The organism is Roseburia zhanii (assembly GCF_014287635.1).
GTDB lineage: Bacteria > Bacillota > Clostridia > Lachnospirales > Lachnospiraceae > Roseburia_B > Roseburia_B zhanii.
On the sequence record NZ_JACOPH010000004.1, the window covers coordinates 57,672 to 173,014 of the forward strand.

The 115,343-nt window shown below is 39.5% G+C and carries 113 protein-coding genes, 2 tRNA genes and 12 pseudogenes (2 of these 127 cut by a window edge); 12 read left to right on the forward strand and 115 right to left on the reverse strand.

Translation table 11 applies throughout. From position 1 onward, the window contains the following. The 14 genes from H8S17_RS06640 to nrdD all read right to left on the reverse strand — a co-directional run. Window positions 1-702, reverse strand: the 5' end (the start) of a protein-coding gene (locus H8S17_RS06640) for an HAD-IA family hydrolase (RefSeq protein WP_186866689.1). 3,468 nt of this gene lie to the left of the window's left edge; only the first 702 of its 4,170 coding nucleotides appear in the window; its start codon is at window positions 700-702; its stop codon lies beyond the left edge, outside the window. A 6-nt stretch (window positions 703-708) separates the two neighbouring features. Further along, window positions 709-1,701, reverse strand: a complete 993-nt coding sequence (locus H8S17_RS06645) for an ABC transporter ATP-binding protein (RefSeq protein WP_330595655.1) — start codon at window positions 1,699-1,701, stop codon at window positions 709-711. Window positions 1,702-1,703: 2 nt separating this feature from the next. After that, complete coding sequence (locus tag H8S17_RS06650; protein ID WP_186866690.1) at window positions 1,704-2,480, reverse strand: ABC transporter permease; 777 nt, start codon at window positions 2,478-2,480, stop codon at window positions 1,704-1,706. Further along, complete coding sequence (locus H8S17_RS06655) at window positions 2,455-3,837, reverse strand: hypothetical protein (protein WP_186866691.1); 1,383 nt, start codon at window positions 3,835-3,837, stop codon at window positions 2,455-2,457. The genes H8S17_RS06650 and H8S17_RS06655 overlap by 26 nt, the downstream gene beginning before the upstream one ends. Continuing rightward, window positions 3,776-4,669 carry a glycosyltransferase family 2 protein gene (locus tag H8S17_RS06660; protein ID WP_186866692.1) on the reverse strand — a complete coding sequence of 298 codons (894 nt, stop codon included), beginning with the start codon at window positions 4,667-4,669 and terminating at the stop codon, window positions 3,776-3,778. The genes H8S17_RS06655 and H8S17_RS06660 overlap by 62 nt, the downstream gene beginning before the upstream one ends. 36 nt (window positions 4,670-4,705) lie before the next feature. Next, complete coding sequence (locus tag H8S17_RS06665) at window positions 4,706-5,851, reverse strand: glycosyltransferase family 4 protein (protein ID WP_186866693.1); 1,146 nt, start codon at window positions 5,849-5,851, stop codon at window positions 4,706-4,708. A 122-nt stretch (window positions 5,852-5,973) separates the two neighbouring features. Beyond that, a complete protein-coding gene (locus tag H8S17_RS06670) occupies window positions 5,974-6,654 on the reverse strand; it encodes a hypothetical protein (protein WP_186866694.1) in 681 nt (226 codons plus the stop codon). A 71-nt stretch (window positions 6,655-6,725) separates the two neighbouring features. Continuing rightward, window positions 6,726-7,811: an LCP family protein gene (locus H8S17_RS06675; protein WP_186866695.1), complete on the reverse strand. Its 1,086-nt coding sequence runs from the start codon at window positions 7,809-7,811 to the stop codon at window positions 6,726-6,728. Window positions 7,812-7,832: 21 nt separating this feature from the next. Further along, window positions 7,833-8,657, reverse strand: a complete 825-nt coding sequence (locus H8S17_RS06680; RefSeq protein WP_186866696.1) for a class B sortase — start codon at window positions 8,655-8,657, stop codon at window positions 7,833-7,835. A gap of 288 nt (window positions 8,658-8,945) precedes the next feature. After that, window positions 8,946-9,572, reverse strand: coding sequence for a MerR family transcriptional regulator (locus H8S17_RS06685; protein ID WP_186866697.1), 627 nt, complete (start codon window positions 9,570-9,572; stop codon window positions 8,946-8,948). Window positions 9,573-9,713: 141 nt separating this feature from the next. After that, window positions 9,714-11,045, reverse strand: a complete 1,332-nt coding sequence (gene dnaB, locus H8S17_RS06690; protein WP_178051402.1) for a replicative DNA helicase — start codon at window positions 11,043-11,045, stop codon at window positions 9,714-9,716. A 15-nt stretch (window positions 11,046-11,060) separates the two neighbouring features. Then, a complete protein-coding gene (gene rplI / locus H8S17_RS06695) occupies window positions 11,061-11,507 on the reverse strand; it encodes a 50S ribosomal protein L9 (RefSeq protein WP_178051403.1) in 447 nt (148 codons plus the stop codon). Next, complete coding sequence (locus H8S17_RS06700) at window positions 11,504-13,552, reverse strand: DHH family phosphoesterase (protein WP_186866698.1); 2,049 nt, start codon at window positions 13,550-13,552, stop codon at window positions 11,504-11,506. Before H8S17_RS06700 ends, rplI begins: the two co-directional genes overlap by 4 nt. 87 nt (window positions 13,553-13,639) lie before the next feature. Then, window positions 13,640-15,802 (reverse strand): anaerobic ribonucleoside-triphosphate reductase, encoded by a 2,163-nt coding sequence (gene nrdD / locus H8S17_RS06705; protein WP_186866699.1) that lies wholly within the window; start codon window positions 15,800-15,802, stop codon window positions 13,640-13,642. A 302-nt stretch (window positions 15,803-16,104) separates the two neighbouring features. On the opposite strand from nrdD, the gene H8S17_RS06710 reads away from it, so the two are divergent. Continuing rightward, complete coding sequence (locus tag H8S17_RS06710) at window positions 16,105-17,793, forward strand: methyl-accepting chemotaxis protein (RefSeq protein ID WP_186866700.1); 1,689 nt, start codon at window positions 16,105-16,107, stop codon at window positions 17,791-17,793. Between the two features lie 163 nt (window positions 17,794-17,956). On the opposite strand, the gene H8S17_RS06715 is transcribed toward H8S17_RS06710, so the two are convergent. The 12 genes from H8S17_RS06715 to H8S17_RS06765 all read right to left on the reverse strand — a co-directional run bounded on the left by H8S17_RS06715 (window position 17,957) and on the right by H8S17_RS06765 (window position 23,546). Next, window positions 17,957-18,376 carry an SMI1/KNR4 family protein gene (locus H8S17_RS06715; protein WP_186866701.1) on the reverse strand — a complete coding sequence of 140 codons (420 nt, stop codon included), beginning with the start codon at window positions 18,374-18,376 and terminating at the stop codon, window positions 17,957-17,959. Continuing rightward, window positions 18,376-18,822 carry an HNH/ENDO VII family nuclease gene (locus H8S17_RS06720; protein ID WP_186866702.1) on the reverse strand — a complete coding sequence of 149 codons (447 nt, stop codon included), beginning with the start codon at window positions 18,820-18,822 and terminating at the stop codon, window positions 18,376-18,378. The genes H8S17_RS06715 and H8S17_RS06720 overlap by 1 nt, the downstream gene beginning before the upstream one ends. Before the next feature lies 1 nt (window position 18,823). Continuing rightward, the gene (locus H8S17_RS06725) at window positions 18,824-19,108 is read right to left on the reverse strand and encodes a DUF4417 domain-containing protein (RefSeq protein WP_207723379.1); all 285 of its coding nucleotides are present in this window, start codon (window positions 19,106-19,108) and stop codon (window positions 18,824-18,826) included. Next, window positions 19,047-19,229, reverse strand: a complete 183-nt coding sequence (locus tag H8S17_RS17230; RefSeq protein ID WP_408639429.1) for a DUF4417 domain-containing protein — start codon at window positions 19,227-19,229, stop codon at window positions 19,047-19,049. Before H8S17_RS17230 ends, H8S17_RS06725 begins: the two co-directional genes overlap by 62 nt. Before the next feature lie 460 nt (window positions 19,230-19,689). Then, window positions 19,690-19,950 (reverse strand): 30S ribosomal protein S18, encoded by a 261-nt coding sequence (gene rpsR, locus H8S17_RS06730; RefSeq protein WP_178051201.1) that lies wholly within the window; start codon window positions 19,948-19,950, stop codon window positions 19,690-19,692. 38 nt (window positions 19,951-19,988) lie between these two features. Then, window positions 19,989-20,429, reverse strand: a complete 441-nt coding sequence (locus H8S17_RS06735; protein WP_178051200.1) for a single-stranded DNA-binding protein — start codon at window positions 20,427-20,429, stop codon at window positions 19,989-19,991. 19 nt (window positions 20,430-20,448) lie between these two features. Beyond that, on the reverse strand, window positions 20,449-20,739 hold the full coding sequence (gene rpsF / locus H8S17_RS06740; protein ID WP_178050923.1) for a 30S ribosomal protein S6: 291 nt from the start codon (window positions 20,737-20,739) through the stop codon (window positions 20,449-20,451). A gap of 90 nt (window positions 20,740-20,829) precedes the next feature. Then, window positions 20,830-21,021, reverse strand: a complete 192-nt coding sequence (locus H8S17_RS06745; RefSeq protein WP_207723381.1) for a DUF951 domain-containing protein — start codon at window positions 21,019-21,021, stop codon at window positions 20,830-20,832. Between the two features lie 26 nt (window positions 21,022-21,047). Further along, window positions 21,048-21,758, reverse strand: a complete 711-nt coding sequence (locus H8S17_RS06750; RefSeq protein WP_243237995.1) for a peptidylprolyl isomerase — start codon at window positions 21,756-21,758, stop codon at window positions 21,048-21,050. Between the two features lie 33 nt (window positions 21,759-21,791). Beyond that, on the reverse strand, window positions 21,792-22,517 hold the full coding sequence (locus tag H8S17_RS06755; RefSeq protein WP_186866703.1) for an NAD-dependent protein deacylase: 726 nt from the start codon (window positions 22,515-22,517) through the stop codon (window positions 21,792-21,794). A 134-nt stretch (window positions 22,518-22,651) separates the two neighbouring features. After that, a complete protein-coding gene (locus H8S17_RS06760; protein ID WP_186866704.1) occupies window positions 22,652-23,023 on the reverse strand; it encodes a nucleoside/nucleotide kinase family protein in 372 nt (123 codons plus the stop codon). A 34-nt stretch (window positions 23,024-23,057) separates the two neighbouring features. Further along, window positions 23,058-23,546, reverse strand: a complete 489-nt coding sequence (locus H8S17_RS06765) for an aminotransferase class III-fold pyridoxal phosphate-dependent enzyme (protein ID WP_330595670.1) — start codon at window positions 23,544-23,546, stop codon at window positions 23,058-23,060. Between H8S17_RS06765 and H8S17_RS06770 the strand changes: the two genes are divergently transcribed. After that, window positions 23,499-23,978, forward strand: coding sequence for a hypothetical protein (locus H8S17_RS06770; RefSeq protein ID WP_186866706.1), 480 nt, complete (start codon window positions 23,499-23,501; stop codon window positions 23,976-23,978). The genes H8S17_RS06765 and H8S17_RS06770 overlap by 48 nt on opposite strands. Window positions 23,979-24,020: 42 nt before the next feature. On the opposite strand, the gene H8S17_RS06775 is transcribed toward H8S17_RS06770, so the two are convergent. The 16 genes from H8S17_RS06775 to H8S17_RS06850 all read right to left on the reverse strand — a co-directional run bounded on the left by H8S17_RS06775 (window position 24,021) and on the right by H8S17_RS06850 (window position 40,250). Then, window positions 24,021-24,094, reverse strand: a tRNA-Met gene (locus H8S17_RS06775). 62 nt (window positions 24,095-24,156) lie between these two features. Then, window positions 24,157-24,636 carry an AEC family transporter gene (locus tag H8S17_RS06780; RefSeq protein ID WP_186866707.1) on the reverse strand — a complete coding sequence of 160 codons (480 nt, stop codon included), beginning with the start codon at window positions 24,634-24,636 and terminating at the stop codon, window positions 24,157-24,159. Between the two features lies 1 nt (window position 24,637). Further along, window positions 24,638-25,270: a cytidylate kinase-like family protein gene (locus tag H8S17_RS06785; protein WP_186866708.1), complete on the reverse strand. Its 633-nt coding sequence runs from the start codon at window positions 25,268-25,270 to the stop codon at window positions 24,638-24,640. 1 nt (window position 25,271) lies between these two features. Beyond that, window positions 25,272-26,702: an amidohydrolase gene (locus H8S17_RS06790; RefSeq protein WP_186866709.1), complete on the reverse strand. Its 1,431-nt coding sequence runs from the start codon at window positions 26,700-26,702 to the stop codon at window positions 25,272-25,274. A gap of 47 nt (window positions 26,703-26,749) precedes the next feature. After that, complete coding sequence (locus H8S17_RS06795; RefSeq protein WP_330595658.1) at window positions 26,750-27,871, reverse strand: 4-hydroxybutyrate dehydrogenase; 1,122 nt, start codon at window positions 27,869-27,871, stop codon at window positions 26,750-26,752. Window positions 27,872-27,928: 57 nt separating this feature from the next. Beyond that, window positions 27,929-29,281 carry an aspartate aminotransferase family protein gene (locus H8S17_RS06800; protein WP_186866710.1) on the reverse strand — a complete coding sequence of 451 codons (1,353 nt, stop codon included), beginning with the start codon at window positions 29,279-29,281 and terminating at the stop codon, window positions 27,929-27,931. A 19-nt stretch (window positions 29,282-29,300) separates the two neighbouring features. Then, window positions 29,301-30,698 (reverse strand): amidohydrolase, encoded by a 1,398-nt coding sequence (locus H8S17_RS06805; RefSeq protein WP_186866711.1) that lies wholly within the window; start codon window positions 30,696-30,698, stop codon window positions 29,301-29,303. Window positions 30,699-30,711: 13 nt separating this feature from the next. Next, window positions 30,712-32,142 carry an amidohydrolase gene (locus H8S17_RS06810; RefSeq protein ID WP_186866712.1) on the reverse strand — a complete coding sequence of 477 codons (1,431 nt, stop codon included), beginning with the start codon at window positions 32,140-32,142 and terminating at the stop codon, window positions 30,712-30,714. 3 nt (window positions 32,143-32,145) lie between these two features. Beyond that, window positions 32,146-33,210, reverse strand: a complete 1,065-nt coding sequence (locus H8S17_RS06815) for a branched-chain amino acid ABC transporter permease (protein WP_186866713.1) — start codon at window positions 33,208-33,210, stop codon at window positions 32,146-32,148. Window positions 33,211-33,216: 6 nt separating this feature from the next. Then, entirely contained in the window at window positions 33,217-34,083 is an 867-nt protein-coding gene (locus H8S17_RS06820; RefSeq protein WP_186866714.1) for a branched-chain amino acid ABC transporter permease, read from the reverse strand. A 12-nt stretch (window positions 34,084-34,095) separates the two neighbouring features. Further along, window positions 34,096-34,791 carry an ABC transporter ATP-binding protein gene (locus H8S17_RS06825; RefSeq protein WP_186866715.1) on the reverse strand — a complete coding sequence of 232 codons (696 nt, stop codon included), beginning with the start codon at window positions 34,789-34,791 and terminating at the stop codon, window positions 34,096-34,098. After that, window positions 34,784-35,539: an ABC transporter ATP-binding protein gene (locus H8S17_RS06830; protein ID WP_186866716.1), complete on the reverse strand. Its 756-nt coding sequence runs from the start codon at window positions 35,537-35,539 to the stop codon at window positions 34,784-34,786. Before H8S17_RS06830 ends, H8S17_RS06825 begins: the two co-directional genes overlap by 8 nt. Before the next feature lie 111 nt (window positions 35,540-35,650). Continuing rightward, window positions 35,651-36,952 carry an ABC transporter substrate-binding protein gene (locus H8S17_RS06835; protein WP_186866717.1) on the reverse strand — a complete coding sequence of 434 codons (1,302 nt, stop codon included), beginning with the start codon at window positions 36,950-36,952 and terminating at the stop codon, window positions 35,651-35,653. A 162-nt stretch (window positions 36,953-37,114) separates the two neighbouring features. After that, window positions 37,115-38,386 carry a Zn-dependent hydrolase gene (locus tag H8S17_RS06840; protein WP_186866718.1) on the reverse strand — a complete coding sequence of 424 codons (1,272 nt, stop codon included), beginning with the start codon at window positions 38,384-38,386 and terminating at the stop codon, window positions 37,115-37,117. 26 nt (window positions 38,387-38,412) lie between these two features. Then, complete coding sequence (locus H8S17_RS06845; RefSeq protein ID WP_186866719.1) at window positions 38,413-39,588, reverse strand: PucR family transcriptional regulator; 1,176 nt, start codon at window positions 39,586-39,588, stop codon at window positions 38,413-38,415. A gap of 203 nt (window positions 39,589-39,791) precedes the next feature. Further along, entirely contained in the window at window positions 39,792-40,250 is a 459-nt protein-coding gene (locus H8S17_RS06850) for a pyridoxamine 5'-phosphate oxidase family protein (protein WP_186866720.1), read from the reverse strand. A gap of 359 nt (window positions 40,251-40,609) precedes the next feature. Here H8S17_RS06850 and H8S17_RS06855 point away from each other — a divergent pair, with 359 nt between their 5' ends. Together H8S17_RS06855 and H8S17_RS06860 are read left to right on the forward strand one after the other, a co-directional pair. Beyond that, entirely contained in the window at window positions 40,610-41,950 is a 1,341-nt protein-coding gene (locus tag H8S17_RS06855; protein WP_186866721.1) for an MATE family efflux transporter, read from the forward strand. A 129-nt stretch (window positions 41,951-42,079) separates the two neighbouring features. Continuing rightward, on the forward strand, window positions 42,080-43,015 hold the full coding sequence (locus tag H8S17_RS06860; protein WP_186866722.1) for a S1 RNA-binding domain-containing protein: 936 nt from the start codon (window positions 42,080-42,082) through the stop codon (window positions 43,013-43,015). A gap of 60 nt (window positions 43,016-43,075) precedes the next feature. On the opposite strand, the gene H8S17_RS06865 is transcribed toward H8S17_RS06860, so the two are convergent. Together H8S17_RS06865 and H8S17_RS06870 are read right to left on the reverse strand one after the other, a co-directional pair. Beyond that, window positions 43,076-44,410, reverse strand: coding sequence for an ATP-binding protein (locus H8S17_RS06865; RefSeq protein ID WP_178050935.1), 1,335 nt, complete (start codon window positions 44,408-44,410; stop codon window positions 43,076-43,078). A 138-nt stretch (window positions 44,411-44,548) separates the two neighbouring features. Then, window positions 44,549-45,094, reverse strand: coding sequence for a phosphatase PAP2 family protein (locus H8S17_RS06870; protein ID WP_186866723.1), 546 nt, complete (start codon window positions 45,092-45,094; stop codon window positions 44,549-44,551). A gap of 136 nt (window positions 45,095-45,230) precedes the next feature. Between H8S17_RS06870 and H8S17_RS06875 the strand changes: the two genes are divergently transcribed. Then, window positions 45,231-45,758 (forward strand): spore maturation protein, encoded by a 528-nt coding sequence (locus H8S17_RS06875; RefSeq protein WP_186866724.1) that lies wholly within the window; start codon window positions 45,231-45,233, stop codon window positions 45,756-45,758. 82 nt (window positions 45,759-45,840) lie between these two features. Here the strand turns inward: H8S17_RS06875 and H8S17_RS06880 are convergent, their stop codons facing one another. The 4 genes from H8S17_RS06880 to H8S17_RS06895 form a co-directional block, all read right to left on the reverse strand. Beyond that, window positions 45,841-46,563: an amino acid ABC transporter ATP-binding protein gene (locus H8S17_RS06880; RefSeq protein WP_186866725.1), complete on the reverse strand. Its 723-nt coding sequence runs from the start codon at window positions 46,561-46,563 to the stop codon at window positions 45,841-45,843. Then, on the reverse strand, window positions 46,550-47,251 hold the full coding sequence (locus H8S17_RS06885; protein ID WP_243237996.1) for an amino acid ABC transporter permease: 702 nt from the start codon (window positions 47,249-47,251) through the stop codon (window positions 46,550-46,552). The genes H8S17_RS06880 and H8S17_RS06885 overlap by 14 nt, the downstream gene beginning before the upstream one ends. Before the next feature lie 22 nt (window positions 47,252-47,273). Then, on the reverse strand, window positions 47,274-48,041 hold the full coding sequence (locus H8S17_RS06890) for a basic amino acid ABC transporter substrate-binding protein (protein WP_186866726.1): 768 nt from the start codon (window positions 48,039-48,041) through the stop codon (window positions 47,274-47,276). Window positions 48,042-48,307: 266 nt separating this feature from the next. After that, a complete protein-coding gene (locus H8S17_RS06895; protein WP_186866727.1) occupies window positions 48,308-48,904 on the reverse strand; it encodes a nucleoside recognition protein in 597 nt (198 codons plus the stop codon). Between the two features lie 114 nt (window positions 48,905-49,018). Between H8S17_RS06895 and H8S17_RS06900 the strand changes: the two genes are divergently transcribed. Beyond that, window positions 49,019-50,791: a DUF885 domain-containing protein gene (locus tag H8S17_RS06900; RefSeq protein WP_243237997.1), complete on the forward strand. Its 1,773-nt coding sequence runs from the start codon at window positions 49,019-49,021 to the stop codon at window positions 50,789-50,791. Between the two features lie 109 nt (window positions 50,792-50,900). On the opposite strand, the gene rsmI is transcribed toward H8S17_RS06900, so the two are convergent. From rsmI to H8S17_RS06940, 8 genes are all read right to left on the reverse strand, one after another. Then, window positions 50,901-51,740, reverse strand: a complete 840-nt coding sequence (gene rsmI, locus H8S17_RS06905; RefSeq protein ID WP_186866728.1) for a 16S rRNA (cytidine(1402)-2'-O)-methyltransferase — start codon at window positions 51,738-51,740, stop codon at window positions 50,901-50,903. 78 nt (window positions 51,741-51,818) lie between these two features. Then, a complete protein-coding gene (locus tag H8S17_RS06910) occupies window positions 51,819-52,556 on the reverse strand; it encodes a tRNA1(Val) (adenine(37)-N6)-methyltransferase (RefSeq protein WP_186866820.1) in 738 nt (245 codons plus the stop codon). After that, a complete protein-coding gene (locus tag H8S17_RS06915) occupies window positions 52,546-53,454 on the reverse strand; it encodes a PSP1 domain-containing protein (RefSeq protein ID WP_186866729.1) in 909 nt (302 codons plus the stop codon). The genes H8S17_RS06910 and H8S17_RS06915 overlap by 11 nt, the downstream gene beginning before the upstream one ends. Window position 53,455: 1 nt before the next feature. Next, window positions 53,456-54,445 carry a DNA polymerase III subunit gene (locus H8S17_RS06920; protein ID WP_186866730.1) on the reverse strand — a complete coding sequence of 330 codons (990 nt, stop codon included), beginning with the start codon at window positions 54,443-54,445 and terminating at the stop codon, window positions 53,456-53,458. A gap of 66 nt (window positions 54,446-54,511) precedes the next feature. After that, window positions 54,512-54,952: a YaaR family protein gene (locus tag H8S17_RS06925; protein ID WP_178050945.1), complete on the reverse strand. Its 441-nt coding sequence runs from the start codon at window positions 54,950-54,952 to the stop codon at window positions 54,512-54,514. A gap of 54 nt (window positions 54,953-55,006) precedes the next feature. Next, a complete protein-coding gene (locus H8S17_RS06930; protein ID WP_186866731.1) occupies window positions 55,007-56,446 on the reverse strand; it encodes an aminotransferase class I/II-fold pyridoxal phosphate-dependent enzyme in 1,440 nt (479 codons plus the stop codon). Between the two features lie 20 nt (window positions 56,447-56,466). Continuing rightward, the gene (locus H8S17_RS06935; protein WP_186866732.1) at window positions 56,467-57,366 is read right to left on the reverse strand and encodes a hypothetical protein; all 900 of its coding nucleotides are present in this window, start codon (window positions 57,364-57,366) and stop codon (window positions 56,467-56,469) included. Further along, window positions 57,366-57,992, reverse strand: coding sequence for a type IV toxin-antitoxin system AbiEi family antitoxin domain-containing protein (locus H8S17_RS06940; RefSeq protein ID WP_186866733.1), 627 nt, complete (start codon window positions 57,990-57,992; stop codon window positions 57,366-57,368). The genes H8S17_RS06935 and H8S17_RS06940 overlap by 1 nt, the downstream gene beginning before the upstream one ends. Before the next feature lie 539 nt (window positions 57,993-58,531). On the opposite strand from H8S17_RS06940, the gene H8S17_RS06945 reads away from it, so the two are divergent. Next, entirely contained in the window at window positions 58,532-58,969 is a 438-nt protein-coding gene (locus tag H8S17_RS06945) for a hypothetical protein (RefSeq protein WP_186866734.1), read from the forward strand. A gap of 120 nt (window positions 58,970-59,089) precedes the next feature. Here H8S17_RS06945 and H8S17_RS06950 read toward each other — a convergent pair whose 3' ends face one another. Then, window positions 59,090-60,520 (reverse strand): D-alanyl-D-alanine carboxypeptidase family protein, encoded by a 1,431-nt coding sequence (locus H8S17_RS06950; RefSeq protein WP_243237998.1) that lies wholly within the window; start codon window positions 60,518-60,520, stop codon window positions 59,090-59,092. Between the two features lie 170 nt (window positions 60,521-60,690). Between H8S17_RS06950 and trmB the strand changes: the two genes are divergently transcribed. Next, window positions 60,691-61,329: a tRNA (guanosine(46)-N7)-methyltransferase TrmB gene (gene trmB, locus H8S17_RS06955; RefSeq protein WP_186866735.1), complete on the forward strand. Its 639-nt coding sequence runs from the start codon at window positions 60,691-60,693 to the stop codon at window positions 61,327-61,329. Window positions 61,330-61,539: 210 nt separating this feature from the next. Here trmB and H8S17_RS06960 read toward each other — a convergent pair whose 3' ends face one another. The 9 genes and pseudogenes from H8S17_RS06960 to H8S17_RS07000 all read right to left on the reverse strand — a co-directional run bounded on the left by H8S17_RS06960 (window position 61,540) and on the right by H8S17_RS07000 (window position 70,113). Continuing rightward, window positions 61,540-62,196 carry an HAD family hydrolase gene (locus H8S17_RS06960; RefSeq protein WP_178051914.1) on the reverse strand — a complete coding sequence of 219 codons (657 nt, stop codon included), beginning with the start codon at window positions 62,194-62,196 and terminating at the stop codon, window positions 61,540-61,542. 144 nt (window positions 62,197-62,340) lie between these two features. Beyond that, window positions 62,341-62,413 (reverse strand) — tRNA-Lys (locus H8S17_RS06965). Window positions 62,414-62,557: 144 nt separating this feature from the next. Then, window positions 62,558-62,800 (reverse strand): annotated as a pseudogene (locus H8S17_RS17360) (flagellin); the annotation flags it as partial. Between the two features lie 22 nt (window positions 62,801-62,822). Beyond that, window positions 62,823-63,239, reverse strand: a complete 417-nt coding sequence (locus H8S17_RS17365) for a hypothetical protein (protein ID WP_186866736.1) — start codon at window positions 63,237-63,239, stop codon at window positions 62,823-62,825. A 53-nt stretch (window positions 63,240-63,292) separates the two neighbouring features. After that, window positions 63,293-63,607, reverse strand: a pseudogene (locus tag H8S17_RS17370) (flagellin N-terminal helical domain-containing protein); the annotation flags it as partial. A gap of 151 nt (window positions 63,608-63,758) precedes the next feature. Then, window positions 63,759-65,219: a hypothetical protein gene (locus tag H8S17_RS06985; protein WP_186866737.1), complete on the reverse strand. Its 1,461-nt coding sequence runs from the start codon at window positions 65,217-65,219 to the stop codon at window positions 63,759-63,761. A gap of 84 nt (window positions 65,220-65,303) precedes the next feature. Beyond that, entirely contained in the window at window positions 65,304-67,625 is a 2,322-nt protein-coding gene (locus H8S17_RS06990) for a cyclic nucleotide-binding domain-containing protein (protein WP_186866738.1), read from the reverse strand. Window positions 67,626-67,791: 166 nt separating this feature from the next. Further along, complete coding sequence (gene hcp / locus H8S17_RS06995; RefSeq protein ID WP_186866739.1) at window positions 67,792-69,393, reverse strand: hydroxylamine reductase; 1,602 nt, start codon at window positions 69,391-69,393, stop codon at window positions 67,792-67,794. A gap of 15 nt (window positions 69,394-69,408) precedes the next feature. After that, window positions 69,409-70,113, reverse strand: coding sequence for an ATP-binding protein (locus H8S17_RS07000; RefSeq protein ID WP_186866740.1), 705 nt, complete (start codon window positions 70,111-70,113; stop codon window positions 69,409-69,411). Window positions 70,114-70,210: 97 nt separating this feature from the next. Between H8S17_RS07000 and H8S17_RS07005 the strand changes: the two genes are divergently transcribed. Next, the gene (locus H8S17_RS07005) at window positions 70,211-70,873 is read left to right on the forward strand and encodes a Crp/Fnr family transcriptional regulator (RefSeq protein WP_186866741.1); all 663 of its coding nucleotides are present in this window, start codon (window positions 70,211-70,213) and stop codon (window positions 70,871-70,873) included. Here the strand turns inward: H8S17_RS07005 and H8S17_RS07010 are convergent. Together H8S17_RS07010 and H8S17_RS07015 are read right to left on the reverse strand one after the other, a co-directional pair. Further along, window positions 70,865-71,404 (reverse strand): flavoprotein, encoded by a 540-nt coding sequence (locus H8S17_RS07010; protein WP_186866742.1) that lies wholly within the window; start codon window positions 71,402-71,404, stop codon window positions 70,865-70,867. The genes H8S17_RS07005 and H8S17_RS07010 overlap by 9 nt on opposite strands. After that, entirely contained in the window at window positions 71,401-72,162 is a 762-nt protein-coding gene (locus tag H8S17_RS07015; RefSeq protein ID WP_186866743.1) for a phosphopantothenoylcysteine decarboxylase domain-containing protein, read from the reverse strand. Before H8S17_RS07015 ends, H8S17_RS07010 begins: the two co-directional genes overlap by 4 nt. 275 nt (window positions 72,163-72,437) lie before the next feature. Between H8S17_RS07015 and H8S17_RS07020 the strand changes: the two genes are divergently transcribed. Both H8S17_RS07020 and H8S17_RS07025 read left to right on the forward strand, forming a co-directional pair. Then, window positions 72,438-73,229 carry a TerD family protein gene (locus tag H8S17_RS07020; protein WP_186866744.1) on the forward strand — a complete coding sequence of 264 codons (792 nt, stop codon included), beginning with the start codon at window positions 72,438-72,440 and terminating at the stop codon, window positions 73,227-73,229. Window positions 73,230-73,258: 29 nt separating this feature from the next. Then, complete coding sequence (locus H8S17_RS07025) at window positions 73,259-73,963, forward strand: AIM24 family protein (RefSeq protein WP_178051692.1); 705 nt, start codon at window positions 73,259-73,261, stop codon at window positions 73,961-73,963. 28 nt (window positions 73,964-73,991) lie between these two features. Here the strand turns inward: H8S17_RS07025 and H8S17_RS07030 are convergent, their stop codons facing one another. The 7 genes from H8S17_RS07030 to H8S17_RS07060 all read right to left on the reverse strand — a co-directional run bounded on the left by H8S17_RS07030 (window position 73,992) and on the right by H8S17_RS07060 (window position 82,808). Further along, window positions 73,992-74,753 (reverse strand): HAD hydrolase family protein, encoded by a 762-nt coding sequence (locus H8S17_RS07030; RefSeq protein WP_243237999.1) that lies wholly within the window; start codon window positions 74,751-74,753, stop codon window positions 73,992-73,994. Between the two features lie 25 nt (window positions 74,754-74,778). Further along, entirely contained in the window at window positions 74,779-77,418 is a 2,640-nt protein-coding gene (locus H8S17_RS07035) for a cation-translocating P-type ATPase (protein WP_186866746.1), read from the reverse strand. Between the two features lie 93 nt (window positions 77,419-77,511). Beyond that, on the reverse strand, window positions 77,512-78,117 hold the full coding sequence (locus H8S17_RS07040) for a TerD family protein (RefSeq protein WP_186866747.1): 606 nt from the start codon (window positions 78,115-78,117) through the stop codon (window positions 77,512-77,514). A gap of 11 nt (window positions 78,118-78,128) precedes the next feature. Further along, entirely contained in the window at window positions 78,129-78,710 is a 582-nt protein-coding gene (locus H8S17_RS07045) for a TerD family protein (RefSeq protein WP_178051696.1), read from the reverse strand. Window positions 78,711-78,765: 55 nt separating this feature from the next. Further along, window positions 78,766-79,923, reverse strand: coding sequence for a toxic anion resistance protein (locus H8S17_RS07050; RefSeq protein ID WP_186866748.1), 1,158 nt, complete (start codon window positions 79,921-79,923; stop codon window positions 78,766-78,768). A 2-nt stretch (window positions 79,924-79,925) separates the two neighbouring features. Further along, the gene (locus tag H8S17_RS07055) at window positions 79,926-82,202 is read right to left on the reverse strand and encodes a YceG family protein (protein ID WP_186866749.1); all 2,277 of its coding nucleotides are present in this window, start codon (window positions 82,200-82,202) and stop codon (window positions 79,926-79,928) included. A gap of 15 nt (window positions 82,203-82,217) precedes the next feature. Further along, window positions 82,218-82,808 (reverse strand): rhomboid family intramembrane serine protease, encoded by a 591-nt coding sequence (locus H8S17_RS07060; protein WP_186866750.1) that lies wholly within the window; start codon window positions 82,806-82,808, stop codon window positions 82,218-82,220. A gap of 203 nt (window positions 82,809-83,011) precedes the next feature. Here H8S17_RS07060 and H8S17_RS07065 point away from each other — a divergent pair, with 203 nt between their 5' ends. Then, window positions 83,012-83,974, forward strand: coding sequence for an HpcH/HpaI aldolase/citrate lyase family protein (locus tag H8S17_RS07065; protein WP_186866751.1), 963 nt, complete (start codon window positions 83,012-83,014; stop codon window positions 83,972-83,974). A gap of 9 nt (window positions 83,975-83,983) precedes the next feature. Here H8S17_RS07065 and H8S17_RS07070 read toward each other — a convergent pair whose 3' ends face one another. The 40 genes and pseudogenes from H8S17_RS07070 to H8S17_RS07255 form a co-directional block, all read right to left on the reverse strand. Next, window positions 83,984-85,039 carry a cysteine protease StiP family protein gene (locus tag H8S17_RS07070; RefSeq protein ID WP_186866752.1) on the reverse strand — a complete coding sequence of 352 codons (1,056 nt, stop codon included), beginning with the start codon at window positions 85,037-85,039 and terminating at the stop codon, window positions 83,984-83,986. A gap of 1 nt (window position 85,040) precedes the next feature. Further along, window positions 85,041-86,138, reverse strand: coding sequence for a phosphoribosyltransferase domain-containing protein (locus tag H8S17_RS16905; RefSeq protein WP_186866753.1), 1,098 nt, complete (start codon window positions 86,136-86,138; stop codon window positions 85,041-85,043). A gap of 49 nt (window positions 86,139-86,187) precedes the next feature. Then, window positions 86,188-86,619 (reverse strand): MarR family winged helix-turn-helix transcriptional regulator, encoded by a 432-nt coding sequence (locus H8S17_RS07080; RefSeq protein ID WP_186866754.1) that lies wholly within the window; start codon window positions 86,617-86,619, stop codon window positions 86,188-86,190. Between the two features lie 53 nt (window positions 86,620-86,672). Beyond that, entirely contained in the window at window positions 86,673-86,987 is a 315-nt protein-coding gene (gene trxA, locus H8S17_RS07085; protein ID WP_186866755.1) for a thioredoxin, read from the reverse strand. A gap of 13 nt (window positions 86,988-87,000) precedes the next feature. Beyond that, window positions 87,001-87,870 (reverse strand): NAD(P)/FAD-dependent oxidoreductase, encoded by an 870-nt coding sequence (locus tag H8S17_RS07090; RefSeq protein ID WP_186866756.1) that lies wholly within the window; start codon window positions 87,868-87,870, stop codon window positions 87,001-87,003. Between the two features lie 119 nt (window positions 87,871-87,989). Further along, entirely contained in the window at window positions 87,990-88,136 is a 147-nt protein-coding gene (locus H8S17_RS07095; protein ID WP_186866757.1) for a hypothetical protein, read from the reverse strand. A 205-nt stretch (window positions 88,137-88,341) separates the two neighbouring features. Then, window positions 88,342-88,560 carry a hypothetical protein gene (locus H8S17_RS07100; RefSeq protein ID WP_186866758.1) on the reverse strand — a complete coding sequence of 73 codons (219 nt, stop codon included), beginning with the start codon at window positions 88,558-88,560 and terminating at the stop codon, window positions 88,342-88,344. 83 nt (window positions 88,561-88,643) lie between these two features. After that, entirely contained in the window at window positions 88,644-89,546 is a 903-nt protein-coding gene (locus tag H8S17_RS07105) for an ABC transporter permease (RefSeq protein WP_186866759.1), read from the reverse strand. Continuing rightward, the gene (locus H8S17_RS07110; protein ID WP_186866760.1) at window positions 89,546-90,457 is read right to left on the reverse strand and encodes an ABC transporter ATP-binding protein; all 912 of its coding nucleotides are present in this window, start codon (window positions 90,455-90,457) and stop codon (window positions 89,546-89,548) included. The genes H8S17_RS07105 and H8S17_RS07110 overlap by 1 nt, the downstream gene beginning before the upstream one ends. 72 nt (window positions 90,458-90,529) lie before the next feature. Then, window positions 90,530-91,513: pseudogene (locus H8S17_RS17090) on the reverse strand (DEAD/DEAH box helicase); the annotation flags it as partial. 386 nt (window positions 91,514-91,899) lie between these two features. Next, complete coding sequence (locus H8S17_RS07120) at window positions 91,900-92,298, reverse strand: bacteriohemerythrin (protein ID WP_055288227.1); 399 nt, start codon at window positions 92,296-92,298, stop codon at window positions 91,900-91,902. A gap of 107 nt (window positions 92,299-92,405) precedes the next feature. Beyond that, window positions 92,406-93,638: an HD-GYP domain-containing protein gene (locus H8S17_RS07125; protein ID WP_186866761.1), complete on the reverse strand. Its 1,233-nt coding sequence runs from the start codon at window positions 93,636-93,638 to the stop codon at window positions 92,406-92,408. Between the two features lie 71 nt (window positions 93,639-93,709). Further along, window positions 93,710-94,084 (reverse strand): desulfoferrodoxin family protein, encoded by a 375-nt coding sequence (locus tag H8S17_RS07130; protein WP_186866762.1) that lies wholly within the window; start codon window positions 94,082-94,084, stop codon window positions 93,710-93,712. Window positions 94,085-94,111: 27 nt separating this feature from the next. Continuing rightward, complete coding sequence (locus H8S17_RS07135; protein WP_021739968.1) at window positions 94,112-95,056, reverse strand: L-lactate dehydrogenase; 945 nt, start codon at window positions 95,054-95,056, stop codon at window positions 94,112-94,114. Between the two features lie 27 nt (window positions 95,057-95,083). After that, window positions 95,084-95,626 carry a rubrerythrin gene (rbr, locus tag H8S17_RS07140; RefSeq protein ID WP_117947600.1) on the reverse strand — a complete coding sequence of 181 codons (543 nt, stop codon included), beginning with the start codon at window positions 95,624-95,626 and terminating at the stop codon, window positions 95,084-95,086. A gap of 72 nt (window positions 95,627-95,698) precedes the next feature. Continuing rightward, window positions 95,699-95,881, reverse strand: a pseudogene (locus H8S17_RS17095) (rubrerythrin); the annotation flags it as partial. Window positions 95,882-95,990: 109 nt separating this feature from the next. Further along, window positions 95,991-96,398, reverse strand: coding sequence for a Fur family transcriptional regulator (locus tag H8S17_RS07150; protein WP_118009622.1), 408 nt, complete (start codon window positions 96,396-96,398; stop codon window positions 95,991-95,993). 159 nt (window positions 96,399-96,557) lie between these two features. Then, window positions 96,558-96,737 (reverse strand): annotated as a pseudogene (yaaA, locus tag H8S17_RS17100) (peroxide stress protein YaaA); the annotation flags it as partial. A 14-nt stretch (window positions 96,738-96,751) separates the two neighbouring features. Further along, window positions 96,752-96,853 (reverse strand): annotated as a pseudogene (locus tag H8S17_RS17105) (RNase III inhibitor); the annotation flags it as partial. A 4-nt stretch (window positions 96,854-96,857) separates the two neighbouring features. Then, window positions 96,858-97,076: pseudogene (locus tag H8S17_RS07160) on the reverse strand (DUF6674 family protein); the annotation flags it as partial. A gap of 341 nt (window positions 97,077-97,417) precedes the next feature. After that, entirely contained in the window at window positions 97,418-97,840 is a 423-nt protein-coding gene (locus H8S17_RS07165; RefSeq protein WP_186866763.1) for a GNAT family N-acetyltransferase, read from the reverse strand. Further along, window positions 97,837-98,475 (reverse strand): TetR/AcrR family transcriptional regulator, encoded by a 639-nt coding sequence (locus H8S17_RS07170; RefSeq protein ID WP_186866764.1) that lies wholly within the window; start codon window positions 98,473-98,475, stop codon window positions 97,837-97,839. The genes H8S17_RS07165 and H8S17_RS07170 overlap by 4 nt, the downstream gene beginning before the upstream one ends. 164 nt (window positions 98,476-98,639) lie before the next feature. Then, complete coding sequence (locus H8S17_RS07175; RefSeq protein ID WP_186866765.1) at window positions 98,640-100,688, reverse strand: methyl-accepting chemotaxis protein; 2,049 nt, start codon at window positions 100,686-100,688, stop codon at window positions 98,640-98,642. 14 nt (window positions 100,689-100,702) lie between these two features. Beyond that, window positions 100,703-100,972 carry a DUF4317 family protein gene (locus H8S17_RS07180; protein WP_186866766.1) on the reverse strand — a complete coding sequence of 90 codons (270 nt, stop codon included), beginning with the start codon at window positions 100,970-100,972 and terminating at the stop codon, window positions 100,703-100,705. A gap of 173 nt (window positions 100,973-101,145) precedes the next feature. Then, window positions 101,146-101,445, reverse strand: a pseudogene (locus tag H8S17_RS07185) (transposase); the annotation flags it as partial. 84 nt (window positions 101,446-101,529) lie between these two features. Then, window positions 101,530-103,308 (reverse strand): diguanylate cyclase domain-containing protein, encoded by a 1,779-nt coding sequence (locus H8S17_RS07190; protein ID WP_186866822.1) that lies wholly within the window; start codon window positions 103,306-103,308, stop codon window positions 101,530-101,532. Between the two features lie 97 nt (window positions 103,309-103,405). Further along, window positions 103,406-103,675: a hypothetical protein gene (locus H8S17_RS07195; RefSeq protein ID WP_186866767.1), complete on the reverse strand. Its 270-nt coding sequence runs from the start codon at window positions 103,673-103,675 to the stop codon at window positions 103,406-103,408. Window positions 103,676-103,989: 314 nt separating this feature from the next. Further along, window positions 103,990-106,080: a methyl-accepting chemotaxis protein gene (locus H8S17_RS07200; protein ID WP_186866768.1), complete on the reverse strand. Its 2,091-nt coding sequence runs from the start codon at window positions 106,078-106,080 to the stop codon at window positions 103,990-103,992. Between the two features lie 144 nt (window positions 106,081-106,224). After that, window positions 106,225-106,674 carry a sterol carrier protein domain-containing protein gene (locus H8S17_RS07205; RefSeq protein WP_186866769.1) on the reverse strand — a complete coding sequence of 150 codons (450 nt, stop codon included), beginning with the start codon at window positions 106,672-106,674 and terminating at the stop codon, window positions 106,225-106,227. Next, window positions 106,668-107,138, reverse strand: coding sequence for a transposase (locus H8S17_RS07210; protein WP_186866823.1), 471 nt, complete (start codon window positions 107,136-107,138; stop codon window positions 106,668-106,670). Before H8S17_RS07210 ends, H8S17_RS07205 begins: the two co-directional genes overlap by 7 nt. 412 nt (window positions 107,139-107,550) lie before the next feature. Further along, a pseudogene (locus tag H8S17_RS16495) lies at window positions 107,551-108,018 on the reverse strand (DUF6674 family protein); the annotation flags it as partial. Next, window positions 108,017-108,403: pseudogene (locus H8S17_RS17240) on the reverse strand (hypothetical protein); the annotation flags it as partial. The pseudogenes H8S17_RS17240 and H8S17_RS16495, both read right to left, overlap by 2 nt. 321 nt (window positions 108,404-108,724) lie before the next feature. Continuing rightward, window positions 108,725-108,907: pseudogene (locus tag H8S17_RS17110) on the reverse strand (zinc-ribbon domain-containing protein); the annotation flags it as partial. A gap of 133 nt (window positions 108,908-109,040) precedes the next feature. Then, window positions 109,041-109,925, reverse strand: a complete 885-nt coding sequence (locus tag H8S17_RS07225) for a MerR family transcriptional regulator (protein ID WP_023920554.1) — start codon at window positions 109,923-109,925, stop codon at window positions 109,041-109,043. Between the two features lie 263 nt (window positions 109,926-110,188). Continuing rightward, window positions 110,189-110,668: pseudogene (locus tag H8S17_RS07230) on the reverse strand (lysine--tRNA ligase); the annotation flags it as partial. A 600-nt stretch (window positions 110,669-111,268) separates the two neighbouring features. After that, window positions 111,269-112,645 carry a sensor histidine kinase gene (locus H8S17_RS07235; protein ID WP_186866772.1) on the reverse strand — a complete coding sequence of 459 codons (1,377 nt, stop codon included), beginning with the start codon at window positions 112,643-112,645 and terminating at the stop codon, window positions 111,269-111,271. Then, on the reverse strand, window positions 112,633-113,295 hold the full coding sequence (locus tag H8S17_RS07240) for a response regulator transcription factor (protein ID WP_006858444.1): 663 nt from the start codon (window positions 113,293-113,295) through the stop codon (window positions 112,633-112,635). Before H8S17_RS07240 ends, H8S17_RS07235 begins: the two co-directional genes overlap by 13 nt. Before the next feature lie 14 nt (window positions 113,296-113,309). Continuing rightward, window positions 113,310-114,050 (reverse strand): lantibiotic immunity ABC transporter MutG family permease subunit, encoded by a 741-nt coding sequence (locus H8S17_RS07245; RefSeq protein WP_005330844.1) that lies wholly within the window; start codon window positions 114,048-114,050, stop codon window positions 113,310-113,312. Between the two features lies 1 nt (window position 114,051). Beyond that, window positions 114,052-114,783, reverse strand: a complete 732-nt coding sequence (locus tag H8S17_RS07250) for a lantibiotic immunity ABC transporter MutE/EpiE family permease subunit (protein ID WP_186866773.1) — start codon at window positions 114,781-114,783, stop codon at window positions 114,052-114,054. After that, window positions 114,776-115,343, reverse strand: partial view of a lantibiotic protection ABC transporter ATP-binding protein gene (locus H8S17_RS07255; protein ID WP_005609481.1) — the 3' portion only. 146 nt of this gene lie beyond the right edge of the window; the window shows 568 of its 714 coding nt (coding positions 147-714); its start codon lies off the right edge, out of view; it ends in the stop codon at window positions 114,776-114,778. Before H8S17_RS07255 ends, H8S17_RS07250 begins: the two co-directional genes overlap by 8 nt.

Genomic DNA, 115,343 nt, shown 5'->3' on the forward strand with positions numbered 1-115,343 from the left:
TGTTGTAAAGACGATCGTCTTATGCAGCCTGCTCTGTAATGTGCATAATAACTGATATACTTTTTGCATATATGGATTTGGCATAGACAGTTCAAGTTCTAATCCGATCTCTCTTTGCATCCATTTGCGTTCTATATGATAATCATTCTCTAAAATGTCATATATTTCCGATAAGACGATCTCCCGATGTCCTTCTCTCCGCTCTTTACTATCCCTTGCTTCTTTTTCTGCCTGCTTTCTGATATAGGTAAAATCATTCTGCCCCATTTCCGATGACATCAGATGAAACACGTCATTCGGCTTTTCGACGCTGCGGTAGATCAGCGTATCAAAAATATCAAAAGAAATGACCTGATATGGTAATAACTTTCCTAAAAACTCCTCTACGGAAAGTCTTTTTTCATCATTTTCATAATAATAGATCTTTTCTGCTTTCTTCGTATCTTTTAGTACCGCCTGCTTTCCCGTTTCCGGCTGCTTAAGGTTCTGGCTGATTTCTGCAAATTTATCCCAGTAGAGTAACGGTGTCGTCCTTTTTTTGATCTGGTAATGCCATTTTAAGCGAAAAAGCATTCTTAAGTGCTTCATGTGATGTTCATAATGCTCTTTGATATTTTCCATCACATAGCGCTCATATTCATACTGCACATTTGGATTTTCCCTTACCAATACATCATAGATATGATCTTTAAACTTTCCCATGTTATACTATTCCCCTTCTGCTTTTGAACTCCTGTATGCCTCACAGACCGTTTTCGGTTCTCCGATCATCCGAAGTTCTCCCTGCTCGATCCAGACAACTTTTGAACAGTTATCTAAGATCGTCTGCAGACTGTGAGAAACCATAAGAACCGTTGAACCACCATGGATCATCTCTTTGACTCGTTTTAGGCTTTTCTTTTTGAAAAATTCATCTCCGACGCTTAAAACTTCATCTAAGATCAGAATTTCTGCCGCATCGCCTGCTGTTGCAATTGAAAATCCAAGACGGCTGACCATACCGGAAGAAAAATTCTTCACTTTTTCTTCCATAAAATCCTGTAATTCTGCAAACTCCACAATCTCATCGTAATGCTCATCTAAAAACTTCCTGCTGTAACCGATGATCGAACCATTCAGATAGACATTTTCCCTTGCAGTCAGTTCCACGTCAAATCCTGTTCCAAGCGTTAAAAGCTGGATTTTCTTTTTATCCACATAAACTTTCCCTTTTGTCGGCTTTAATGCTCCTGAAATAATTTTTAAAATCGTACTCTTACCGGAACCATTTGTTCCGATAATGCCGACGACTTCACCTTTGTATACATTAAAACTGACATGATACAGTGCATATAATTTTCGGTAAGTGATCTGTCTTTTTAGCATCTGGATCAGATAATCTTTCAGTCCTGACGGAGTGCTTGAAGATAAATGAAATTCCATCGTCACATCTTCTACTTTGATCACCGGCTTTTCTCCTGCATGATCCCAGTTGTCCTCGATCAGCATCATAGATACGGACGGCTTCTTTTCTGCCCGTTTTTTTTCTTTTCTAATGTCATCAGCTTGTGCCTGCTGCTTTTTTAATTCTCTGTTTTCAACCAGTTTCTTTATGCCGAGCACAATGCCTTCCACCGCTAAAATAAAGAGCAGAACGCCTACGATCCCGACAACATAGATATTGAAAACACTAAATTTCACCATCACCATTGCTATTTTCATCCTTATACCTTTTTCATCACTTGATTTTCATTTTTACGAAATACCAGCCAGCCGGCAAGAAAACTTCCCACACTCCAGCAGACAGCTTTTATCCACAACTCTGTATCCGGCACTTCTCCATACATGACACAGGTTCTTGCAAATGCGATAAATACATAGATCGGATTGCAGCTGATTGCTTTCTGCATCCCCTCTGATAAAGAGGTGATCGGATAAAAGACGGCTGATAAATACATGAGTAAGGTCAGAAATACGGAATACAGATATTTGATGTCTGCAAAAAATACATAGGCAATGGCAAGCATATAGCCGATACCCATGGAAAAAAGCAGCATCAAAAGCACATCTAACGGAAATAAGAACATCGTAACACTTGGCTTGATCCGGAATACGAACAACATTAGGACATATGCAATACACGTAAATCCAAAATTTACAAGTGACGTATAGATCCTTGATAAGATAAATACCTGTTTCGGAAGTTTTGCCTTTATCAGCAGGCTTTTATTATCGGTCAGTGCCGTCATCGAAGCATTTGTCGCTCCACCGTACATCGTCCACAAGATCTGCCCTGTCAGATAATAAATCGGATAATTCTCTATGGAACGCTTAAACATGGTCGAAAAGACTAAGGACAAGACTACCATAAAAAGCAGGGGACTTAACACGCTCCAGATAATGCCTAACGAACTGCGGGCATATTTCCGCTTGATCTCCCTTGCTGTCAATTCACGAATGACAAATACATATTGTCTAATGGTACTTATCGTTTCTCTCATGCTTCTTACCTTTGCCTGCTGCCTTTCTCATATACATTACATATTTATATAGATATTCCCAAAAAAGATGGCAGCTGATCCGCTTTCCATATAATACAACCGAACCTTCCGGCCATGCACTTTCAGGGAATGCTTTTTTTCTGATATTCATCTTAATGAGCATCCGGTTGATAAAACTGCGTTCTGTAATCTCCTCTGCTAAAAATGCCTCTGCTAATGGAATCAGCTTCGATTCTAGCATATCATCGCAAAACTTTAATGCCCCAAATACTTCTGCTTCTCTTGGCTCCGGCCGTCCCATAAACAGATGGAATAACCGGTAGATCATGCCAGCCTGACCGCCTGATCCGTCATCTGTTTGTACTGTCTTTAGATATGCATCTGCATACTGTCCTAAGAGTAGCAAATTCCGCTTCATTTTCTCTGTATTCGGATTGCTGTTGCCACAGCCCACTGGTCGATAAGACTTCCCGTCATCTGGAGATTTTTCCGATTCATATCGTACTACCATCTGTTCCGGTGAAGAAAATATGGCTTCAAACAGACAGTTTGAAAAATATACTTTTCTTTTCAAATGAGAATCCGGCTGAAAATAAAATGCCTTATAATCAGATATATCTGCACCCTTGGGATATTCATACAATCCAAAATAATATCCCATCACCGGACGTCCGGTCAAAAGTTCCATGCTCTGCTTTAAGGTTCCCATCCATCCGCTGTCTACAACCGCATAGGAAACCGCATCAAACAATCCTTCCTGTTTCAGATAGGACACAGCCGTATCATAACATGCTTTGGCATGAGCGCTGACATATACCAAAAACTCCGGTATCCCTCTTAATGTTTCTTTCAACTGTAAGATTGTCCGGTAACTTAGCTTCTGCCGGTATCTCTGTTCATATCCGGCAAGCTGTGCGATCTCATAAGCTTCTGCATCGGTCAATGATGCCTGCTTCATCAGTTTCTCAAAAGTCGCATCCATCATGCCGACACATATCTTATCTAAGCAGTCCTCTCCTATCAGATGATAGCCTGCACTTCTCATCGAATACCTCGATACATGAAGATAACGCAGTTCTATCGGATAGTTATATTTTTCGACAAATTTCTCTGCTAACTGATAAAAAAGCCAGCCATCCCGCGACAGAAAATACAGCCGCCTCATTTTGTCATGTTCTGCCTGTTCTAATATCCATCTGACATATTCCACCGCTGCCGGTGCACATACATGCAGAAAGATTTTATCATAATCATCTAACCCGCTTTGCTGCCTGATACATTCCTTTATGGCTCTTTCATGTTGTGGACTTTGGGAAAGTATACTGCGATACTGTCCGAACCGCTGGTTCATGCTCATATTCTTCACTCTTTTTCTGATCCGCCGCAGCTTCTCTTTTTTTCACAAATGCGATCACAGATGCCGGAAGCAGGCTTCCTATGATCGGACGGATCACATACAGCCAGCCAAACGGAAATAACAATCCCATTTTTTTGAAATTCCGGTAACGGATCTTTGCTTCATTACAACGGAAATGAAAAGTTCTCTTTCGGTAGCTTGCGAATTCTTCCCTGTAACAAAACAAGGTTTCCTGTAAGTTATAGCCTTTTAATCCTTTTTCTGCAAACCGCATAAAGATCTCATAATCTTCACACCGGAGCGTTTCTTCTGATTCTAAATAACCACTTTCCTTATCAAAGATCTCTCTACGGTACATCACCGACGGATGTACATAGGGGGAATATTTCAGATAATCTTCTCTTTGTGGCATTTCCGGCATTATGCGCATCCCCCATATTCCATGACTGTCAAACAGTTTCGTATTACAGCCACACCACGCATAGAATGGGTGTTCCTCTAAGAAATGATACTGTTTTTCCAAACGCATCGGGAGTGAAATATCATCTGCATCCATACGCGCAATGTATATTCCATTCGCATAATGAATGCACTCATTTAAGCTGTGTGCAAGTCCTCTGTTCTCTGTCCCTCCGATGATCCGTATACGGGAATCGAGATCGGCTAGTCCTTTGATATATTTTGCTGCATCAGGATGTGAACCATCATCAAAGATAATAAATTCAAAATCTTCCCATGTCTGGTCTAAGATGGAGCGTACTGCATTTTTCAGTGCAGTGACATTCCATTGGTTGTATACGCCCATAATGACGGATATCTTTGGTTTTTGCATAATGTCCACTTCTCTTTCTCTGTTTTGCAGCGGCACTTACAGATGGGACTCTGCCTCTTTATAAATGCTTTTCATGGTCTTTTCTACTTCTTCGATAGTAAATGGCTGTGCGGATTTTCTGCACACAGAAGAAAACTCTATCCGCAGTATTGTATCTGTATATAACTTTCTGATCGCCTCTGCAAATGCTTCTGTATCACCGGCATGACAGATGAGTGCATTCTTTCCTTCTTTTGCATACTCTCTGGTTCCACGGTTATCTGCCACGATCAATGGCACTTCGCATAACAATGCTTCGATCGCTGCAATACCTAAACCTTCCCGATAGGAAGGAAATGCAAAACAGTCCGCTGTCTGTAATACTTCCGGCATATCCATCCGGTAGCCTAACAGATGTACCTGCTGTTCTAAATGGTGCTCCCGGATCAGTGCTCTTAAGACGGCTTCATTCGTACCTTTTCCACAGATACTATAATGTATCTTCGGATTTTTCAGTTTTGCGACCGCTTCAATGATCACTTTCTGGTTCTTATTATGATTTAATTCTGCTGCTGTTACTATATGAAAGGCATCTTGCGGGATGCCTAGTTCTTTTCGTTTTTCCTGATCGATCTGTTTTTTTGGTGCAAAACGGTTCTTATCCACACCGACACCATGAATCTGCGATACTTTTCCACCTTTTTTCAAATGAAATCTCTCTGCCCGCAGATAATCTTCCCTGTTGATCGTAATGATCTGGTCGGTCAGATGGGCTAATATCCGTTCTGCCAGATAAAATAACATCCAGTTTAAAAGTGGTGCTCCTTTATAAAAATGAAATCCATGTGCCGTATAGATCACATACGGTTTTTTTTTGCTGATGGCTGCTGCCATACGTGCGGTCACGCCGCCCATCGGATTATGGCAATGCACCATATCTATGTTATTTTCATCAATAATCGTTTTGATCTGTTTTATGGTTCTTTGATTTTTTACGAATTTTGTGGGACTTTTTTCAATATCAATCTGATGTGTGATAATTCCCTGTGTTAATAATTCTTCCCTGTCAAATGTATAAATGGGATTTGTAAAATTAGATGCATAATGGATCTCAAATCCCATCTCTTTTAAAATCTTCGTATCATTTTTTTCAAACTGTGGCAGAAAACCACTGATTGTTGTTACAAACAAAACTTTTTTCATATCAGATATCCTGTTTATATAAGTGTTTTTCACTTACAAATTTCCAGATTACCGGCAGGATATTTCACCTGCCGGTTTTTCCGGATCTCCTTACTTACCACATAGTATTTGGAAAATTATCATTATGCAAAATATTTCTTACCGCAGACTGCTGCACCTGCGATACCAATGAGTACAACAAACATTGCTGCCGGTACGGCATTTCCGGTTTTTGGTGCTGCTTTTACATCCGTAACGTCAAGTTTTACGATAGAGATCGGTGACAGGCTTGGTGTAGCAAATGTCACTTTTCCGCTTGCAACGCTGTCTGGTGCGATCGTATCCCATGAAGTTCCGTTGTAATGCAGTACTGCAATCATATCACCTGACTTGATATCTGTATGTTTCAGTGTGACTACATAATTGCCATTTGCATCTTTTTCTGCTGATGCAGGATTGACTTCTACTACAGTAAGCAGCTCTGCCGTAACTTTTTTAGACGGATCTGCTGCTGCCTGTGTCAATGTGCTGTTATTTAACAGTTTTCCTGTTGCTGCAACGTCATTTAACAGATTGTTCTGTGCTGCAACTGTCGCTGCTGATACGATCGTATCGGAAACTGCTGCCACATCATATCCGGCATCTGCTGTGGTTGCAGCTGCATATTCTGCTGCTGTGGCAAGAACTTTCACAGATGTTGTTGCTGCCTGTCCGCTCGCTGCTGCTTCCACCGTGCTTGTTGTAGGACTTGCTGCTGATACCGTGAGTGTTCCCATCGTAAGTACCATCATGGCACTTAATACTGCTAAAACTTTTTTCTTCATATATTCAGTTCCTCCTTTCCTCTTATCCATGTGGTTATATCAAATCAAGGATAGTTCCCCAATGAGATATCTTATTTTTCGACCGGCTCATAAAAGAGCTCTACGATCAATTCCTCTAATGCATCCTCATCTACATAAAATTCTTCAAAACGGTTGCCTTGTATCGTTTCTCCCTTCAGGGAATAGATATCTTCCATATCAAATGTATAGCCGGATGCCTCCGTTGCCAGATAGATACAGCTGCCTGCATCAATATCTGTGACCATATATTTCTGTGCGATCTTATATAATTTTGCCGCTGTCCTTACATCCGATACCGAAGCACTTTTTGCTTTTGCTAAAAATGTTGTCAGATATTGTTTCTGTCTTTGCAGACGCTGTTCACTCGAATCAAATACATTCTCATTCCGAAGTCTTATGTACCAGTATGCCTTTTCTCCGGATAAAGTCACAACATCACCCTGATGTAAGTTCATATCATATTCAGGATAAATGATATCATCTAAAACCTCTACCTCAATTCCACCGACTGCATCATTTAATTCCGGTATCGCATCCATACTGATCGCCGCATAGGCATCGATTGAAATATTATGGAACATACGGGAAACGGCTTTGACCTGATATTCACAGCTTTCGGTTCCACCATATCCATAGCCATGCTGTAAACAGATCTGCTTTTTAAAAATGCCCTCGTAATTTCCTGTCTCATCCCACACATCTATATCCGCCATGGCATTCCGGTTGATCGCTATGATATCTGTTTTCTTCATGTGCGGATTTAACAGGATCAAAAATAATGCATCTGCCTGTCCACCATTGTAATAACTGCCTTCTTCTGCTGACCAGCTATTGCCGCCGACTTCTGTATAGGTTTCGTCATCGATCCCCATCACCAGGATTGTTGTCAGATCTTCATTCAATGCATAGATCTTATCCTTATATGAGATCTGATTCCCTTTTAGATCATCTGCTTTATCTCCGATATTTGTGATCTTATCTGTTACGACAGCGGGTGTTGTCATTTTTTCTTTTCCCATGCTGCGTAATAGTACAACGATCCCTGCAATGACTACAATGATGCAGATGATCGTGAGCACAGCTGTTGCGGTGATACTCATCTTCTTTTTCTTCACTGTATCTGTCTGTTCAAGCATCCGTTTCCTCCTGAAATCCTCTTATTCTGCGGCATCTTTATTTAACAAAACACCGGTCACTAAAAAACGAAGGTCCGAATCATGGTCAGAGGTACAGGTAGATAAGGTTAGTATCTTATCTTCTGTCGTAACCGCAATGTCATTTCTGACATTTGCAACTCTGTCTGTCGTTTCATATATGTGCTTTAAATAATCCGCATACACATATTCATTCGTATAATCAAAATTATCCAACAGGTGGATCGCTCTATACTCATATGCTGCGAACACCTGATAGACAAGTACTTTATCCGGTGTATAAATAAAGATATAGTTGTCTTTTGCAAAGAAATCTTTGTCTTCAAAATTATGCAGGGATGAAAACATCATTCCCTTGCTTGCACCTTTGCTGATATTGTGACCGTTGATCACTGTATGGATATCTGTGAAATCTTTGGAATTATAATCTTCTGTATAGATACAGCCCGGCAATCCTTCGCTGCCATCAAGATTGTGATTTAAGTAATATTCATTATCTGTTTCATGCCGGAGTATGGGATAATCTACATCTGTACCCGGCACATAGATCCATGCATAAATATCTTTGTTCTGATCCTTAAGTTCTGCCCAGTCTAAATTCTTCTCCGGTATCCCGATCCCTTGTAAGGCATCTTCTGTTTCTGCCTGCTGTATCAGAACAGCTTCTGTTGTTTCAACCGGTTCATTGACTGCTTCCACTGTCTGCTCTAATGTGTCTTTCGCCTGTTTTTCACTCTGTCCCTGCCATAACAGCAAAACGATCCCTGCTAATGCGATGACCACGAATATAATCAGTAGATACAGCCAGACTTTTTTCTTCTTTTCCATAGAACTTCCTCTCTCATCTGACTTTTGTTTCTGTCAGACGAAAATTGTATAACTCATCTTAAAATTATATATAATTTTACCATCTACTACGATCCATTGTCAATAAAACCGGGCATAGTGTTAGCTATCGTGTGATTACAGCTCTGCCTCGTAGAGGCATTTTAAATGGGCTGTAACCGTTGCTGGTCACACTGTTAGGTGTGAACAGTAACTCAAGCTTGCGTCTGAACAGTAACGGAGAGCCTCCACATATATTGTAATGTGGAAGCTCTCCTATCTTCATCTCTTTTATGTAGTTGCTTCTTTTTTCGCAAACAGGCGGTGCGTCTCTTTCTTTTTCGTACTGCCTTTTAGCTTTCTTGTATTTAATTCCCGGATTGCCGTATCTAACTTACGGAAACGTTCTTCTTCCTGTTCGTCCTGCTCCCGCATCAGGTAATTCATCTCTTTTAGGACACGGTCACCAACATTCTCACCGACTTCTCTGCCGAGTGCCTGATTATTTTCTGCCAGAGCCTCTTTTACAATACCGCTCATAAGCAGCCGGAACTGTGCCATTTTATCTTCATAAGCCTTCTCGTTAGAAACAGCAGATGCATGTCTTGCTTCTGCCATATTCCGCTGTGGCTGGCTAAGTTCATAATTCTCTGTCATAGCCTGCGATGTCAGTGCGGCGGCTTCTTCCGGATTTTTTCCACTCTGGATCACCATCTTGATTGCTTTTAACTGGTAACCCTGTTCTTTCAACTCTTTTATCTTAAGGAACTGCTGTATGTTTTCTTTCGTATAATAGCGATGCCCCATTTCATTACGCGGAATCTCAAGTTCTAATTCTTCTTCCCAGTAACGCAGTACATGTGCTTCTACTTTCACCATGTTAGCGGCATCTGAAATCATATAGCGTAGCTTGTCCAAATGAACTGCCTCCTTCCTCTCCTACTTATTATAGAGGAGAATCGCCGGATTCGCAATGAATTTTGGTCGGGCAGTTTCGACATAATACTATATGATGTCTGTTCTCTCATATGCCAGCAAACAGCCATTTTTTGCAATTTTCTACTTCTCCATATTGGCGAATTTCGTGTACTGCGGCAGCCATACCAGATTGACTGTTCCGATCGGGCCGTTTCTCTGTTTTGCAATGATGATCTCTGCGATATTTTTCATATCGGTATCTTTATTATAATAATCATCGCGGTATATAAACATAACCACGTCGGCATCCTGCTCGATCGCTCCTGACTCCCTAAGATCTGAAAGCATCGGTCTGTGGTCAGGACGCTGTTCTACCGCACGGCTGAGCTGTGATAAAGCAATAACCGGAACATTTAATTCTCTGGCAAGTCCCTTTAGAGATCTTGATATATCTGAGATTTCCTGCTGTCTGGAATCACTTCTTGTTCCATTACCGGACATCAACTGTAAGTAGTCGATGATGATCAGTTTCAGATCATGTTCTAACTTAAATTTTCTGCATTTACTTCTCAGTTCTGAAATCGAGATACCCGGTGTATCATCGATCAGTAAATGTGACTTACCAATGACTCCGGCACCTTCGATCAGCTTCTCCCAGTCACCGTCACTTAGATTACCGGATCGGAGTATCTGTGCATCTACGCGGGACTCTAACGAAAACAGTCGGTTTACTAACTGTTCCTTTGACATTTCCAGACTAAAGATCGCAGTTGCCATATCTTCATGGAATGCCACATATTGTGCGATATTTAATACAAATGCCGTTTTTCCCATAGATGGTCTTGCCGCAACTAAAATAAAATCCGATGGCTGTAAACCGGACATTTTATAATCAAGGTCAACAAATCCGGTCGGTATACCGGTAACATTGCCCTGTGTCTTAGATGCTTTTTCTATTTTCTCTAAAGCATTTAAAACAACTTCCTTGATTGGTACATAATCTCCGCCCCCTCGATTCTGGAGCAGATTAAATATACTCTTTTCGGTATCTGCAAGAATATCCTCTAATTCTCCCACACCGGCATAACACTGATTTTCAATTTCTTCAGTTACTTTGATCAGACGTCTTAAGACGGATTTGTCTTTTACGATCTGGGCGTATGACTTCACATTCGCAGAAGTCGGTACGGACGTGATCAGATCTCTTACAAATTCCAGACTGCTGACTTCTGCCGGCACATTCATTGCCTTTAACTTATCCTGCAATGTCACAAGATCGACCGGCTGTCCGGCATTATATAATTCCACCATTGCCTGAAATAACAGTCCATACTGCTGATGATAAAAATCCTCCTGTATGAGAATTTCCATCGATACAACGATTGCTTCTTTATCCATGATCATCGAACCGATGACAGACTGTTCTGCCTCAAGGCTGTTTGGCATGATCCTTTTTATCAGAGTTTCTTCCATGATTCTTCCTTACTTTTATTCTCCACTGACATGTACCCGTAAAATACCGGTTACTTTTGCATGAAGACGGATCGGTACTTCGTGGGTACCGAGAGTTTTTATGGATTCTTCTAACTGCATCTTCTTCTTATCAAGATCAAGACCTAACTGTGCTTTAGCAGCGGCAGAGATTTCTTTTGTAGAAACAGAACCAAACGTTTTTCCGCCCTCCCCTGTTTTTATCTTCACTTCGACTTTTAAATCTTCTAATTTCTTTGCTAATTCTTTTGCAGCTTCAAGATTTTCTTCTTCTACTTTCTGATGGTGTTTATTCTGTAATTTCAGATCATTTAAGTTTTTATTATTGGCTTCAACAGCTAATTTTTTACTGAAAAGTACGTTTCTTGCGTATGCATCATTTGCATTTACAACTTCACCTTTTTTTCCTAATGATTTCACATCTTCTAATAAGATTACTTTCATAGTTCGATTTCTCCTTCCTCAAGCATTTCATCTATTGTATCCTGTAATTTTACTTTTGCTTCTGATAACGTACAATCTGCTAACTGTGCTCCGGCTACGTTCAGATGACCACCGCCGCCTAAACGTTCCATGATAAGCTGTACATTGATCTCATCGATCGATCTTGAACTGATAAAGATCCTGCCCTGATATTCTGTCAAGACAAAAGAGGCCTTGATCCCTACGATATTTAACAATTCATCTGCTGCCTGTGCACCTACGATCGTCGGGCTGTCTACCTTGCCCGGACACATGGAAATGGCAAATGCACCTCTGTATACTTCTGCATGACGTACGATCTCTGCCCGCATCTTATAAGATGCCATATCGTTCCGCAGTAACTTACGGACTCTCGTCACTTCTGCACCGCATCTGCGCAGATAAGCTGCTGCCTCAAATGTACGCACGCCTGTTTTCGTCATAAAATTATTTGTATCGATCAGAATACCCGCATAGATACAGTCGGCTTCGCAGGCTTCTAATTTGATATTTTCCGTAAAATACTGCAATACCTCTGCAATCATCTCACAGGTAGAGGATGCATATGGCTCAATATAAGATAAGATCGGATTACGGATCACTTCATTGCCCTGTCTGTGATGGTCAAATACCACGATTGCATTGCCGCGCTCTAATAACTGCGGACACTCCGTATAGTTCGGACGGTTTGTATCTACGACCATGACTAACGTATTCCGATTTAAGATCTCCATCGCACGCTCGCTGTTGACAAAAAGATCTTCCGGATATCCCTTATCCGGTGTAAAACATTCCTTTAACGGACGTAGGGAAGATGTGACTTCATTTAATACGATCTGCGCTTTCTTGCCAAGAACCCTCGCTGCACAGTAAATACCGATCGCTGCACCAAACGAATCAACATCACTGATATGATGTCCCATGATCATGACATTATCACGGCTCTCTAAAGTTTCCCTTAACGCATGAGCCTTGACTCTCGCTTTGACACGGGTATTCTTCTCTACTGTCTTAGATTTACCACCGTAATAAGATACCTGTTCACCTTCTTTGACAACAACCTGGTCGCCACCGCGGCCTAAGGCAAGGTCGATCGCCATACGGCTGTATTCAGAATTATTGATATAATTATCTCCATTGATGCCGACACCGATACTTAAGGTGACAGCCATTTCATTTCCGACCTTGACACTCTTAACGTCTTCGATCAGACTGAACTTATCTTCTTCAAGCTGTGCTAAGTATTTGTATTTGAAAACGACGAAATACTTGTCTTTCTCTGTCTTACGCACTAATGCATCGACTTCTGAAAAATAATTATTGACCTTTCTGTCAACTAATGCGACTAACAGGGAACGCTTTACATCTTCGATACTGTCTAATGCTTCTTCATAGTTATCGATATAGACTAATGCTGCTACAAGTTTCTGGTCTGCGTTCTCTTTGATATAGTGGTTTAACTCCGTTTCGTCGAACAGATACAAGGCAAGAAGATACTGCTCTTTTTCTTCTGCTTCTACAATGTTGCTCTCCTCTGTCATCGACTCAAAATAAATGCGGTTCGTTTCTGCCCGAAAGATCTTATCTTCCCATACAACTTGAAAACTGGCTTCGTTTTCTTCTTTCATAAGCTGTTCTTTTGTGATCGATGGAAAAATACTGAAAATGGACTTATGATACTCTTTTCCTTTTCCGGTAACTTCTGCAAACTTCTTATTCAGCCATAAGATCCTTCCATTTACATCTAAAAGAGCATAGGGCACTTCAAAATTATTCAGAAGCCGCTTCTGTACAGTTGCATACTGCGTGGCAAAATTGATCATTTCTCTTGTCAATACCGGCTTATTCCGCAAAAATACCATCAATACACATACAAAATAGACCAAAAGAAATGCTGTCACCATCCCTCCGGCTCTTTTATCAAAAAAATAAATAGGAATATTTAAAAGCACTAAAAGAATCGTCAAATATAATGGCAGATATAGATAATTCCGCAGTCTGCCTTTTAATTTTAAATTCTGTTTCATGTTTCCTCCGCTTGCTAAGTCCTCTCTATATCTGATATACCATATGGATTATAGCATTTTTCATAACAGAGTTAAAGTATTTTTACATTACAGGTGAAGCACACGCTCCTTGATCTCCTGCGTTCTACCCTGATTCCAGTACTGCGTTCCGATATAACCGCAGGTACGTCTTGCAACACTCATCGTATTCTGATCCCTGTTTCCGCAATTTGGACATTCCCAGACTAATTTTCCATGCTCATCTGTAATGATCCCGATCTCACCGTCATATCCGCAGTTACTGCAATAGTCACTTTTTGTGTTCAATTCAGCATACATGATATTCTCATAAATGTGCTGCATGACCGCAAGTACTGCCGGAATATTATCTTTCATATCCGGTACTTCCACATAGCTGATCGCACCACCCGGGGAAAGTTTCTGGAATTGTGCTTCAAATGTCAGCTTCCGGAATGCATCGATTTCTTCTGTGACATGCACATGATAGGAATTTGTAATGTAATTCTTATCCGTCACTCCTTCGATAATGCCAAACCGCTTCTGCAGATTCTTTGCAAATTTATACGTCGTTGACTCTAACGGTGTTCCATATACCGAAAAATCAATATGTTCTTTTTCTTTCCATTTCGCACATGCATCATTCAAATGCTGCATGACTTCTAATGCAAATGGTGTTGCAGCCGGATCTGTATGATTCCTGCCTGTCATATAATGTACACATTCACACAATCCTGCATATCCTAAGGAGATCGTCGAATATCCATTCATCAGAAGTTTGTCGATAGTTTCTCCTTTTTTCAAACGTGCCAATGCACCATTCTGCCATAAGATCGGGGCTATGTCAGATTTTGTTCCCATCAGACGGTTATGTCTTGCCATCAATGCTTTATAACACAATTCTAACCGTTCATCAAATATCTTCCAGAACGCATCAAAATCCCCTTGGGAAGAACAGGCAACATCTACAAGATTGATCGTGCAGACACCCTGATTAAATCTTCCGTAAAACTTATACCGGTCTGTTTCATCTTTATAAACAGTAAGGAAAGAACGGCAGCCCATGCAGGTATAGACATTTCCTTCTTTTAATTCCTTCATGATCTTAGCAGATATGTAATCCGGCACCATTCTCTTAGCCGTACATTCCGCCGCAAGACGGGTAACATCCCAATATGGGCTTCCTTCTGTGATATTGTCCTCATCTAATACATAGATCAGCTTCGGGAATGCCGGTGTGATATAGACACCCTGCTCATTTTTCACACCGAGTATCCTCTGGTTTAAAATGGCACGGACAACCATTGCAAGGTCGTCCCGTTCCTGTCCTTCCGGTGCTTCATCTAAATACATGAATAATGTGATAAACGGAGCCTGTCCATTTGTGGTCATCAATGTTACGACCTGATACTGGATCGTCTGTACTCCCTTATCAATATCCTTTTCCACACGTTCTTCTGCCACTTTATAGATCTGCTCTTTTGTGGCATTGATCCCGGCATCTTTAAATTCTTCTTCAACTTCCTTACGGAATTTCTTTCTCGATGCCCCTACAAACTTAGAAAGATGGTATGCACTGATCGACTGCCCGCCATACTGGCTCGATGCAACCTGTGCAATGATCTGTGATGCAACTGTACAGGCAACTGAAAAAGAATTCGGTCTGTCGATCTTCGTTTCACTGATCACAGTCCCATTCTGGAGCATATCATCTAAATTGACCAGACAGCAGTTGTGGATATGCTGTGCAAAATAATCAGCATCATGGAAATGGATCAGACCTTTCTCATGCGCCTCCCATACATCCGGCGGGAGTAAAAAACGTCTGGTAATATCTTTGCTGACTTCTCCTGCCATATAGTCACGCTGTGTCGATGCCAAAAGCGGATTCTTGTTAGAGTTTTCCTGCTTTGCTTCTTCATTCTGGCTCTCAATGATCGTCATGATCTGGCCGTCTGTCGTATTTGACTGACGGACTAACTGACGTTTATAACGGTAAGTAATATACGCCCTTGCCACATGAAAAGCATCTGCCGCCATGATCTCATCTTCCACAGCATCCTGTATCTCTTCTACATTCATAGAGCGGATTGATGCTCTGCAGATCTCCTCTACATTCCGTGCGATCTTCTGGATCTGTTCGGTTGTCAGTCGTTCACCCGGCTGCACTTCCCTGTTTGCCTTATGAACAGCAGAAATGATCTTCGTGATATCAAATTCTACCTCTTCCCCACATCTTTTTATAATCTTCACCGTACTGCCTCCCAATAAAAATGCAATTTGAATGTATTGTATCACGTATCATATCAAAATAGCAACCCAAACAAAAGTATCAATGAGCAAATTGATTCAGGTGGTGATTTTTGCTTCGCAAAGCGAACTTTCATGCAAAAATCACCAGTTACTGCTCACGAAGTGAACAGTAACTCTTTTCATTCGTTTCTATATGTGATAAATTATAGGTATGTAACATATTAATCCGCACCATGTACTCCCGTACTTTTCTAAAAAGAACTGCTCTACAGGTACATCATACAAAACAGGAGAACTACATTATGAAAAAGGAAAAAAACAAAAACTTCTTACACTCCATTTCTGCTAAGATCACACTCGTTACAGTAGCTGTCATATTATTATCCCAGCTTGTCAGTCTGATCAATGCCGAAACATCTTCGAAATCTGCCCTTTTATCAACAAACGAAAACTATATCTACAGCCTTGCTGAAACTTCTGCAGAAATCATTGAATCGATGGGCAAAGATGAGAACACTGCTGATTATGCCCAATTTCTTGGTAATATCCATATGAAAGGGATTGAATCTTCTTACGCATATCTGGTTTCTTCAGATGGGATCATGCTTTATCATCCTACTGCAGACAAGATCGGAAAACCTGTAGAAAATTCTATAATCCTGAATGTTGTGTCACAACTTGCATCCGGCACAATCCCTGAGGATGATGTTGCTCTGTATAATTTTAACGGTACCATGAAATATGCCGCATATGCAATTACTAACCAGAAGGAAATCATTGTGATATCGGCTGACCAGTCTGAAATACTTGCACCGGTAAATGCCATGCGGATAAAAATGATCCTCTCTTCCCTGCTGATCACGCTCATCTGCATTATTGCCGTATATCTGTTCAGTCATTTTCTCTGCTTTTCCATCAAACGTCTTACAGATATTATTAATGATACTGCTGATCTAAACTTCAGACATAATCCATGGAGCTCTAAACTCTGTAAACGTAAAGACGAAACCGGTGAAATGGCTCGTTCTGTCCGGAAGATGCGTAAAAACCTCCGCGATATGATACATTATATCGATGAAGCAAGCACACAGATCACCGGAAATATCAATCAATTACAGCAGATCACAAATACCGTTGATAATATGTGTTCCGATAACTCAGCTACCAGCGAAGAATTAGCAGCCGGCATGGAAGAAACTGCTGCCACAACTGCTACGATCAATGAACACATCAATGACATCAAGATCAACGCTGACGAGATTACAACAATGGCAGTAAACGGTGCGAAAACATCTGACGAGATCATGGATCGTGCTGAAGAACTCCGCAAGAAAACGGTTGCTGCAAGCCATGCTACGCTGACAACTTACCAGACGGTAAAAGAAAAAGCAGATGCTGCAATCGCAGGATCAAAAGCAGTGGAAAAGATCAACGAATTATCCGGAACGATCATGGAGATTTCTTCACAGACCGGTTTATTAGCACTCAATGCTTCGATCGAAGCTGCCCATGCCGGTGAAGCAGGTCGTGGATTTGCCGTTGTTGCAACCGAGATCGGCAGCTTAGCAGACCAGACTTCAAAAGCGATTTCCGATATCGGTAATATTGTCAATGAAGTAAATACAGCCGTAGAACATATGTCAGAATGTTTAGAATATACAACGAACTTCCTTGAAAAGACGGTTCTTACCGAATACAAAGAATTTGAACAGGTCAGTGAACAGTATCACGAAGATGCGAATGTATTCAAAACCAGCATGAATACGGTCGAAAGTTCGATATCTTCTCTTTCTACTGCAATCGATACGATTGCGAATGCTTTAAATGGTATCAATGATACGGTTGGAGAATCTTCCTTAGGTGTTACGGATATTGCTGAAAAGACAAGTGACATGGTTGAAAAAACCGGAAATACACATGAAATGGTTTCACAGTGCCACAATTATACAGATCATTTACAGGATATTGTGCATCATTTTACGTTGGAGTAGAATGTGTTTTTAATTTCCTATATAAAATGGATATACCCTATTAAAAAACTTCCTACTGATATAATCAGATAGGAAGTTTTTTATAGGAAAAATTATTTTCTTGACAAATCCATTGTTTTTTACTTTCAAAAATCTCCCTTCATAACGTTTTTCCACTTAATGACTAATCTAAATTTTCTAATGCTTCCTCAAATTGCTCTTTTAAGTAATCATCAAAACAATCATTTTCTTCCTTAATATAACCACTTTGATCCCAAGATACAATTTTTCCAGTATTACAGTCAATACAATTCTGCCATTCATCAACATTCTCAATAATCACAAAATTTTGAGGCAAACCATATTTACGTGCATCAAGTGTTTCATCTACAAAAATAGCTCTTCCTGTCAGTCCAACTCCCATCACCTCTACTCCAGCAATTCCACCATGCCCATACTCTTTTAAAAATGTAATATACTGCTCAGGAAGTTTAACTCCTAGTTTTTTTTCAAATTCGTTAATAGACTTGTCCGATACTGTTACATGAGTAAAACTATGTTCATTTTCATACTGGTTAATTAAATTTCTCAAATCACTGTTCATTATTGTACCCTCCTAATAAATTCATTTGCACGCCATTTCCAATAAAACCTTCTAAAAGAACTATACTGACGACTTAAAGTTTTATCATTTCTAAAACTTTCACCATATCCTCGAAGTCCATGTAATTGTTTCTGATATTCCCGATGTGTCAATTCATGTATTTCTACCATTGGTCCAGCTTCTTTTTGTAAAACATGATGAAGTTCGATCGGTTTTCCATCTTTTCCTATCGGAGCATATCCTTCCATCATCCTCTGAAGATTAGTCATTCCCTTTTCTGAATCATAATAATTAAAATCTATATCATTTCGTTGATATACTCTTCTACTCACATCACGTTCCATTCCATTAACTTTAACACTTCCTTTAAATTGTATCGGTGTAAATATTCTTTTTCTAGCACCATAGGTATTGCCAAAATCATGCGATCCAGCTCCTGTTCCCATACTATCTCACCTCCAGCTGCCGGTGAGTTTGGGAAAATTCACTATCAAATTGAATAATCTTTACACCATTTTCTTTATATTTTCCGAAAATACTTTCAGGTGCAGAACCATATACAATAATAATTTGCGGTGTTAAACGCTTATACATTTCTGCTAAACCATGAATAAAATACTCTCTGTCTTCCTTGCACTTAATACATCCATGAGTACCTACAGAAACAGTACTAATTTTTTTCAATCCCACTAAAGCAAAATTCGTAGCTTCTTTCGTCAGCAAATCGGACATTTGGAATAACCTCCATACCATTTTCGCTCCACCAATGTGCTAAAGCTCTACCTTGATATGTACTCCACTTCTGCATACACAAAGGCATTTTTCGATATAAACTAAAATCCGGAGATATCACGCCCTTAAACCTTTTAAGTATTTTCAAATATTTATATGGTTGATTCCATATGCTTTTGCCTAAGCAAACGAACGAATTTGTATATCAGTCCATTCTTTTATAACCTTTTTTACTTGCACTGGGAATGAAATTATATCCCTAGACGCAACCAGAATTTCGTTTGCTAAAATATTTGCTCTCTTAGCTTCTTTATTCTACTTGCAAATGTTTCATTTCCCATATCGTCAACCATCCTTTCAATTATATTGTATATATACAATTATTTTGTCAAATGTTTTGTTCAGGTTAAATTATTTTGAACAACAACATTTTATATAAGATATAACCAACACCACCATATATTCCACTTTTTATTACTTACTGCCTCCAATTTTTCATAATATCCGTGCTATCAAAAAAGACCAACTACCGAATTGCGGTAGTTGGTCAATATTTTTTACTGATCTAATTTCAATAAAACTTAATCTGTTACATATGGCATTAAAGCGATATGACGTGCTCTCTTAATAGCAACTGTAAGAGCTCTCTGATGTTTTGCACAGTTTCCTGTGATTCTTCTTGGAAGGATTTTTCCTCTCTCAGAGATGTATCTCTTTAATTTGTTTGTATCTTTATAATCGATCACGTTATCTTTTCCGCAGAAAACGCAAACTTTTTTTCTTCTATGCATTGGTCTTCTCTTGAAAGATCCGCCTTCTTTGCCCTCTTTATTAAAAGCCATTTTCATTACCTCCTGTTAAATTGGAATCAACGATTCTGTTAATTGAACGGTAACTCTTCATCTATTCCATCCGGAATATTCATGAAGCCATCTCCTGCTGCTACGCTTGGTGATGGTCTGTCTGCCGGTGTAAATCCACCGTTTCCCTCACTGGCAGCTTTACTTTCTGCAAATTCCTGCTCCTCTACAACAACATCTGTTGTATAGACTTTCTGTCCATCCTTATTTGTATAACTTCCGGTCTGGATTCTGCCGGTGATCGCAATCTTAGTTCCTTTTCGTAAATATTTCTCAGCGAATTCGCCCTGACGTCCAAATGCAACACATCCGATAAAATCAGCGGTCTGCTGGTCACCTTCACGACGGAATCTTCGATCAACTGCGAGTGTATATCTTGCTATTGCGGTCGCCTGCTCACCTTGGGAATAACGAACCTCAGGATCTCTTGTCAGACGTCCCATAAGAATTACCTTATTCATATATTTTCCTCTTTTCTAATTATGCCTCGTCTTTTCTAACGCATAAGAAACGAAGAACATTATCCATAATACGAACGTTCTGCTCAACCTGTGCCGGAACAGTTGCGTCTGCATCAAACTGGATAAAATAATAGAAGCCTTCTCTCATTTTCTGGACTTCGTAAGCTAATCTTTTCTTACCCCAGTCCTCAACTTCTGTTACAGTTCCACCGAAACGAGTGATATACTCTTTCGCTTTCTCAACTGTAGCAGTTCTGGCATCATCTTCGATTTTTGCATTAACAACAAGTGCTAATTCATATTTGTTCATGCAATTGTACCTCCTTTTGGTCTCTGGCCCTTTTCTAAAAAAGAGCAAGGAATTATTAGTTTTTCACAAGTGTAAATATTAACACAAGTTTTATTCTAAATCAAGCGGTTTCCGAATTTCTTTTACATTTTTTTCAACTAATTTTCTTGCGATCATGATCTGATGTCCACATCCTAAACATTTCAAGCGGAAATCAGCTCCGACACGCAGTACTTCCCATTCAAAACTGCCACAGGGATGTTTTTTCTTTAATCTTACAATATCTCCTATCTCAAACTGCATATGCACACTCTCTTTTCTTACTTATTTTATTCCCGTATCGTAATAGAGGTAATGACCGGCTGGTCTGCTGCAGGAATCGTTCCATTGTTATCTGTCGGAACAGCATCCTTGCAGATCGCATCGACGATATCCATGCCTTCTGTCACATAACCGAATACGGCATATTCCCCATCTAAAAATGTACTGTCCTCATGCACGATAAAAAACTGTGAACTTGCACTGTCATATTCACTCGATCTTGCCATGGAAATGGCTCCTCTGGTGTGGGAAAGCGGATTATCAAATCCATTGCTTTTAAATTCTCCTGTGATCGTCTGGTCGGAACCACCGGTTCCATCTCCGTTTGGATCACCACCCTGTATCATAAACCCTGATATGATGCGGTGGAATGTCAGTCCATCGTAAAATCCGCTTTTTGCAAGTGATACAAAATTCTCTACTGTTTTTGGTGCATGTTTGGCATCTAATGCAACGGTGATCGTTCCATAGTCTTTTACATCAATATCTGCGTAATAAGATGCATCTGCTGTCACATTTTCTGCTGTGTCTTTTGTATCTGCCGTACTCTCATCATTTGCCGTCTGGTCTGTGTTATCGGAACCTGTGCTTCCCTCTGATCTTGTAACTGCTATAATAATTCCTACACACAGTAAAAATACTGCTGCAACAACTGCAACTAAAATTGCCGTCTTCTTTTTTGGATCCATCTGTGCTTTCTTTTGTTTTTTCTTACTCATTTTTGTTTCCTTTTCTTCATAATGTTGTCTGATTTATAGCTCAATCTGTGAGAATATTTCTCCGATGTTTCCTTCGATCTTAAGGTCTGCCCTGCGGTCTAATGGTGTTGTTGATTTATTGATCAGCACTAACTTATTGCCGCAGTAATAATCGATCAGTCCTGCTGCCGGATATACCGCAAGTGAAGTTCCACCAATGATCAGTATATCTGCCTGTGAAATATAATAGATCGCCTGACGCATCGTTTCATCATCTAAACCTTCTTCATATAATACAACATCGGGTTTGATCTCTCCATCACAGACATCACATTTTGGTGTTCCTTTGCTATTTAAAATATATTTTGCATCAAAGAATTTCCCACACTTCTGACAGTAGTTTCTATGTACACTTCCATGAAGTTCTAAAACCTTCTTACTTCCTGCCGCCTGATGCAGTCCGTCAATATTCTGCGTAATGACCGCTTTTAATTTTCCTGCTGCTTCTAATTCTGCCAGTTTCTTATGTGCTGCATTCGGCTTTGCATCTAAATACAGCATCTTATTCTTATAGAAGCGATAAAACTCTGCGGTATTTCCCATATAAAATGAATGGCTTAAGATCGTTTCCGGCGGATAATCATACTCCTGATGATACAATCCATCCACGCTTCGAAAATCCGGTATCCCACTCTCTGTTGATACACCGGCACCTCCAAAAAACACAATATTATTGGAATCTTTTACCCACTGTACAAATTGTCTGATTTCATCTGTCATTGCACACACCTCCATTAACTTTGATTTTAGCACAATTATTTTCAGAATCCAACGCAAAAAGGACAGGTTTGAAGAAAAAATACCCAAAACCTGTCCTTTTTATTCATGCCTCATTTTAAGATGTGCCAGATCATCTACACATTAAATTTTTCTCTTACGATTCCCGCAATGACTTTTGCTGTTCCTTCTGCGCCTAAAAGCGAGCTGTCAATCAAAAGATCCTTATGTTCAATATCCGATGGAAGGAATTTTGCATACTTTTTATGATAAGCATCTCTTGCCTTGTCAACTTCCGTGATCATTTTGACTGCATCTGTCTTATACAGGTTGCTGCAAAAAATCCATACGACTTCAGCCACAGATTTACAAAATACGTTAATATAAATCCTGTCACTCCAACGGATGTAGCCGCAAACCCTAATGCCATGCATATCCATTGCCTTATGGATATCATCTTCTGTTATTGTCAGTGGTGGAACAAACCGGATGACATCTGCGCCTGCCATACATACCAATAGTCCCTTGTCAAATGCTTTTCTTTCAAACGCCTCTCTGTCGACGGTAACTACGATTCCCCTGCATCAATCCCATGCCCCGGTGTCCGGCAGCTGTCTTTGGATGCTTTTTACACATGTCTAAGATACCCTCTTTTAGTACCGGTGCCATTTTATTGACATTGCCGACCAGATCTAACTTATCATAAATCTTAAAGACTGCACACACAGCAGCCATACAAAGTGGATTCGCTCCATAGGTATTTCCATGTTCACCCGGTTTCACACCATAGAGATCATGTGCAAATAATGAACCAAGCCGTCCCATACCACATTGAACTTCATCAAAGATCAGGATAATGTCTTTTTCATCGCACAACTTACGAAGTCCTTTTAAAAATTTGGGATCTATGATAACCGGATACAGCTTATCTCCATATAACAGATGTTCTTTAAAAACGGTGTTGCACAGCAGATTTTTGAAAATGTGAACAATGATATACGCTCTCTGATCGTCATTCCCTATGACCGGCAGGCAACTTTATACGAATATTTATTTATGCAGATGTTTCAATTTAAAGCTGCGGTATTAAACGACCGCTATTATGAATTATTTTCTCTTTCTATGTCAGAAGAAGCAACCTCTAAAAGTGTAAAAGAGCTTTACTATGACTGTAATATCCGCTTTTCAAGCCACAGCTCAACAGATTCCGCATACTTTATCATGACTTCCGCTCTTTTGATCGGAATGAAATCGGAACTGATCCGGCTCTCACGCAAGTCTGATATGGATGAGATCACACTCGATAAAACACTGGATTTCTTTGTAAAAGAACTATTAGAATTTATCCACCCTGCAAAGGTAGAAGATTTAGATGAGTACAAACATAAACTTCTGTCTGATTTCGACACTTATTATGTCGATATCGTTAAAGGATTTACACCTGTCCTTGTAAAGATTCCCTAGACAGCAAAAAATATCCATGCATATTGCATGGATATTTTTAAGTTGCGGGGACAGGATTTGAACCTGTGACCTTCGGGTTATGAGCCCGACGAGCTTCCAGACTGCTCCACCCCGCGTCATTATGGAATTACCAATTTCTTAACTGCAAAAGATATTATAGCCCTTTCTTTTGTAAATGTCAAATTTTCAGCAAAACCGATAACACCGGCATCGTGAATACCGATAAGACCGTTGTGACTGCGATCACTTTTGATGCAGTCAGATATTCCTTATCATACTGCTGGGCAAGCATAGATACCATGGAACCTGCCAGCGTTGCCATAACAACAAACAGAACGATCTGCATCATCGTATCCTCTGTGATCCGAAAGACGATCTGCATGATGATATAAGGTATGACCAACAGACGAATGGCAGAAAACATAAGCAGTTTCAGTATCACATACAGCACAACGGCTGCTGTTAAAACAGACAATAACTCTGACTTACTGATGGTATTTCCGATACATCCTGACAGGATCAGTGCCGGATTTGCAATATTTACGATCAGCCATGAGATGGCTTTTGCCGCTTTTTCATCAAGTATATTTTTTCTTGCCATTACATAGCCTGCTGCCATCATAATGCCAAAGATCATCATCTGTTTTAACAAGATCATTTTATGCGTCCTCGCCAAATTTTATCTTACGGTACTGACAGATCAGATCTACCGCCTTATCCCTGCCGACTCTGTCTGAATTGATCGTCATATCATAGGCAACCGGATCACGCCAGTCTTTTCCGTGTGTATAGTATTTATAATAATCATATCGGTATTTATCTGTTTCTGATATTAATTTATGCGCTTCTTTCTCAGATATTCCAAGTTTTCTTGTAATGGATTCGACACATGCCTTCCTTGGTGCTTCTATGTACACACTGATGACATTGTCAAAATCTTTTAAGACCATATTCGCAGCCTTACCTACAATAATGCAGGATTCTGTTCGTGCCAGACTCTTGATCAGTTCTGACTGGATATGAAACAGATTGTCCGATTTTACAAACTTCGGACTGTTCGGATCTACAACATATTTATTCGGCATACTGCCTAAAAGCATCGAAAATTTGTGTCCGACTAATTTTTCATCTGATTCTGCAAATAAGCCTTCTGCAATCCCACTTTCTTCGGATGCCATGGTCAATATCTGTCTTTCGTACCATGGGATTCCCAGCCTGTCTGAGAGTTTCTGTGCAATTTCTTTTCCGCCCGATCCATATCCGCGGGCGATTGTGATCACATAATTTTTCATATCATTCCCCTCCTTTTTGTTTTCTCAAAGGAAAATACCGTTCCATAATTTCTCTGTTTTCTCCGATCGGCGGCTCATGACCATCCGGGATCAGGCTTTCATAGGTTCTTCCATTCATAACCGTCTTCCATTCCTGTTGTGCTTTATTTAAGATGTCTTTATCGTTCATCACATCGACTGCTGAACCAGCCATGATCATAGCTGCCTGATCTAAACATTTCTTTCCGACACTTCCGCCTGCTAATGCTGTCACCATCCAGTTATGCCAGCTTCCCGATGGTGCCATCGCCAGATGGAAACTCGCATATGGTGCATTCCATGAAAATTCCGATGCATCGGTAATGATCGTTTCACTGAATCCAAATGGCTTGATACCACTTGGCAGTCCTACAGATGGAAGTCTTGCATTTTTTTGGATCTGTTTTACAAATTCCTGTTCCTCTTTGGAATACTTTGGTGTTCCGATTTCTACAAGGTTATCATAAACGACTTTCGAAAGTGTTTTATTCGGAAGCTTCGGATGCGTAAAGGTAATAAGCCTTTCGGACACGGTTGTTTCTGTTGCCATGGCGGCTCCTTTTGCACATTTTGAAATCCGTTTATACGCATCCTGTGCCACACCAAGGTCATTAAATCTTCCATACAGCATAATACTTGTCGTATCGGGTACAACATTGGCAAATGATGGGCCTGTGTCTGTAAAGGTATAATTGATGGTGTGGGCTGCTGCCGGACCGTTCGGTATCAGATGCTCTCTCAAGATCTCGATCGCATGTCCAAACAGCATACCGGCATCTAATGCACTTCTTCCTTCCCATGGAGATGCTCCATGACAGGTCTTTCCTTCAAAGGAATACTGCACGATAAAAACAGAATTACAGATATCATAATCTGCCATATTATCACTCCATGGATGCCAGTCAAAAAAGCAGTCAACGTCTTTATAACTTCCTGTTTTTCCAACAACCGGTTTTCCGACGCTCGCTTCTTCGTATGGAGAACCAAATAACTTGATGGTTCCTTTCATGCCAAACTGCTTCATTCCGGCACTTAAGGCAAGTCCGGCCATGAGAGCTGCCGGTCCTAGGATATTATGTCCGCAGCCCTGTCCCGGTGCCCCTTTGATGACCGGATCGATCTGACAGGAATCTTTTTTCTGGGAGAGCCCCGGCAGACAGTCATACTCCACATTGATGCCTATGACCGGTCTGCCTTCTCCGTATTCTGCCACGAAGGCTGTCGGCAGTCCTCCGACACCGGTTTTTACGGAAAAATCATACTTTCGAAGTATTTCTGTCATTCGATTTGATGCTTCATATTCTTCTAATCCTAACTCCGGATGTTCCCACATAAAATCAGATAATTCATGTATTTCCTGTTTATGTTCTTCGATCCATTGCAGGATATATGCCTTGATCCCATGATTACCCATAAGCTCATCTCCCATCTTACAATTATAGAAATATAACTATTTATACCCTACCCATACAGGTTCTGATATATACCATATACCTCCTCTTTTGACAGCGGTGTATAATTATTTGCGGTAAGTCTGCCCTGCTTTGTCATAACATTTTCGGTAAATACGGCAAGTTCTTCTTCTTTTACGCCATATTCCTTTAACGTTTTTTTCGGTAAGATTGCCGATAATAACGTTTCTAAACGTTCGTATACATCAGAACCGTCTCCACCGACGATCGATGTTAAAAGTTCATTTAGTATACGGATCTTTCCATCCGGTGCTAACCGGTTATATACCTTAAATACTTCGGTAAACACAACATAGTTTGCTTCGCCATGCGGTACATGGTATGTTCCTGAAAACGGCATGCTCATTGCATGTACTGCTGCACAGCCTGCATTGCCAAATGCAATCCCAGCATACGTGCTTGCTAATAAAAATTCTTTGATATGCTCATTTCTGGCTGCTTCCCCATGTGCTACGATCTCCTGATATCCATGTAAGATCAATTTGATCGCTTCAACGGAAAACATCTCTGTAAATGGATTTGCCTTTGGTGATAAGTAAGACTCGATCGCATGGATCAGTGCATCGATCGAACTTGTTGCAAAAAACCGGAACGGCAGTTTTTCTAATAATTCCGGTATCAAAACTGCATAATCTGCAAATTCCTCATCGGTCTGCAAACCTAACTTTGTCCCTCTGACGGTTAATTCGATGACCGATACACTTGTAACCTCACTTCCGGTTCCACAGGTCGTCGGTATAATGATCAGCTCTTTTGTCTTTTTCGTCGGAATCTTCTTTTCAAACAGATCGACTACCGGAGAGATCGTTTCCTGTGCGATGATCTTCGCAATATCAATGATACTTCCACCGCCGATTGCAATGACTCTTTTGTATTCTAAATCCTTAATATCCTGATAGAGTGCTTCTACCATAAGATCCGTCGGTTCTCCTTTTCCATATTTCTTAAGAAAAACTACGGTCGCACCATCTGCACAACCATCAAAAAATCCTTCAAAATAGGTCGGGTTGGTAAGGATCAGATCTCCTTTTCCGACTTCAAACTGCTCACAGAACGCTTTACAACTGTCTATTTGGCATAATGTTGGTTTTACCCGAAACTGACTCATCATAGTTGTTATCTCCTTCTATATGATATGATATATCCCGATCACTCCATTATTACGCAATTATGAAAGTTCACGGATACCATCTTCTAAGATCTTCATGCCAGCTTCTAACTGCTCATCAGTAATGACTAATGGAGCTAAGAAACGGACAACGTTTAAATAAGTACCTGCATTTTCAATCAATAATCCATGGTTTGCGCAATACTGAACAAGTTTTGTGACTAATTCTGTATTTGGCTCTTTTGTAACCGGATCTTTTACAAATTCAATACCGATCATGGCTCCAAGTCCTCTGATATCACCGATCACCGGAAGTTCTTCTTTTAGTCCATTGAAACGGTCACGCAGTTTATTTCCGATCGTCATTGCTTTTCCTGCAAAATCTTCTTTTTCCATGATATCAATAACTTTTAATGCGGATGCACATGCTAAAGCATTTCCACCGAATGTACCACCGATGACACCACCCGGTACGGATTCCATGATCTCCTCTCTTGCTACGATCGCAGAAAGCGGAACTCCGGCTGCGATTGATTTTGCAGTTGCAAGGATATCCGGTGCACAGCCTGCTTCTGCCCAGTAACAGGAGGCAAACATTTTTCCGGTACGGCAGAAACCACTCTGCACTTCATCTACAACGAGCATGATGCCTTTTTCATCACAGATCTTACGGACTGCTTTTACCCATTCGATCGGTGCCGGAATGAATCCGCCTTCACCCTGTAACGGCTCAAGTACGATTGCTGCTACATATTCTGCCGGAGATGCTTCTTCAAACACATCATTTAATTTTTTAAGATAAAAGTTGATTGCTTCTTCCTCTGTCATTCCTTCCGGTTTCCGGTACAGATATGGATATGGTGCACGGTATACACCGTCTGGGAATGGTCCCATTCCTACTGCATAGGATTTCTTACTTGTCATCGCCATGGTAAGTGCTGTTCTACCATGGAATGCTCCTGTAAATACAATGATATTCGGGCGTTTTGTAAATGCTTTTGCGATCTTAACAGCATTTTCATCTGCTTCTGCACCTGAATTTGTAAAGAAAGTCTTTTTTACTTCTCCTTTGACTGGTGCGATCTCATTCATTTTTTCTGCTAATGCAACATAACCTTCATGTGTTGTAATGTTAAACATAGAATGAAAAAATCTCTGTGCCTGTTCGGTAACTGCTTCAACAACTTCCGGTTTTGAATAGCCCATATTTAAAACACCGACTCCTCCAACCCAGTCAAGGAAGTAGTTTCCATCTACATCCTCGATCATTGCACCTTCTCCGCGTTTGATCACACATGGATAAACGCAGCGGATCGCTGACGGTGTTGCTTTCTTTCTTCTTTCGATGATCTCACTTGCTTTTGGTCCCGGTAATGTGTCTGTAATGATCTTTGGTAATTCTTCTCTTAACATAATCGTCTCCTCCTGCCTCTTATTTATATTCTTCCATTGTTGCTTTATAAATTCCCTGTGGTGGCAGAGTGCCATCCGGGATCAATGTCACATATTCTTTATCTTTGATCTGTTCTTCAAACTCTTTTGCTGCCTGTTCTAAAATAGCTGGGGTTTTGATGACTTCAATATTTGATACTGCTAATATCTTTGCCGCCTGTACCATACCTTTAAATCCAATGCTTCCACCTGCACAGGCTGCTACTTTCCAGTTATGCCAGCCGCCTTGTGGTGCTGTAACGACACGGAAATTTGCTGTCGGTGCTTTCCAGCTGTACTCTGCCATATCGGTCACGCCACAGCCGCATTTTCTGGTTGGAATGATACCGGTCGGCAGTCCACTTTCTTCTAATCCTTCAAATTTCTGCATTTCTTTTACCATTGCAATTTCTTCTTCGGTATAAGTTATCGGTGGCAGCAGCTTCATGTTATCCTCGATTACTTTTGTCAATGCCGCATTCGGGATCTTTTCCCTTGAAGCAGAAATAAATTCTTTTTCTATCTCTGTACCGGAAGCTAACGCTCCTGCTTTTGCACAAGCATCCACCCGTTTCATAACATCTGACATCTCTGCACTGTCTGTAAACCGTCCGACTACCCATAAAGACGCATGATCCGGAACGACATTCGGGATTTCAGGTCCCGCATCATTAAAGGTATAATTGATCGTATTTGCCCTGCTTGCCTCTGCCGGTTTGATATGCTCCCGCAAAAATTCGATCGCATGGGAAGTCCATATCGCACCATCTAGGGCGCTTCTTCCAAACCATGGTGAATTTCCATGTGCCTGTCTTCCTTTATAGTGATAGCGGACATTGAAAAAGGCATTACATACATCTTCATCTGCTCCATTCTCAAAGCTCGGATGCCAGTCGAGTACATAGTCCAAATCATCAAACAGACCTGCTTTTGCCATAAATGGTTTTCCGACACAGATTTCTTCTGCCGGTGTTCCAAAGACTTTTATGGTTCCTTCGATTTCATTTTTTTCCATGACCTCTTTTAATGAAACTGCTGCAAGTACTGCCGCTGTTCCTAAAAGATTATGTCCACAGCCATGTCCCGGTGCTCCTTCTTTTACCGGATCAGGATATGGTGTATCGGCCTTCTGTGAAAGTCCGGGCAGGCAGTCATATTCAACGCTCATTCCTATGACCGGATGTCCGCTGCCAAAAGTCGCCACGAATGCTGTTTGCATATCAGCAACATTTCTTGTGACACTAAAGTCATATTTTTCCAGGGTATGTGCCAACAGGGAAGATGCATACTGTTCTTCAAGTGCCAGTTCCGGGTTTTCCCAGATTTCCTTTGCCAGTGCTATAAATTCCTCTTTATGTTCTTCTATATGTTCTAAGGCTTCTTTCTTTAACGCATCCATGAAACTCTACCTCCTACTCCTCAATTTCGGGATATAATTTTCGATATTTCTCCATTGTCTTTGTATTGATTCCATGACAAGGACTTACATCATCAGGAATCAGACACTCATAAACCCGTCCGTTCATTCTTTCCTTCCATTCCTTTGCTGCTTCCTCTAAAATAGAAGGTGTCATCATCGCAGTCAGACCATTGAATGCCATCAGTTTTCCTGCCTGAATGAGCGTTTTATCTCCAATCGAACTTCCCACACAGCTTGCTACTTTCCAGTTATGCCAGCCGCCTTCCGGTGCTGCTGTCATCCAGAAGGTCGCATACGGTGCACACCATGAAAATTCAGATGTATCACACAGTACGGTTCCACTTGTTCCAAACTCCATAAGTTCTGTATCTAAGCCCTTGACTTCCACGCCATCATTTTTCTGCATTTCTTTTGCAAGTTCCTGTTCCTCCGGTGTAAAATCAGGTGCTCCTAATTCCGCAAAATTGTCATAGATCATCTTTGATAATACTTTATTTGGTATTTTCTCATGTGTTTCACATAAGATTTCCTTTTCAAATGTTGTTTCGGTTGCCATAGCTCCTGCTTCAACACAGCGGTCAACACGTTCAATGACATCTTTCATCAGTTCTGAAGTGGTAAACCGTCCTACCACCCACATCGTAGTATCTGCCGGAACGACATTTGCGATCTCCGGTCCCACATGGGAAAATGTATAGTTGATCGTATTTCCTCTGTCAGCGGCTGCCGGTTCATAATGCTCTCTTAACATTTCAATTCCCTGTCCGGCTAATAATGCTGCATCTAAGGAACTTCTTCCATTCCATGGAGCATTTCCATGTGCCTGTCTGCCTTTCCAGTGATATTTGATACTAAAATATGCACCGCAGGTATCATAATGTGCTTTATTATAATAAAATGGATGCCAGTCTAAAAAGCAGTCTACGCCATCATAGAACCCATCTTTTGCCATAAATGGTTTGCCGACACAGATTTCTTCTGCCGGAGAACCAAAGATCTTGATTGTTCCGGTGATTCCTTCGTTTCTCATAATCTGGCTTAATGCGATCGCTCCTAACACTTCAGCAGTTCCTAAAATACAGTGACCACATCCCTGTCCCGGTGCTCCCTCGATCACAGGCTCTTTCTTTGGAGAACCCGCTTTTTGGGAAAGTCCCGGCAGACAGTCATATTCAGCATTAAAACCGATCACAGGCTTCCCACTTCCATAGGATGCCACAAAAGCTGTCGGCATACCGGATACACCTTTATCTACCGTAAATCCGTATTTTTCCAATACATCTGTCAACTGTTTCGCACTTTCATATTCCTCTAATCCTAACTCCGGATGTGCAAACAGATGATGTGATATTTTTTCAAACTCTGCTTTGTTTGCATCAATCCATTCAACGACCGCTTCTTTGTATTCACTGATCTCTTTCATAAATTACGCATCTCCTTTCACCATCTGCGTGGGCTGCTTGTCCGCATTTTTATGAAGTAATTTTTTTATTTTTTTGTTCCAGCTTAAAAACTGTGCTTTGCTGTTTAAGATTCCATTCGGCATGATCAGTGTCGTAATGATCAGGATGATCGCATAGATCAGAAGTTTATAATCGTCAATTCCCTGTAAGCTCTCCATGATGATCGTAATGAAGAACGCTCCAAAGATCGGACCTCTGACAGTTGCAAGGCCTCCTAACACGTTCATTGCGATAAATTCTGTCATCATAGACTGACCAAATACATTTGTAGGTGTAAGGATCTTCATATAATGTGCATAGAAGACTCCGCAGAATCCAGCCATATAAGCAGATAATACGAATACTTTGATCTTTGTCTTTGTCAGATCGACTCCTAATGACTCTGCTGCTTCCTGTGAATCCCTGATCGCTTTCATTGCCAATCCTGTAGAACTTTTTGCAAGGATACCGCATACAAGAGCGATCACAGCAAAGATGATAAACATCAGATAATAGTAAGGGATCTTATCTACACCGTTGAAATTGATTGAACCGATATCATGAAAGGAATCCATCATCCAGAATCCTAATTCGCCTCGTGTAAGATCTACTAGGTTTGTAAATACCAGACGGATGATCTCTGCTAAACACATCGTTGCGATAATAATGTATGGTGCTGCTTTTAACCGTAATACCGGAATCGCTATGATGAGTCCGACAACCGCCGCTGCGATCGGTCCTACGATGAATCCAAGCCATGGGCTCATATGGAAGTAGTAATTCAGCATTGCTGATGTATAAGCTGCGATTCCAAAAAATACCTGCTGTGCCAATGACCAGATTCCCATATATCCCATTAAAAGATTCCAGCTAAGTGTCATGGCTGCCCACATCATACATAAGATCAGGACACCTTCAACATAAGATTCATTTCCATATCCGCTTCCCCGTAAGATGATCGGAAAAATAAACAGCACGATAAAGAAAACTGCCGAAATACCTATTTTTCCTATACTATTATCAAAAAATTTCATAAATCGTTCTTTCATTTATCATCACTCCTTCTTTCCGAATAATCCTGTTGGTTTTACCCAGAACATTACGATCACTAATGCATATGCGATAACGTTCTGCCAGCCGCTTCCTAAAAACTGTGTGGAAAAACTTTCGATGATACCAAGTAAGATACCTGCTATAATCGAACCACCGATACTTCCCAGTCCGCCAACGATACAGACAACGAAAGATTTTAACTGGATGGAACCGCCCATCCATGGATTGATACCATAAATCGGTGCTAACAGACATCCTGCTACTGCACAAAGGGCAACTGCGATACCAAAAGTGATCATATAAATACGTTTTGTACAGATTCCCATTAAGTTTGCTGCGAATATATCCTGTGCGGTTGCTGAGATTGCCCAGCCGAATTTTGTCTTTTTGATCACATACATCACAACGATCAGGGTAACGATCGCAACTGCTGCCACGATCAATCTCTGTGCTGCCATGGTGATACCGCCGATCTCATAGATCGCATCACTGAAATATGGAACACCTACATTCGTTTCGCCCCAGACAAGCTGTGCGATATTTTCCAGCATGATACCGATGGCTAATGTCAGGATAAATGGCGTATCTCCAAACTTTCCCCGTCCAAGTGAAGGTGCTAATACTACACGTTCGATCACCATACCACAGAGGAATACTCCTGCTACTGCGATCAAAAGCGAAATCAATACCGGCATACCTAGCATTTTTGACAATGTATAGAAGAAATAGGCTCCTAACATATAGAAATCTCCATGTGCTACGTTGATCATCTTTAGTACGCCCCATGTAACGGTTAATCCTACTCCAAGTACTGCATAATAAGATCCGCTGATCGTTCCATTGATTAAATTCTGCAAAAATATTGTCATACTCTCATCTCCTTATAGTCCCAAATATAACTTCTGAATCTCAGAGCTTGCTAACATTTCCTTTGCATCTCCGCTCATGCGGATTACTCCATTTTCAAGTACATATCCTCTGTCTGCTGCATTTAAGGCAATGTTGGCATTCTGTTCTACAATTACGATCGTGATCCCTCTTTCTTTATTGATCTTTTTGATAATATCAAATACGGTATCTACAATGTTTGGAGCCAGACCAAGTGAAGGTTCATCTAACATTAAAAACTTCGGATTTGACATCAGTGCCCTTGCGATCGCACACTGCTGCTGTTCACCACCGGACATGGTACCAGCATACTGGTTCAGACGTTCTTTCAAACGCGGGAATAATTCTAAGATCCATTCATAATTGCTTTTATCTTTTGTGGAATACGCTCCAAGCATCAGGTTTTCTTTGACCGTAAGTTCCGGGAACAGATGTCTGCCTTCCGGGGTAAGCGTGATTCCTTTTGTGACTAATTTATATGCCGGAACCTTCATCAGGCTCTCATTTTCAAATTCAATTTCACCAGTCCGTCTGGTTTCGATTCCACAAATGGTTTTCATTAAAGTTGTCTTTCCTGCACCATTTGATCCAAGGATCGTTACGATCTCTTTTTCTTTGATTTCTAAATTGATATCATATAATACCTGGACATCTCCATAAAAAGCATTCAGATTCTTAATCTTAAGCATGTACATCCCTCCTCGCTGCAGATCCTAAGTAAGCTTCAATTACTTCAGGATCGTTCATAACTTCTTTGGGATTTCCTTCGATCAGTTTCTGACCATGATTGATAACTACCATGGAATCCGATACTCCTGTGATCGCCTTCATAACATGTTCAATCATCAGGATACTGACTCCCCGTCCGTTAATATCTTTGATCACGTCCATCATTTCTAACACTTCCGTCGGATTCAGTCCCCCGATCACTTCATCTAACAGGAGTAATGACGGTTTTGTTGAAAGTGCTCTTGCTAACTCTAATTTCTTTCGCTGTGCAACGTTCAAACTCATTGCATATTCATCTTTTTTATCTGCTAATCCTACAAATTCAAGCAGTTCTTCTGCTTCTTCTTCACATTCTTTCATTTTCGGCTTTTTTGCCTGACCATAAAATGATCCAACCATTACATTTTCTAACAATGTATTTTTTTCAAATGGTCTTGTTACCTGAAATGTTCTTGCAATCCCTAATTTGCATCTTTCATTTACTTTTTTCTTATTCATAGAAGCACCATTAAATTTTACGGTACCTGTATAGCCTTGATAGAAACCTGTAATGGTATTGAACATCGTTGTTTTTCCTGCACCATTTGGACCGATAACACCTAGGATCTTTCCTCTCTCTAAGTTGAAAGATACTTCATTGACTGCTAAGAGTCCTCCGAATTTCATGCTTACATTTTCAAGTTCTAAAATATAATCTTTATTTTCCATATTTCTCACTTCCTGCCTGATTTAATATGTGCAGCTATTTTTAGCAGTCCGGTCATAACCCATAGAATAAGCGCATACCCTGGGTTATGAAAGAGACTGTCATATTTTTCATTACTTCTGTGTTGGTTTGTATTCTGCAAGTGCTGATTCTATCGGATAGATCTGGTAACTTGCGCCATCCTGGATCTGTGCAGCTTTTACTTCTACATAACCTTCGCCACAGTAGATTGTATGGTTTTCCGGATTGAACTGGATATGTCCTTTGTAAGTATCATAGCCATCTTCGGAAAGTAAGGCTTCGGATAATGCATCTCCATCTACGGATCCTGCTGCTTCCATTGCTTTTAATACAACTAACATATCAGAATAACCATCGATATAATCGAATGTAACGCTCTCACCACAGTACTCTGTCAGCTTATCCTGAAATTCTTTACTTGTTTTGTCATGTTCAACATCTACTAAAAGTGGTGCCCACATCAGACCATCTGCCTGACTTCCGATCTGCTCAACAAATTCCGGCTGTGATGGGAAGTAAATTGCCATATGCGGTACATCACTGAGTCCGTTTTCTGCAAGCTGTTTGATCAGTGCTACACCAGTTGCCGGTGTTGTGGAACAGGAGAAAATGATGTCTGCATTTTTTGTTTTGATATCTGAAATAATGGAGTATAGATCAGTCGCTCCAAACTCCCAGTAGTTTTCAGACACTACGGTATATCCTTCGGCTTCCATCTTTTCTACAACTGCCGCAAGATTAGAACGTCCATAATCGGTTTCATCACCACAGATTGCGATGGTTTTATTTGGTGCTTTGATCGATCCTTTATCGATCAGGTCCAATACGGTATCTGCACATACATCACCGTATACATTTGAATCCCAGCCAAACTTAAAGAAGTGTTTATAACTTTCAGGGTCTTCTACAATCTTATCTGAAATAGCGGAACTTACCGGCTCTAAGGTTGCCATCGGAATATCGTATTTCTTAGCAATTTCCATTGTTGCCACACCAACTGCTGAGTTAAAGGATTCACAGAAAAGGAAATCTACTTTATCGCTTGTGATCAGCTTCTCACAGTTGGATAATCCGGTCTGTGCATCGGAACCTGTATCGTAATATACAACTTCTACCTGTTTCTTTTTACCATCAATGGTAATACCACCATCTGCATTGACTTCATCAACTGCCATCTGGATTCCGGTATTGACGTGTGTACCGGCTTCTGCGGAACTTCCTGTTGTAGGACCAGATACACCGATCTTGATCGTATCTCCCGATGCGGATGAACCTGTGCTTTCACTGCCATCTGTTGTCTGGGTAGATGTATCTGCCTTACTGCTTCCACATCCTGCCATCAGTGACGCCACCATAGCTACCGTTAATACTGCGGATAAGATTTTCTTTTTCATAATGTTGTCCTCCTTCGTGATAATAAATTAGAATTAAAAAGACGCAGATGAAACGTTTTTGTTTCTCTGCGTCTTTGCATCCTTGTTTTCTTGACAAGGATGATTATATGCCCTGAAAATTTTTTCTGCATCATTGAACTTAACAAAATACTTTGTAAAAGTTTACAATTCCTCTGCCATATCTGCCATCAACACTGCATTCAACATCACAGATGCACCTTCTGTACACTGCTCTGGCGAAGAATATTCTTCTTCGCAATGGGACAGCCCTCCCTTAGACTGCACAAATATCATTGTTGTTGGCAGCATATAGCCTAAATACTGTGCATCATGTCCGGCTCCCGAATGGATATACTGATAAGATACACCAAGATCCCTTGCCGCTTTTTCCACATAAGATACCAGCGTCTGATTCCAGTATACTGTTTCTCTCGTCCATGCCTCCTGTATCTCACAGCTACAGCCACTCCATTCTTTCTTTGTACAGTCCTTTAATATCTCTAATACCTTTTTTAGATATTTCGGATCTTTATGGCGTGCATCAAAAGAAAATTCAAAATAATCCGGTACACAGGTATGGATGCATGGATGGCATACCACTTCACCGGTAGTATAGACCAGCCCCGGGATATGCAGGGCATCTATTTGTTCATGCAGGCTGCAAAGCACCTGTGATGCCGCATAAAATGCATCTTTCCTCCGCTCCATCGGAAATGTTCCCGAATGAACGGTCTGCCCTCTTAAGATCACACGGTAATTCATTAACCCGATCACGCAATCCACAACTCCGATATCTTTATGATGTTCTTCTAAGATCGGTCCCTGCTCGATATGGGTTTCAAAAATACACTCATATTTCTCCGGTGTCATCCGGTATTTTTTATCTCCCTGATATCCTGATCGTTTCAAAGCCTCTCCAAATGTGGTCTTATTATCCACGATGCTTTTTGAATCCATCATATCTTCAAAATGATATTTCTCCTGAATCTGTGGTGGCAGATAATCATAACAGACGATTCCTGAACACATCATAGACGGTTCATATAAGGAGCCTTCTTCATTTGTCCAGATAACTGCTGTCAATGGATGCTTGTGCGGGATTTTTTCCCGAACGATGGTTTCAAGTACTTCCATTGCAGATAAGACACCTAAGATCCCATCATAATTACCACCATTTAATACAGAATCCACATGAGATCCCATGGCTATCCGCTTTGCATCCGCATCCTCTCCTGCAATCGTTGCATATATATTACCAACATCATCGATCTCAATAGAAGCACCGATCTTTCTCATTCTCTTTTCAAATTCTTCTCTTGCCATGACCGCTTCTTTCGACAGGGAATATCTGGTGATCCCACCATTTCCGGTTGCTCCAAACGTAGCGAAAGTCTGTATTTTTTCTGTCATATTTTCTAAACTGCACTGGTACATATAAACCCGCCTTCTTTCTTTGTATCCTATATTTCTAATAATTCCTTAATCCTTAGTGCCAGATAATATTTCGTACGGTCTACCGTACTATAGAGATCACATTGTAAGATCTCAGATATTTTTTTCAGATGATAGGAGATCGTATTCCGATGCAGATAACACAATTCTGCCACATCTGACATTTTTCCATTGCATTTTAAATATGCATATAGAATATTGCAGTAATCTGTCGCATTTTCTGCATCATATTGTTCAAGCGTACCAATCTCCCGCTCTTTATACTGCTCTAAAAACTTCTTATCTTTTGTTGTCAGAAAAAGTGTTGCGATCCCTAACTCGTCCATGAAGCCAATATCTATCTGCTCTTTATATTCGATCCGGCACATCCATGTTAAGGCATCGTAATACTGTGACAATTTTTTGATCTCTAAACTTAAATCACTGACTGCAAATGTCAGGCTTCCTTTTCCATCCTGCCACTTTGGAAATGAGAGCATTTCCTGTAACATATTCTGTATAACACTTTTTTCACTTGCAGGAAGGATCATTGTCAAAAAATGATTTTTCCGGAAGATGACATATTTATCAAATATTTTATTGACGTACCGTTCAAAATATGTCCTGATATCATAAAATAACTTCGTGATATCTACACCATCTTCCCCCTCTGTAAGCGTAGGCATACACTTGACCATACAAAACCTGTTATCTGATCCAATCCCCTCGTCTTCTAATACAGGAAGATATTCTTCTGCTTTTTCAGGTGAAAAAACTGCCATTCGGAATGCCGCACAGAGATTTTTCGATTTCTGGTCTGTTTTCATGATCTCATTGCAGAACTCACGGTTAAATTCCACCAGATGAACATCCCATGGCAACGTAAATACCGGAAACTGATGTTCTTCTGCCAGCTTTAAAACCGACGCCGGCACAGATTTGATATACGGTCCGATATTGATGATCAGTCCGCAGGCTTCTTTTGAGATCAACTGCTCTGTGTAATCAAACAGACTTTCGCTGCCGATGTTGGTAATTCCTGTAATTACTACAAGTTCCCCACCTTTTAAAAAGCCAATAACATCCTTATCCTCTACCTGATGAATCCATGTCACCTGCCCCCAAATTCCCCCAGATCCAGCAACTAACTTCATTTTATATTTCCGCATTGCTGTATAGTAGATCCTGTCAAGAGTAACTGACATTATTCTTCACCCTTTCTCGGTCTGTACGTTACTGTTCACACCTGACAGTGTGACCAGCAACGATTACAGCCCATTTAAAATGCCTCTACGAGGCAGGGGCTGTAATCACACAATAATTAACACTATGGCGCATAGCTTGACAGCGCAGTGTCAAGCTTGCGTCTGAACAGTAACGTCTGTACAAATATTTATTACATCTTCATTTACATTTTCTCTTTTCCGGTTTTCTCCACTAACGTAATCTCATAGACAGCCGCTTTATCCTTTGCTTTTTCAATATATTTCATTCCTTCTTCCATAAAATCAGGTGAATATTTTTCTAAGAATAATTTCAAATATGGCTCTTTTCCTTCTTCAAGTACACGGATATCACCAAAACAGATCACACTCTGAAACTTCGTATTGAAACTTTCCGGTATCACTTCTGTATTTCTCACAACAGTAAAGGAAACTTTTTTGCACTGTCTGATATTGATATTTTTGTGTCCTGATGCATTTGTTCCATGCAGATAGATCTTATTATCTTTGTACACATAATTAACAGGGACTGCATATGGATAGCCATTTTCCCCATACGTTCCTAAAATCCCATACTCTGTATTCTTTAATACGTCTTCTACTTCAGCTGCGGCCATTAACTTATCTTTTCTTCTCATTTCCATGATATAATCCTCCTCATTGTTAAAATTTCTTATATCCTGTATAATAAAAAAGAGGCACTGATCTTTCGATCAACGCCTTTGTTTGTTAAAAAACAATACCATATTTATTTCTCTTTGTAAAGTCTACCTGTTTGACCATTTTTGATCTTTATGATAATTAGTTACTGTTCACACAGCAGACAGACATTTACTGTCTGTCTGCGTAAGAAAGTGATTCAGGTGGTGATTTTTGCTTCGCAAAGCGAACTTTCATGCAAAAATCACGAGTTACTGGTCACGGAGTGAACAGTAGCGATAATTATATTTAATTAGTATTTTATTAAGTTCTCACCCATCAGGATAAGTGGAGGTATCTGGAAATGAATGAAAAAACAATGGATATGACAAAAGGGTCTATCATGCCTAAACTGATCCGGTTCGCTCTGCCGGTACTCTTAGGTATGCTCTTTCAGCGGATCTATAATTTTGCTGATGTATATATTGTAGGAAAATTTTTAGGTGATGATGCACTGGCTGCCGTCAGCATCGCCGGATCGGGTATGTATCTCCTGCAGTCGGTCATGATGGGGCTGACTACCGGTGTCAGCGTTGTGATCGCACAATACTATGGTGCAAAAGAAGAACAGAAAGTTACAGAAACATTTGTAACTTCCATTTATGTGGCTGCCGGTTCCGCACTTTTGATCACAATTATCGGTGTGATCGGGGCAAAACCGTTACTCTGTGCCTTGCAGACGTCGGATGACCTGATGCAGGATGCATGGGTTTATCTCGTCACCATATTTGCGGGTTCTATTGGCACGATGCTTTACAACTGGATCTCTGCCGTACTGCGCTCCCTTGGAAATTCCGTTGTTCCACTGATATTTCTGGTCATTTCAAGCGCACTGAATATCGTACTGGACATTTTATTTATTGCAGGTATACCTATGGGTGTTGCAGGTGCCGCACTCGCAACCGTACTTGCACAGGTGATCTCCGGTGTATTGTGTCTGCTCTACGCATTTAAGATCCTGCCCATGCTCCGCCTGTCAAAAGAAAAGATGCATATGGATACCGGCATTGCAAAACTGATCTTAATATACGGTGTTCCTACAGGACTTCAAATGAGTATCATCTCTATTTCAGATATGACTTTACAGGCAATGATCAATACATATGGAACAGCTTTAGTTGTCGCTTATGGGGTCAGCACCAAAGTAGAAGGCTTAGGCTGGCAGATGGCAGATGCGATCGGTACTTCTCTTGGTACTTTTGTCGGGCAAAACGTCGGTGCCGGAAATCCTGACCGTGTAAAAAAAGGAGTCCGCTGTGCCTATCTGATGGATATCATATGCTATGGTATTTTCTGTCCGGTGATCTGGTTTTTTGCCAGCCCGATCATGCAGGCATTCACACAGAACACCGATGCGATCCGTTGTGGGATCGAATACATCAGGATTTTCAGTGGATTTTTCGTTATTGGAGGTTTTTTAGTAATCTATCACAATATTTTACGTGCTGCCGGAGATGTAAAAGTCACTGTTTTAATGGGAGTATCCGAAGTCATTACCAGAATCGGATTTACATTCTTATTCAGTGCCTGCTTTGGCTATTATGGACTATGGTGGGTTTCCCCTCTGACATGGTGTTGTGCCGCACTCGTCGGAGCCGTCCGTTACTACTCCGGAAAATGGATGGGAAAAGTAAAAATTTCATAAAACTGGTTTTGTGAGTTCTCGAACTCACATTTCTATGCTATAATGGGCGCATGTAATGTATGCGGCTTTACGGTTAGTATTTATGCTTACAACAGATTTACAAAATAAGATCAAAGGAGTGTATAAGGTATGGCAGATGAAATCATAACAGAAACAACAGAATCAATGGATGATTACAAGGCAGAATTAGAATCCTCGTTCCGCAAATTATCAGAAGGCGATATCATAACCGGTACAGTGATCGCAGTCAGCGAAGAAGATGTGACACTTGACTTAAAGTATTATGCACCGGGCATCATCAAGGCAGAAGAATTAAGCAGTGATCCTGACTTTAACCTGACGGAATCCGTTCACGTTGGTGATGTGTTAGAAGCTACTATTATCCGCATGGACGATGGTGAAGGCAACCTTCTTTTATCCAGAAAAGAAGCAAATGACATTCTTGCATGGGATAAGTTAAACCAGTATTTAGAAGATGAAACCGTTTTACATGTCCGCATCAAAGGCATCGTTCCAAGCGGTGTGATCGCCTATGTGGAAGGCATCCGCGGATTTATCCCTGCTTCCCATCTCTGCTTAGATTATGTCGAGGACTGCAACCCATGGCTTGGAAAAGATGTAGATGTAAAAGTCATTACTGTAGATCCAGCCCAGAAAAAATTAGTCCTTTCTGCAAAACTGGTAGAACGGGAACGTGCGAAAGAAGAACGGAATCATAAGATCGCCATGTTAGTTCCGGGAAGTGTTGTTGAAGGTACGGTAGAAACTTTAATGCCGTATGGTGCATTTATCAATCTCGGAAATGGTTTAAGCGGTCTTGTACATATCTCCCAGATCTGTACCCGCCGTATCAAAAAACCGGGTGAGGTCTTATCGATCGGTCAGACCGTACAGGCTAAGATCTTAAATACAAATGACAATAAGATCAGCTTAAGTATGCGTGCGATTGAAGAAGAAATGGTGGATACACAGGCCAAGGAGATGAAATCTGTTCAGGAATATGTTTCAAATGAAGCTGCTTCTACGAGCCTTGGTTCTTTGCTTGCGAACTTGAAATTAGATTAGTATGAAGGAAAAACGCTGGCACATAGCTATTTTTGTTATGTGACAGCGTTTTTTATTATCTTAGTTTTTTAATATAAAGGGCATCAGATAAAATGGTTTCAGCATAAGATTTTCTTCCTGTCCAATATCCTTTTGAGATAACAGATATATATTATGCACATTTTTTGAAAACTTTTTATAAAACTCCTTGATTGATCCATGCTTACCGATACCGGAAGATTTAATTTCAAAAGCATTTACTTTACTTCCCTTAGAAATCAAAAAATCCACTTCATAATAATGTGTACTTCCAGCTTTTTCCCATGTATGATAATATAGTTCTCTACCTGATGCAGCAATCATCTGGGCAACAAGATTTTCGTATAGATATCCTAAATTTGCCGGTAATTTATCTGAAAGCAGCTTTGCGTACACATCATTTTCGGTTACCGGACGATCCATAAACATTAACGTAACAAACAGTCCTGTATCTGAAAGATATAATTTATAACTATCAAAATCTTTTGTATCTGTCAAACTGACTCTAGGATCTGTCGAATTAAAACATGGTAAAATTGTCTTAGAATCGATCAGTTCAAACAACAATTCATCTGTTTTTGTCTTACCTCTCTTTCCGATTGCAGTTGTAACCCGGTATTTTCTCGAATCTTTTGCCAACTGAGCTGGAATTGAATGATAGAGTGCAGATATTCTCCCAGATGCATCAATTTTTTTAAAATCTTCTTCATAAAGTGCGATGATCTGTCTTTTTACCATATCTATTTCTGAAAAATTTCTACCTTCTATATAAGCTTCTACTGCCTGCGGCATACCACCAACAGCCATATATATTCTAAGATCTCTCATCAATTTACGGTTTGTAGCCTGTCCAATGGATGCACGCATATCATATATTTGCTGTAAAAGTTTATAGTTATTACCCGTCGCATTACAAAATTCTTCATAATCCATTGGATATACCTGAATTTTCATTTCCTCAGATGGAATTAAAATATCTTTTACATTTTTCTTTATGGAAATCAAAGAACCCGTTTCTATATAACTGTATCTTCCATCAGCTACAAGATGTTTGATTGCCTGTCTAGCCTTAGGAAATAGCTGTACTTCGTCAAATATGATTAACGATTCCTGTTTATACAGCGTTACTCCGGTTTCTGCTTGTAGTCTTAAAAAAAACATATCCAGATTTCCGATATCATCAAAACATTCCCGTATAGTATTCGTTGTTTTTGAAAAATCGATCAAAATATATGACTTATATTCATTTTTCGCAAAATTCTCTGCAATCGTAGATTTGCCAACTCGTCTTGCCCCTTCGAGCAAAACTGCATATTGGCCTGAATAATGCTTTTTCCATTCTAACAAACTATTATATGCTTTTCTTTCAAAATACATAGAATCCTCCTGAATATAAACTGTTATAGCATAAAATGTGCTTTTCTTCAAGATTCTATATTTCCATTTTATGCATTTCTTCAAAGTTTTATTCCAAAAAAGCGTGCATTTCTTCAAGATTTTTAAATATTAAATCAATCATGGCAAAATTTTATCCACATCTGACGTCCTCATAATACGGATTGCCGCAAACGCAGATACTATCCCAACGGCAGCTCCCATCAATACATCTGTCGGATAATGTACCCCGACATAGAGCCTTGATAAACAGATCAATATTCCTAATACAAATAGCGGTATACCTGCTTTCTTTGGAAGTTTCTTTAACAGGACAACCGAAGCAGCCATCGAACAGGTCGAATGACCGGATGGAAATGATGCGTCATGCGGCATTTTTCCAATAAACCGTAATCCTTCTACTACTTCATACGGTCGGATACGGTTGACTATGTTTTTTAATAAAAGATTTGTAATCACAAATCCGATCAGAATTGCCACAAGGCTTGTCAGTCCTGTCTTTCTGTATTTTACAAAAAATAGTAATAACACAGATAACACAAGCCAGAACCAGCCGGCATTTCCGAGATTTGTAATAAAGGTCACTACCTGATCTAATCTGTCTTTCCTGACATACTCCTGGATCCACAACAGGATATTTCCATCTAAAGTTAAAAACCAGTTCATCTTTGTTCCCTCATTTTTTCGTTATCATTATTTGAAGCACGGATTGCTTTCTTGCTACGCAGCTCCCACAATTTTATATTTATATTTTTGATATTCCCATCATATATTTGATTAAGGCTTTCTCCGGAGTATATCCATGCAGTTTTTACAATTTCTATCAGAATCCATCATTCCCATTACGATATTTATGATACTTTCCTACGCCCTGTTAAACCGTCAGAATGTGTACCAGGATTTTTTGAAAGGTGCAAAAGACGGATTTTTGACCGTTATTGATATCCTGCCAACTCTGATCGGTCTGATGACGGCTGTCGGAATCTTACGTGCCTCCGGCTTTCTGGATTTCTTTTCGGATCTTTTAAAAATCCTGCTGGGACCTTTGCATATTCCGACAGAACTGCTCCCTGTTGCTGTCATCAAAATGTTTTCCTCATCTGCTGCAACCGGTCTGCTCTTAGACCTGTTTAAAACGTATGGAACAGATTCTTTTATCGGACTTTCTGCTTCTATTATGATGAGCTGTACAGAAACAATCTTCTATACCATGAGCATCTACTTTATGCATATCCATGTAAAAAAGACTCGTTTTACGCTTGCCGGTTCGCTTTTTGCCGTGATCAGCGGAATTGCGGCAAGTATTTTTCTTGCGGGGCTGTTGTGCTAAATATTCGAAGCGTTGTAGATTATTTGTAAAAAACCACAGGCATTCATCATAACCTGTGGTTTATATATTCTCACTTTATCCTCTATAACACTTTCGAGAGAAAATCCTGCAATCTCGGATTCTTCGGGTGATTGAAAAATTCTTCCGGTGTATTTTCTTCCATGATGATTCCTTCATCCACAAACAGCACTTTGCTTCCAACTTCTTTTGCAAAGCCCATTTCATGTGTGACAACAACCATCGTCATACCGCTGTCTGCTAACTCTTTCATAACGTCAAGCACTTCACCTACCATTTCAGGATCAAGTGCAGAAGTCGGTTCATCAAACAGCATCACCTTCGGATTCATTGCAAGGGAACGGACAATTGCAATCCGCTGTCTTTGTCCACCGGAAAGCTGTGACGGATATGCATCTGCTTTTTCAGTCAGATTGACTCTTTTTAAGAGATTAAGTGCTGTTTCCTGCGCTTCTTCTTTGTTCATCAGCTTTAATTTCGTTGGCGCTAAAATGATATTATCCATGATCGTTAAGTTGTTAAACAGATTAAAGTTCTGGAATACCATTCCCATATGTTCCCTTACTTTGTTGATATCTGTTTTCGGATCTGTGATCAGTTTTCCATCAAACCAGATCTCTCCGCTTGTCGGTGTTTCTAAGAGATTCATGCAGCGTAAAAAAGTACTTTTACCGGAACCTGACGGTCCTACGATAACGATCTTTTCACCTTTTTCCACATGATAATCAATGCCTTTTAATACTTCTGTTTTACCAAACGTTTTATGCAGATTTTTAACGGTGATCACCTTTACGCAGCCTCCTCTCTAATCTCTCTAACAATTTACTCAATATCTTAATAATAATAAAGTAAATAACTGCGGCACCGATCAACGGCATAAATGCTTCATATGTCCTTGATGTTACCTGACTCGCAACTCTTGTCAGATCAGAAAGACTGACATAACCTACGATCGCAGTTTCTTTTAACAATACAATAAATTCATTACCGATCGGCGGGAGTACATTCTTGATCGCCTGCGGCAGAATGATATAACGCATCGTCTGCGCTTTTGACAATCCTAACGAACGTCCTGCCTCCATCTGTCCATGATCGACAGCCTGGATTCCTGCACGCATGATCTCTGATACATAGGCACCGCTGTTGATACCAAAAGTCAGGACTGCTACAAGCACTCCGTTTTTGCTGCTTGACATCACGATAAACCACATGATCAGTAACTGTAATACAGACGGTGTTCCTCTGATAATATCAATGTATGCCTGTGCAAGGTAGGAAAATATCGTACGTTTTCCCGTTCTTGTCGTAGACATCTTCATCAATGCGATCACCGTACCGATCACCACACCTAAGATTGCTGCAAATACAGCAATTTGTATTGTAACCCCTAATCCCTGTAGATATAGTTTCCATCGGTCACCATCGATAAAAGCGATCCGAAACTTATAAGCAACATCTGCCATCCATTCCTGCATAGATTTTCTCCAATTCTATCTCTTAGTTCTGCTCAATATATGTAGCAACTAATTTATCAAATGTTCCGTCTTCTTTGATATCTTTTAATGCCTGATTCACTGCACTTACTAATGCTTCATCACCCTTTGGCATTGCGATCGCATATTCTTCTGCTTCAAAATCAAAGTCTGCACCATCGATCACTTTTACATCATCACCGAATTTTTCTGCAAATACTTCTGCCGGATTCTTGTCGATGATCACAGCATCTACTCTGCCATTGATCAGATCGTTGACAGCATCTACACCCTTATTGTACTGGGATGCAGTTGCATCAGGAATATCTTCTACAATAAAATCTCCGGTTGTTCCAAGCTGTACACCGATTGTCTTTCCTTCTAAATCACTTGCCGATGCGATTGTGGAGTCTGCCGGAACAATTACATACTGGACTGCTTCATAATATGGATCTGAGAAATCTACCATATTCTTACGCTCATCTGTAACTGTCATACCAGCAATGGCAACATCGATCTTACTTCCGATAGAAGCTACTAAGGAATCAAATTCCATATTTTCTACTTCTACTTTCACACCCATTTTCTCACCGATCGCTTTAATGAGTGCCATATCAAAACCATCTGGTTCTCCATCATCACCTACATATTCAAATGGCGGAAATTCTGCATTTGTTCCAACGGTCAGTACTCCGTCTGCGATCGCATCACTTTTATCTGATGCACCTTTTGAACCACATCCTGCCAAAGCAACTGTCATAGCTAAAGCAAGTACTACTAATGTCTTTTTCATAATCTTGTATCTCCTTTCAAAATCCTCATTATTCCTCTGAATCTTTTTTATTTTATCATCTTTATGCATAATTACAAGTATAAAAATGCATTTTATTGTCTTTCCATATTTTACATTGCAAAAATTGCGCTTCAACGGAATAATAGAAAGTATGAAAAAAAGATTACAAACCCAGTTTTCTACCAGACAATATATGCTGTCAAAGGATTTTAAGATCTACTATTATAATGATACTTCTCTGACCAATGTTGGCAGGCATGAGCAGGTTACGATCTGTGTAAACAGGCACTTACTACCTTACAGAATATGATCGCAGCTGCGGTACTGATACAGGTCGCTATGATCGCAGGGGCTATGATCCCCGCAGCATCGACACTTCCGTACTGCTGCCGGTAAGCGATCATATTGACCGGTATTAACTGTAAGGAAGATATGTTTATGATCAGAAAAATGCACATCTCCTTGCTTGCGATATGAAGATCTGTTTTCTTTCTCTCTTTCTGCAGATCAGACAGTGCCTCCATCGCTTTTAACCCTGCCGGCGTGGCTGCCCAGCCTAACCCAAATATATTTGCGATCATATTTGTTGCAATATACTGATTTGCCGGATGTCCTTTTGGGATATCCGGAAATAAAAAATGCAGTACCGGCATCAGTTTTTTGGTCGCACCTTCAATGATCCCTGCATTTTCAGCGATCCGCATGATCCCTACCCAGAAAGACATGATTCCCATCATTGTGATCGACAATGTGACTGCTTCTTTTGCAGAACTTAATGCTGCTTCTGTCACTTCCGGCAGTGTTCCGTTAAAAGCGGCATAGACCACTCCGGTAATGATCATCATTCCCCATAAATAATTCATCGCAGACAATTCCCTTTTTTTACTTATATTATGCCAGCTTTATCACACTTATGAGATACATATTTTTCCTGATTTTTCATATGCTTTAATAAACTTATCTTGCCGAGGTCTTACTTGAATCTAAAACCGTTCCATAAAAAAAGATTTTTCATCTGCTTTTTATTTCTGTTCGTAACTGTCTTTATCCTGACTTCCTGTCAGGCACCCTCCAAACTGATCTCCTCTGTTTCGCTGACGAAAGAGCAGCGTTCCTTTGACCGCTATACGAACGATCTTTTCGTACAGGAATTAAGCAGTAATACGATAAACCTGCATTACACACTCGCTGATCCTGACAGTTTTGACATCAAAGATCCTGCTATTTCCCTTGGCAGTCTTTCCAAAGATGCACATCATGCCTCGATCGCCCAGCTGGAAAATATGTCCGCTGTGTTATCCGAATTTGATCCGACGCTCCTTTCCGCAAAACAGCAGCTTACTTATGATATTTTAACCTCGTACTGTAATAGGGAACTTTCTGCCACTTCCTTTTATTATTATCATGAGCCGCTCCGTCCGACGACCGGAACGCAGTCTGAATTACCGATACTTTTAGCTGAATATACCTTTTACAAGCCTTCAGATGTAACCGATTATCTCGCACTTCTTGCCTGCATGGACGTTTATTTCAAGGAAATTGCTGTTTTTGAAGTGGAAAAATCAAAAGCCGGACTTTTTATGCCGGATTTTGCAGCAGAAACGGTCATCAATGCCTGTCAGACATTTACCGCCAATCCCGATAAAAATTATCTGATCGATACATTTGATACACGTATTGATGCCATGGCTGATTTCTCCGATAAAAAAAAGACGGAATATAAAGACTTAAACCGCTCCCTGATCCAGAATCATGTGATTCCTGCCTATAAAATGCTGACGGATACTCTTTCTAAGTTAAAGGACAGTGGTTCTAAAAACGGCAGCCTGAGTGGATATGAAAATGGGAAAGCATATTATGAATATCTAGTCGCTGTCAATACCGGTTCTGATAAAACGATCCCGGAACTACAGAAAAGAACGGAAAAGCAGCGTACAGATGACCTCTTAACAATCCATAACCTGCTTGTCAAAAATCCGAAACTGCTATCGGCAGATGATCCCAAACTGTCTTTTTCAACACCCGAAGAAATGTTAGATCATTTATTAGAAGCGATACAGACGGATTTTTATCCTGCACCGGAAACACATTATGAAATCAACTATATCCATAAATCCTTAGAAGATACCTTAGCTCCTGCATTTTATCTGACTGCACCGATCGACCGGACAGACCATAACGTCATTTACTTAAATGGCAAAAGCAATTATCAGGGACTTTCTTTATTTACGACACTTGCACATGAAGGTTATCCGGGGCATTTATACCAGACAACCGGTTCTTATCATGCAGGACTTACGCCTTTGCGTGCCATCTTAAATTATCCCGGTTATGTCGAAGGCTGGGCAACTTATGTGGAAATGCTCTCTTACCAATATGCCGGACTAGACCATGATACTGCTGATATGCTCATGCATAACCAGTCTGCTCTCTTAAGCCTTTATGCAACGATCGATATGGGGATCCATTACGATGGCTGGAGCCTTTCTGATACGGCTTCTTTTTTAAATGGTTATGGAATTAAGGATTCTGATACAATTCGAAGGATCTATGAACTGATCATTGAAGAACCTTCACATTATCTGAAATACTATATCGGGTACCTCGAATTTTTAGAATTGCAGGAATTTGCCAGAAATGAATTTAAAGATGATTTTTCCATGCATGCATTTCATCAGGCGGTTATCCGCATGGGACCCGCCCCGTTTCCGTTATTAAAGAAATACCTGCATGACTTTTATACGATATAAATACAAAAAAGTCCCTGCACAAAAACATTTCTGGCACAGGTCAAAACAACTGCTGGATTGACCTGTGCCAGATTGATTTTACACATTTCATATTTCTACATGCTATCTCTTATTTTAAAAGTTCTGCATAAACATCACGCTTACTGATGCCTCTGTCTTTTGCCACCGCTTTCATGGCGGCTTTCCGGTCTAAACCCTGTGACTCATAAAGTGCCATATGTTCTTCGGTCGTCATGCTTTCCCATGATTTTATTTCCGCTTCACGGATTTCAGAGCGGTTTTTCCCTTCTATAACCAGTACAAACTCGCCTCTGATCTCCTCTGTTTCGTAATATGTGACCGCATCTTCTAATGTTGTCTTTCTCTTTTCCTCAAACTTCTTCGTCAGTTCACGACAGATCGTAACGGAACGGTTTCCTAATGCCTGATAGAGTTCCTTTAAGGTCTTTAACAGATGATGCGGTGCTTCGTAAACGATCAGCGTTCTCGTATCCTGTTCCATTTCCTTTAAGACTTCTGCCCGTTCCTTTTTATCTTTTGGCAGAAATGCTTCAAATGAAAACCGCCTTGTTTTCTGTCCCGACATTGTAAGTGCAGTGATACAGGCTGCTGCTCCCGGAAGGGAAGTCACTTCAATCCCGCTTTCATAACAGATACGCACCAGATCTTCTCCCGGATCTGAAATTCCCGGCGTCCCTGCATCGGTGATCAGTGCGATATTTTCTCCTGCCCGCATTTTTTCCACAAGCTGATATGCTTTATCGATCTTGTTATATTCGTGATAGCTGGTCAAAGGTGTTTTGATCTCAAAATGGTTAAGCAGCCGGATTGAATTTCTGGTATCTTCCGCTGCGATCAGATCAACTTCTTGTAAAGTTCTAAGCACCCGCATCGTAATATCTTCAAGATTTCCGATCGGCGTTGCACATAAATACAGCTTTCCTGCCATCTTCGTTCTCCTTCTTATTTCATAATTACTGTAACAATCCTCTCTGATATTACAGCCATTTAACTAACGCCCTGATATTTAATACCCATAAATATCATAGATTTCATCTGTATACACGCCCTGCTCTTTATATACGATCAGAGGTTTTTCCACTGTGAGTCTGGAATTCCCCCCTTTTAACCCCTCGATCAGTACCATATTCGGCTCTTTATCCACAAAAGGATAGACTAACTTCATACGCTTTGGTTCTAACCCATACGATAACATCTTACTCATGATCTCCGCTAAACGGAACGGTCTGTGCACCATATAAAACCTGCCTTTTGGTTTTAAAAGCTTAACACTTTCCCTTAAAATATCATCTAATGTACAAAGCACTTCATGTCTTGCGATTGCTTTTGCCTGATTATCCGAGGACTGCCCATGATTTCCGATCATATATGGCGGATTCGTTGTGATCACATCAAAAGAAGATGCCCCAAATCGCTTTGAAGCATCTTTTATATCACCGGTTATAATATCAATCTTTGCTTCAAGGTGGTTATATGCCACACTTCTTGCTGCCATGTCTGCACTTTCCAGCTGGATCTCGAGTCCGGTAAAATGCTCTCCGTCTGTCTTTGCCTCTAATAAAATAGGAATGATCCCTGTTCCTGTTCCAAGGTCCAGGGCACGCTCCCCTTTTTTTACGGCTGCAAAACCGGAAAGCAGTACGGCATCCATGCCAAAACAGAATTTTTCGGCATTCTGAATGATATAATAACCATTTCGATGTAATTCATCTAAGCGTTCTCCCGGTTTTAGATTATTTTCCATCGTCAATTTTTGATTTTCCTCCCTTATCCTCTAAAGAGGCAAGTTCTTTTAATTCTTTTTCCGATAATTTTACATCTTTACGACGCTTAGGGCGGAATTTTAATTCATTTACCTTATATTCCCTAGCTTCTTTCTCATCATCGATCTCTACAATGACTTTTACATTCTGCCGTAAGACATTGACACTCTGCACTTCTGCTTTTAAGCCCTCTGGTGTTGTCACCGTATCACCGATTCCCGGAAGGCGGGCATTTAAGTATTCGTATGTGTCCTGCTCATTCTTAAGACAGCACATCAACCGTCCGCAGACTCCGGAGATCTTCGTCGGATTTAACGAAAGATTCTGTTCCTTTGCCATCTTGATCGATACCGGAGCAAATTCAGATAAAAAGGTATGACAGCACAATGCCCTTCCGCAGATACCTACACCGCCTAAGATCTTTGTTTCGTCCCTGACACCGATCTGTCTGAGTTCGATCCTTGTACGGAATACTGCTGCAAGGTCTTTTACCAGCTCACGGAAATCAATCCGTCCGTCTGCTGTAAAATAAAATAACAGCTTATTGTTGTCAAATGTGTATTCTGCATCAACTAACTTCATATCTAATTTATGCTTTGCTATTTTCTCAAGGCATATCTTAAATGCTTCTTTTTCTTTTTCCCGATTCTTTTTGACGGTTCTTTCGTCTGCATCTGTTGCAATACGGATCACAGCTTTTAACGGCTGTATCACCTTTTCATCGTCAACCTCTTTCGGGGCTAAGATCACGGTTCCCATTTCTACCCCGCGGGCAGTTTCCACGATCACATGCGTTCCCGTCGTGATATCTAAATCTGCCGGATCAAAATAATATATCTTACCGGCATTGCGAAACCGGACTCCAACTACCTTTATCATTCTAATTCTCCTTTATAGTCAATAGTAAAAGTTCTATCACAAGTTCAAAATTAACATTTGCACGCAGACGGGCTTTCGCTTTTTCCAACGCTTCTAAGATCAGCTCGATGCCCTCATAGGAACTTTTGCTTGCTGCTTTTTTAATATCATAGATCTGATCTTTTAATACCAGCTTGTTTGCGTCTGCCGTTGCTTTATATAAAAGTACATCGCGATACCATACCATCATCAGGTCAAAGTAATCCGTGATCTCTAATTTATATTCGGTAATCTGTTTTACCGCCTGAGTCATTTCATACAGGTCAATATCTTTTAACCTCTTGATAAGCTGTAGGGCGGAATTTTTCATCTCATTGAAGTTTTCTGAACTTGATAACTCGATTGCCTTGCCGACATTCCCCTGTGCAAAAGCAACACAGATATCAGCCTGATAATCCGGTATCTGCTTTTCTTCCATTAAATAACGCCGGATCTTTTCATCGGCAACCGCTTTTAAATCTAAACGCACACATCTTGAAAGGATCGTCGGAAGAAAACTATCTGCATTCGTGGTCAGAAGAAGGATACGTGCATAAGCCGGCGGTTCTTCGATCGTCTTAAGAAGTGCATTCTGTGCCTGTACATTCATCTTCTCTGCTTCATCGATAATATAGATCTTATATCTGCTGCTATATGGCTTTAATACAATATCATCATTTAACTGTTTACGGATATCTTCCACACCTAATGTATTCGGTTTCTCATGCGTCACATAGATGATATCCGGCTGGTTTCTTCCATCTGCCTGCCTGCAGGAATGACATTCCCCACATGGCACCGTTTTTCCTTTTTCACATTCGAGCGTCTTTGCAAACGCCTCCGCTAACATCATCTTACCGGATTTATCCGCTCCATTTAAAATATATGCATGGCTCACTTTATCCATTGCGATCGCATTCTGAAAATATTCGATGATCTTTTCATGCCCAATAATATTTGAAAAATCTTTCATGTCAGTCACTTTCCTCTATATGATCTCGTTCTGCCGGCTTTCGTTTTTATTCACAGGTATCTCATCTTAAGTAAAAATATCTAATATCAATCCCTGTATCTCACCAATCTTCTCTAAGATCGAAAGATGGTCTTTTTCGTCTTTGACCAGTTCACCTGCTAATTCATCTAAATTCTCATCGATCAGACGGATGATACCATAAACTCTGTGTCGTCCTCTCCGGTCAAGAAAATTCTCTCTGGAAAATTTGTGGGAACGGTTTACAACTTCGTTTAAGAAATCTTTCACAAGACCTCTGTACTTTTTCATATCGCGGATATCCATATGCTGTGCGATCCGCTCTCCCTGTGTTGTAATATCATTCAACAGGGTATTTAAACGTTCCTGAAGTTCTGCTTCACCAATGGCACTCGTCAGCACAAACTTGAAATTTCCATCAGAAGTCTGCACTTTTGCGGTCGTATCCACTGATGCAGCGGGTGTCATTTCATTTACTTTTAGATCCATTGGATACTCCTTTCCTGCAAACACCTGAATCTACCTTTTAGTATAATATAGTATCTAAAAATTGACAACGTTTATCCTCTCATTTATTATATCGGCAATTCCCTGCAGGTTCAGCCGGAGTTTTATACTTTTTCTGATATTTTCGATGCAGCTTTTATCAATGATCTCCCCCGGTATAAGTACCGGTATCCCCGGTGGATATAAGTAGACATAGCTGCCCGATATCTTTCCTTCTGCTTCATCAAAAGGAATGGCTGTTACCGGAAGTTCCATGGCTTCATACAGTTCTGATCTTTTCTCCCTTGGTGTATAAAACTGCCGGATAAATTCTGTGATATCATCTTCTTCCTGCGTAGAAATCGATACGTCGATCTCAGCTAATGCCTCATACAGTCTTTCAAACCCTTCCATGCGATCCATGATACTCGTCATTGCTAAGACATAAAAACCGGAAACCATTTCCATCTGTAAATGATATTTATTTAACAAGACTTCATAGAGCCTGCTGCCGCTCATCGTCGTATGTCTGACCGATATCACGATCTTCGACGGATCAAGGTCATATCGTTCTGCGTCTGAGAAATCCTCTTTTTTCATAATATGGATATGCTTTAGATTTTCTGTCTTCTTATAAAACCATTCTAATTTTTTATAAAATTCTTCAAATAAGTTCTCTTTATCCTGATCTAACAGCCGGATACATTTCTCCATTCCAGCCATTAACACATAAGACGGTGAACTTGTTTCATAGATATCTAAAAAACGTTCAATGGATTCGGGCTGTACCAGATCCGAATGCAGATGGAGTAATGCTGTCTGTGTAAGTGATGGAAGTACCTTATGCATACTCTGGATCACCACATCTGCTCCTGCCCTTACAGCCGTCTGCGGAAATGCTTCATACATTCCAAAATGTGCGCCATGTGCTTCATCTACGATCAAAGGAACATGAAATGCATGTGCGGTCTCTGCAATTTTCGCAACATCACTTACAATTCCCTCATACGTCGGAGAGGTGATGATAACTGCTGCAATATCTGAATTCTGCTCTAATTTTCTTCTTACTTCATCTGCACAGACTGCACCAAAAATGCCAAAACCGGTCATACATGGATTAAGGTATTCTGTTTTTAATCCCCGTAAATATACTGCATGATAGACAGATTTATGGACATTTCTTGCCATTAACAATGTCTTTTTCGGTGGAACTGCTGCGGATATGGCGGCTAAAATCCCACAGGTACTGCCATTAATCAGATAATAGCTCCTATCTGCTCCGTATAACGCCGCCGCCCTCTTTTGCGCCTGCAGTAAAATCCCTTCCGGCGCATGTAAGTTATCAAATCCGTCAATCTCTGTAATGTCGATCGTATAGGGATCCGGCATATGAAATGGGACTCTTTTATGTCCCGGCATATGAAAAGGATAATAGTCACTTTTGGCATACTGCTCTAGTTTTATATCTAAAAATTCTGTTTTTTCCCCGTTATGCATAGTATCTCCCTTTTCTCACATCACAAAAAGCGGTTCAGTTCCGGCATCCAGTCGCCAAAAAATACAAAATCTTCGATGACAGCCTGCCAGATTGGTTCAAAAAAGCAGAGAAAACGATCGATGACTGCTTCCCATTGTGGCTCTTTTTCTTTAATGGAACGCAAGAATACTTTCCACTTTTTCTTCATATAAATATAGTCCCGATAAGAAGCGATCATGGCAAGACGTTCGGTTTCTTTTTTGATCTGCTTATTTTCACATTCTTCGTCAATATAATCTTTGACTTTTCTTCCGTCTACACTTTCCCGCTCTAACAGATAGTAAATGTCATAATAGACTTTCATATCCTGTATCAATTCTAATTTTACAACCGCTTCGATGAAATTTTCTGCTAAAAATGCCTCAACCGGATAGCTGTAATAAGTCACTTCTGTTTTCGGAAATACGATTGACATAAAACTTTCTTTCTTCGGGATCTTTTTCTCATCAAACATCAGATGCATCTTTAAGGAAACCGGAATCTGCATTTCTTCGATCCTGGCATTTAACTGTATCCGAAGATCCTGCTTTTGCACCTGCTTTTTCATCCGGTAACTGACACCGGACTCTGTATCTGCAAATATCATTTCTAACTGTCCGGCTAAATCCATCAACAGTGTCTGCACATTTTTTTCTAGATCTGCTTTTTTGAATTTTCCGATCACATAATCATATTCCAAATGCAGTATAAGATTTTTTTGATACTGCTCTTTTCCGATCACATTTGAATTTCTAAGCCAGAAATTCTCTTTATCGGCAGAACCAGCGATCCTTGCAATGATATCTTCTAAGACCACACCGCCTAAAAGATCTGCAAATGGCATCTGCATCTTTTTCGATGTTTCTAACAGCAGTCCGTAACTTAGCTTTTCCTTATGCACTACAGCCACACCCCTATCATATTCTGCACTTTTTGCAGCACTTTCCGTTCTCTTGCGATCTTAAGAAGTGTAGCAATATCCTTAGAGCCATCTGCAATATAAGATAAAAGTGCCCGCTTAAATACATCACGTTCTAATTTTTCTTCATACTTCAGGCAGTCACAGATCATACGCTCTTTTGTGTAGATCGGCATCGTTCCCCCTGCAAATGGGATCTCTGTCACGCCTAATTTTAACACTTCCGGTTCTGTATAATAAGGTATGACCACCGGATATTCCATCTTAAATCTTGATTTTGAAGTATTCTTATCAACAGCAAGATGCCATGCATACGGTTTCTGTTCGATATAATGATAGCAGTACAACGCACTGTCTAAACAGAGTACACCATCTGAAAACAGCCCTAAGATCAGATCTTCCTCTGACCGGTTCTTATAGCCAAAGGAATAATAGCCGTTTTTCACCCGTTCTAAGGTGCCGTCTTCCACCCATGCTAAAATCCTTCTGTAGTCCACACCCAATGCTGTGATCTGATTTGTTTTAATGATTCCCCCATTTTCCTCCATCTTCTTTTTGATCTCTGAAAGAAGATATTCGGTCTTTTCCTCTCTTGTCATCTTCTCCATATTATTTTCCGCTCCATATAGTTATTAGTGGTATAATTTATTATAATTCTCCTGCAATTATCTGTCAAACACAGGGAAGATGTAGTATGATGATACCAGGGTCAATAAGTCAACAATCGTTTCTGCTTGCAGAATAAGATTGTTGACTTATTGACCCGCCACACATGAGGAAGTAGCGATTTTCCTTGGAAAATCCGCGGATTCCGAATGTGTGTAGAATTGCGGGAGTTGCCCAGCAACGGAGCAATTCGTGTATCATCTTACAGTAACTATAAGTCAGAAATCCTTCCTGCTCGCAGGATTAAATTTCTGACTTATTGACCCGCCACACATGAGGAAGTAGCGATTTTCCTTGGAAAATCTGCGGATTCCGAATGTGTGTAGAATTGCGGGAGTTGCGCAGCAACGGAGCAATTCGTGTATCATCTTTACAGTAACCAAAAGAAAGGACAACCCATATGCCACAATCTAACGTCCCCCATTCCCTCCGCAAAAACCCTTCGAGAGAAACCTGCGAAAATATGATCCGGCGTATTCTTATGACCGAAGTATTACAGGAAGGGAAAAACCAGCACTTTAAACAGGCTTCTGACTTTATGAGTTATTTTGAATCCCTTTATCCGGCTTCTGAAAGTCTTACCAAGCAGGTACAGCGTGCCGTAAAAGCCATGGATCTTCCAAAAGATGCACAGGGATATTTTATCATCAACAAAACTACAGAACAGATCCGGCAGGACGATGACATCAAACATGCCCTCTCTTTATCGAATGCCAGTACGACGATCCTTACAGATGCCACTCCGGTATTCTTATCTTTAGAACCAGCTCTCTGTCCTTATGTAAAGCAGCTTCTTTTAACTTCGATTACTTTTCAGGATAAAATCCTAACGATCACCGAGAGTTCAAACGGCTTACTGATCTATAGCAGCCAGCCAGAACAGTTAGAAAAATTGTTGCAATCTTTCCTTGTTGTATAAATTATTTATTTAATTTTGCCCAATTTTAATATAATTTATTTTCTGTCTTAAACAAAACAAAACGACAAAATATCATATCATATTTTGTCGTTTTGTTTGTTTTATTATAAATTTATGTCGTCAACGCCGTTTGCGATGTTTTTTCCGATACATTTTATTTGTACGAATCGTCTTATATGGAGATCTCGGCTTTTTATCAAAATGAAGCTTACGCCTGATCGCATAAAAGTTATCGATGAACTTCCAGCCTAAGAAGATCAACAGTGCCAATACCATGATTCCGATCACAACTGCTGCTATCACACGCAGGTTGATCTGAAAGACTTTGTTTTGTTTTTTGACTTCTGGCTTTTTATCTTCTGTATCTTCAGCTGCAGATGTATTTTTCTGTCCATGAAACCTGAAGCTGTCAACGCTGGCATTTGTGGCTGTAATATCCACACTTCCGACCACACGCCCTGCATAAGTATACTCGATACTTCCTAAAATATCCTCATTGGTATCATCATATACGATCTTCGATTCTGCATCTGAAAATTCAGCAGTTACCGGAAGAATGATCGTTCCGGAAGGATCTAATGCTACAAACGGTTCAAAATCGTCCATTTTACTTCCGCCTGCTGCATTCTGCTGTGTATAAGAAGTTTCATTTTCAGAAACATTCATTGCTTTAAAATTGTCAAAGCAAAAATCAAATAATGCTCTTGTGTCTTCATAATGTGAACCTGCCGGTGCATCCATCACCACACAGATCAAAGTCATTCCATCTTTTTCCGCATAAGTAACTAATGTATTGTTTGCTACCGTTGTATATCCTGTTTTACCACCTGTGCAGTAATCATACAGATACTTTCTGGTTTTTAACGGATAGAGCATCTGGTGATGGTTCTGCAGATATGTTTCTTCATCTGTATGTTTGTTCGTAAATGGTATGGTATAGGTCTTTGTTCCGCATATGATCCGGAAAGCTTCATTTTTATATGCTTCTCTTGCGATCAGTGCCATATCATATGCACTCGTATAGTGCTGCTCGTCCGGCAGACCGTTACAGTTATTAAAATGTGTATTCTGGCAGCCGATCTGTGCCGCCCGGTCATTCATCATCTGTACAAAAGTTCCGATATCCCCACCTACATGCTCTGCAACCGCATATGCACATTCATTAGCAGACGCAAGCATGATCGCATATAAACACTGTTCCATGGTCATCTGCTCATCAACATCTCTTGCAATACCTGAACCTTCTGTTTTATGAACCGCATCATAGGAAAATGTCACAACCTCGTCCATGCTGCTGTTCTCTATCGCAAGAAGTGTTGTCAGGATCTTTGTGATACTTGCTGGATAATGTACATCGTTGATATTTTTTTCATAGAGGATCGTTCCGGTATCTGCCTCCATGACAATTCCCGACGCTGATACGATCTCCGGTCCTGCCGGCCAGTAACCACTGTCTGTTGCCACTTCCTCAGCCCGGATCATATCTGAACCGGTACACATTAACATCATCACTGCACATATCATACAAACTAATCTTTTATATATTTTCAAAGGAGTACCTCTTTCTTATTCTTTTCTTACTACTTTTATACTGCATTTAAATATAGTATAGACTTCCCTTACAAGATTCGCAATAATATTTTGTAATCCCTTTCTTTTCTTTTTATTTTGTTGTATCATGTGGTAGATACAATGCAGTAAAATAGAAATGAGGAAAAAAGATGCGTTTACGAAATATAAAAGGTGCCGATGAAGCAGTTGCAAACAGTCCTTTTTGTATTCATACACCTACAGAACATAAAGGAAACTGGAAATCACTGTTTTCTAACGATCATCCGCTCCATATCGAGATCGGTATGGGAAAAGGACAGTTTATCATGTCCCTAGCCAAAGAACATCCCGATATCAATTACATCGGAATCGAGCGTTACACAAGTGTCCTGCTTCGTGCCCTTCAGAAAATGGAACTTGAACCATTAGATAACTTAAAGTTCTTATGCATAGATGCCGCGACTCTGCCGGATATCTTTGCGGCTGGTGAGGTAGACAAAATTTATCTAAACTTTTCTGATCCATGGCCTAAAGACCGCCATGCCAAAAGACGTTTAACTTCAAGAACTTTCTTAGAACGATATAATGCCATCTTAGCACCGGAAGGTCATATCGAATTTAAGACCGATAACCGCGGACTGTTTGATTTTTCCTTAGAGGAAATCCCACAGGCCGGCTGGAAGATCGATGCTTACACCTTTGACCTGCACCATGACGATTCCATGAATCAGGGAAATATCATGACAGAATATGAAGAAAAATTTTCTTCTCTGGGCAATCCGATCTGCAAATTGATCGCATCAAGATAACATAAAGAAACCTCTTTGCATAAGATATACTAATATCTCATATAAAGAGGTCTTTTTATGAAACACAGATGCTGCTGCCACCGCAAATGCCGCTGCTTTTTTTATAAGCACCGCTGCATATGGAAAAAATGCTGCTGTATCCGCAGCTCTTTCAAAGAAGTGTGTCACATATTAAATCTTCATTAGTATGTTACCTATGACCGTCTATGACTATAATCTGTCGATCAGATCTAATACTTCCGCACAGTTGTTGGCAAAGTGCTTTGCACCATTCTGCTCTAACAATGCTCTGTCACGGAATCCCCATAATACACTGATACAGGTCAGTCCGGCATTTTTTGCTGTCTGTACATCTACATCGGAATCGCCTATATATACCGCTTTATCTTTTGTTACATCTAATTCTTTTAATGCCTGATATACTGTATCCGGTGCCGGTTTCCTTGCGACATTCTCACTCTCTCCGATCGCAACCATATCAAATTCTGCAAAATAATAGTCATTTAATTCTTTTACGGCAAAATCTGCTTTGTTAGATACGATTGCAAGCTTCTTGCCCTGTGCCTTTAATGTCCTGAGTAATTCGATGACACCATCATAAGGTCTTGTCTTATTCTGGCAGTTATCCTTATAATGTTCTTTAAATGCAGTAAAAATAGCTTCAAAATCAGGGTGATCTTCACCACCTTCTAAACACCGCTCGATCAATTTACGGATACCATTTCCTACATAAGTACGCACCTGTTCTATGCTTTTCTCCTGACAATGATATGCTCTTAAAGCCACATTTACACTGTCTGTAAGATCTTCTAATGTATTTAATAATGTACCATCTAAATCAAATACAACTGCTTCAAACCGTTCCATGTCTTTTCCTCCTATGTCTGTCTGATTATCTGTATTGTATCATAAAATCGCAAGATATGTCTTTTAGACTGTCAAAAATCAACTTTGTATAACAAAAAACACCAACCCCACGGCTCTTACGTCCGCAAAATCAGTGTTTCTAAGTGCGCCACCAGGGGTTCGAACCCTGGACACCCTGATTAAGAGTCAGGTGCTCTGCCAACTGAGCTAGTGGCGCATATCTCTTTCGACGACAAAATTTATTATACATGATTATTTTATAAAATGCAAGCATTATTTTAATTTTTTTAAGACTTTTTTTAGGACTTTTTTAGGAGGAAATTAAAAAAGGGATTCCGAAGAATCCCTTTTTTGTGAAATATAACTGCCTACTCTTACTGTAGTTAACCATCTCTTCTGCCATATCTGTATCACGGATACGTGACTCAGCTGCTGTGGTGTTCTCTACGACGTTATCTAAGTTAGAGATCGTATGCTCTAAACGGTTCTGGACCGCACCGAGAGCAGAACGCTGTGAAGATACCTTAGAGATAGCATCTGCGATCGCATCGATTGCGTAAATAGCTGCAACGCCGTTGTTATCAGATACGTTGATTCCCTTCACTTTTACAGATCCCTGTGTGATCTCAAGTGCCATTGTTCTTCACAGTTGCAGCGGTATCTGTACCGATGAAGCTGGCTGTCTTGAGTTCCTCTGCCATCTTGCTGTAGGCTTCATCTAATGTGATAGAGTCATCGTCGGACGCCTTAACAAGCACCGTATAATAATTCTTTGCACCGGCTGCTGCTCCTATTCCAACCTTATCTCCATCTTTGATCCTTGCAATGAAATCATCTTTTGTAATCTGATTTTTATCGAGATCTGTACTGGTTTGAATTGTATACTCCTTAGAGCCAATGGACACCTTTGCACCTACGGTATCTAACAGAGTATCTTTTTCAATTTCATCTAATGTCTTCGGTGTTTCAGCAGTAACGGTTTTGGTTGTTCCACCTACAGATACGGTATCACCGGCTTTGATGCTATTTTGTAAGTTTGTCACATCATCCACCGTACCAACAATAGAAGCCTTATTCTTGTCTTGGTTGTTCCATCTGCATTACCCTTTAACAGATAAGTCTCATTGAACTTAGTTGTCTCAGAGACACGGTCGATCTCTGTTGTCAGCTGGTCGATCTCCGCCTGGATCGCATCACGGTCTGAAGCACTGTTCGTTCCGTTTGAAGCCTGGTTCGCCAGCTCGTTCATACGCTGTAACATAGAGTGAACTTCTGTCAGGGCACCTTCTGCGGTCTGCACTGCAGATACACCGTCCTGTGCGTTTGTGGATGCACGGTCCAGACCACGCATCTGCTTTCTCATCTTCCCGGAAATGGTTAAACCTGCTGCATCATCTGCTGCACGGTTGATTCCGGCGGCTTTCTACAATACATAAAAAAGTAAGCTGAGATAAAACATTACTATATTTCGTGTATGCAGAAAAAAAGTGCTGTGCCCCTTATGTTTAAAGGGCTTGCGGCACTTTTTTAACTAATCAGCTGTCAAAGATGGGATTTTATATTTACATATTTGCTAATAATGCTGCAATTTCTTCCGGTGTCATTACGTGATTCGGATTCGAAAGATCCGGCATTGGTGCTTTTTCTTCCTTTACAGGTTCTTCTTCGATCACTGACTCCGTTTCTCCTAATAATGCTGCAATCTCATCCGGTGTCATAATATGATTCGGATCAGGTGCACTTTCCGGTACGACTTCTTCTTCAACTACTTCTTCCGGAAGATTTGTATCCTCTGAAATGATCACCGCTTCCGGTGTTTCATCTGCTGATGTGCTGACAGATGATTCCTCAATGACAGGTTCTTCCATTACCGGCTCTTGCACCGGCTCACTAATAACCGGTTCCTCGCTGACAATTTCATCTATTACCGGTTCCTGTACCACTGGATCGCTTGCAACTGTTTCCTGCATGATGGATTCATCAACTACCGGCTCTTGTACCGGCTCACTAATGACAGGTTCCTCCATCACTGATTCTCCAATCACAGCTTCGTCAATCATCGGCTCGTGCACCGGCTCACTGGAAACCGGTTCCTCATTGACTGATTCATCAGCCTCTTGTGCTGCCGGCTCGCCTGCAGACGATTCCTCAACGATCGGTTCTTCCACCGGTTTCTCTACCGTTGGTTCACTGACAACAGCCTGATCTGCAACCGGCTCAGCCTGCGGCATCACCGGTTCCTCTGCTTCCGCCATCAGTCTGCTGGATTCTAATAACACTCTTTCAAGTTCTTCTGCTGACATTTCTGCCGGTTTTTCCGCAGCAGATACGCCCGGTGCTGCTACCTGGATACCCGCAATATCTTTTTCGATCCGGCTTGTCATACTAGAGATGTTCTCTAAAAATTCTGCTTTTAAAGATTCTCCTAATTTATCTACAGAAGTCATCATTTCCTTCTGTTTTGCAAGCAGTTCCTCTTTTAATCCTGCAATTACAGCTTCCTGCGAACTTGTATCCGGTTCTTTGACTGCACCTTGTAAGATTTCTTCCATTGCAGTCATGCGTTCTAACAGCTTATCGTTACAATTCATAATGGCAAGTGCATTTTCTTTATTCCTCTGGATCGTAACCTTGGCAACACCCTTTTGTGCACGGAGCAGTTCATCAATCTGCAGATCTGACTCTGTGCTCTTTAAAATCTTTTCCGACAGGTCTAAAAGATCCATGAAGTTCTGTTTCATCAGGATATATGAAACTTTCTGTGCTTTATAAAGACTTTCATATTCTTTTTTATGTAGTTCTTCCTGTTCGTCCTTCATCTTAAAAGCCGTATTGATAACAAGATAAACCAGACAGAGCATGACAAGTGCCACTCCACCGATCAATAGATAATTGCCGGCTAAATTTATCATCAGATATAATTCAGCTGTCACTAACGCTGTTAAGATAATAAGTAATACTGACATTTTTCCTTTACTATGTTTTGGCTGGTCTTTTTGTACGGTTTTCATTTCCTCGTTCATAAACATCATCCTCTTTTTTCTTATATGTTGCGTAACTGTTTCATGCCTTTTCAGTTACCTATATATTACATTTATCGGACAGACTTAGTGATCTGCATAGTATTCATAGGTACGATAAAATTCCTCTGGAACTTCAAGATTATTATTTTCCCTTCTCTTAATACGCATATCCCACTCTTTTGCCTTTTCTCCGAAGTTTCTGATCTGGCGCATCATTGCTTCCGAAAATGCAGTATTTGTCTTTAAAAATTCCCTGATATCTTTATTAAACGGACAATAAGTTGCTAAAATAGCACGCGATACTTTATTTAATTTCATTGCCGCTTTGGATTCATAATAGATCCATAATTCATAATCATTTAAAAAAATCTCTCTGCTGTTATTTCTTGCACGCTGGATCTGGACTTTGATCTTTTCCCGTCGTTCCTCTGACAAGTCATGATTCTTGCGGTAATACTGGATATAATCCATATATTCAGATGTCAGTGACTTATACTGGATATTATTCCATGATGTTCCCTGTTCACACCGGCAGTACTCCCAATGGAATCTTCCGAATGCTTTTGTAACCAGCTTATAGACTTCACTTTCTACAATACTTGGGAAGATAAACCTGCCCGGTGTATCTCTTTTCTTTCCGGTGATTTCCTGCCACATCGAAGAAGTTGTACCATAGACCGGAGCTAAGATCACATCAGGATAAACATGTTTGATCACATATTCTTTTTCGATCTTAAGCTGTGGATTTGTATATAGTACTTCTCTGTTAAATATTGTAAAATCTTTTTCTTCTAATTCAAGTATGGTATCTGCAAGCTGCTGTTTACTTAGGAAAAGCCGCTCAATATCTCCATAGATCTCATCTTTGTACAGAACCGGAACATAAGTTGAAAGTTTACCGTTAACGATCTTATTATTGCTGGTAAACATATTTTCAATCTCAAAAATAACTTTTCTTCTGTTATCCTTCAGATACTCACGTTCTTCTCTGTCTGTGATCCTGCCTGTTCTGCGCTGTTCACGAAGTGCATCGCGATAATCGCGTTCAAAAGAATCCCTTGAAGTATCTTTTCTTCCTTCATAAATCGCTTTTAACCATTCCGGCATGGTATAAATGTCACATGGGAGATTCGGATAACTCTGATCTACCTGTTCACATAAAAAAACAATCTGTTCATCATCAAGCAGACGCTCATCCATATAACCATAGTTTAAGAACAATTTGACTGCAAGCGGAACGTTCGCATTTTCAAACCATTCAAATAAACAGACCTTGTATACTTTAAAATAATAGAGTGCGATCTGTTTTTTTAATTTCCGGACATCATCCTGTGTCGACAGCCTGTCTTTTGCATGAACAAAAGCATTCATTGCTGTGATGATCTCCTGTTGTTCTTCTTTTTTGATCTTTGCAAAATCTAAGATCTGTAAGAGTGAATTTTGAAGAAGTTCTAACTGGTCTTCCGCACTTCTTACCGGTTCTTCTTCCACTTCCTGACTGCTTGCCATCGGTGTATTCAAAACAGCCTTTAATGTTTCTTCTAAATACTGCCTGTCTAATGGAAGCTGTTTTCCTGTCATCTGCTCAATGATCTCATTCAGCATAAATGTCTTATCTTTCGTATCATTGATACGGATAAACTGCTCCATTTTAAACTGACCGTTTTTCTTCATTTCTTTTGCAAACTTCACTTCTTTATCAAAAAGATTATTACCGTTTGCATTCCAATACATATAAAATACTTCTTCAATATATTTTACGATCGTCTGACAGGATTTGATGATCTCCTGTATCACATATGCAATCTCAGAAGCCTGATAAAATGCCATCACATCGCTGTCATGGTAAAATTCATTATGTACAGATAATGGCACTTTTGCACATTCCTGATAGTAGGAAACTTTTGGCTCCCGACATGCTAATTCAAAAGCTACTTCCGGTACAACTTCAAAAAATTTCCTCGGTACTTCTTCTTTATCCATGCCGTCCCGGATCGCAAGTTCATAATGTCTTTTCAGAAAATGATAAAACTCCCCTGCACGATTCAGAATCCTTTCTCTTTCTCCTAAGTACTCTACAACCTCTTTTTCCATAGAATGTACGACAATTCCCTTATAATCAGAATTGTCGATCAGAAACTGTTCTAATGAACCGGAATCAAATGCCGGAAACGCATAAAAGATCGTATCTTCTTCCGTTATATAATCTCCTAAGTATTCATCTGCAAAAACATCAGCCGCTGCAATGATCGTTCCTTTTTTTGCAATTCTTTTTACTGCTCCATTCTGTATACGGATACTTCCTTTTACGATCATTCCGATGAAGCTGATCTTCTCACCTTTTTGAAAGAGTACAGTGCCCCTTACTAACTGATTCAATTCATTCTCTTTCAGAACCGTGCCCATTTTCTTCTCCCATCTATTGTTTGTTTTGTATATCTTTTACCTGACAATCTATAATTTTTTTAGGTGTTTTTATTATACTCTTTTTTTCATTTGACGTAAAGAAAAAAGTCAGGACATAGCGATTCATTAACACCTTAGCCATGTCCTGACTTTGATCATTTTTTTATTATCCTAAAATCATTTTTAAATCTTCTTCCGGCGTCGTGATCGGAGCGATCTGGTAGTTTTCTACTAAAAAGTTTAACACATTTTCAGATAAAAATGCCGGAAGTGATGGGCCAAGCCGGATATTCTTGATCCCTAAGTGTAATAAGGTCAGCAGAATGCAAACTGCTTTCTGTTCATACCAGCTTAAGATCATACTTAACGGCAGTTCATTTATCTCGCAGGAAAACGCTTCTGATAACGCTTTTGCAATACAGATCGCAGAATACGCATCATTACACTGACCGATATCCATAAGTCTTGGCAAGCCTCCGATCGTGCCTAGATCAAGATCATTAAAGCGGTATTTTCCACATGCTAATGTCAGTATCACAGTATCTTTCGGTGTCTGTTTTACAAAATCTGTATAATAATTTCTACCGGATTTTGCACCATCACAGCCGCCTACTAAGAAGAAATGGCGGATCGCACCGCTTTTTACCGCATCTACCACTGTATCTGCAACTTCCATGACCGTATTTCTTGCAAAACCTGTCATGACGGTCTTTCCTCCGTTGATACCGGTCAGTACGGTATCTGTATCAAATCCGCCCAATTCAAGTGCTTTTTCAATGACTGGTGTAAAATCTTTCTTATCATCAATATGCACCATGCCCGGATATCCGACAACTTCTGTCGTAAATACTCTGTCACGATAAGATTCTTTTGGCGGCATCAGACAGTTGGTGGTAAAGAGGACCGGCGCCGGAATATTTTCAAATTCTTTCTGCTGGTTATGCCATGCTGTACCAAAGTTTCCTCTTAAATGTGGATACTTCTTTAATTCAGGATATGCATGTGCCGGAAGCATTTCTCCATGGGTATAAATATTGATTCCTTTTCCGTTTGTCTGCTCTAATAAAAGTTTCAGGTCATACAGATCATGTCCGCTGATCACGATAAATGGACCTTTTTCCACTGTCAAAGATACTTCTACCGGTTTTGGGTGTCCGAATGTTTCGGTGTTTGCTTTATCTAACATTTCCATACAGGATAGATTGACCTCACCGACTTCAAGCACGATTGGAAGTAATTCGTCCATGCCCCAGTCACTTGTCCCAATTGCAAACAACGCTTTATATAAAAACTGATGGATCTTTTCATCTTTGTATCCTAATACGGCTGCATGATAAGCATATGCCGCAATTCCCCTGATCCCAAATAAGATCAGTGATTTTAAGGAACGGATATCTTCATTTGCATTCCAGAGTTCCTTCATATCATAATCATTATTCTTGCCACAGGAAGCTGCACATACATAACAGTCCGGTACTAATTTTTTCTTTTCTTCCTCGACACTCTGTAAGATACGAAGCAACGCCTCATTGTCAAAATTTACATTTGTAAGTGTTGCAAATAATCCCTCGACAACAACAGAAGCTGTTGTATCGCTTAATTTATGCGCATTCCCTTCTGTAGAACGTGACAGCCCGATCAATGCTCCTGTCAGCTGATCCTGTATCTGTGCGGTATCTGCACTTTTTCCACAAACTCCCATATTTCCTGTACATCCGCTGCATCCTGCGGTCTGTTCACACTGAAAACAAAACATTGAATGATTCATCTATGATATTCTCCTTTATCTTTCTAAGATTCTTCCATCTGTTGAGATGACTACAACGTTCCATGGAATAAATTTTCCACTTTCCTGTAATGCCCGTTTTGCTGCATTTTCAATTCCGCCGCAGCATGGTACTTCCATACGGACGATCGTAACACTCCTGATATCATTATTTTTAATGATATCCATTAGTTTTTCGGCATAATCACCCTCATCTAATTTCGGACAGCCGATCATTGTAATGTGATTATGGATAAATTCATTATGAAAATTTCCATAAGCATAAGCTGTACAATCTGCTGCGATCAACAGATTCGCCTGATCAAAATATGGTGCGCGGGTTGGCACTAATTTGATCTGTACGGGCCACTGGTTCAACCGGCTATCAATCTGCTGTGTTCCTACTGTGCTGTCAGTTATCTTTTCTTTTCTCTGTAACATTTTTGCCTGTGTACCCGGACAGCCACATGGAACGGCAGATGCTTTTGCCTTCTTTGCCGCTAATACTGCTGCCTCATCATACGCAGGTGCTTCACGCTCTTCAAATGAGATCGCATTGACCGGACATGCCGGAAGGCAGTCCCCTAAACCGTCACAGTAGTTTTCTCTTAGCAGTTTCGCTTTTCCGTCTACCATTCCGATCGCACCTTCATGGCATGCATTTGCACAAAGCCCGCAGCCGTTGCACTTTTCTTCATCTATCCTGATAATCCTTCGAATCATATTCGTATGCTCCTTTGCTTTTTATTTACTTTACAATCGGATTGTAGTATATTTATAGCAACAAGTCGGTTGTATTTCCAACAGAAAGGTGTTTTTTATGAAACAATATCTTCCAATTTTAAAAAATTCAAAATTATTTTCGGGAGTTTTAGAATCTGAGATCGAAGCTATGCTCTCCTGCTTAAATGCAAGACTTCATACTTATAAAAAAGGAGAATATGTCTTTCGGCAGGGTTCCCATATTGAAGATATTATGATCTTAGCAGAGGGGGAACTGTTGATCCAAATCGATGATTACTGGGGAAACCGCAGTATCATTAACCGCGTAGATACCGGAGAAATGTTTGGTGAAGCGTATCTTGCACCGGAAAGTGGCACGATCTTAAATGATGTTGTCGCTTTTAAAGATTCTACGATCATCTTTTTTGATGTAAAAAAAATCCTTACCACCTGTTCTTCTGCCTGCCGTTTTCATACCATGGTCATGCAGAACTTATTTTTTGCAATCTCTGAAAAAAACAGAAAACTGGTACAAAAACTAGGACATATGTCAAAACGTACGACCAGAGAAAAATTGATCTCCTATTTGTCCGGGCAGGCAAAACAGCAGAACAGTGGTCATTTTTCGATTCCATTTAACCGTCAGCAGCTTGCCGACTTCCTATCGGTCGACCGGAGTGCCATGTCAAATGAACTTTCTAAAATGAGAGAGGAAGGTCTGTTAGAATTTCATAAAAATGAGTTTACCTTATTATTGTAACGCTTTACGCACCTGCGATAAGATATCCTCTGTTTCTGCTAACGCACCTTTTCCTAAATCTCCGCAAGCAAGTAATGCTTCTCTAGGCTCTATAAACTGAAACCCAAATTCCGTCAGCATCTTAATGTTCCGCTGGGTGATCGGATTCTCATACATCGCAGTATTCATAGCCGGAGCGACGAAGATCGGGATATTTCGGGCAGCTAACAAAACGGTTGTCAGCATATCATCTGCAATTCCAGCCGCTGCTTTTGCAATAAAATCTGCACTTGCCGGAGCGGCTAAAAAAAGATCCGCTTTCTGTGCAAGTGAGATATGTTCTACTTCGGAAGGAATATAAGGCGCAAACTGGTCTGTATGTACTTTGTTTTTTGTCAGTGTCTGCAATGTAAGCGGCGTGATAAATTCCATCGCTGCCTTCGTCATGATCACATGCACGCTATGTCCTTCTTTTGTTAATGTATTCGCAATGTCTGCCGCCTTGTATGCGGCAATACTTCCTGTGATCCCTAATATGATATTCTTTTTCATTTTCGTTTTACCTCTCTTAATACGATATCTGCAATTCCTTTTGCAATTTCTGTTTTTGTGTCAAACGTCTGACTGTTTTTCTCTCTATCTAACAGATAAGCATGGTGATGATCCGCATCGATCTCTTTTGCATCATTGGCTAATACATAGTCACAATCATTTTTTATTAGCAGCCGATATGCTGTATCAAACAGATTCTCCTTGGAAACATTGCTCAACAGCTTAAATCCTACAATAACCGCCTGTGGCGCCATTTTTCGAAACATGGAAATGATCTTTGGTGTCGGTTCTAATAACAGCAGCGGAGATTTCATCTGTGATGATAATTTTCCACCACCTGACCGGATATCTGTCTGATCCATTCCCTTAAGGATCTTTTCCTTCATATCGTTCGTTGTATCATTTGCTAAAAAATCCACCAGACTTTCAACTGTCGTTACCGACCGGACAGTATAATCACTGACTGCCATACTGTGAATGATCCCATGGATCTCATTTTTTTCCATCAGCTCTGTTACTGCCGCCTGCAGATCAGAAACACTTTCTATTTCTACACAGACTGCTTTTTCTGACACCGGACGAAATGAATCCTTTGCACACACATAAAAAATATGTCCGACCATAGCATCTGCCGCTAATTCCTCTGCGATCAGGCTTCCAAGCCTGCCTGTCCCTGTATTTGCAATTCTTCTGACATTATCGATCGGTTCACTGGTTCCGCCAGCCGTCACTATCACATTTATCATTGATTCTTTCATGTTCTTGTATACTCCTGATATTTGTTTCTATCTATAATGATGTTGGGGTCATAAGGTGGTCTACAACTTAGCAGCCACCTTTTGACCTCATATCATCATATCGTTAATAAGACAGAATGTCGATATTTTTTTTATTTTTGCATCAGTTTCGTTTTGCACTTTTTGACAATTTATGTCAAGTATCGTAAAATTGATATTTATAAGAAACTCTTGAATCATGTTCTTATGAACCTGAACAATCACACTATTCATTCATATTTGAAAGGAATATCAATATGATCAATGTACCTATGAAATCGTCCGGACCACTGAATAGTCAGACTGTTATGACACTCAATACTATCAGGATACAAGGTCCAAAATCATCCCATAACATCACTTCTGTTAATTCTGCTAAAAATGATATTACTCCTTCTGTGGAACCAGATCATGTTCGTACGTCAGCAGAAAATACATCTGCTCCTGCTAGCATAGTAACCAGCAGCACCCCGGTCGCAGAAAAACCCATCCCGCCTTTAAGCCGGCAGATCCAGAAAGGTCAGAAGGCTGCTTTATCAGAAAATCAGATATCCCCGGCAAAAATTTATGCAAAATTAGGCTGGAATGTCACCAATGCAGCGTGTGATGTGGATGTATCTGCTTTCTTACTAAATAATTCTGGAAAAGTCATCGGTGATCCGTGGTTTGTTTTTTATGGACAGGAAAAAAGCCCTGATGGCAGTACCGTATTTTCTCACGGTCAGGGGACAGACCGTGAGATCATCTCTATTGATTTTACAAAATTAAACCCCGATGTAACAAAAATCGTTTTTGTCCTGACCATCGATAAGGCTTTTGAAAAAAATCTGAATTTTAGTATGTTAAAAGATGCATACGTCAGGATCATGGATGAGTCTGATACAGAACTGGTAAGTTTTAAAATGGAAGAATATTATTCTAATGTGACCTCTATGATGATAGGAGAAGTCTATCAGTATAAGGGCGCTTGGAAATTCAATGCCATCGGAAACGGCGTTGCTAAAAATCTTGCAGGACTTTGTGAATTATATGGAGTCGAAGTTGTTTAATATCATGTGTATATAAGGAGGAAATATCTATGTTAGTATTTGAAACGGTAAACGAATTAACTTTAAAGGTAACATGCAGCGGCAATGAAACGCTTTTTGTAAAAGCAGGTGCGTTTATTGCCGGAGATAATGTTGGCCCGAAGAATTATAAATTTGAAAAGGTATTGCTTGGACCACAGAATAATATCGGACAGGCTTTACTCGGACAGCTTGCCCGAAGAATCACCGGTGAAAACCTGCCTCTGATGAAAGTCAACCTGAATGGTGATTCGGTTACTTATTATGCTAACTATGGTCAGCATATTGTGATCTATCAGTTAGCACAGGGAGAAACCATTTCCGTTGAGTCAGAAAATATATTGGCATTTACACCGGATTGCGATTACAGTGTCCGTTTTATTGGTGTCGGTGTGCTTTCCCAGAAGGGTCTTGCAACTTCTACACTTACTGCCAGAGGTAAAAATGCTTATGTCGCAGTATTATCCGATGGCAACCCGATCGTATTGAGTAATGTCGGTACGAATAATACGATCTCTGTAGATCCTGATGCTGTCATCTGCTGGGTTGGTAATGGTCATTGTGATCCAAGCGTAACAGCCGATGTTTCATGGAAAACCTTTATCGGTCAGGCTTCCGGAGAGTCCTATCAGTTTGAATGGCGTGCCGGCGACGATGTGACAGTGATCATCCAGCCTTCCGAACGAACCGGTGGAATCAAAGTAAGCATGGACTGACAAACAATCCAAAAAATGAGCAGCCCATCTATATTTTAATGGGACTGCTCATTTTTAATGCCTTTTCTAATAATGCTTCTGAAAAAAGTCTTTCCGGCTCCATTTCCATGATCTTACTTCTATCATCGGATATCTGATATGCGTCTGTAAATCCATAAGGTACAAACCCATGATCTGCTTCTTCTACCATTGAGATATCAAATCCACTATCGCCTGCTGCCATAATACTTTCAGGCTTTAATTTTTCCCTTAACCGCCTTACAGCCATACCTTTGCTTAATTTTTTCGGAACAACATATACTTTTTCTCCATTATGAAAAATATCAACAATTCCTACATCTAACCGTGATCTTAAATATTGTACAACTTCCTCTGGATCGTTACATTTGGTAAATACAAATAACCGTTCAATAAATCTAAGTTCAAACTTTCTCCGTTTATCATGTTCTAAGATGCCCATTGCTTTTTCTAATTCAGGACTACTTTCCCGAATCAGATCAAGTGAAGTTTCATACCATGCACGATCCCGTTTTCCGTTGACTAACAAGATACCGCCATTACATACCAGTGCATAAGGAAATGCTCCTATCCCTAAGTCGATCCTTTCATACTGCCCGACCGTTCTTGTTGATGTCGGAATGAGCATATATTTTTCCTTAGCCATCAACAGCAATTCCTGTGTTTTTTTAGTGATAAAGGAGATTTCCCTGCCCTGATAAATTTCAACATTGATCTTTTCATTCCCAATATCGTGTTTATAAGAATAGATGATCGTATTGTCTAAATCCATACAAAATATATGCATAACTTCTGATTTATTTTTTTGAAATGATCACTTTTCTGATCAGGTCAACCGGAATGATCAATACAGCTAATACCATAGAAACAAGCAGTGCCTTTACATTAAGCATTGTGGTATCAAATACTTTTCCACCAATTTGAATGATGATCGTCTGCAGGATAAAGATTGCCCCCATGACTCTTATGAAGTTCTTGTTCTCGCTAATATGTTCAAACAGATTATACTTCTCAGATCTGGTATTTAAACTGTTAAATATGATCGAATAGATAAAGAATGCAAACATAAATGTCTTTTCATATAATTCCGGATCAGCACAATCAGCCGGTGTCACAAAACTTGTGATTCCCGCAATATTTTCAAGAATTAAGATTGATCCTAATGTGATGAAGATAGCACTGGTTCCGATCGCTGATTTAATATAAGTTGTCAGGATATTATCAGTTCTCTTAGCTGGCTGGTCTTCCATATATCTGTCAAGGATCGGCTCTCCACCAAATGCCATTGCTGCTAAAGTATCCATGATCAGGTTGATCCATAAGATCTGTACGATGGAGAATGGCTCTGTCCATCCTAAGATCGGTGCAATAATATTCATTAACAATGTACTGATATTCACAGTAAGCTGGAAAATAAGGAATTTTCCTACTGATTTTGCCATGGTCCTACTGTTTAATACACAATCCTTGATTGAAGTCAGACTGTTATTTAAAATAACAACGTCACCGGCTTCCTGTGCAACAGCAGTACCATCACCCATTGCAAATCCGATATCTGCCTGCTTTAGTGCAGGTGCATCATTGACACCGTCACCGGTCATACCACAGACATTTTCTAACTGCTGGGACATAGATACCAGTCGTTTCTTATCAAGAGGCTTTGCCCTGCTTACAACTCTTAAATCCGGCAGGACTTTTTTCAGCTCCTCATCAGACATTTTCTCTAATTCCTCATGTGTTAAAACAACGTCTTTCTTTTCATTCTTCAGAATACCTGCTTCTTTTGCGATCGCTGTTGCTGTTTCTTCAGCATCTCCGGTAACCATTACAACCTGAATACCTGCATGATTTAAGATCTCAACAGTTTCAACCGCATCTGTTCTTACATTATCACGAAGACATAATACTGCCATAAGAACTGTCTTTCCATTGCTGATCTTTGCTACAGAAAGAAGTTTCATGGTTCTTTTTGCTTCTGCAAGCATCTGTTCTTCAACAATCTTCTTATCCTCTGCAGTAAATTCTTTTTCTTCTCCATCCGGAAGCATGTAATGTGTTACCTGTTCAATGATATTTTCTGTAGCACCCTTCCAGTAAACAAGACCGTCTTTTAATGTAACGGTTGCACATTTCTTTTCAGAATCAAAACCACTGATATCTTCTACTTTATCGGTATCATTTTTAGAATCATCATAACCATTGTTAAGTGCATAAGAAAGTAATGCACGGTCCATATTATTACTTCCGATTGCTTTTCCTTCGGAGGAAACTTTTGCAAGGTTATTTAATGTGATAGCTTCAATAAATTCACTGTTTTTGATACTATCTACAATTTTTCCATCTCCGGTGATAAATTCTACTAAAGATAAGTTACCCTGTGTAATAGTTCCTGTTTTATCACTGAATAAAACATTCATATACGCAGAGTCTGAAAATGCTGCTTTATGGCTTACAAGAATATTTTTCTTATACATTGCTTCTGTATTCATGGACTGTACTAAGCTGTTCATCATCGGAAGTCCTTCCGGAACAGCCATGATCACGATAGAAGCCATCAGCATAACTGCCTCTGCTGCTAACAGAAGAACAGAAACAACAGTTGCTGCTTCATTTGCCCTGACTAAATTCAGGACAACATGTAAAACACCTGCAATTGCAGCCGCTGAAACACCTAATTTACCGATTCCTGCTGCTACTACTTCAAGTTTTAAGCTGGAAGTATCTTTTCTTTCTTCTTCCTCATCACTATCAGTAAGTGCCTTATTGATCTTGCCTAACTCAGACTGATCACCGATCACAGTTGCAACCATATAACCTTCACCGGAAGTTACAACAGATCCCATAAATACTTTGCTTGCGGAAGCGTAATCTGTAGATTCTGCATCATCCATAGTATCAGCTGCTGTCTTATTCTCATCTCTGGATTCACCATTTAATGCAGCCTGTGATACTTTGATATGACCTTCAAATAAGATACCGTCGACAGGTACTTTATCACCTGCCTGAACAAGGATCGTATCACCTTTTACAATCTCACTTGTAAGGATATTGACAAGCTTTCCGTTTCTCATTACCTTTGCATAAGTCTTATTATACTCTTCCTGCAAAGCCTCACTTCTCGAAGCATTCCGGTACTCTGATAATGTACTGAATCCGGTTGCAAGTCCGATTGCTATAATAATACTGATGATCTCTACAACATCATTTTCACCGGATAATGCAGGCACGAACATTCCTAAGACTGCTAAAACGATCTTTAAAACCAGTGCTGCACATAATACTTTGATCCAGATATCATCAAATGCACCGATAAACATAGACCAGAGTGATTCGCTTTCCTTTTTTGCCAATTCATTCGTTCCATACTTTGCTTTGCTGTCATTGACCTGGGAATCTGACAATCCCTTCATCAACTCATCCTTTTTAATATCACTCATAAACCTGAATGACCTCCTCATTTTTATATTTTATAAAAAGAGGAACCAAATGGATAGTTCCTCTTATTATTATTCTTATATTGTTGACCGCTGTTATACATATCTCTGACATACTGCTGCTATTCCGGGATCCGTTGTACCGTTTCCGATCGCACTGAATTTCCACTCACCATTATGTCTGTATACTTCACCAAAGATCATGGCTGTCATTCCAGAATAATTTTCCGTCAGATTATATTTACAGATCTCCTTATTATTTTTAGCATCCACTAAACGGATAAACGCATTCTCGATCATTCCAAAATGCTGCCGTCTTCTGACTGCCTGATAGATATTTACAACAATAACAATCTTATCATATTCTGCAGGTACTTTTGACAGGTCGATAACGATCTGCTCATCATCACCTTCTCCTGCACCGGTAAGGTTATCTCCCATATGATTGACTGTCCCCGATTTGTGTTTCAGATTTCCGAAGAAAACCAGATCATCTTTACTCACATACTTTCCGTTTTTCAGTAAGATGGCAGATGCATCACAATCAATTGCCTGTGGCTGTGTTCCAAATAATGCACTTAAAAATCCTCCACCACCGGACTGTCTTACTTCATCCCATCCTAAACCGACAATAATTTTTGATAAGCCTGCATTTTCTTTTGTCAGACTGATCTTCTGACCTTTTTGTAAGTTGATAGCCATAAATAAACCTCCTATGCTACTTCAATTCCGTAATGTCCGCAAAGTGCTGCAAGTCCACCCTGGAATCCACTTCCGATCGCATTGAATTTCCATTCGCCGTTATGTCTGTAAAGTTCACCTACAACAACAGCAGTTTCGATTGAGAAATCTTCTCCAAGGTCATATCTGATCATCTCTGTATTGTTTGATTCATCTACCAGACGGATAAAGGAATTCGATACCTGACCAAAGTTCTGATGTCTGTTTTCTGCATCATAGATCGTTACTGTAAATGCGATCTTTTCGATGTTAGCCGGTACTTTTGACAGATCGATCTCAATCTGTTCATCATCGCCTTCACCCTCACCGGTAAGATTATCTCCCATATGCTTAACAGATTCGCTTGTATGAGCTAAATTACCATAGAAGATAAATTCCTTATCTGTCGGGCATTTTCCATCTGCTCCAAGCATAAATGCTGCTGCATCGAGGTCGAAATCAGATCCTGAATCAAATGCATTGACATCCCATCCAAGTCCGACCATGATATTTTTAAGTCCCGGATTTCCTTTTGTTAAGTCTACTTTCTGTCCCTTTGATAAATTGATTGGCATAATCGTACCCTCCTTGTGGTATATGATTTATATAATTTTTTAGTGGTAACTACGGTTATCTTTTTGCAGGCGGCATATGATACTGTTTATTAAAGTCCTGCTTGATTGCTTCGAGCCTTGCCTGATCTTCGATACGTTTCTTTCTGGCATCTTCCTGTATTCTCTTTGTTTCCTCGATACCGCTTGTGATCGTTCTCCATGTTGTTTCAAGTGTTTCGATCTGGATAGAACTTCCTGAAGCTAAACGTGCTGTTGTCTTAGAAACTTCCACTGTATTCCGGGCATTTTTGATAAGCATTTCATTTGTTTTCTTATCTAATGCACTCATTGCTTCTGCCTGGATCTTCTGGCGTTTTAATAAGATTGCCTGTGCAAGTGCCTGTTTAAATACCGGCAATGTCACAATAAATGCGGAATTGATCTTTCTGACCAGATTGTAGTTACTAAATTCCATGGTCTTGATCATCGGAATAGACTGCATAGCAACATTTTCAGCCGTTCTTAAATCCTGCGTTCTCTGTTCCATCATCATAAGCGCCTGATTTAAACTGGTCAGTTCAAACTGGATCGACTCATCTCCGGTAGTTTCCATATCCTGCTGTCTTTGGGCAATGTAATCTTCAATCTCTTTACAAGCCTGCTCACCGGCTAATATGTATTTTACTAATTCATGGTAATAATTGACATTCGCTTCAAACATTGTATTTAATTTTTTATTTGACTGTCTGATCTCAGATTCATAACCTTTAAGCTGTACATAGATCTTATCAACTTCATCACCCATTGTATGGTATTTTGCAAGGATCTTATCAAGCTGTTTTTTTATATTTCCAAACAACTTTCCGAAAAATCCCGGATTGTCTTTGATCTCCTCAATATCAAACTGATCCATGATCTTTGCTAATGTTTTTAACATTTCGCTTGTATCATCTAACTGTGACATGTTCATGCTGTTAAGGACAACATCAGATGCTTTTGAGATTTCTTCTGCAACCTCTGCTCCAAAAGATACGATCGTATCCATGTTATTTACTTCGATCGTACTTACAATACGGTCAACTTCGTCTGAATTGACCAGTTCTGCATTCATCTGCTGTCTGTCAGCAACAATATCATACTGCTCTACTACTGCAATCTCATCTTTTGCTTCTTTAAGACCATTGGCAGTCTGTGCCGGTGCTGCCATTGTGGATTTACTAAAGTCAAGTCCCATAATCAATTACCTCTCTTAAATATTTTATCACGCCATGTAGGACGTGTGTGCTTTAATGAAAGACTATTCAGATCAGGAACCTGCATATCATATATATATTCCCCTATCTGATGTTCTTCCATTAGATCCCTTGTAAAATGTGTTTCAACGCTCTGATAACCTGTAGGCACGAAAAATACAATATCAAAACCTATCAGATTAAGAAAAGCTGTCAGAATCGAATCCTCTAATGAAATAACGTTTTCACCGGTATTGATATAGATCAGTTTCGGATTCTTTTTTGTAAAATCGAATTTCTGGATCATACGGATGATCTCTTTTGGCAGATTTAAAACCTGTGCGATCACCGTATATTCAGTTCCATTTTCACCAATGCCCCTGATCAGTTTCTGCTCGATCAATAGCTGTAGTTTATCGAGTATAAATTCCTGCATTTCTTCCCTTAAAATCGCATATGGATATTTCGGATGGTTTTTGATCTTATTTCTCTGGAGTTTTCCATTTTTATAAAACTCGGCTGAATAAGACTTCATTGGATTTGGTGCTGTCGATGAAATATAAGGAGCACCTTTTACTACGATCGTATCTTCTGTGATCAGTTCTTTTACGGATACCCAGTACTGTGCGACAAGTCCGTCTTTGACTCCTGATATCTTTGAAAAAATGACCGGAATATTTACCACTCCGTCTACGGTACTGAAATTTGGTCTGTATTTTAATTCCTGATCCCAAAGTATCCTGATTTCTTCATACATTGTCTGCAGATTGATCACATTTGCCTTACCATACTGTTTATTTCTGTAAATTCCGGTATCCTGATACATGAACGTATCAAGATCCCGCTCCGCATGATATGCAGCCGTTCCGATCCGTACCTCGGAACTTTCTTCCGGAAAATGTGTGATAGAAAGACTCTCTGTATAATTCACTTCATATAATAACGGATCTGTAAGATAGCATTTTGTATTTAAGTTCGGACACAAGATCAGGACATCTACCGGAAGTCTGCCTAGAAAACTCATAAATAATGCTTCATTATCACTCTTACAGCCTCCCATATAGATAAAGCACCCGATATCCGACGGTTTCCAGTTTGCAAACAACTGCACCATATATCTTTTGAGCCAGCAAAGCAGGTATACTGCCTTGTTTGTCAGTCTATTCAGATTTTCCCCTTCTTTTTTTGATTCTGTCAGAATGACATCTACAAATGCTTTATGAATGATCTTTTGTAATTCATTATTGGCTAAAGATCTGATATTGCCTGACAGATCTAAGATCATCTGATCCTGTTTTGTATAGTTATTCCTCTTGATCCCCGCAATTTCCTCTGGTGTCGGTTTTGGGATTTCTTTATTTACAATTACTAATTTTCTCCTGGCATTTCTAAGTTCCTGCTGTAACTGAAACAGCTCGTTTGTATAAGTAAGCCTGTCCTCAACTCCATTGATCCGGCAAAAGCAGTTATAAAAAAAACGGTTATCATTGCCTCTTACTGTCACACTCTCACGGATATCATCAAGACCTTTTCCCTTGATCCATGCATTTGTACAGTTTACAAGACCTGGTTTTGCACCATAGAGCCTTTCATTATTCAGATCATTTTGGATTTCTTCTCTAACCTTCTTAATACAATACCCCTCGGGAAACGGTTTTAAACCATTCACCTGCAGATCATCAGAAAGTGATGAAGACGGATCTGCTTTCAGATAACCCTGATCACCTGCATACTGTAACAGAACAATATCACATCCGGCATTTGAGAGGATCGATATCAGCATCAGTTCGTAATTGCTTATTTCACCTTCATATAAAATCTTAGGAATGTCATTTTCTCCTAACTGATTGATGATTCTTTCAAATTTATAATACAGCCAGCACATAAACTTGATATATGCATTTTTTAACATATTCTCATTTTTGCCGGCTTTTCTCATAGAATCTAAGGAATCATAGATAGAAGCCGCAACATTCTGCCTTTGCAGCTCATTCATTCTCGGCAGCCACTTTTGTAAACTCCTCGAAATAAACTGCAGATCCATCTGAAAATCCATTCCCATAATCTCATTATAATATGCAAGGTTATTCTCATCCGGGTTTGGAATCTTTCCTTCTATTACGATACCCGTTCTTCTTGCCACATCATAATATTTTTTTATAAATTCACCAATTTCATCTGAATATCCATTGATCCGATAAAAATATACACCTTTATTCTGCCTGTTGTTTAACGTGACAAAATAATCATTAAGGTTTTGAATCTTTTTATGTTCTAACATAGAGCATTCTCACCTTCAATATCTGTTCATTTTATTTTTATTCATGACAAATCCTAGCGTTGAACCTACAGCACCTCCGATAATGTGAGTCAGATTCGATACATTATCCTGAATAAAAATTCCCTGATATACCTGTTCACCAATATATAAAACTGCAACTAATATAAACGTAAGCGGTATTTTTCCTTCTTTAAAACTCGTAAAAGAAGAAAGTAAGATCAAAGCAAATACAACTCCGCTTGCTCCCAGCAACTGTGTATGTGGGAAGAAAATAAACTGAACGATACCAGTCACTAATGCCGTTGCCATGATCACAAATAAAATATTCGATGAACCATATTTTTCTTCAAGTAACGGTCCAACGATCAGTATAAGCATGATATTTCCTATAAAATGTTCCCAGCCTGCATGTCCTAATACATGTCCAAAAAATCTTACATATGTCAATGGACTAAACAGTGATGACCGGTAAACACTGAACAATGCATTTGTTGATGCCCCTCCAGTGACTTTATCTATGATCAGAATGATGAAACATGCGATCGTAAAGCCTAAAATAACCGGAGAGTTGAATGAAAGCTGCAACCTTTTGTCACTAATTTTCATAATATTTCTCCTAAACATATGGAATATACGTAAAAAATTGTATCATATCCATATTTCTATTTCAAGGAAAACGACGGAATCCATGGCATTGTTTATTCGTATTATTTTTTGTAATGAACTATTCTTTTTTATTTATAAATGATACAATATATATTACTGTTCAGGTGCGTAAGAAAGCGAGTATGGGTTATAGGGAGATTACGATGAAAAATAACGTTTTATACTATAGTGTAGGTGCTCTTTTATATTGTCCTGCAAATAAGGAATCTGTTTCTGATTCGATCATCCATGAAACATTTGGGACAAAATATTCTCTTGCACTATGTTTAGAAGATACGATCAATGACGATTATGTCACAGAAGCTGAGCAGATACTCATTGCTTCATTAAATAAAATCTTTATCCAGTACCAGATCAAACCTTTTTATCTGCCAAAGATCTTTATTCGGGTGAGAAATCCCAAACAGATCCGCAGACTGACAAAATCTATCGGGCAATCGATCGAAATCGTGACCGGATTTATCATTCCAAAATTTAATCTGGATAATGCCACAGATTATATCAATGAGATCATACGTGCGAACGAACTGGTGTCAAAAAATATCTATATGATGCCAATTTATGAAAATTCGTCTATCATTGATCTGAGAAACCGTATTGATATTTTATATGCACTAAAAGATTCTCTTTCCCAGATAGAGGATCGTGTATTAAATATCAGAGTTGGTGGAAATGACCTCTGCCATATGTTTGGATTCCGAAGACATTCCAATGAATCCATTCACCGGATCAGACCGATCTCTGATATTTTTTCGGATATTATCACAGTGTATGGATTAGATTATGTAGTTTCCGGTCCCGTATGGGAATATTACGCAGGAGATAACTGGAAAAATGGTCTGCTGCAGGAAATTGCAGATGACAAACTCTGTGGCTTCACCGGAAAAACAGCCATACATCCGAATCAGATACCGCTCATCAATCAGGCTTACCAGGTATCCAGAACTGATTTCAATGATGCTCAGGCAATCCTAAACTGGAACAAAAACTCAAATGCATTTGTTTCGGGAAATGAAGTCAAAGAGAGAATGAATGAATATAAAACCCATATCAACTGGGCAACACAGATGATTTATATGGCTGAAGCATTTGGAATTGCAGATTAAATGCAATTCCTATGCATCAGCTATTTTTTTGATGATCCCACAGCATTTGTAATGCATAAGCGGATAATATGTAACCGGAACATTTTTTTCTTCTGCAAGCCGTATTAAATGTCCTAACTGCGGATCATTCTGATATCTTTCATCGATCAATATTTTCCATGGAACCCGTCTTAATAATACTCTTGTAGCTTCTCCGATTCCCGGCTTGATCAGATTGATATCATCAATCCCAAACTGTTCTCCAATCGCGATCACTTCATCGATTCCTTTTCCTTCCGGCACTTTTTCACACTCATCTATCTCAGAATTTAGTGAAAATTCTTTTTCGATCGCATGGATAAAAGCATAAGAGAGATCAGAATCTTTTAATTCTCCGTAATAAACCGCTCCATGGAAATCATCTTTTCCGATAATATCACTTCTTAAAAAAGTTCTGCTGACTAATCCCGATACCGTACTGTTTAAGCAGGAACTTGGGATTAAGATATCCTCATGTGTTCCGCACAATTCTGTAACATTTGCCGGATCAGCAACAACCGCAATATCAGCTGATACACCTTCATATGCTGCAATATCCTTCTTTAATTCATATAGGATCGCACCTTTACCGATCCAGCCATCTATAAACAATAGCTGCCCCGGCTCATATCTTTCTAACAGATATTTCATTGCATTATCGTCGATTCCTCTCCCGCGTATGATCGAGATGGAATAATGCGGTACATCCAGTTCATATTTATATTTTATGTATCGTTTCACTAAAATCCCAATCGGTATTCCGGCTCTGGCAAGCGAAACCAGTACAACATTTCTTCCCCTGTTCTTTATGATCTTATCGGAAAGTATTCCAACTGCTCTTGCAACCGGTTTTGAATAATTTTCTAATGCTTCATGGTATACTTTCATATATGTTTCTGTGGGCACATATTCAATCGGAAGCATCTCGCTGTAATGTTTTCCTGCCTGAATCAGTTTTTCTCTTTCTTCGGTCGGCTGTGGTTTGACCAGGCCGGTAATGTCTTTTAATAGTAAAATCACATCTTCTTTTAAATACGAACTTCTCACCCTAGTACCACCTTACAACTGTTATATGTTTATTCTTAATCTTTAAAGCATTGAGCAATGTATTCTGGCTTTCTTTGATCTCCGGTGAATCCGTAATGACAAATACATGGTCATATTCACCTATATCATAAAGAAAAGTTTTTCTATGTACATCATACAGACTTTTTAATTCATACCTGCAATGTAACGGATACTCTTTTTCCATGCCAACAGCGATCGGACTGCGTGTTGTGGAATGACATAAAACTTCATTGCCTTCTTTTTCTAACTCCCTGCCAACATAAAGTGCCGGAAACATAAATTCCTCTGTTCCAATCACAAGTATTTTTCTGCCTGTGATATGACCGGTCTTCTTTTTTAATGAATTCCATAATATTTCACAGGCTTTCTCATATGAAAAAGCATCCACAAGCCGTCTTGCGTCCATTTTATCTGGAATATTCACCGTCATATATGCATCAGTGGATTGGTCTATACAATCATAATATTGCCCGTTTCCGGTATATTCATCTGCTTTCCTGGCATACATACTATGATCTGTTTTTACTAAATAATGCAGATCGATCCCTCTATTTTTATAAATTTCCATATGTTCTGCATCCATACCATTTAATATAGAAGCAACTGCATACAAAAACCTGCCGTCATACTGCTTTTCAAGGATATTGATGATATTTAATATCGTATTTCCGGTCGTAACCTCATCTTCGATAAATACGATCCTGTCAACCTTACCTGCGATCTGATCTATATCATCTTTTATAAGTTTCTGTTCCGTAGCATGGCTGTGTTCTTCCGAAAAAAATAAATATTCCACATCAGAAATGACTTCTCTTGTAGTCTGGATATACTTCGTGCCAGCCGTGATCGCAGCCTGTGCCCCGATTGCTGTCGCAGTTTCTGCAAATCCGACTAACAAAAGTTTTTCATTCTGATATTTTTTTCGGAATGTATCTGCTAAACTTGAAAATAGAGTCAAGGCTTTTGATGGCTGCACCGGAATATGTTTTCCCTGCAACGGATCAACAACTAAATAATTTCTCTTTGTGTTATTTTCACGTTTTGCAATTTTGACAAGATCACTTTCGGTATATTCCACTCTTTTTGCTCCTCACTTTTTCTTTGCTGATGGCTCTGATGGTTTACTCCTATAAATTATCAAGAATTTTATATAACAGTTGATATAACTGTGCTATTTCCTCTTGTTTCAAATGCACACATCCTGCCATCTGTTCCGGCACAGATAATGCCTGTTCCCTTAAAGCTTCACCCTGTTTCGTTATCGTAACATTCAGCACTCTCTCATCTTCCTTTGAACGGTTTCTTTCAATCCAGCCCTTTTTTTCCATTGTTTTTAAAAGCGGTGTGAGCGTTCCGGAATCAAGATACAGATACTCTCCAAGTTCCTTTACGGTCAATTTCTTATGTTCCCACAATACCATCATTGCAATGTATTGTGTGTATGTCATATCCAACTTATCTAAAAACGGCTTATAGTGTCTTACAATTTCCTTAGATGCTGCATAGAGCGGAAAACACAACTGGTTTTCTAATTTCAACTTATCATACTTATTGCTCATTTTCGTCTGCTTTCTGCTGTATTTTTATAGCTCTTTTATGCCTGAGGATCACTTTATCCTAAATGTGACTTTATAAATGAAACCACTCCGTCTTTCGGCTGGAATCCTATCTGCATATCCACTGTTTCACCCTTTTTTAAAAGAATAAGTGCCGGAATACTGACGATTTTATACATCTGTGCGATATCCATATTTTCATCTACATCAATATTATAAAATGATACCGAATCACTAAATTCCTCCGATACTTCCTCCATGACAGGTGCAAGCATCTTACATGGTCCACACCATTCTGCTGAGAAATCAATAACTGCTATCTCATCATTTTTAACCTGTTCAAATTCGTTTTTAGAAATTTTTTTAACCATTATTTTTCTCTCCTTACTGTTGTTTAGTTTTATCTGATAAATAGTTCACAGCAGATAATGCAGCGACATTACCTTCACCTGCTGCTTTTATATATTGATAGGGTGCACCTGTGATATCACCACAGGCAAACAGACCTGCGATATTTGTTCTCTGCTCTCTGTCCACTATAACATGATTTTTTTCTATGGCAAGACCCGGAACTAACTGTGATGGTGCAACACTTTCTCTTAAGATAAAAATTCCATCTGCTTCTATTTTACCACTATCTGTTTGAAGAATACATCTGTTGTCCTGCTTTTCTATACCGGTAGGATTTTGATCCCGTACAACTTCTATCCTTGCATCATGATCAGTTTCTTCCTGATACATCGGAAGATAAATAACTTTATTTACAATTTCTGCAAGATAATCTGCTTCCTTTTCATCTTCCTTAGTATATCCGATCACAACCACATTTTTTCCCTTATATAACATGCCATCACAAGTTGCACAATAACTTACACCTCTGCCAAGATTTTCAAGTTCTCCTGAAAACTCTTTCACAGTGGAAAGTCCGCATGCAAGTATCACAGCAGTTGCTTCATAGATTCCACCATGCCCCTGGATCGCAAAATAATTTCCCATGGAATATACCGCATTTACTTTATCTTCTGTGATTTCTATTTCCATCTGCTCAAGATGCTTTTTAAAAGAATTTTGTAAGTCTTCTCCTGATATTTCCGGCAGACCTAGATAGTTTTTTATAGTATGTGCTTTTTCAATCTTATTACTTAGACTTTTATTTCCTAATAAAAGTATATTTTTATTTCTGATCTTTGCAGTAACAGCAGCTTCTAATCCTGCCGGTCCTGTACCTATGATTGCTATATCATATCGCTCCATATGGCTCTCCTTTTATCAAATGGTATTTATCATCATTTTTTTAATAAGATCTTCATTCATAGTTTCAGCAGTATCATCATAAATATGCATGATCATCTTCTTCTAAAAATTTAATGCAATCAGATACGGGATTCAACACATTTTTCTAATTCAGCCATATCCTGCGTTGGCTCAAATCCCTTCTGTGACTTAAGATAACGAAATAACGGGATCGCATTTTCGCCATTTACATCTGGTTTTTCTACCTTAAAATCATATATATTCATTTTTACGCTCCTTGGGTTTGATAAAATTATATTGTGTACAATGTTTATATTGATTAGATTGTACGCAATATATTATTGATTGTCAATACTTTTTTTAGATTATAATATAGGGGATTGGGTGTTAACAGATGGCACACAACTTAAAGAATGCTGCTTTCTTCTTCACTGATCAAGGCTGTGACCTTCTCAATCAACAGATCAGAGTCTATGGCATATTCGGGCAGGACAATGTTTCTCCAAATCCTGTGGTTATCAACTGTTTTTCACGTAACTTTTCTTCCGTTATATCCGCCCATCCCATCATGTCAAGAATCAGTTTTTCCATATCAACGATTGGTAAAATGAAAAAGGCTTTGTCTGCATGATAATCCAGTCCTACCACATCATATCCTGCAAATAATGTTTTATAATGGTCCGCTTCCATAGCATTTCCACCTTTTCCATGAATATATAGAACTAATTGTCTCATGAATCTTATCTCTCTATCTATAAACCTGCTTGTAACGGTTATCGTCCACCTTCACCCTCTGGCAACAATGTAACCACACAGTAAATAATTCCAAATACAGCTATACTGCCCATCATAATGCCGATCATCTGATTTACACTTACCACATTTCCATGAAATACCGGATTGCAATCAAGAGTGTTTCTTATCGCTTCAACCATTTCATCCGGATAATGTTTTCTCTCCATCTCTCTGAACACTCCATAAAGCATATGATTCTTGATCAATGAAGTGGCATATGTACTCGGAAGATAAGACAGTGCCTTCTGAAGACCTGAACCAAAATTTGAAATTGGCATATAAGCTCCACATATAAAACCATAACCTGCGCTGACAATTGTACCCACAGCCGAAAGCTGTCCCTGTGTTGTCAATGGAAAACTAATGATACTTGAAAGCGTACTTCCAAACAGGACGAGCAATATCATATCAAATAAAACCCATAATACATCTGCTGCATTCAGATACCATCCCATTTTAAGTAGATATCCCAGACATAATACAAACGCAAGTCCATTGACCATCAAAGAATTAGCTACTGTTGACAGAAAATATCCCAAATACATTTTTCTCTTGCTGACAGGCGAAACATTAAAATCCTTCCTTGTTCCATTTGCCTTGTCCTGCACCATAGTCAGATTCACACAAAATGTTACAGTGATACAGCTCACTGCCATAAGTGATGCTGTCAGCTGTGCTGCCACGGTTCCATTAATGAGTTTATCCGAAATCGTAATCATATCCGGAATCGCTGCTGTAAAAGAATCTCTGAAAACCTTTGCAAGAAACGTAGCGTACAGAACAATCAGAATGACAGGTGTGATCATTGATGTAAACAGCATCCCTTTATCTTTAAAAAACAATTTTCTGTTCCTGTTCATTAGTGCCAATACTGTTCTCATCAGCGTTCACCTCCAAGCTTCTTTCCTGTGACTGCAAGAAATACATCATCCATACCGCCTTTTACTACTTCATAATCCGTGAATAGGTCCTGATGCTCTACAATAAGTCTCGTTGCTTCCTTCGTATTTCTTACTTTTAACTGATATCCGTCACGTATTTTTTTATATTCTCTGTTCAATGACTTTATTTCATCTTCAGAAACACCATAAACAGACACGATATCCTGTACATAATCATTTTTAAGTTCAAACGGTGTACCTTCCGCTGCAATACTTCCTTTGTCAAGAATCACAACATACCCGGCATTAGCTGCCTCTTCCATATAATGTGTAGTCAGAAATACTGTCATATTTTCTGTTTTCTGAAGTTTCTCGATAACATTCCAGATTAACTGTCTTGTCTGTGGATCAAGCCCTGTGGTAGGCTCGTCAAGAATCAAAATCTCCGGTCTGTGCAATAATGCACGGGCAATATCAATTCTTCTTCTCTGACCTCCCGACAGCTTACCTACAGGTCTGTTTAAAAACTCGTCAAAATCCAGAATCTCGACCAGCTCCTGTAATCTCTTATCAAAGGCATTTCCTGTAATGCCGTATAAAGCAGCTCTGCTCTTTAGGTTTTCTTTCACCGTAAGCGGTTTATCAAGTACGCTATCCTGAAATACAACACCAAGCATTCTTTTTGTCTGTGCACCGGCTTTGTCAGTTTCTATTCCGTTTACCTGAACCGTTCCACTGTCTTTTTTTTGCAGTCCACAGAGAATAGAAATAGTTGTACTTTTCCCTGCACCGTTTACTCCAAGAAATGCAAACAATTCTCCTTTTTTCACACGAAAGCTCAAATCATTTACCGCTTTTACTTCGCCAAAGCTTTTATTCAGGTGGCTGATTTTAATGATATCTGATTCCATATTTTCTCCTTTTGTTTCATCTTTCCTTAAATGACGCAGTATACGTTGGATTTACCTTTTTTTAATAGAATCCATAACTACCTGATTCACCTCAACAATATCCACACCTTCATTTAATATTTCTACTGAGAAAATATAATCTAAAGGTGTTTTTTCTTCATTGGCATCCTCTTCATTCATCGCCAATCGCTCAAAAGCATCCTGTCTTTCCTGCTCAGATGAACTACCATTAAGAGCAATAGTTCTATACAATTTTCCTGTTGCGGGATTTGTTATCTGATTGAACTTAGCAGATAGCTCTTCCGTTTCCTTTATGCTGCTACAGAAAATTAACCCTTTGACCTTATCCCCGCTATATCCATAATAATCGGCCTGTGTAATGATATGTTTCACACGTTCATCACTCGTCAGCATTGAAAAATCACGATTTGCCTCCTCATCATCTCCAATAATTGCTAAGTCTGTGATACCAAAATAGTGGAATGGACAGAGCAAATTCTCTTCCATTGCCTGCTGTAAGCGAATTTCATATGCTATCTGATAATTAAAGAGTTCATACACATTTCGCCCTTCTACATTATCATCTCGCTTATCTGGAGTAGCTGTCATACCAAGCCATAGCTTAGGTGTAAAATGTTTCATTATCTTCTGATATGTATCAGCTGGAACATGGTGTGCTTCATCCAAAACAATGCAATCAAATGTATCTTTTGCGTACTGCAATAAGTGCTCATCACGATTTAACGTCTGCACGGTAGCAAATACATAATCTGCATCATAGTCATGATATCCAGCACCTACAAGTCCCATTGAAACTGTTTTTGCAAACACCTTCTCATAGGATCTCTTTGTCTGTCTTGCAAGCTGACCTCTATGAACCAAGAATAACACTCTCTTAAATCCAAGCTCACGCATAGCGAATGCAGAAGCATATGTTTTTCCGGTTCCTGTTGCAGAGATAAGTAACGCTCTTTCTTCACCTGCATCAATTATTTTCTTCAAATTAGTAATAAACCTAACCTGCATACTATTTGGCTGTAATTTATATTTTTCAAGTCATAGTAAGCAGTTGGTTTATCACCAAAGATACCTCCTCTTACTGCCAGCACAAAGTTTCGCTTAGCAAGCACTTGATGCGTTTCCTCTACGTATGCATATTGTCAAGTGTATGTGTCATATTTTATATTCAAAAGTAACTATTCAGAACCCCTTAGAATCATAAAAATTGATACGTCATGCTTGCATGTAAGTAGCAGTTTTTATGATTCGTAAGGTGGCTCGAATAGAGCCACCGCCCCATATATGAGCAAAATAGCTGCAAAGCAGCGATAAAGCACGATTTATCGTGCGGTTTTGCGAATATATGAGTGGGGTTCTGAATAGTTACATTCAAAATAAAAAAGGCTGCTACTCTCTAAAAAATAACAGCCTTTCTTACTATATCAGCCTTTTGGAATTTGACCATCGACATACAGAATGTGATTAACTAACCACTCTGTGAGATATTTTAAAATTCCCATAATCTGTTCATCTTGATCTTCTACCTCATCATTGTGATGTTCCATAAATTCATCAAGTTTATGTATAAATTCCTGATGTTGAACTTTCTGTGTAAATATCTTCTTATAATTAATAGATTCCATATACTGCTCTTCATCACTAAAGTGTTTTACTGTATAATTTCGGAGATTTTCTAATATTATATCAATCCTATCATATTTATCCGGTGTAAACTCATCATGAAGCAGTTCATATGCCTCATCTGCATATTTAAATAACTGCTTGTGTTCTTCATCTATCATATCTATACCGATATAATATTCTGGTTTCATTTCATACATAAATTAATCCTACTTTCGTTTTTATTTGTTTTATGAACCTGTTCAATACTATTCATAATAGCCAAATGCATTTCTCATGAATTTCCTATATTTTCTCGTTTTTAATGTTAGATTCCACCAAAACATTCCCTAATTTTCTTGGAAATATCAGAATCAACAAAACCTTTCTGCGCCATGTCATCGAGCATCTCACACGTTTTTTCGTGCGATAAACCTTTCTTATATGGTCTGTCCTCGGTTAATGCCTGATAAATATCAATACATGCCATAATACGTTCCGGCTCATTTAATTCAGCTGCGGTTTTTCCAAAGGGATACCCTTTTCCATTTAATTTTTCATGATGGAAAGCTGCCCAGTCTCGTATTTCTTCAAAATCATTAACCTCTGATAATATAAGGTATGTATAGCCAGCATGATTCTTCATTTTTGAAAATTCATCATCCGTAAGCTTATCCGGTTTTTCCAAAATTTCATTGTTTACTGCCATCTTCCCAATATCATGCAGTGCACCAGCCAGATAAATTTTTTGCACATTAATAGAATCATATCCGATATATTGAGCAAAAAAAGCTGCTTTTTCAGCCACTCCTATAGAATGTCTGCTTGTAAAAGAAGATTTATAATCTACAATCTTTGCAAAAAAATCTGCGACATTTTTACACGTTTTCCAATCAAAAACCTGTTTTTGTCTTGGGATAATCTCCCATAGCTTCATTTCAAAAGAATTATCACTTAAACATATAAATGATTCAGAATGTGTGAATGCATGAAAAAAGGCATTCACACATTCTGAATCGAATAATCCATCCCTATTTTTTAAAAGGTACTGACATATAAAATTCCAACTGTTATTTCCAGATCCCATGTTATTTCCTATAATATCAATGGTATCTGCAAGATGAATAATCCTTGCAAACAATGGAATTTCATTCCACTTTTTTTGAAAAGGACCAGTTCCATCGGCATGTTCATGATGATACAAAATCACATTTGACACATCTGTTTTAAATGGAATTTTAGTAATATTTTTTTCACCATAAATACAATGAAGATTTGTTTTTTTCTCGGATAAATCTTTTTTACAATTAATGACGGAATCCTTTTTCAGTTCTTCTGAAATATATTGTGTCAAAGCATTATCATGCAGTAAAGCACACATGGCTAAATCTTGTAATTCATCACCTTGCATTTTCCAATATTCAGCCATGCGTATACTTATATAAGCCACTCTTTTTCCATGTTTGTTTTTGATATTTACCAACTCTGCTTCTATACAGTCCAAAGCATAAGAACAGGCTCCTGCAAGTCCGATGATATCTATACTTAGTTCTTCTTTCATTGGTATAATCCTATCATCTATATTACTGTTATATTTGTGTTGTTCTGTAACCTTAATATGTATAAATGCTTTTAGCATTTCCATAATCCATGCAGGTTACAATATGCATATACTTCTTCTACCTGTTCACCATCGCAAAGACAAAAATCTACTACCGGCTCCTGCCCTGGATTTAACTGTTTTCTGTATATTCCCTGGTTTGTATTTAATGTAATCCACTCAATGAAATGTTCTTCAAGCATTGGATGTCTTGTCTCTCCGACCACGACATGAACATGACTGCCTTCTATCGTATATACAGGTACATGCTTCTCGACAGCAGCATCTGTCACTCCGGCTTTTAATTCCTGCATAGGTTCTCCGCAACAAATTACAGGTACACCCTTATCCTTTACCTTTTCAACAATGTTTCCACAATGCTTACAAATATAATACCTTACTTCCATGCCTTTTTCTCCTTCCATGTGTAAAATTTATAATTCAATTGTCTCCATAATCTTTTTCAATGAATCTGCAGATTCCTTGAGCTTTAACGCTTCCTCGCCACTTAAATTAATAGGTATATCAGACTCAATACCATCTGCACCTACAATAGCTGGCATACTTAACGATACTCCGTCAATATCATATACTCCATGAATCATGTGTGATACAGGAAGTATTGATTTTTCATCTCTCATAATCACTTCGCAGATTCTTTTTACAGACATTGCAATTCCATAATATGTAGCGTGCTTTTTGTTTATAATCTCATAAGCACTGTTCTTGACTGCTGTAGCTATTTCTGCCGTGTTTTCCTTGTGCTTGTAATGTCCACGCATTTCACACATTTCACTTAATGGAACACCAGATACATTGGCTGATGACCATGCTACAACTTCGCTGTCTCCATGCTCACCTACTATAAATGCATGAACACTCCTGCTGTCCACAGATAAATGCTCACCAAGCTTATATCTTAATCTGGCACTATCTAACACAGTACCCGATCCAATAACCCTGTTTTCTGGAAGTCCTGATAACTTTATGGCTACCTGAGTCAGGATATCTACCGGATTCGCAACTACAAGCATGATACCTGCAAAATTTCTCTTTGCTATTTCAGGAATGATTGACTTAAATATTGCTACATTTTTATTTACGAGATCAAGCCTTGTCTCTCCCGGTTTCTGTCCCGCTCCGGCAGATATGACAACAATTGCAGCATCAGCCACATCATCATAATCTCCGGCATATATTTTCATCGGACTCGCAAATGGAATACCATGACTGATATCCATCGCTTCTCCTTCTGCCTTGTTCTTATCTGCATCGATAAGGACAATCTCTGTAAACAAGCCACTCTGCATCAGAGCAAATACCGATGCAGAACCAACAAAGCCACAGCCTATCATTACTGCTTTTTTTGAATTAATCACTTTCTTCTTCGTAATAATCTCATCTCCTTAATAATTCTCTTCATGTACTTCAAAATAGCTCTGTGGATGATTACATACCGGACATACTTCAGGTGCCTTAGTTCCTACCACAATATGTCCGCAGTTACGGCATTCCCACACTTTAACTTCGCTCTTTTCAAATACCTGTGCAGTTTCAATATTCTTAAGAAGTGCACGATATCTTTCCTCATGGTGCTTCTCAATCTCACCTACTGCCCTGAATTTTGCTGCAAGCTCAGGGAATCCTTCTTCCTCAGCTGTTTTAGCAAAGCCTTCATACATATCTGTCCACTCATAATTTTCGCCTTCTGCCGCTGCCGCCAGGTTTTCCTTTGTATCACCAATTCCTGCTAATTCCTTGAACCACATCTTTGCATGTTCTTTCTCATTATCTGCAGTCTTTAAAAACAATGCTGACATCTGCTCGTAACCTTCCTTTTTCGCTACAGAAGCAAAATAGGTATACTTATTTCTTGCCTGTGATTCCCCTGCAAATGCCTCCTGTAAATTCTTCTCTGTCTGTGTTCCTGCATATTTGTTTGCTGCCATCTCTTTTACCTCCGTTTTCTTTACTACTTTTTCAAAATCTGATGCCGGGTGCTTGCACAAAGGACATATAAAGTCATCCGGCAATTCCTCGCCTACATATTCATATCCGCAAATTCTGCAACGCCATATTGTCTGTCCATCCTCGGTTATTCCGACTGCCTGTGGCTTAGGCTTAATATTATTCTGATAATAATCATATGTTACTGAAGGAACATTGCTTAAAACTTCCATATCGGTTATCTCACCGATAAACATCGTATGTGAACCCAAGTAGTAACTGTCACAGAAATGTATGCATTTGTACCTTCTGTAATATAATAAATACCATTTGTGCCTTCTGACTTAAGACTGATACATTGCTTTCCTATCCATGCTGTTCCTCCTTTACCTTCTCCCTGCATTTCGGGCAAATGCCTTTAAATGAAATATCATAATCCACAAATTCAATTCCATGAGTGTTATGAATTCTTTCCAGCAAATCCGGTATTTGATCCATATCCACATCAAAAACTTCACCGCACTTTATACATCTTACATGGTAATGATTTTTCAATGTAAAATCAAATCGGTTCGGTCCATCCGGAACTTCAACCTTTCTTAATGCACCTTCCTCTACCAATATATCAAGATTTCTATATACAGTTCCTTTTCCAATTGTTGGATATGCTTCTTTTATAAATTCATACACTTCATTTGCCGTAACGTGTCTTCTCATTTCGTATACGGTATTTCTTACAAGATCTTTTTGAATGGTATTTCTCCTACTTGTCATCAGTCCTCCTTATTAGGATTAGTTCTTAATAAGGATTATATACCACTATCATCCTATTGTCAATAAAAATAGTAATAATTCTCATTATTACTAAAAACTGCCAAACTGAGCATCTTTTACCTGAATAACTATTTTATTTTGCGTTCAAATACATATTCTGAATCTGACCATTTCACCACGAGCCATCTTGGCATAGGTACCTTTTGTTACCAATTTATCTCCGGATAACTCACAAAATACAATCGTAATACATCTGTCCTGTGATGTCAGATACTTTTCTATACATTTTGAGTATTCTTTTGATGCATGATTAATGATAATCCTACTGTCATCGAAAACTCACTTTTGTCATTTTATTTGTTGTATATCTTATCAACCTCAGATTCATACACCGATTCAGTATGAGTATCAAATAGCACCCACTCCACCAGATCAAAACAATCCGGATTATCTTCGCTGCTTGTCAGCAAAAGTACGAAATGCATTTGCTGCTGTCTGCCCTGCTTCACGAAATCCTTTTGCAAGAAGTGCTGTCTTTGCTATATCCTTATCTGTGGTCTTGATTGCCCCTCTTACATTCTCTCGGATATCAAGAAGTCTTTTCTTAATTCCTAAGAACCCAGATACCCTGTATAATGCAGCTCTTCCCTTTTCCTTTGCTTCTTCGACTATACTCTTAATATGCTGGTAGAAGATGTATTTCATGTAGCGGATTGAACTGGGGAATCAGAGATTCCCTGTTCAGGACATACCTGGCAATAAATGTTATATATAATCTAATTTACAGAGATTTTCTCATAGTCTCTGCCAGTAAAGCAACGGCAGCCATCCTTACGCAACATGCCGAATCCCTTTTCCAGATTTCCATCCAACTTCTCACCCTTCATCTTTCGATCCATCAGGCTACTAATATGATATCTGTGACTTTCATCTTCCATGTACATGCCCCATAAATTTACTACCTACAGATACTCTGCAGTGCAAACTACTTTGCAAATCTGTAACTGATTATTCAATTGTTATGTCCAATCTCTCTTGTAGCCGCTTTTTCCGTAAAAATCTATATTTCCTTCCATACAGATGGCTCCACAGCCCAGTTCTTTTGCCTGTTCCAGCGAATAATCGAGCAGAATCTTCCCATAGCCTTTTCGCTTTAAGTTCGGTGCAATGCAGATCGGTCCCATTGTCATGATCGGTATCTTTCTGCCGTCATCTGCCTGTATCTCTGCCTTCATGAACATATTCTGTCCTATGATCTGTTCTCCCATTTCCATCACAAAATCAAGCTCCGGTACAAATGCAGCATCCTTTCTGAGCTGATGCAGCACGTAATGCTCCAGACAGCCCGGACGATACACATTCCAAAAGCTCTCTCTTACGAGATTTTCTACTTCTCTGTATTCCTTTTCTTTCTCCGTCCGAATGATAATTGAATCTTTCATTTTCCATTCCTTTCCGTTACTTTTTCTTCTACCGCCTGTTCGTTTTCGTATAACTCTTCCGCAATTTTTCTAAGCGATGTTTCAAATTCCAGCTTTACCTGTTCTTTGTCCTCTGCCCCGTCATACATACTGTAAAAGAAAAACATCGTTGCATAAAACTGCACTGCCTTCTCTAAAGCACTGTCAAACTTCATACTTTCAAACAGATCTTTTACATATGCCACAGGCCCGCTCACCAGATACTGCTGATAGAGCTCCTGCATCTCCGCATTTCTGAACTGCTCCAAGGTAAGCATTTTACGAAATGAGGATGCAAAATCATCCTCTGTCCAGTATGCAAACATAGACTGACTGTATGCCATAAAATCTACAAATGAAAGTTCCTGATAAGTCTCCGGTGCATCTTCTTTCCGTTCCTGCGGCATATCGTGACTCTCTGTCTGCTCCCCATCCCCCTGCTCCATACATGCAAGAATATGATCAAAAATATCCCGTTTGCTCTGGTAATGCCGGTACAGCGCTCCCTTTGTAATGCCAAGCTCCCCGGCGATCTGACTGACGGATACCGCCTCATAGCCATCCTGCGCAAACAGGTGCAGCGAAACAAGTAAAATTTCTTCTTTTGTATTTCCCATGCTGTTTCCTCCCCAATTAAATAAACGACCGTTTACTTTAATATAGTAAACGGTCGTTTATCTGTCAAGTGCTATTACATTTTGTTAGGTCTTTAAAAATCGAAAGACTCATTCTTCTCTATATTTTCTGAGGTCTATTTAAGTAGCTCAATTATTATTGCTTGTTAATTTATTGTAAATTTATTTACAATATCAGAAATTCGTTTTGCAATTGTTTGATTCTGTGTTACCTGATGCTGAACTGTATCAGAAACATCAGAGAGTTTTTCGCTTTTTTCTACAATACTATCGATTGCATTCTGATTTTGTGCTGTAATATCATGAATTTCTTCCATATGATCGTTAATCTGGGATGTAGAAGTAATCATTGTTTCAATGGATTTTGTAATTTCTTCCATTAAGTTTTGGATATTTTCTGCTATTGCACTGTTGTTATCAGATTGTTTTGCATAACTTTCAAACTGTCCTACAACACTGTTTTGCATATAAGCTATAATCTTACGAAAACAATTGTTTACCACCTCAATACTATTGTTTGCTTCATTGCATATCGTTTGAATATTTATTGCGGTCATTTTTGAAGTATCTGCCAATGTACCGATCTCCCCTGCTACAACCGCAAAGCCTTTTCCGGCTTCTCCTGCTCTTGCTGCTTCAATCGAAGCATTCAGGGAAAGAAGATTCGTTTTATTGGCGATGCTTAGGATTTCAGTTGCTAATTGATTAATTTTAGATAATTCATTCAAACTATCAATGGCATGTTCTACGGATAATCTAGTGCTGTCAAGTTCTTGTTTTCCATTTTCATATGCCTGCTGTGCATTATTACACATATCGTCCGCATCCAGTTTTACCTTTTTGCTCATCTGCAATGTTTCTGTAATTTGTAAATCGATGGCTTCTACAATATCATTAATATGTTTTACCTCTTTATATACATTATCTACAGTGTTATTGGTATTTTCTAGTGATGCCGATAATTGTTGTGTAGCAGCAGTTTGGTCTGTTGTGCTATCTACCATTTCAATTGCAGAATCATGAAGATTGTGAGCATTTTCTTCTAAAGTGCCACAACACTCCATCAAAGTCTGTACCATACCTCTTAATGATGTAATTAAATTACCTATAGCTTTTGAAATATTTCCAAGTTCGTCCTTATGTATCTCATGCTGTTTAATATCATCGTTAGATGTTAAATCAAACTGTTGTAACTTTATTATACCATTTTCAATAGGCATCATAGGACACATCATTCTGGTGATAATTACAACGGATACTATACCAAGAATCAGTAATATGATTGCACACATAATCAACAACTGATTTCTTACAGAAACAACATCTGCAAATAATTCATCTTCATCAGCATTAATCATAAACAGCCATCCACGGTCTGCCATATAATAATAAGAGTCAATATTGTCTTTTCCATTCTCTTTGTGCTCTACATAACCACCGGCACTATTCGCAGTATCCTTATATTTCTCACATAACTGCAGCAGATACTCTTCCTCTGTTTCTGTGGCAACCTTTTCCGCCTGATTATGGAAAATATATTTATGATCCTTTACATTAATCATGCAGTAAGTCGCATGCTCCATTCCATTCATTCCAAGGCTGTCCAGATTATTCACAAGCCCCTCAGTATAAATTCCACCCCCAACAAGTCCTGCAGGATTCCCACTTTCATCATAAATCGCCCGATACATGGAGACAATCTGATTGCCGCTTGCCGGTGATATAATGATTCCTGTATTATATACCCCATCCGTAGCAATCAGTATATCCTGTAATGCTTTTAACGAATCTCCTTCTCTTGTAGTAATACCAACCACCCCGGCATTGGTATGGGCAAGTACATGGGTATTCCATTCACTTATATACAATCCCTCCAGATTATTTATATCCTCAGAAAAGGATTCCGTATATTTCTGTGCCGCATCAATTGCTGATTTATTTTCTGGATTTTTGAGGACATTCAAAACTTCTCCTGCCTTACTGTATGCTGACAGAATCACCTCGGATTCCTGTACATAATTATCCACAATCTGGCTTCTCTCCTGTACGATTGTCTGCAGATTGTTGATTGCAGTATTTTTGCTATTTTTAGTAATTTCCATTATTACCATCACTGATAAACAGGTCATGACTATCATCTGCATTATCAAAATAGCTCCGATTATTTTTTTTGCAAAAATATTTTTCTTCTTCATAAAGCGCTCCAAAATTAATTTATTCTTATACCATCTATCTCAATATCTGAAGTAACAGACAACGGAACCAGCAAATAAGTCACACTGTCAATTTTCCTCTTCTCAATATTGGAACTATGCTCTACATCAATTTTAATCTCCACATCAGGAGTTTTGATCTTTGTAGTCTTCTTATCTACGATATTTATAGCTTTCATTGGCTTTTCATCCATGTCGGCATTCCTTTTCCAACTGGAGTTGCTTTTCCTTATCCTTTTGAGAGGAATACAGCCTGTCTGCATCATATTCGTAACCTTTATTTTTATTCGATCCCATATAAGTTTTTTTCTTTAATGATATATTCATAGTGGCTCAATTGTCAAGACAAAACCTGAGATTTTTATAATGAACTGATATGGTTGATCAGTTACAGGAAACACTGGGAAAGTAGAGGAACTCTCCCCCTGTTCCATTTATGCTAAGCTACATATGGCAACAGCATTGCCGGATAGTAGCATTCAGCCGGTGTCTGATAGTCAAGTGCAGAATGACGCCGTTCAAAGTTGTAAGTGTGGATATACTGTCCGATGGCAGTTCTGGCATCTTTGATGTTATTGTATTGTGTCAGGTAGGCTTCTTCATACTTGAAGCTGCGAAACCAGCGCTCAATCATAATGTTGTCTGCCCAGCGGCTGTGCCAATCAATAATGGCTGTCAGATATAAAAAGCCACGCCTGATCGGAATATATGTAATGTCTATAGACCATGCCTGGTTTGGTATCATTTGTCACAGTGCAAATTGATTTTTTACCATCTTTAAAATAGATGGTAATATTATTTTGCTGATATTGGACGTAAACTGCTACTTCTTCACCAGCTCCAGGTGGTCTCCAAAATGCCTCTGCAGTGACTTTAAGTCCATGATCATCACATAAAATACTCTGCCATTGTGCACTGAATTCACTATCCTGCCATGGTCGAGCACTGAAATATATGTGCCGTCTGCTTTTCGCATATGAAAGAAAATATAATCATTTGAGTGTCCTCCGTTAATCTGCGACCATATGCTTTTTTGACAGCTTTCCTGTTCATCCGGGCGTATCAGATTGCAGAAGCTCTTACCTGTATATGCAAGCAGCTCGTCCATATTTTTACAGCCTGTAAGCCGAAGCAGCTCACTGTTTGCAAGCAGAATTTCATCATTTTCTTTATCTGCTCTGTAAACAATGAAAGCTCCCGGCAAATTATCAATAATATCCTTCACTGCAAAACCAAGCTTTGCGCGGCTCTTTACATGCTCACCCTCACGATATGCCATGCAGCCGTTCTTCCCACGCATTTTCACCTTATAAAGTGCCATGTCCGCACACCGCATGAGATGTGAACGGTCATCAGCCAAAACAGGATACTCCGCAAAGCCCAGTGAAATGGTAAATGCACGTTCTTCACCTTTACAATAAAATTTCCTGGTTTCTTCTGTAAACTTCTTAAGGAAAGGCTTAACCTCCACGGCAGTGCAATCCGGCATGAATATGCTAAACTCATCGCCTCCGTTTCTGCCGAGTATGGCATCCTTTGAAAAATATTGCTTCATGCTCTCTGCAAGCTTCTTAAGTACACCATCCCCCGCTGCATGTCCATACATGTCGTTTACCAGCTTGAAATCATCAATATCAAGCATCGCCATAACACAGTGCTTTTGCGGATTCTGTCTCATATATTGCTCAACCTGCTCATCAAAGCCGTGCCTGTTGTAGATACCGGTCAGTGCATCAGTCACAGCAAGTCTCTTGAAATTCATCCTGTTCTCATTGATTGAAATCAACGCTGCTGTAAGCCCTGTCAAAAGCAGGACTATAATTACACCTCCAATAAACATGTATATCAGGTAGTTATTATTGTAAAACCCACTCTTGGGTAAAATCTCAAGCCTCCACTTGTCTCCATACATGTCGAAGTCATATATCACCGGATCGTTCAACTCTTTCTTTGAACCGTAAACCCACTCATACGTATCATCCCACGGCGAAGCACACTTCTGCAGACTGTACTTATATCCAAAATTGGAAAGAGCCTCTACAGAATCAGAAAAAATTTCCGGAACCTTCAGTATAACAATTGTGAAGCCCCAAAAGCTCTTTTTACCATTTTCATCCTCCAAATAAACCGGATTGCGCACTGCTATACCATATCCGCCCTGCTTCAGCTCAAATGGTCCCTGCATAATTACAGTGTCATTATCCCTCGCATAGCGCGAAATCTCTCCCCTGTCACTATCATTTATCAGATCTATCTTGCCGGATTCATTCAGATCCTCTGGATATATTTCATTCACAACTCCATTCGGTGCTATCTGTATACTCTGAATCGAATCGTCCATCATATTTTCTGCAATATCATAAAACTTATTTATATTTCCATCACCACTTATGACAACCTGCTTTAAGGTATCGGTAACTCCTATTCCCTCCATAAGCTCGCCATATATACGCTCCGTATATGTTATCGCATTGAGCTTTGCATTTGTCCTGTTCTGCTGTTCCTGACTCTCGCCGACTACATATATAGCGCCGATTAACGCACACATACCCAATATAAATACCACTGCCGGAACAATGAATCTCTTTTTTAGCTTTTTTATTTGTATCACTTCCTAAAATCAATGTCTATCTGTTCTATATGATTTTAATATTATAGCTTTATGATAAACCCATTTGTCAAGACACTTTTTTTAAAATTTAAGTTGGATTTCGGAAGGGATAATCCCATCCTTTATCTCCCTCGTATTTTACAGCAAAATCCCGGTAAGAAGTCATCCATGCTTCGTCATGCTTTTTCCTCCCGCCGGTATTGCGGTTTTTATATACTTCGAGTTCCGCCCGAAGCTGTTCGTTTTCCCGTTCCAGTTGCGCAATACGTGGAGGTGAAACAGGAAAATGGCATTGGTTAGGTTGCTCTAACAAATGCCATTTTTGAATGGAATATCCCCGTTTTGAAATTTTCCTCATGCCCCCTCTTTCCACATGGACTTTGCAAATTTCTTTTCATCAAATTCTGTTAACAGCATATGGCGCACCTTGCTTCGATTCTTGAGCAAAACATCCTTTAAAATGTCATGCCGGATACAATACGATATGGATTCATTCATTCGACATTGTGTCCACTGTTTACATTAAGTATCCGGGTCTTGCATTCTAATGCTGGACATATACAAAAAAAAGTCACTTGTTATGTCCCTCTTTTCTCTAGCACTGGGACATATAGACAAAAAGTTTCATGTTAGTCTATACTAACCACGTCTTAACTTATCTTCGGACAATTATCAATCCAAATGAAACTGCGCGACAAAATCCCGGATCACATTGACGGACTGTGTGCACTCCTGCAGCTTGTCGTAACCCTCGGTTACAAGGTTCTGCGTACTGCCGGATTTCTCGGCAATGCCGCTGATTCCGTCTGTGGACTGTTCCACCATGGAGTTGATCTCTGATACGGTAGAAGAGATCTCTCCAATGTGCTGCTCTAATGCATCCACTGCTTCTTTTGTCTGCTGCATGATCTGCTGGAATGTGTCCGCATCGGCATGATACTGCTCCCCCACCTGTGCGAAATGCTCATAATCCCCAAGAACGGTCTGTTCCAGAAATTCCATAATCGTTGTGAGGCATTCGGTCATATTGGAAACCGAACTGTTGACCTCTCCTACAATCTCGTCAATTGTGGAAACGGTATCCAGTGTCTGCGTTGCCAGATCTCCGATTTCGGAAGCAACAACCGCAAATCCCCTGCCCGCTTCGCCAGCCCTGGCTGCCTCAATATTGGCATTTAATGCCAGAAGGTTTGTCTGGGAAGAAATCTGTTTGATGTTGTCTGTCAGCGCATTGATCTTCTGTACGGATTTCGCCTGCTCCACAGCGGCATCCGTCTTCTGTTTCATGACCGCATACATCTGGTCTGTCTTGTGGCGGGACTCCGTACTGATCCGCTCCATCTCTCCGGCACGCTCCTGGATCTGTCCGGAATTTTTCTCTCCATCCTCTGCAAGCCGCTGGATATTGTCGGAACTCTCCCTCATAACTCCAACGTTTTCCACAATATGCGCCGCATTTGCACTGGTCTCTTCCATCCCGGCTGCCAGTTCCTGCGTTGCAGCGGAGTTATCTTCTGCATACGCACTGTTCTGCTTCATCAGATGATTCAAATCCTCCGCGTTGCCCTCAAGTACCTGCTGTGTCTGCTGCAGGTCTCCCATCATCTCCCGGAGCTTCTTTCGCATAATGTGGATCTTTGTTGCCATGTTTCCGATCTCATCCTTCTGTTTCCGCAATTTGCTTCCCTCTTTGGTCGGGCGGAAATCCAGTTCCGCTGTCTGTTCGATCACAGCGGTCAACTGGCGGATCGGTCTGGTCATACCGGTACCGATGATCACGCCAATCACAGCAGACAGGACAAATGCAACGATCATGGCGATAATGATCAGTTTTGCCAGCCCGTATGCCTCTGCATAAATTTCAGATACCGGAGCGGTAAGGACAAGCTTCATACCATTGTCCAAATTGTAAAATGCAAAATTCTTGTTTACATTTTTATAGGAATAATCCATCGTCTTTCCCTGATTACCGTCATCTCCGATAAAATCTGCACTCTTAGAAAGCGAGGAATCCAGATCGGAAAGCTTTGTGCCCTCATCCGCATTTTTGTGGTACATGACTGCTGCCGATGCATCCGTCAAAAATGCATATCCACTCTGGTATACTTTTGTCTCGTCAACCAGATCGGTAATCTGTGAAAAATCGATATCCATACCAACAATACCGATTGATGTTCCATCTTCTGCAAATAATGGCACAACGTATGAGATCATGTAAATATTGATATTTTCATTCATGTACGGTGACATCCAGATAGCTTCCTTTGCCTGTACCGGAAGATAATACCAGCCTACATGCTCCACATCGCTTTCATCATACATGGAAAAATCCGTCGGTGTCAGGCACTGCAGTTCACTGTCAACTGACTGGCGCTGTGCAAAGACACCGGATGTCGGATTGGAGTAATTCGGGTTATACCGCAGATATACCGTCACTGCCCCATTTGTATGGTTTGCAAAATCAAGCACCGCCTGCTGTACCGTCTCGGTGTATGTATCCGCATAATCCTTGCTCTGCCGGAACGAATCATAGTCAAAATTACTCATTGCGACTTCACTGAGCGTATCCACCGACTGCTCAATCTTCTGAATCGTGGAATTGATCTCTTCGGTCTTCTTCTGCCCGGTAAGCTGCATCATGGTCATTGCATCTTTTCCGGCTGTCCGCACAGAATTTGAAATTGTAATCACCCCGATCAGAACCGATGTAAAAAGAGAACAGATCAAAATAGATGCTATAAGCTTTGTCCTTACTGATTTCATAATCCTTTGCCTCCTAAAATCATTTTTTCTGTTGTTTTTATATGTGTTCCCCTTATGTATTCCGAAAATCATCCAATACCGGTATCTGCAGAACGGTATCCCGGTAATTTTCACTTTCAATTATAACATATCATGCTGAATTTTTTAAATGTAATCGGAAATATATGGAATTTTATGATACAGTACATCATCCAGACGGTCTACCGCTTCCTGCTTCCCTTCAATGCGTTCAAGGGCATACAGACGCTCAGCCGTCTTGTATCCCAGTAAAAGGGTACGGCTCTGGAATTCCGAACCTAATTTCAGGAAAGATTTTGATGCCTTGAAAAAGCATTCAATTGACCAGCGGTTCCCATAAATACGCACAATTTCTGCGTTGTTAAGTGAGGTATCCGTGCTCAGAAGATAGAGACATTCACTTTTTTTATGACGGTTGCGCACAAATACAATCTTAACCGGAATCCCGGTTTTGGTTGTAACAACAAGAGATCCAAACATGTTTCCTGCACTGGAAAAATCAACGAATTTTTTCAGTCCCGGAAGAGTATATTGTCTGCCATTATAGGTATAACGCTGTTGTAGCTGCTTTACCATGCCGATTGCATGGATTCCTGTATCCAGAATGTAAGCATTGGCTCTGTATCCATAAGCACATAACCAGCCTTTATTCCGGCAGTGAGCGCATTCCGGATAAGCTGGATGGCATCATCTGTTTTGTGCATCATACTTGCCTTCCTGACTTTATAACCGTTTGTCCGGTGGTCAATGCTATCCGAAACTTCATTATAACAGTTGCTTTCAGAGGCTGAAGACAGCAGATTGAAACCTGTCGGGATAAAGCTGTACCCATCTGACCAGCCAAGTGTAAGCAGGGTAAAGCCCTTTTGAAATTTGTGCTCCACATGGTCATAAACGCGTGCCAGCAGTTCTACGTTTTTACTGCGGTTACGCTTGATTACGGAATCATCCAGAATCAGAACATTTACCCTTTCCGGACGGGTGAGCCTGTCAAAACGGAGGTTACTTTTACCGCAAGGAGCATCAGAAAACGTCTCCAGTTATAGGATACTTCATTCAGGAACCGGTAGTATGTGTTTTTTGAGACGGCCTGTTCTTTGTGTTTGGAATTCAGAAACCGGAACAGGTTTTTACCCTGAAAAATCAACAGTAATAAAAATTGAAATACTTCATAAGCAGAAACACCACAGGATTTTGTTATATTGGACTTGTGAAGCAGTTTTGCAATCTGAAGTTCTTTTAATGCATGAAAAAATTGATTTTCGGTATGGTCATTTGCGTTCATTTGGTTTATCATAAAGTCAGCACCTTTCTTGGTTTTTATTGTTGTGGTGACTTTATTATACCAAAGATTAGGTGCTTTTTTATGTCAACGCACCAATTTATTTAATTATTTTGCTTGAAAATCAAGTGTTTATACCAGATTTTCCGGTGGGAAAGTTGAGTGATATCATAAATGACCTCTGCTTCCACTCGCTCGGCTTCTGCCCTCTCCGGCTCTGTCTGTTCCTGTGCTATCGCATTCTCCATATGCTTTTCCTTATCAAGCTGCACATTCATAGCCAGATTATCCAGCTTATCAATCGAAGCGTCCAAATGCAACTCCATTGACACAAGCATCTTTATCACTGCTTTCATCGGAGCAAGTACTGCCTTTGTAATTGGATGTTTCTGCTCTCTCTGTGAGTAATCTATCTCCGGCTTGTCAGCAAAAGTACGGAATGCATTGGCTACTGTCTGCCCGGCTTCACGAAATCCTTTTGCAAGAAGTGCTGTCTTTGCTATATCCTTATCCGTTGTCTTGATTGCACCTCTTACATTTTCCCGGATATCAAGAAGTCCTTTCTTAATTTCCAAGAACTCCGACACCCTATATAATGCAGATCTTCCCTTTGCCTTTGCTTCAGCAACTATGCTCTTTACGTTCCAGTTCTCCGTCCTCTCCAATTATCTCTAATGCGGAAAGCAAAGAGAATGAACTGTCCTGCGAAAAAGCAGAGGTATTTGCACGGCTGTTAATGAGTCCGTACTTACCTGAAAAGGTATCATAAAGTCTGTTTAATCTCTCCTGCTCCGCTTCGATTTCGCTGTCAGGGTAATCTTCTGTCTGCAATTCAATCAGCGTTCTGACGGAATTTCTAATAGCAATCATACCCTTAATTCGGTTCTCTGCGGTTGCCGATACTTCCACCGGAGTCATACGGGAATTTTCACGATAGTAGATTTTATTGTCCACCACCGTATAGGAAAAGTTTCTCACTGTCGGGTCTGCCGGAATAGAATTATCTTCCTCCTGACATTTTTTAAGAAGCTGTATCGCCATAATATTTCTGCGGAAGCGTTCCTTTTTACCAACTGTTTCAACCTCATTTTCTTTGAGATTAAAGGTGTGGCGTTCTGCCATAGATACATCAGAGTGCAAGTCAAAGCCTTTGACTTTTTTCTTCTGCTCCCAAGCGGGAACTACCGGCTCAGGTTCTTTTTCGACTTCTTTCTCCGGTGGTGCATTAGAGAGTATCTCACGATTTCTTTTCGTTTCCTCGATTTTGGCTCTGCGTTCCTCTTGGCTTTCAAGCCACTGAGGATAGTGTTCTTTTTCCTTCAGGAATATGTACCCACTGCAATACGGGCATTTACTGCCACCAGAACGAGTAGAAATAAGGCTGTTCCACTCTCTGCCGCAATCCTTACACTTCCACCAAGCCTTACGATTGGCAAAGACCGTAACCTGAGTTGGAAGTAACGGATAATTTCTATCCGACCACTCCGAAACAAGCTCCGGGTGTACTTCTGCTAAACTGTTATTCATAGCCAAACCTCAACCTCCTTGTGCTTAAAGTATATGAAGTTTTGGCTTTATCTTGTAGTTTGCGAATATCCGTATAAATAGAAAAAGCCCTTTGAGAAAAGGATTTCTCCTCTCCCAAAGGGTAGTTTAACTTTTACTTAGAATTATCTTTTTTAATAACTAAGTTATAATTGCTATCATAATACAGTCCAAGTTCTCTACACATTCTATCGTTCACATTATCTAACGCTTTCTTATATTCTGCATACGTTGGAGACAGAACCATTAAATTAGGAATGAATATATCGTTATATCCTTTATTTTGTAACTCTTTCTGCATTTTTCTCTGTGCAATAAATGCTGGATGGTATTTCATTATACCGTTTTTCATTTTAGCACCTTTCCATACTTTTTCTTTTAGTCTTTCATATTCACTTTCACTCATATCACGATAATAGGCTATCATCTCATCTGCGGTTCTGGTTTCTTGTGCAATCCCACCTATCATCTTCGCACCTATTCCCATAATAAAAGGAACTTTCAATGTCGTTTCATCGCAATATTCTAATATATTCTGTAGTGCCTGCTTCTGTTCCAGAGTCTTCAACCTTACATTAAGAAATGGTTTGAAATGACTTTTAAAATAATCTCCCCATTCTTTTCCCGGTAGCAAAGACTCAATTGCATTTTCAACGGTTTGATAATCAAGTGCCTCATTTGCTTTGTCTGCGTCACCATCATCTATAAATTGCTTCAAAGCTTCAAGTTCTGAGTCTTTTAAAACTTTTTCCTGCACTTTTTCTTGATAAATACGAAGAAGAATACTTTTGTCGCCAGTTTCCAAAAGGCTCTGTATATCTTTAATACTAATACCGAGTTTTCTATATACTGAAATCTTTTTTAAAGTTTCAACATCTTGTGCAGTATAGTTACGATAACCATTGTTATCTTTATCCACTGACAGCAATCCTTTTTCTTCATAATACTTAACTGCACGCTTTGTCATTCCAACCTCATTTATAATTTCATTTAATAACATCAGATGCACCTCCTTATGATTTATGTTGATAGTATAAGCGTATACGCTGCGTGCAGGTCAAGAGTTTTTCGTCTTTCTTCTAAAAATGGGCAATCCCGATTTCAGGACTGCCCATTCATTCTGCTAATTATGCGATTTTTTCTTGTTTGCACCGATTTCTGCATCAATTGATGTAAGTTTGATGTAAATCGCTGTTTTTTTAGTTTTTTATCAAATGAAGTACGTCCCGTCTATTTGGTAAAACGGTACATCTTTACATCATCTTAATAGAGCTTTGCACCTGCCGGAATGTGGTCATCTACCATCAGAAGATGAAGCTTTTCTTCGCCTTCTTCTTCGTGGATAGCACTGAGGAGCATACCGCATGAGTCAATGCCCATCATCGCTCTCGGTGGAAGATTTGTGATAGCAATAAGGGTCTTTCCAACCAGTTCTTCCGGCTCATAAAAGCTATGAATACCGCTTAAAATGGTTCTGTCTGTGCCTGTTCCGTCATCAAGAGTAAACTGTAACAGTTTCTTTGACTTCGGTACTGCAACACACTCTTTAACCTTTACTGCACGGAAATCTGACTTGCTGAATGTATCAAAATCAACAAATTCCTCAAATAAAGGTTCTACCTTTACCTTAGAAAAATCAATCTTTTCAGACTCAGTTTTTACATTTTTTTCAGGTGCTTCAGAAGCTGTATTATTTACATCATTTTTCTTATCTACACCATCTAAGGACTTCATCGTCGGGAATTTTTTTGATTGCTAAGCTAACTCTTGTATATCCTTGTAAACCCTTGGAAAATGGGCTTTCCCGAATTCTATATACTTGGATACTCTTGGACGTTTTTTTGACTTTTGTGCGTCCAAAAGATGTCATTCGCCTTAAAATACGTCTTTTTATTTTAAGACATGTACTGCCGTGTCAAACACTACAATACTAGATGAGTATATCATATTTATCTCAGTATGAATAGGTATATTTTCAATCTTCAAAGAGTTCAATCGCAGGACTCTTTATGTTTGAATCGTCAACCTTCAATTCGATTATGTTTTCATCTCCAAACACATTTTTTCATCCAATGCAATGTTATATTAAATGAAAAAATCATTTGATATCATAACAAAAGTTATATTATTCTCTTCTTATATGTGCATATAATCCCAACTATAATGATAGTTATGTAATAAAGAATAGTACGAGCATTTTTAATTTTATCAGCTATCATAATTCTGTATGCCTCCTTCTTCCATGAGATTACAGCAAACGTAGTAGTAATGTCTATCAAAAGGCTTTTACATATTAGATAAAAGCATGTAAAATTTCTTTTACATAGCTTAATTGCGGTCTATTTAGCTTGTTTCTTGACTACTCAGGAAAAATATTTCTACCCTCGCCCCACCTGTATTTTCAGAATTTGAAAGTTTAATACCTCCACCATATTTTTCAGCCACAGTTTTTGCAAAAAATAGTCCCATCCCATAATGGGCTTCGCCATTTCTACTTGTGTCATCCATAAAAAACTGCTCTGTGCCATGCAATAATGCTTCTTTTGTAAATCCTGATCCGCTATCCTCCACAATGAATGTCAGCCGGCCATCCTGCTCCTTTGCGTCAATATAAATGATTCCATTTTCTTTTGTATGCTCCACTGCATTCTGAATCATATTCATTACGGCCCGGAACATTGGATCATAAGCAATCGTTACCTTTTTATCACTTTGTCCCGCCTTCCAATCTATTTTCTGGTGATAGATTTCTACCAGTCCGAGTGCCTGTTCCTTTATATCTGCGAAAAAATCTTCTAACCTCACCGTTGTATAGGTAACATCACTGCAATTCCATGATTTTGTGACATCTATCAACTGTTTTACATAACTTTGTATCTGTGTTGTGCCGTTCAAAACATAAGTGATATTTTTCTTCTGTTCTGTGGTCAGTTCAGTCTCTGAAAGTAGTTCTGCATTTCCCCGTACAATCGTAAGAGGTGTTTTAATATCATGCGCCAAAGCAGACATCTGCTGTTTCTTTTCCTGCTCTGTTTTCCACTGCTTTTCTAAAGATTCTCGCAATGCATCTCGCATATCATCGATTGCCGATAAACAGTCATCAAACTCTTTGATACCGGAACAGGATGTCTCATATTCCAGATTTTGATCCTTTATTTGTCCGATTGCGTCTAATACAGGCTGCATCTGCTTTTTGATTCTTTTTCCAAAACGTATGGACGGAATGATGATAATCGCTACCGCTCCAATCACAGACATAATAATCATCACATTCTGTGGTCCTATAAAATGCTCCCTCAAAAAAGCTGAATGATATTGAGGTGTCAGGAGATATTGCAATACAACATATTCATTTTCCCTTACAATTACTTTATAAAAATATTTCCCGGATGCGTTTCCGTACTTTGCAACATTCCATGCTATCTGTTCGTATTGTTCTGACAGATCTCCACCTATTTTCTCTCCATTCTCTGAAAAGATTACATAATCACAAAGTGCGGGAATCATCTCAGCAGTCACTTTATCTGCACGTAGAATCGTATCATATGCTTCATTAATCTTTTGCTCTGCATAATTTGCCGGATAAATACAGCCCACACTAATCAAAAGGTACAGCAGCAGATAAGCAACAATCACCAAACCAACTAATGATCCAAGCATAACCAGTACATATCTCATAAAAATCCTGCTAAGTGCATTGCTTCTCTTTACTCTTCCCATTTATATCCAATCCCCCAGACTGTTTTTATCGGTGTATAATCATAATCCGCAAATTTTGCTCTTATATTTTTGATATGCGTAATTATAGTACTGTCATTACTCTCATTGTCAAAGCCAAAGACCGCTTCCAATATCTGTTCCTTCGAGAAAACCTGTCCTCTGTTTTTAGCCAGAAATTCACAGATTTCGTACTCCGCTTTCGTAAGCGGAAGTTCCTTATCATCAACCAATAGTTTCTTTTGAGATATTTGAATACAGACCCTCCCCAAAACCATCCGGACAGAATGTTCCCTGTGCTCTCTTCTAAGATGTGCATTGATCCTTGCCCGAAGTTCCATCACTCCAAATGGCTTTGAAATATAATCATCTGCTCCTAAAGAAAGTCCGTTTACCAGACTGTTTTCCTCCGTTTTTGCCGTAAGAAACAAAATCGGACAATCCACAAGTGCCCTGATTCTTTTGCATAATTCGAAGCCATCAATTCCAGGCATCATAATGTCCAGTAAAATCAGGTCATAACGATGTAATTCTTCCATATTAATTTTTAGTGGATTACTTACTTTGGTAACCAGATGTCCATCCTTATTCAAAATGCTTTCTATCATTTCCAAAATTGCCGGTTCATCATCAACTGCCAGTATTTTTGCCATAGTTTCCCTCGATTCTATTCCGATATTCTGTTTCCTTCCCAGTGGTTTACCCACCAAAAATAGTATACCATACTAATCCCTGTAAATATTAAGCAACCTGGTATGAATGACAACCATTCACCTACACTAGTTTCTCCCAATACAGATTGCAGATAAGTATATGGTACTCTACCCGTCCAGCAGACAAATACATATTTCCACACATAATCTCCAAGTCCGGTAAGCATCAATGCACTAATTAGTCCTGATATAATCCCTGCTCCAATGGATACCCCTTTTCCAAACTGAAAAGCCAGAATCAGCTGCCACAGATAAAGTGGAACACTGCTTCCCCACAGCAGCAATGCTGCAAATATACATCCTTTCATGATTTCGATATCGCTTGATGCGATTCTTCCAAATCCAATTCCGAATATGATTGCTGTCAATAGGATAGAGCACAGACACAAAACCAGTAGCATCAACAGTTTCGATAAAAATGCTGCAGGTTTATCCGGTAAAGACAACAGATTTTGAAAATCACCTGCATTTTGTTCCTGTTCCATCACACTTGCTGTAAAAATTCCAATAAGTACCGGAAGTCCTGCTCCTATTGCCTGATAAAATGCAATCACTTTCATATTTTCATTCCATGGTGAAAAAAAGTAATATATTAAAAATATAACGCTGGTTATAATCGGAATCAGTAAGTGTGCCAGAATCACAGATGTTCCTTTCATCTTTCGCAAGTCTGCGTTAAGAGATCTTCCAATCATCTTATTTCACCTCTCTTCTCTCAAACCATTTCAAAAACAGAACCGTTACAAAAACAAACCAGATGATTGAGAGACACATTCCCGGAACAATGACTCCCGTATCCAAAAGAGGATTCCCTGCTTCTGCGGCAAGTCCATTTGGTAAAACATGAAGCAACGGGCACATCATTCGCATAGGGATTGCAGAAACAAGTACATACCAGATTCTGGTTTGTGATATTACCACACCGCTGACGGTAATAAATAGGCAGACGAACAGGTTTACAATCATTCCAAATCGTTCACTTAAAAATAAAGCTACCGGAATCTCCCATAACTCAGAAACCGTCAGAAACAATACTGCAATCAACGCTCCTTTCACTGGAACATGTGTCGTTAGAAGAAAGCCTCCAAGCGTTGCTCCTGCAAACACAATTACATTGGAAAACAGAATCATGCACCCAATATAAATAATTTTCCCCAGCAACAATTTCCTTCTGTCTGTGGGAATAGTCGTTAAATGATAGTATTTTATCTTTTTCTCCTGCGCCACAGAAAGATAACAAAATAGAGCAATCATCCCCGGCAGCAAAAGTGTATACCACCAGTTCCAAACACTTTCTGCATAAGCATTTGTCATCCCAAGAGTAAATATAAATGCCATGACAAATGTAAGAAGAGGAAATCCCCAGATAAACTTTTTTCGCATGGTTCTTTTGGCTTTTTGATGTTCTGCTTTTATAATATTAACCATGGATTTCACCTGCTTTCTGGTTTTTTCTTACCACATTCATAAACAAATCTTCAAGATTATCTCCCTGCTTTAATGCTCCTTCGTATCCTAAGATTCCACCTGAAATAATCCCGACTTTATCTGCAAGTAACTGTACCTCTGAGAGAATATGACTGGAGAGAATTACAGTGATTCCCTGTTCCGGAAAAGACCGGATCAGCTCTCGTAATTCCTCGATGCCTATTGGATCTAATCCATTCGTAGGTTCATCCAATATCAAAAGTTCCGGTTCTCCAAGCAATGCCATTGCAATGCCTAGTCTTTGCTTCATCCCCAAAGAAAACTGTCCTGCTTTCTTCTTTCCGGTGTTTGTAAGTGATACAATCTGCAAGACCTCATCAATTCTGTTTTCATCTGTACCAAGCAATAATTGTCTTACCTTCAAATTCTCTCTGGCGGAAAGATTTTCATAAATAGGCGGATTTTCAATTAATGCTCCTATTTTTGATAAATCTTTCCTATCCAAAAGTTTTCCATCAAAGTAAATCTTTCCTGCAGTTGGTTTCATCATACCGGTCAGC

Bases quoted from the DNA above. Each gene is read 5' to 3' on its own strand.
- rpsF (WP_178050923.1), bottom strand. From the start codon at position 20,739: ATGAACAAATATGAATTAGCACTTGTTGTTAATGCAAAAATCGAAGAT.
- H8S17_RS06885 (WP_243237996.1), bottom strand. From the start codon at position 47,251: ATGCAGGAATGGATGGCAGATGTTGCTTATAAGTTTCGGATCGCTTTT.
- H8S17_RS07170 (WP_186866764.1), bottom strand. From the start codon at position 98,475: ATGGGAAATACAAAAGAAGAAATTTTACTTGTTTCGCTGCACCTGTTT.
- H8S17_RS07055 (WP_186866749.1), bottom strand. From the start codon at position 82,202: ATGTTAGAACATAAAAAGATTCAAAACCTTAATGATTATTTTGTCACG.
- rsmI (WP_186866728.1), bottom strand. From the start codon at position 51,740: ATGGCAGGAAAGCTGTATTTATGTGCAACGCCGATCGGAAATCTTGAA.
- H8S17_RS06985 (WP_186866737.1), bottom strand. From the start codon at position 65,219: ATGAACGAGGAAATGAAAACCGTACAAAAAGACCAGCCAAAACATAGT.
- H8S17_RS06840 (WP_186866718.1), bottom strand. From the start codon at position 38,386: ATGTACCAGTGCAGTTTAGAAAATATGACAGAAAAAATACAGACTTTC.
- H8S17_RS06700 (WP_186866698.1), bottom strand. From the start codon at position 13,552: ATGAAACAGAATTTAAAATTAAAAGGCAGACTGCGGAATTATCTATAT.
- H8S17_RS07095 (WP_186866757.1), bottom strand. From the start codon at position 88,136: ATGAATATATATGATTTTAAGGTAGAAAAACCAGATGTAAATGGCGAA.
- H8S17_RS07200 (WP_186866768.1), bottom strand. From the start codon at position 106,080: ATGAAATCAGTAAGGACAAAGCTTATAGCATCTATTTTGATCTGTTCT.
- H8S17_RS06650 (WP_186866690.1), bottom strand. From the start codon at position 2,480: ATGAGAGAAACGATAAGTACCATTAGACAATATGTATTTGTCATTCGT.
- rpsR (WP_178051201.1), bottom strand. From the start codon at position 19,950: ATGGCTTTTAATAAAGAGGGCAAAGAAGGCGGATCTTTCAAGAGAAGA.
- H8S17_RS06830 (WP_186866716.1), bottom strand. From the start codon at position 35,539: ATGGAAAATAAAGATTATATTTTAGAACTTGAAAATGTAAGCATGAAA.
- H8S17_RS06910 (WP_186866820.1), bottom strand. From the start codon at position 52,556: ATGGAAAATAATCTAAAACCGGGAGAACGCTTAGATGAATTACATCGA.
- H8S17_RS07065 (WP_186866751.1), top strand. From the start codon at position 83,012: ATGAAAAATAACGTTTTATACTATAGTGTAGGTGCTCTTTTATATTGT.
- H8S17_RS07020 (WP_186866744.1), top strand. From the start codon at position 72,438: ATGATCAATGTACCTATGAAATCGTCCGGACCACTGAATAGTCAGACT.
- H8S17_RS07235 (WP_186866772.1), bottom strand. From the start codon at position 112,645: ATGGGAAGAGTAAAGAGAAGCAATGCACTTAGCAGGATTTTTATGAGA.
- H8S17_RS06785 (WP_186866708.1), bottom strand. From the start codon at position 25,270: ATGAAAAATTATGTGATCACAATCGCCCGCGGATATGGATCGGGCGGA.
- H8S17_RS06670 (WP_186866694.1), bottom strand. From the start codon at position 6,654: ATGAAGAAAAAAGTTTTAGCAGTATTAAGTGCCATGATGGTACTTACG.
- H8S17_RS07110 (WP_186866760.1), bottom strand. From the start codon at position 90,457: ATGGAATCAGATATCATTAAAATCAGCCACCTGAATAAAAGCTTTGGC.
- H8S17_RS07080 (WP_186866754.1), bottom strand. From the start codon at position 86,619: ATGAGCAATAAGTATGATAAGTTGAAATTAGAAAACCAGTTGTGTTTT.
- H8S17_RS06660 (WP_186866692.1), bottom strand. From the start codon at position 4,669: ATGCAAAAACCAAAGATATCCGTCATTATGGGCGTATACAACCAATGG.
- H8S17_RS07150 (WP_118009622.1), bottom strand. From the start codon at position 96,398: ATGACAAGTAGGAGAAATACCATTCAAAAAGATCTTGTAAGAAATACC.
- H8S17_RS07245 (WP_005330844.1), bottom strand. From the start codon at position 114,050: ATGATTGGAAGATCTCTTAACGCAGACTTGCGAAAGATGAAAGGAACA.
- H8S17_RS06945 (WP_186866734.1), top strand. From the start codon at position 58,532: ATGACCGAAGTATTACAGGAAGGGAAAAACCAGCACTTTAAACAGGCT.
- H8S17_RS07250 (WP_186866773.1), bottom strand. From the start codon at position 114,783: ATGGTTAATATTATAAAAGCAGAACATCAAAAAGCCAAAAGAACCATG.
- H8S17_RS06675 (WP_186866695.1), bottom strand. From the start codon at position 7,811: ATGCTTGAACAGACAGATACAGTGAAGAAAAAGAAGATGAGTATCACC.
- H8S17_RS06850 (WP_186866720.1), bottom strand. From the start codon at position 40,250: ATGGAAATGAGAAGAAAAGATAAGTTAATGGCCGCAGCTGAAGTAGAA.
- H8S17_RS06870 (WP_186866723.1), bottom strand. From the start codon at position 45,094: ATGAACTGGTTTTTAACTTTAGATGGAAATATCCTGTTGTGGATCCAG.
- H8S17_RS06805 (WP_186866711.1), bottom strand. From the start codon at position 30,698: ATGGATGCGTTAAAGAAAGAAGCCTTAGAACATATAGAAGAACATAAA.
- H8S17_RS06915 (WP_186866729.1), bottom strand. From the start codon at position 53,454: ATGATAAAGGTAGTTGGAGTCCGGTTTCGCAATGCCGGTAAGATATAT.
- H8S17_RS06780 (WP_186866707.1), bottom strand. From the start codon at position 24,636: ATGATCTTGTTAAAACAGATGATGATCTTTGGCATTATGATGGCAGCA.
- H8S17_RS07030 (WP_243237999.1), bottom strand. From the start codon at position 74,753: ATGGATTTAGACAATACGATCATCTATTCTTATAAACACGATATTGGG.
- H8S17_RS06665 (WP_186866693.1), bottom strand. From the start codon at position 5,851: ATGAAAAAAGTTTTGTTTGTAACAACAATCAGTGGTTTTCTGCCACAG.
- H8S17_RS06810 (WP_186866712.1), bottom strand. From the start codon at position 32,142: ATGAAAGAGATCAGTGAATACAAAGAAGCGGTCGTTGAATGGATTGAT.
- rplI (WP_178051403.1), bottom strand. From the start codon at position 11,507: ATGAAAGTAATCTTATTAGAAGATGTGAAATCATTAGGAAAAAAAGGT.
- H8S17_RS07005 (WP_186866741.1), top strand. From the start codon at position 70,211: ATGAAACAATATCTTCCAATTTTAAAAAATTCAAAATTATTTTCGGGA.
- H8S17_RS07180 (WP_186866766.1), bottom strand. From the start codon at position 100,972: ATGATGCAGACAGGCTGTATTCCTCTCAAAAGGATAAGGAAAAGCAAC.
- H8S17_RS07225 (WP_023920554.1), bottom strand. From the start codon at position 109,925: ATGTTATTAAATGAAATTATAAATGAGGTTGGAATGACAAAGCGTGCA.
- H8S17_RS06725 (WP_207723379.1), bottom strand. From the start codon at position 19,108: ATGTCCGATTTGCTGACGAAAGAAGCTACGAATTTTGCTTTAGTGGGA.
- H8S17_RS07125 (WP_186866761.1), bottom strand. From the start codon at position 93,638: ATGAAAGAAGAACTAAGTATAGATATCATCGGACTTGCAGGAGCCTGT.
- H8S17_RS07195 (WP_186866767.1), bottom strand. From the start codon at position 103,675: ATGAGGAAAATTTCAAAACGGGGATATTCCATTCAAAAATGGCATTTG.
- H8S17_RS07240 (WP_006858444.1), bottom strand. From the start codon at position 113,295: ATGGCAAAAATACTGGCAGTTGATGATGAACCGGCAATTTTGGAAATG.
- H8S17_RS07015 (WP_186866743.1), bottom strand. From the start codon at position 72,162: ATGAAAGAATCAATGATAAATGTGATAGTGACGGCTGGCGGAACCAGT.
- trxA (WP_186866755.1), bottom strand. From the start codon at position 86,987: ATGGTTAAAAAAATTTCTAAAAACGAATTTGAACAGGTTAAAAATGAT.
- H8S17_RS06755 (WP_186866703.1), bottom strand. From the start codon at position 22,517: ATGACAGATGAAATCAGACAATTTGTACAGTGGGTAAAAGATTCCAAT.
- H8S17_RS07105 (WP_186866759.1), bottom strand. From the start codon at position 89,546: ATGAGAACAGTATTGGCACTAATGAACAGGAACAGAAAATTGTTTTTT.
- H8S17_RS07090 (WP_186866756.1), bottom strand. From the start codon at position 87,870: ATGGAGCGATATGATATAGCAATCATAGGTACAGGACCGGCAGGATTA.
- H8S17_RS06720 (WP_186866702.1), bottom strand. From the start codon at position 18,822: ATGGGAACAGGAGCTGGATCGCATGATTTTGGCAATACCTATGGTGCT.
- H8S17_RS06760 (WP_186866704.1), bottom strand. From the start codon at position 23,023: ATGGCAGGCGCAGATGTCATCCGGTTTGTTCCACCACTGACAATAACA.
- H8S17_RS06865 (WP_178050935.1), bottom strand. From the start codon at position 44,410: ATGTATTTTGAAAGAAAAGCATATAATAGTTTGTTAGAATGGAAAAAG.
- H8S17_RS06920 (WP_186866730.1), bottom strand. From the start codon at position 54,445: ATGAAAGATTTTTCAAATATTATTGGGCATGAAAAGATCATCGAATAT.
- H8S17_RS07100 (WP_186866758.1), bottom strand. From the start codon at position 88,560: ATGGAAGCGGACCATTATAAAACATTATTTGCAGGATATGATGTGGTA.
- H8S17_RS07120 (WP_055288227.1), bottom strand. From the start codon at position 92,298: ATGTATGAAATGAAACCAGAATATTATATCGGTATAGATATGATAGAT.
- H8S17_RS06745 (WP_207723381.1), bottom strand. From the start codon at position 21,021: ATGCAGTTTGAGATAGGAGATATTGTAAGATTAAAGAAAAAACATCCC.
- H8S17_RS06795 (WP_330595658.1), bottom strand. From the start codon at position 27,871: ATGATGAGTCAGTTTCGGGTAAAACCAACATTATGCCAAATAGACAGT.
- H8S17_RS06925 (WP_178050945.1), bottom strand. From the start codon at position 54,952: ATGGATCTAAAAGTAAATGAAATGACACCCGCTGCATCAGTGGATACG.
- H8S17_RS06655 (WP_186866691.1), bottom strand. From the start codon at position 3,837: ATGAGCATGAACCAGCGGTTCGGACAGTATCGCAGTATACTTTCCCAA.
- hcp (WP_186866739.1), bottom strand. From the start codon at position 69,393: ATGAATCATTCAATGTTTTGTTTTCAGTGTGAACAGACCGCAGGATGC.
- H8S17_RS06930 (WP_186866731.1), bottom strand. From the start codon at position 56,446: ATGCATAACGGGGAAAAAACAGAATTTTTAGATATAAAACTAGAGCAG.
- H8S17_RS06820 (WP_186866714.1), bottom strand. From the start codon at position 34,083: ATGACAATATTTTTGCAGAATTTAATCAATGGAACGATCAGCGGATCT.
- H8S17_RS06940 (WP_186866733.1), bottom strand. From the start codon at position 57,992: ATGGAGAAGATGACAAGAGAGGAAAAGACCGAATATCTTCTTTCAGAG.
- H8S17_RS06895 (WP_186866727.1), bottom strand. From the start codon at position 48,904: ATGAATTATTTATGGGGAATGATGATCATTACCGGAGTGGTCTATGCC.
- H8S17_RS06800 (WP_186866710.1), bottom strand. From the start codon at position 29,281: ATGTTAAGAGAAGAATTACCAAAGATCATTACAGACACATTACCGGGA.
- H8S17_RS06890 (WP_186866726.1), bottom strand. From the start codon at position 48,041: ATGAAAAAGACATTAGTAGTACTTGCTTTAGCTATGACAGTTGCTTTG.
- H8S17_RS07165 (WP_186866763.1), bottom strand. From the start codon at position 97,840: ATGAAAGATTCAATTATCATTCGGACGGAGAAAGAAAAGGAATACAGA.
- H8S17_RS07040 (WP_186866747.1), bottom strand. From the start codon at position 78,117: ATGGCTATCAACTTACAAAAAGGTCAGAAGATCAGTCTGACAAAAGAA.
- H8S17_RS07175 (WP_186866765.1), bottom strand. From the start codon at position 100,688: ATGAAGAAGAAAAATATTTTTGCAAAAAAAATAATCGGAGCTATTTTG.
- rbr (WP_117947600.1), bottom strand. From the start codon at position 95,626: ATGGCAGCAAACAAATATGCAGGAACACAGACAGAGAAGAATTTACAG.
- H8S17_RS06860 (WP_186866722.1), top strand. From the start codon at position 42,080: ATGGCAGATGAAATCATAACAGAAACAACAGAATCAATGGATGATTAC.
- H8S17_RS06680 (WP_186866696.1), bottom strand. From the start codon at position 8,657: ATGGAAAAGAAGAAAAAAGTCTGGCTGTATCTACTGATTATATTCGTG.
- H8S17_RS07050 (WP_186866748.1), bottom strand. From the start codon at position 79,923: ATGGGACTTGACTTTAGTAAATCCACAATGGCAGCACCGGCACAGACT.
- H8S17_RS07000 (WP_186866740.1), bottom strand. From the start codon at position 70,113: ATGATTCGAAGGATTATCAGGATAGATGAAGAAAAGTGCAACGGCTGC.
- H8S17_RS06855 (WP_186866721.1), top strand. From the start codon at position 40,610: ATGAATGAAAAAACAATGGATATGACAAAAGGGTCTATCATGCCTAAA.
- H8S17_RS06825 (WP_186866715.1), bottom strand. From the start codon at position 34,791: ATGCTTAAGATTAAGAATCTGAATGCTTTTTATGGAGATGTCCAGGTA.
- H8S17_RS06790 (WP_186866709.1), bottom strand. From the start codon at position 26,702: ATGGGTAATCATGGGATCAAGGCATATATCCTGCAATGGATCGAAGAA.
- H8S17_RS06715 (WP_186866701.1), bottom strand. From the start codon at position 18,376: ATGAACAGTGATTTGAGAAATTTAATTAACCAGTATGAAAATGAACAT.
- dnaB (WP_178051402.1), bottom strand. From the start codon at position 11,045: ATGGAAGAAACTCTGATAAAAAGGATCATGCCAAACAGCCTTGAGGCA.
- H8S17_RS07025 (WP_178051692.1), top strand. From the start codon at position 73,259: ATGTTAGTATTTGAAACGGTAAACGAATTAACTTTAAAGGTAACATGC.
- H8S17_RS06735 (WP_178051200.1), bottom strand. From the start codon at position 20,429: ATGAATAAGGTAATTCTTATGGGACGTCTGACAAGAGATCCTGAGGTT.
- H8S17_RS07205 (WP_186866769.1), bottom strand. From the start codon at position 106,674: ATGGTAAAGCAGCTACAACAGCGTTATACCTATAATGGCAGACAATAT.
- H8S17_RS07130 (WP_186866762.1), bottom strand. From the start codon at position 94,084: ATGGAAGTAAGGTATTATATTTGTAAGCATTGTGGAAACATTGTTGAA.
- H8S17_RS07045 (WP_178051696.1), bottom strand. From the start codon at position 78,710: ATGCCAATCAATTTATCAAAGGGACAGAAAGTAGACTTAACAAAAGGA.
- H8S17_RS06645 (WP_330595655.1), bottom strand. From the start codon at position 1,701: ATGAAAATAGCAATGGTGATGGTGAAATTTAGTGTTTTCAATATCTAT.
- H8S17_RS06710 (WP_186866700.1), top strand. From the start codon at position 16,105: ATGAAAAAGGAAAAAAACAAAAACTTCTTACACTCCATTTCTGCTAAG.
- H8S17_RS06845 (WP_186866719.1), bottom strand. From the start codon at position 39,588: ATGTCAGTTACTCTTGACAGGATCTACTATACAGCAATGCGGAAATAT.
- trmB (WP_186866735.1), top strand. From the start codon at position 60,691: ATGCGTTTACGAAATATAAAAGGTGCCGATGAAGCAGTTGCAAACAGT.
- H8S17_RS06990 (WP_186866738.1), bottom strand. From the start codon at position 67,625: ATGGGCACGGTTCTGAAAGAGAATGAATTGAATCAGTTAGTAAGGGGC.
- H8S17_RS07010 (WP_186866742.1), bottom strand. From the start codon at position 71,404: ATGAAAAAGAATATCATATTAGGGATCACAGGAAGTATTGCCGCATAC.
- H8S17_RS06835 (WP_186866717.1), bottom strand. From the start codon at position 36,952: ATGAAAAAGAAAATCTTATCCGCAGTATTAACGGTAGCTATGGTGGCG.
- H8S17_RS06875 (WP_186866724.1), top strand. From the start codon at position 45,231: ATGCAGTTTTTACAATTTCTATCAGAATCCATCATTCCCATTACGATA.
- H8S17_RS07035 (WP_186866746.1), bottom strand. From the start codon at position 77,418: ATGAGTGATATTAAAAAGGATGAGTTGATGAAGGGATTGTCAGATTCC.
- H8S17_RS07060 (WP_186866750.1), bottom strand. From the start codon at position 82,808: ATGAAAATTAGTGACAAAAGGTTGCAGCTTTCATTCAACTCTCCGGTT.
- H8S17_RS06750 (WP_243237995.1), bottom strand. From the start codon at position 21,758: ATGAGTAAGAAAAAACAAAAGAAAGCACAGATGGATCCAAAAAAGAAG.
- H8S17_RS06815 (WP_186866713.1), bottom strand. From the start codon at position 33,210: ATGAAAGAACGATTTATGAAATTTTTTGATAATAGTATAGGAAAAATA.
- H8S17_RS06960 (WP_178051914.1), bottom strand. From the start codon at position 62,196: ATGGAACGGTTTGAAGCAGTTGTATTTGATTTAGATGGTACATTATTA.